This is a genomic window from Loktanella sp. SALINAS62 (genome assembly GCF_018263905.1).
Lineage (GTDB): Bacteria > Pseudomonadota > Alphaproteobacteria > Rhodobacterales > Rhodobacteraceae > Loktanella.
In genome coordinates, this window is sequence record NZ_JAAFZU010000001.1 from 169,259 (window position 1) to 282,518 (window position 113,260).

Genomic DNA, 113,260 nt, shown 5'->3' on the forward strand with positions numbered 1-113,260 from the left:
TATTGGCGCGGTTGATGTTGCGGGATGCGTTCGGCCCCTTGGCCGGAAACAGCACTTTATCCAGAAAAGCATTCGACGCGATGAAATAGACGAAAATGCCGCCCACCCCGACTGCGATGGTGATCAGACCCTGAAAGACGGGGTTCATGCGCTACTCCTCCCTAAGCCGCAGCATGCCGGGGTTGGCCCGGCTATGGTCCGGGCCCCGCAGGGGGGCCCGGCAGTATCACAACCGCAGGCTTACTGGATTTCGTCCCAGCGGTTCTGGATCTGGTCGGCCACGGCCTGCGCATCTGCGCCGGTGGTGTAATCCACCATCCCGGTCCAGAACGCGTTGGTTCCGATTTCACCCGGCATCAGGTCGGATCCGTCAAAACGGAACGAGGTGGCGGTGGTCAGGATTTCACCCAAGGACCGCTGCACGTCGGACGTATAGATATCCAGGTTCGCATCCTGATGTGGCGACAGGAACTGGCCCTGCGTCATCATGATTTCATGGGCGATCGGCGTGCCCAGGAATTCAAGGAAACCCTTGGTCACGTCACGATCGTTGGTGACGGACGCCAGACCACCTGACCCCAGAACCGGACGGCCAAGGTCGGCTTCGGATTCGAACGGCGGGAAGTAAAAGAATTCGACGTCCGTGCCAGCCTCTACACCTTCGGGAAAGAAGATCGGGATGAACGATGCCTGCTTGTGCATATAGCAAGCAGGCGGAAAGTCGAACAGGCCGTCAGGGCTGTCGCGGAAATCGGTTGTTGCCGCAGCTTCGGGTCCGCCATCGACGAAACCTTCGGTCAGGGCGTAGTTGCCATATTGCTCGATCGCGTTGACGACGATCGGATCGTTGAACGGCAGGTCGTTGCTGACCCAGCGGTCGTAATCTTCCAGCGACGCGGTGCGCAGCATCATGTCTTCGACCCAGTCGGTCGCGGGCCAGCCTGTTGCGGCACCCGATCCCAGACCGATACACCAAGGCGTGCCGCCGTCTTCGACGATCTGCTGGGACAGCGCCATCAGCTCTTCTTGGGTTTCGGGGATGTCGTAGCCCGCTTCTTCGAACTGCTCGGGCACGTACCAGACCAGCGACTTGACGTCCGTCCCGAAAAACAGGCCATACACGTCTTCTTCACCTTCGGGCCCGACGAATGTTGCAAGCTGCTTCCAACTATCACCAGCCGCATAGTTTTCCGCCATGAACTCGACCATGTCGTCGGGCACAGGCACCAGTGCACCTTGGCTCGCCAGATCCTTGGCCAAACCGGGCTGGGGGAACAGGGCCACATCCGGCAAACCACCAGCCTGCGACGCGATCACGATGTCCTGCTCGAACGATTCCGAACCGGAATACTCGACATTCGCCCCGGTCGCGTTTTCAAAATACGCATACAGGTTGCGATAACGCTGCGCGTCGTCGCCTGTCGTAGCACCGGTCACATTCAGCGTTTCGCCGCTATAGTCATGGTTGGCTGCGAATTCTTCCAGGGCATCCCAGCTGAAATCGCCTTCGCCGATTGGTGCGATCAAGTCCTGCGCCATAGCAGAACCAGCAACGGAAAGTAGCGCGATCACGCTCACGCCAGTCAGTTTGCGGGTCATGTGTATCCTCCCAGATAAAGTTTTCGTCGTTTCCGAAACGTTTCGGATTAAGGGCAAATTCTTGTTTTGACGTCAATCAGAATTTGACTTCGCTGAACCACCTATCTGAAATCCTAGCGGCAAAATGCGGTGCTTCAAGCCTTCTTTTTCGGGTTCAATCATCGTTTGCAGCGTGTCAGCAACGCTGACCCATGCCTGCGAAAGCGGGGCAAATGTGCCGCCGATGGGCGGATCGAACGTGTCTGTGGCGAACAGTTCCAGATCATCATCGTGAGCCAATACAGACAGGTCACACGGGATCTGCAGGCCGTGCATCGCCGCCGCCCGATAGACGCCACGCGCCAACAGCGTATTGCCTGCGATGATTGCTGTCGGGCGTTGCTTTGACGATAACAACGTACTTGCCGCGCGTTGTCCTTCGGGGGCGATCATCGGCAGGCCAACCACCCGCGCCATCCCAGCGTCAAGCCCGTGGTCGGCGTAGGCGCGCTTTAGTCCGCGGACCCGTTCACGCGAAAAAAAAGTATTGTCACCTGCCGTCAGGAAAGCGATTCGACGGTGTCCTAACCGCAGCAGATGGTCGGTCATACGCCGTCCCACCTCGAAATTGTCGATATCTACGTGCACATGGGCCTGATCAGGGTCGCGCCCATGCACCACGAACGCAGCGCCCATCCGCGTCAGGGCCGCAATCCGGGGGTCGGATTTCTGCGGGCTGATGACAATGAAACCGTCGATCCCACCGGCCAGAAACAAATCTTCGTGCAGGCGCACCGTGTCTTCGTCGGGTTGCGCCACATGCAGCACGAACCGCAGACCGATACGCGAAAATTCCGCCGACAGACCCATGACGATTTCCAGCAGATGAGCGCTGGCTTCTGGCGTGCGAGTGCCGGACACGACCATCGCCACGATGCCGGACCGTCCCGTTTTCAGCCCGCGTGCCACGGCATTGGGGCGATAGCCCAATCGGTCCGCCGCCGCGCGCACCCGTTTGCGGGTCTGCGCGTTCACGTCCGCATGCCCCCCCAGCGCCCGGCTGACCTGTGTCACCGAAAGCCCCAGATCGCGCGATATGTCCTTGAGCGTCACCATGCCGCATCATTCCTGCCGTGCGTCCGCGTTGCAAGACGATTGCGGCACCATTGCACGCTGTCGGCAAAGGCCGCCCCAATCGAATGACACTTGCCGGACCAGATACAAGAACATAAGAAGAACATATGACCATGTCTCTTGATCGCAAACTCGCTATCCTGTCCGACGCGGCGCGCTATGATGCGTCATGCGCGTCGTCCGGCACGACACGCCGTGACAGCCGCGACGGCAAGGGGCTGGGCAGCACCGAAGGGTCCGGCATCTGCCATGCCTACGCCCCCGATGGCCGCTGTATCAGCCTGCTGAAAATCCTGATGACGAATTTCTGCATCTACGATTGCGCCTATTGCGTGAACCGCGTGTCATCCAACGTGCCGCGCGCACGGTTCAGCGTCGACGAAGTGGTGCAGCTGACGCTGGAATTCTACCGCCGGAATTATATTGAAGGGTTGTTTTTATCCTCTGGCGTGGTCCGTAATTCGGATGAGACGATGGGCGACATGGTCCGGATCGCGCAGCGTTTGCGGGAAGAAGAACATTTTCGCGGGTACATTCACCTGAAAACGATTCCCGACGCGTCGCCTGACCTGATTGCACAGGCCGGGCTGCACGCCGACCGTCTGTCGATCAACGTCGAACTGCCCACCGACCGCGCCGTTCAGGCCTTTGCGCCCGAAAAGAACCCGGTGACGATCCGCGCGGCGATGGGCAACGTGAAAACCCACCGCGCCGCATCCAAGGACCGCAGCCGCACCGGAAAACGCCCGCCGAAATTCGCCCCGGCTGGACAGTCAACACAGATGATCGTGGGGGCGGACGGGGCCACCGACGCCACGATCCTGACGCGGTCCACCGGGCTGTACGCTGATTACAATCTGCGCCGGGTCTATTATTCAGCCTTTTCCCCGATCCCCGATTCCACCGCCAAACTGCCGCTGATCAAACCGCCCTTGATGCGCGAACACCGGCTGTATCAGGCCGATTGGCTGATGCGGTTTTACGGCTTCAACGTCGATGAAATCACATCGACCGCACAAGACGGTAATCTGGACCTCGCCATTGATCCCAAATTGGCTTGGGCGCTGGCCAACCGCGACCATTTTCCGCTGGACGTGAATCGCGCCAGCCGGGAACTGCTGCTGCGCGTGCCCGGTTTCGGGACCAAGTCGGTAGGCCGCATTCTGACCACACGGCGACACCGCACGCTGCGCTACGACGATCTGCTGCGACTGGGTGCGTCCATGAAAAAGGCGCAGGCCTTTATCACTTGCGCCGACTGGACCCCCGGCGCACTGACCGACAGCGAAGGTCTGCGCGCCCGTTTCGCGCCGCCACCGGAACAGCTAAGTCTGTTCTGATGCTGACCGTACCGCTGCCCCGCATCGGCACATGGGACGCGTGGCGCGACGCGGCGCGCGCCTGCATCGCCGCGCGCATCCCGCCAGAAGACATCTTGTGGAACTATGACGATGGCGCGGGTGAATTGTTCGCCACCGCCCTGCCCCCGCCCATTGTGCGCGGCACGGTCAAGGTGCCTGCCGATTTCGTGGACATGGCCCGTTGGGTTGTCTGGCACAGCGATCCGCAACGGTTTGCGCGGCTTTACGCGATGCTGTGGCGGTTGCGGCTGGACAAGGGCGTCATGGCCGACCGCGCCGATCCCGATCTGGCAAAGCTGCGCCAATTGGAAAAGGCCGTTCACCGGTGCAAGCACAAGATGCGCGCTTTTGTGCGGTTCCGCGACCTGCGCACTGGCGGTCCGCGCCGCAGTTTCGCGGCGTGGTTTGAACCGACGCACCACACGCTTGAACCCAATGCACCGTTCTTTGCCCGCCGTTTCGCGGACATGGACTGGATGATCGTCACCCCCGACGTGACCGCTGATTTCAAGGACGGCACGCTGACATTTCATCCCGGTCAGACCAAACCGGACCTGCCCGACGACGCAACAGAAGAATTGTGGGGCACCTATTTCAAAAACATCTTCAATCCCGCCCGGTTGAAGGTCAAAGCAATGACATCGGAAATGCCACGCAAATACTGGAAAAACATGCCAGAAGCGCAGCACATCCCCGACATGATCGCCAATGCCGAAGCGCGCGTGCGCGACATGGCGATGGCCGCCCCCACACTGGCCCCCGCACGTGTGGCCCGTATTCGTGAACAGCTGCAGGACACGCCGCAGCCCGCATCATGGAACCTGCTGACCGCAGGATTACACGATTGCACCCGCTGCCCCCTGCACGGCCCCGCCACGCAGGTCGTGCCCGGCACCGGACCGCAAAACGCCCCCCTGATGATCGTAGGCGAACAGCCCGGCGACGCCGAAGATCTGGCAGGCATGCCGTTTGTCGGTCCCGCCGGGCAATTATTCGACCAACTGGCGCAACAGGCCGGATTGGACCGGCGTCAGGCCTACGTGACCAACGCGGTCAAGCATTTCAAATACGAACAACGCGGCAAACGGCGCATCCACCAGAACCCCGATACCCCGGAAATTGAACATTGCCGGTTCTGGGTCGAAACCGAAATTAGGCTGGTGAAACCGCGCCTGATCCTTGCAATGGGCGGCACCGCCGCCGAAAGCCTGACAGGCAGTCGCAAGGATCTGTTGAAACGGCGCGGCAAGGTCGAAGACACGCCACACGGCCCCGTCTTCCTAACCGTGCATCCGTCCTATCTGCTGCGCCTACCCAGCCATCTTAAACCCGATGCGCAGGATGCATTCGTCAATGACCTGCGCGCCGTGGTGGCCAAATTGGCGGCCTGACTCGCAGCTGTGGTCAGGTGTTGAACAAAAAGTGCAACACGTCGCCGTCCTTGACGATATAGGATTTGCCTTCAGCGCGCATTTTGCCCGCTTCCTTGGCAGGCTGTTCACCGCCCAGAGCCACGAAATCATCGTACCCGATAGTTTCCGCGCGAATGAAACCACGTTCGAAATCACCATGGATCACACCCGCGGCCTTGGGCGCGCTGGTGCCTTCGGAAATTGTCCAGGCGCGGGCTTCTTTCGGACCAACGGTGAAATAGGTCTGCAGGTGCAACAGGGCGTATCCCGCGCGGATCAGGCGATCCAGACCCGGTTCGTCCAGACCCATTTCGCCCAGAAACATCTCTGCCTCCTCAGCGTCCAGTTGGCTGATCTCTTCTTCGATCCGGGCGGAAATCACGACATGCGCATTGCCCTCTGCCGCCGCCATTTCGGCCACGCGGGCCGACTGGCTGTTACCTGCACCGGCGCTGTCTTCTTCGACGTTGCAGACATACAGAACCGGCTTCGTCGTCAGCAATTGCAGCATCCGCCAGGCCTTGGCATCGTCGGCGTCCACATCGACAGTGCGGGCGGGTTTGCCGTCTTCGATTGCGGCCTGCGCGACCTTCAGCAGGCGTTCCTGCTGCACCGCTTCCTTGTCACCACCGCGCACCTTGCGTGTCAGACCGGCCAGACGCTTTTCGATGCTTTCCAGATCGGCCAACATCAGTTCGGTTTCGATGACTTGCGCGTCCTCGACCGGATCGACCCGGCCTTCGACATGGGTGATGTCGTCGTCTTCGAAGCAGCGCAGCACGTGGGCGATGGCGTCGCATTCGCGGATGTTGGCCAGAAACTGGTTGCCCAGCCCCTCGCCCTTGCTGGCACCTTTGACCAGACCCGCAATATCGACAAAGGTCATGCGCGTGGGGATAATCTGTTTGGACCCCGCAATCGCGGCCAACCTGTCCAGGCGTGCATCGGGCACCGCGACATCACCGACATTCGGTTCTATGGTGCAAAACGGAAAATTCGCGGCCTGCGCCGCCGCCGTGCGCGTCAGCGCATTGAACAGGGTCGATTTGCCGACGTTCGGCAACCCGACAATCCCCATCTTGAAACCCATGACGCCGCTCCTTTGAAATCCCGTTCGCGCGTTTAGTCCTGCGCGCCAGCAGACTCAAGGGGCCAGACCCAAGCGGTCAGGACTGGCGGTTGCGGCCTTCGTAGATCAGCAACCATGCCAGAATGATGAACATGGGATGCGTCAAGCCGCCGGAAAGCAGCAGGGCGGGCACCCAGACGAAAAAAATGATGATCCCGATGATCGGACGACCGGCCAGCAGGATGGACAGGGGCGGGAGCAGAAGCGCGAGTAAATAATTCATACCGCATAACTTAGGATCGTGCGACGCGATGTCACCACCCCTTTTTTCACAATGCGGCCGCTTTCCCGCCGGGCTACGGGCGGATCATCCATGCGGTTTAGCCAATCTTTACCCTTCAACGGCCAATCCAGGCATAATTCAATCGTGACACCGCCCAATCCCGTGGCTCGACCGTCCTATTCTAATCGCTATTGTCAGACCGGGCGGGATGCGCCATTCCTGCCCCGCCAGAACCATCGCAAGACCCACGCAGAAAGTCCGCCCATGTCCCGTATCGACGCCAAATTCGCCCAGTTGAACGCCGAAGGCCGCAAGGCTTTCGTCGCCTACGTCATGGCCGGCGATCCGAATTACGATACCTCGGTCGATATCGTGCGCGGCCTGCCGGGCGCGGGTGTCGATATTATCGAACTGGGCCTGCCATTTACCGACCCTATGGCCGACGGCACCACGATCCAGCTGGCCGGACAACGCGCGCTGGCCGGACATATGACTTTGGACAAGACGCTGGATATCGCGCGCACCTTGCGCGAAACCGACGACACCACCCCGATCGTATTGATGGGCTACTACAACCCGATTTATTCGCGGGGCGTCGATCTGTTCCTGCAACAGGCACAGGATGCCGGAATCGACGGATTGATCATCGTCGATCTGCCACCTGAAGAAGACGACGAATTGTGCCTGCCCGCCCAGAAACAGGGCCTGAACTTCATCCGCCTTGCCACGCCGACCACCGATGACAAACGCCTGCCAAAGGTGCTGACCAATACCTCCGGTTTCGTCTACTACGTCTCTGTGACCGGCATCACCGGCACCGCAGAAGCACAGGCCACCGATGTCGGACCAGAGGTCGCGCGCATCAAATCGCACACCAATCTGCCCGTGATCGTGGGTTTCGGCATCAAGACACCAGAAGCGGCGCAATCCATCGCCAGCATCGCTGACGGGGCTGTCGTCGGCTCTGCCATCGTGGAAAAAATCGGCGCGGGTCAAAGCGTCGACGACGTGCTGGCCTTTGTCAAATCACTTGCGGACGGCTGCCACCGCGGCTGAACCACGCGCCACACTCGCTGTTTTCAAAATATCCCGGGGGAGGTGCGCAGCACCGGGGGCAGCGCCCCCAGCCCGTCAACGGGCAAGCTTTGCCGCCCGTTTCAGCAGCATGTCGCGCTTCACCCGCCCCAGATGATCGAAATACATGCGCCCCGCCAGATGATCGATCTGGTGCTGCACACTGGTTGCCCACAGGCTGACGAAATCCTTTTGATCCCAGACCCCGTCCGCGTTCAGATAGCGCACCGTCACCGCGCGCGGCCGTTTGATGATGGCACTGACGCCCGGCAGGCAGGGTGAAGCTTCGTCGTGGTCGCGTAATTCCACACTCGCATGCAGGATTTCGGGGTTTGCCATCCGCACGACCTGCCCGCGCTTTGTGCTGGCGTCCACGACCGCCAAACGCAACGGTATACCCAGCTGTACCGCAGCCAGCCCAACACCGGGCATCGCTTCCATCACGGCAATCATGTCGTCCCAGATCGCACGGACATCATCGGTAATTTCAGACACATCAGCCGCAGGGGTGCGCAGCGCCTTGTGCGGCCAACGAACAACGGTACGGGTCATGGCCGGCCTGTGTCATCGGTGATCAGCACACCGTCCAGATGGTCGCTTTCGTGCTGCACAATCGCCGCGGCGACGCCGTCGAACCCCCGCTCGTGCACCGCACCATTCAGATCCTGCCAGCGCAAGCGTACCTCTGCCGGGCGCGACACCGCGATCGTGACCCCTGCGATCGATAGACAGGTTTCGTCCATCGCAACCCGTTGCACTGACCGGTCCAGCACGCGCGGATTGACACAGACCACCGGACTGGGATCTGCGTCTTTCCATATCACATCCATGACGAACAGGCGCGACAGCACCCCGACCTGTGGCGCGGCCAAACCGCGACCGGGGGCTGCGTACATGGTGTCGAACATATCGTCCGCAAGCGATTGCAAAGCAGCATCAAACGACGTCACCGGCGCGCAGACTGTCCGCAGGCCATCATGGGGCGCCTGCAGGATCGGTCTCATGCGCGGGCCCGTTCACGTTTCAGTTTCTGCATTTTTCGCGTGATCATCTGGCGTTTCATCGTGCCAAGGTAGTCAATGAAAAGCTTGCCGTTCAGATGGTCGATCTCGTGCTGAACGCAGGTCGCCCACAACCCATCAAAGCGTTCGGTCTGCATCGCGCCGTCCAGATCCATCCAAGCAACATCGACCACGGCGGGGCGTTCGACATCGGCGTATTGTTCAGGGATCGACAAACAGCCTTCTTCATAGGTGTAGCGTTCATCGCTGGACCACGTTACCTGCGGATTGATCAGGACCATGGGGCGCGGCGCGGCGCCCTCTTCCTTGACACAATCCATGACGATAATCCGCTTCATCACGCCGACCTGCGGTGCGGCCAGACCGATACCGGGCGCGTCATACATGGTGTCCAGCATGTCCGCGGCGAGCCCGCGCAGATCATCATCGACCGTTGCAACAGGGTCTGCGACCTTTTTCAGGCGGGGGTCCGGATGGATCAGAATGGGGCGTATCGTCATGGCCATCACCTAGGCCGATCACGCCGGTTTTGCAATATCACAAGCCACGTCACACGCGCCCCGGTATACCCGATTTTTGGCTTGCAAGCGGCGGCCAAGGTGCCAAACGTGGTCATGACCGAACGAAAGGCCAACCCATGAACTTTGACACCCCAATCAACCGCCGTGACACGCATTGCGCCAAATGGGACGCGATGGAACAGATCTATGGTGTGTCACCTGACGACGGCATTGCGATGTGGGTTGCCGACATGGAATTCGCGGCGCCCGACTGTATCCGGCGTGCGCTGGCCGCCATGACGGACCACGGCGTTTACGGTTACTTCGGCGACGAAAGCGATTATCGCGCCGCGATCTGCTGGTGGATGGCCGAACGGCACGGCTGGGTCGTCGACCCCGCCCATATCTTTACCACGCATGGTCTGGTCCACGGCACCGCCATGTGCGTCGATGCGTTCACACAACCGGGCGATGGCATCGTTCTGATGACCCCTGTCTATCACGCCTTTGCCCGCGTGATTACCGCAGCAGACCGACGTGTCGTGGAATGCGAATTAGCCAATGTCGACGGCCGCTACGAGATGGATTTCGACGCGTGGGATGCCCAGATGGACGGCAGCGAACGCATGCTGATCCTGTGTTCACCGCACAACCCCGGCGGTCGCGTCTGGTCGCGGCCCGAATTGCAGGCCGTCGCCGCCTTTGCCAAACGGCACGAACTGATCCTTGTGTCCGACGAGATTCACCACGACCTGACCTTTCCGGGTCAAGTGCACACCCCCATGCCGCTGATCGACGGGATTGCGGACCGGCTGGTGATGATGACCGCTGCGACCAAAACCTTTAACATCGCGGGATCGCATACCGGCAACGTCATTATCGCCGATCCCGATCTACGCGCCCGTTTTGCGAAACGCATGATGGCCTTGGGTATATCGCCCGACAGCTTTGGCCTGTTCATGACCACCGCCGCCTATTCGCCCGATGGTGCCGCATGGGTCGATGCCCTGCGGCTGTATCTTGATGAAAACCGCCGGATTTTCGATGCCGGCGTCAACGCCATTCCGGGCGTCCACGCGATGCATCTGGAATCGACCTATCTGTCTTGGGTCGATTTCACGGGCACCGGCATGTCGCCGCAGGACGTGATTGATCGCGTTCAGAATGACGCCAGGATCGCGGCAAACCACGGCGCGACCTTTGGCAAAGGTGGCGAATCCTTTCTGCGTTTCAACATTGGTGCACCCCGTGCCCAGATCGAAGATGCGGTCAAACGCCTGCAAACGGCCTTCAGCGACTTGCAATAATCAGGGACGCGCCAGCAACCCGGCGGGCGCCGCCACGTCGGGCGCAAAATCCAGCGGCGCACTGTCGCGGACCGGGTGCAGCCATTTGAAGCTGACCAACGTTTCGCCACCGGTCACTTGGGACCCGATGATCAGCGCCTGATACAGATGCCGCGCACCGTCGTAGATATCGACCCGGCCACGCAGCTTGTCACAGATTGTTTCATCCAGTGCCATGCCGTCCTGCCAAAAACGATGGATGCGATAGACGTTATCGCCGTCATGCACGCATAGCCGCTTGCCCCGTGCAAGCGAATGCTTGCGCGCATCCTGAAGCCCCTTGGTGACGGCATCCGGCAGATAATCATTCATGGTGGCCTCCTGCGACATTATGCCAGAGTTAAGCCGCAAACGTAAAAATCAAGTAACGATTTTTGCCGCACTGCGGCAGCGCAGGTGCGGCAAAATGACTAGCTTTTGCGCACCTTCGGCCGCAGGACATGGGGTTTGGCCGCATCGTAAAGCGCGGAATCGGGAAACCCGTGTTGCGATCCCAGCACAGGTCCGACCATGATCAGCGCCGTCCGCGTGATTTTGGCCGCACGCACCTGCGCATGAATGTCCGCCAAGGTGCCGCGCAGAATCACCTGATCAGGCCAGGATGCGCGATAAATGACCACCACCGGGCAGTCCGCGCCGTAATACGGCGTCAGCGTGCGTTCGATGTCGCGCAGCGCCCTGATCCCCAGATGGATCGCCAACGTGGCCCCGGTCCGGGCGAAATTTTCCAGCGTTTCACCCGCAGGCATACCGGTCGATTTCATGCTCATCCGCGTCAGCACAATAGATTGGCCAACCTCTGGCACCGTCAATTCGGTGCCCATCGCCGCCGCCGCCGCCGCATAGGCCGGCACACCCGGAATGATCTGATAGTCGATCCCGTCCGCCTTCAGCCGCCGGATCTGTTCCGCGATCGCGCCGTATAGCGACGGATCGCCCGAATGCACGCGCGCCACGTCCTGCCCCTTGGCATGGGCCGCGACGATTTCGGCATGCGTATCATCCAGCGTCATCGGTGCGGTATCCAGCACCCGCGCATCCACGGGCGCGATGGCCACAACCTCCTCTGGCACCAGCGATCCGGCATACAGACATACCGGGCAGGCCGCGATCAACCGCGCGGCTTTCAGCGTCAACAGCTCCGGGTCGCCCGGTCCTGCACCAATAAAATATACCGTCATGCTGCACGCCCTTGCATCATCTTGCCCAAAATACTCCCGCCGGAGGCCCGGGTTTTTATAAAAAATCCGGTCACGCCAGATCACCGTCAATCTTGCGGGCATAACCGCGCGGGGTGAACATTCGCGGCCCCTCGCCCAGTTGCGCCAGACGCGAGTTGCTGGACCCCACAAGCACGACCGTCAACATGTCGACTTCGTCCACCTGCAGCGCATCCAGCCGGCGATACCGCAGATGCTCCTCCGGTCGGCCCAGCGATGTGGCCAGCATCACCGGCGTGTCCGCCGGGCGATGTTGCAGCAGGATGTCGCGCGCTTCGGCCAGCAGCGTCCTGCGGGTCTTGGACACCGGGTTGTAGAACGCGATTACGAAATCACCTTCTGCGGCGGCTTTCAACCGACGCAGGATATCGTCCCGCGGCGTCAGCAGGTCCGACAGAGAGATCGCACAAAAGTCGTGTCCCAGCGGCGCCCCCGCCCGTGCCGCAGCCCCCTGCAACGCGCTGACACCGGGCGAACACACCACCTCGACCCGCCGCGCGGCATCCGATACGCCCATCTGGTCCGGACGCCTGTCCAGCAGTTCGAACACCAGCGCCCCCATCGCATAGATACCCGCGTCGCCCGAACAGACCAGCGCCACGTCGATCCCGCGGCCCGCCTGTTCTAGCGCATAGCGGCAGCGGTCCTCTTCTCCGCCCAGCGGAAAATCCGACCGCGCCTTGCCAACGGCCAACGGGCCAAGCAAGTCGATATACAGCCCGTAACCGACCAGCTCTTGGGCTTCGGACACCAACCGCGACACCTCCGGCGTGCGCCAGGCCGCCTGGCCCGGACCGATCCCCACGACCGACAACCGCCCGCGCGACCGCCCTGCCATCTGCGTGATCGGCGCATCCGCGACGGCCAGTGCCGCCGTGGCATCGGCGGTCTTGCGCTTGGCCACCGCCAAACGCCCCCCGGCACCAGCCAAGGCCAGCGCCGCCCCCTCACTGACCCCGTGGCAGCCGACTTCGGCAAAAACCACATCCGACGGTGTTTCCAGCCGGGGCGTCAGCGCATCCAGCGTTGCGGCATCGAACACCCGGAAGGGCACGCCCATGGCGCGCGCCAGCGCGTTCATGGCGACCTCGTCCGCCTTCAGGTCCAGCGATCCGACGCAGGCTACGGCCGCGCGCGCAACCCCGGCTTCGGCCAGCACGTCATCGACCAGCGCCGACAGCGCGCCCGCGTCGCAGCCCCGCGCACAGCCGACACCCAGCGCAAACCGTTGCGGTGCGAAATGCAAATGCGCGCCCGACAGATCCGTCACCGGTGCCGTCCCGCAGGTGATCGTTACGCCGTCGCCAGTTGGCAAACCGTGCAGCCAGTCAGCCGCATCCGCATCCGGCCCCACCACGCGCGCACCACCGCCCGCCAGCAGCGCCGCCATTGCATCCTTGGCATCGTGGGGATTGACCAACCGCCAGCCCGACGGCGGGGCATCCAGCGCCACACCCAACGCCACGTCACCCGCCGTCGTCACGGCCGATACCGCACCCAATACCTGCGCGATGTCAGCGGCCAACCGGTTGGCACCACGATGCCCCCCCAGCAAGGGAACGACCACCGCGCCGTCATCACTGACTGACACGACCGGCGGTTCGATCGTCTTGTCCGACAAAAGCGGCGCCACCGCCCGGATCAGGATACCGGACGCGCAGACCCCGACCACCGGCACGCCTGCCGCGAACAGATCGCGCGCATGATCCAGCGCATTGGGAAACCACGCGTCGGCACGGTCAACCCGGCCTTCGCGCCCATGAACCTGCGCCCCCAGCGCCTGTGCCACGCGATGCGCGACCCCTTCACCGGCGCGCGACAGCGCCATCACAACCGGAGTCACAGCCAAGGATCGGCCCCCTTTGTCAAAAGTATCATCGAAAAATATGGCGCCATGTCGGGCGCCTCGGCGAGTGGACAGACCACTTCTTCCGGCAGCGATGCGCGTTCCACATAGACCGCAGCGTCCAGCAGGCCCAGATCCGCGATCACGCCACGGATCTTGGCCAGATGCCGCCCGACCTTCATGATGGCGACGCTTTCGGCACCTGCAATCCGGTCGCGCAATTCCGCCTCTGGCAACGGCCCCGGCAACACGGTCAGCCGTTCATTACGTGCGACCAGCGGACGCCCTGCCCGCGCGGCACAGGCCGCGATGGATGTGACACCCGGCACGACCTCGCAGCGGAAACGGTCCGACAGGCGTGCGAACAGATACATGAACGAGCCGTAGAAAAACGGATCTCCCTCACACAGGCACACCACGTCATCGCCCGCCTCCAGCGCCGCGGCAATGCGCGCAGCTCCCGCGTCATAGGCCGCCTGCGCAGGCCCGCGTTCAACCGTCATCGGCACATCCATGACGATTTCCTGCACGTCCGTCCCGATGAACTCCGCAGCGATGGACCGCGCGAAACTGGCGCCCCCCGCCAGACTGGGATAGGCCACGACGCGCGAGCCTGAAATCAGACGTGCGGCGCGCAGGGTCAGCAGATCCGGCGCACCCGGCCCCAGACCGACACCATACAGAATCCCGTTCATGCGACATCCCCCGCATCATCTTGCCCAAAATACTCCCGCCGGAGGCATCCACCCCATCCACCCCAAACGGTCATCGCTTGATCAGGCTCCACTGTGTGACGGGCATCGCCGCACGCCAGCCGGTTAGGCCGCCCACCGGTTCCGCACGGCAGATCGACAGACGCACCAGATCGCCGCCGTGCCTGGCGTGCAGCGCCATCAGCACAGCCTCTGATTCCAGCGTCACCGCGTTCGCGACCAGCCGACCCAGCGGGCGCAAAGCGTCCCAGGCGGCGGCAAACACGGCCTCGGACAAACCACCGCCGATGAAAATTGCATCGGGCGGCGTCAGCCCTTCCAGCGCCGCAGGTGCCTCGCCTTCGACCAGTTCCAGCTTGGGCGCGCCCAGCGCCAGCGCATTGGCGCCGGCCATCGCACGCCTGTCGTCGCGCGGTTCGATCCCGATGGCGCGGGCGTAGCGTGCGGCGCGCATCCATTCGATGGCGACCGAACCCGACCCGCAGCCGATATCCCACAACAGCGCGCCGCGCATCGGCATCAGCTTGGCCAGCGTGGCGGCGCGTACCTCGCGCTTGGTCATTGTGCCGTCGGACTGGAACAGCGCATCGTCCAGCCCGGGCACGCGCGGCAACAGGGCCGCATCGGGGGCCGCGATACATTCCACCGCCAGCGTGTTGAATGCGGGAACCACATGATCCCAGCTATCAGCGACCCCGTCAAACCGCGCCTCGTCCTTGCCGCCCATGGCAGCCAGTACGGTCATGCGGGACTGACCAAACCCGCGGGCCGCCAGAAACGCCGCGATCTGGCCGGGCGTGTCCGCCCCAGTGGTCAGGATCAGCAATCGCACGTCGGGCTGGATGAACGCGACCATCTGACTGACGGGACGACCATGCACCGTCAGCGTTTCGACATCTGCAAGGCTCCATCCCATACGGGCCGCTGCAAGTTGAAACGCTGACAGTTGCGGATGATAGACGATTTCAGCGGGATCAATCGCGCGCCCGATCCGCGCACCGACCGAGAACCACAGCGGATCGCCCGTCACCAGCACCACGGCCCGCTTGCCGCGGAGCCCGCGGATCGTTTCGATCATCGCGTCAAAGGGCGAAGGCCATGCCAGACGTTCTGCATTGACGTTGGCTGCCAGCGCATGATGGCGCTCGCCGCCCAGAATGACCTCTGCCGCCTCGACGACCGCGCGGGTGGCGGGGGTCAACCCGTCCAGTCCGTCTTCGCCGATGCCCACGATATGCAGCCACGGTCCGGTCATGGCGCACCCCAAATTTTCGCCGCCAATCCAGCCCCCTTCAAGATACGTCCTCCGGCAGGCCCGCCGCCAGCGCGTTCACCGCGGCAGAGGCCATTGCCGACCCGCCCCGCCGTCCGCGCAGCGCAATAAATTCACAACCGCGCGGGTCGGCGGCCAGTTCGGCCTTTGATTCCGCAGCCCCGACGAAACCGACCGGAAAGCCCAAGATAACCGCAGGTTTCGGCGCGCCCGCGTCGATCCGTTCCAGCAGATGAAACAGCGCCGTCGGCGCGTTGCCGATCGCCACGACCGCGCCGTCAAGATCGGCGTCCCACAGATCAACCGCAGCCGCAGACCGCGTATTGCCGATGTCACGCGCCAGCCCCGGCACGCGTTCATCGTTCAGTGTCACGATTACGCGGTTTCCCGCGGGCAGATACCGCCGGATGATCCCCGCACCGACCATTTCGCAATCACACAGGATCGGCGCACCGGCTGCCAGCGCCGCATGGCCTGCCTCTGCCACACCCGCAGAAAACGCCAACCGGTCAGCGATTTCCACCATGCCGCAGGCGTGGATCAACCGCGTCATCACCGGATGCATGGCCACCGGAAACCGGTCCAGCCGCGCCTCTGCCCGCACCGTGGCAAAGCTTTGGGCATAAATGGCCTGCGGATCTTTCTCATAGGGTCTCAAAGGGTCAGGCACCTGTTCTTGGGGTCGCATGCGGACCCTCCGGTAAACGTGTTTGCAGGGGGATGGCGGTCAGCGCACTTTTGTCCGGCGCACGCTTTCAGGCCCATGCGGGTGCTTGGCGTGCGGATAGACCGGGTGCGCGTGGTCGTGGTGATGCCCGTGCGCGTGATCGTGCCCGTGGGCATGATCGTGGCCATGTTGGTGGTGATCGTGGTCCATCGCCTTCAGACGGCACATGCCCGTGCAGAAACTGTCGCACAACGCACAATCTGCCACGTTGGACCCGGGCGCAGATGCGCCCTGACCTTCGACGTGGTGGTGGTGGCTTTCCTGAATTGCGCCGACCTCGCCCTCGAATCCCAGCACCTGCACACGATATTTGCACAACACGCAGGTGGCGGGCGGTGTGGCTGCAAACGCCGGATGGGCGCGCTGTTCGGGTGTGATATGCACGTGTTTTCCACCCGCGAGTGCCAGCACCTGTTCGCGGTAACCGCAGATCCCGCAATTGGGCGGCGGCGTGGCGCTGTCCTGTTCACGGATGCGCTCGGCAAAGGTTTCCAGCACCTTGGGATGATCGCCCAGATAACCTGCCTTTACGAATGTGATGTCCGGATTTTCGGCAGCGACACGGTCGGTGAACCCATAGATCCGGTCGATCAGGATGCCCGAAAACAGGAAATACGGGAACACGATGACCCGTTTGTAGGGCAGCAGCGCGACGTGTTGCAGACAGGGTTCCACCAGCGGGAATGTCACGCCGGAATACCCGACCTCTGACCAGCCGAACCCCATGCCTTCGGCCAGCATGCGGGCGATTTTCGCCACGTTGCCATTGGCGTCGGGGTCAGAGGCACCACGCCCGATGACCACCAGACAGGTTTCCGTCAGCGGCAACGCCCCGTGTTCTGCATTTGCGCTATCCACCGCATCGCGGATGCGCGCGGCGGCGGCCGCGATCATCTTGGGGTCGACGCCCAATTCGCGCCCGTAATGCACCGCGATGTCGTTCTGGGCGGCATAGGTGTTCAGCACCGTCGGGATATCGTTCTTGGCGTGCATCGCCGCGAACAGCATTCCCGGCACCGCAAGGATACGGTCGCAGCCGGCATCCCGCAGGCGGTCCAGACCGTCGCGGATCACCGGGTTGGCGAATTCCAGATAGCCATAGTCGCACAGCCAGTCATCCGGCAGATAGGCCGGCAGCTTTTCCGCCAGCGTCGCGAATTCGTCCACTGCCGACTGGCTGCGTGACCCGTGGCCACAGATCATGACACCGGTTTTCATGCCGCCTGCTTTTCTGGCTCTGCTTCGGTTTTGGGTTTGTCCTTGCGGCCTTTCCACAGCCCGACGGCTGCGGCGATCCCCGCCGCCCCCAACAGGATACCCCCAACCCAATGGTTATGTCCGGCGGCATCAACGATATGGCCCGGATGTGCGGCAGCACCGGTTCCGGTCAGGATCAGGATGGCAGTCATTGCACGCATGGCGTCTCTCCTTGTCATCAGGCAGGAAGACAGAGCCGCGAAACCGCGTCGGACGATGCAACGGCGTGGTCCCCGTCGTGGGTCGACCCGTGCCGCAACCAACCTCTCTGGCCCCCTGCGGGGCTTCGTCGGTCCCTGCTATACGCCCGGCCACCCGGCTTGCAAACAACAAATGCGACGCAGGGCAGATGCGCGCTGACGCAGGGTGAATTCCCGGCACATCAGGCTAAATTCACGACAACACATGAAAAAGGGAGAGCGCAGATGGGCCTGCTGGTTGACGGACAATGGCAAGACAAATGGTACGATACCGACGCCACAGGCGGTAAGTTCGAACGGACAGAAGCGTCTTTTCGCAACTGGATCACCGCCGATGGCAGCGCGGGGCCGTCCGGGGAAGGCGGATTTCAGGCCGAATCCGGACGCTACCATATGTATGTCTCGCTCGCCTGTCCCTGGGCGCATCGCGCGCTGGTGTTCCGCAAGCTCAAGGGTCTGGAAAAACACATCGGCGTCAGCGCCGTGCACCCGCACATGCTGTCGAACGGCTGGGAACTGTCTGACGACTGGCCTGGTGCCACGGGCGACCAACTGTTCGGTCTGGACTACCTGCGAGAGGTTTATCTGAAAGACACGCCCGACATGACAGGCCGCGTGACGGTGCCGCTGCTGTGGGACACCCAGCGCAACAGGATCGTCAGCAACGAATCGTCGGAAATCATCCGCATGTTCAACAGCGCCTTTGACGGGCTGACAGGCAATACCGACGACTATTGGCCCGCAGATTTGCGCGACGCCATCGCACCTGTGAACGACCGGATCTACAACACCGTGAACAACGGGGTCTACAAGGCCGGGTTCGCCACCACACAGGACGCCTATGACGAAGCGGTCGGCCCGCTGTTCGACAGTCTGGACTGGCTTGAAGATCGGCTATCGCAGCACCGCTACCTGATGGGCGACCGCGTGACAGAAGCCGACTGGCGGCTGTGGACCACGCTGGTGCGGTTCGACAACGTCTATGCGACGCATTTCAAATGCAACCGCCGCCGGATCGTGGATTACCCCAACCTTTGGGCCTACACGAGAGAGCTGTATCAATGGCAAACACCCGACGGCCCGGTATCCGACACGGTCAACATGGACCACATCGTACAACACTACCACTATAGCCACGAAACCATTAACCCGCACCGCATCATCCCCATCAACCCGTGGCCGGACTTTGATAAGGCCCACGACCGGGGGTGAATGACGGAAACGTCGGGCCATAACCGCCAATGGTGAAAATACCGCAGGTCAAATCGTTGCGTGCAACGACGTGGCCTGCGGCGCATCCGGTTCGATGATTTTTCATTTGAATCAGACATCGCGCAGATCAGTTCGGGAACCGGCCGGCTTTGCCGACCTTCAGGGGACAAGTACGTCGCGCAGATTGCCAGCGGGTTCAGACGTTTCGCGCAGATCCAGTGCTGTCAGGATGTCCAAAAGATGGCTTTTCATCAGCGCCTCTGCTTCGGTGCCGTCCTTGCGCCGAAACGCATCGACAAGCGCGTGGTGGGCGTGTTTTTCGCACAATGCGCTTTGCCTTCTCCAATAAATGGCAATGATCAACGACGACCGTGCGACCAGTCTTTCAATAAAGCCCGCAATCGTCGATTGATCCGCAATGCGCGAAATCTCGATATGGAATTGACCGGACAGCCGCAACGCTTTGCCATGTTCGCCCGCGGCAAGGGCATCGTGTTCGGCGGCAATATGCGCCTCTAGCTGGGCAAGCGCGTCAGGTGTCATGCGTTCCGCCGCCGAATGGGCCGTGCGCGGTTCCAGCAACGCCCGGGCTTCGAACACCTCGCGGGCTTCCTTTATGGTCGGCTGCGCCACAAACGCCCCGCGGTTCCGTTTCAAATCGATCAGCTGTGAATGCGACAGCGATTGCAGCGCGGTGCGTACGACCGTCCGTGAGACATTGAAGATATCACTCAGTTCATCTTCGCCCAGCTTCGTGCCCGGAAGCAAACGATGCTCGTGAATGGCCAAGCTTAAAGACGCCTCCAGCGTCGCGCTTGGACCGCTGAGCGTTGGCTGTATGAAACCCTGATTATCGCTTGGCTTTGTCATTTTTGACCCTTCGATACCGTCATGGGGGTTTTGCGAATCCAATTCAACATGCAGCGTGATTGCATCCATAATGATCACCTATTGTATACAATGTTGCGCACAAAAATTGTGCAACGCCTGCTATCGGCGCTCTTTCTTATGGCAATCGGGTGCAGGCGAACGCCTCAAAAGGCTTAATACTGGGTCGCGCCTCTTTTTGGTTGTTTGAATGACGTCACCACCAATCGGGGCTCGTATGACCAAAAAGACTGATCTTGAACTGGTAGCATTGACCAAACGCTACGGAGAGACCGTCGCGGTCGATTCGATCTCGCATCACTTCAAATCGGGTGTCTACGCGTGCCTGCTGGGGCCTTCGGGCTGCGGAAAATCGTCGACCTTGCGGATGATCGCGGGGCACGAGGATGCTTCTGACGGGTCCATCGTTCTGTCAGGGCGAGACATCTCTTATCTGCCGCCTGCCAAACGCGGCACGGCCATGATGTTCCAAAACTATGCCCTGTTTCCGCATCTGAGCGTGCGCGACAACGTGGCGTTCAGCCTGCGCATGGCCGGCGTTGACAAAACCGAACGCCAAAAGCGCGCAAATGAGATGCTTGAACTGGTCGAAATGACGGCGCTTGCCGATCGCACGCCCGGCCAACTTTCAGGTGGACAGCAGCAACGCGTCGCACTTGCCCGAGCCCTGATTACCCGACCTCAGGTTCTGCTATTGGACGAGCCGCTTTCAGCACTCGACCCGTTTTTGCGCATTCGGATGCGGGCCGAATTGAAACGGCTGCAACGCGAACTGGGCATCAGCTTTATCCATGTCACCCATGGTCAGGACGAAGCACTGGCGCTGGCCGATGAAATCATCGTCATGAACAACGCGGTCATCGAACAGGCTGGCCCCGCCCGCGCAGTGTTCAACACGCCGAAAACCGCATTTGTCGCGCGTTTTATGGGCGGTCACAACGTGCTGCAAATGCCCCAGGGCCACATCGCCCTGCGTCTGGACGACATGCAAATCACCGCACGGGGCGCTGGCAAACTGGACGGCCGTGTCATGGGGATCGAATACCAGGGCACCCACGTGGCCCTGACCGCCGAAGTCGCCGGTGGCCAAGAGGTCACCGCACTGATGCCTGACCACACGTTTCTAGAAACACCCAAAGACCTTGGCGATGTCGTTGGGTTCAGTTGGCAGGACCGGGCCGCGCATCCGGTCATCGCCTGACAATCGCTGCATAACAGAGAGGACAATTCAATGACCACAATTTCCAAGATTCGTTACAGCCGCCGGTCCATGCTTAAAACCGGAGGCGCGGCGCTTGCGGCGTCCGCACTACCCGCCCCGATGGTTTGGGGGCAGGAAAGCAAGAACATCGTCCTGCGCCAGTTCGGAACCGGCGTATCCAACCTGAACGAGGTGGCGACAAAGGTTAAAGAAGACCTTGGGATCACGCTAGAAATGACAGCGCTCGACACCGACAGCGTCACCCAGCGCGCAGCGACCCAACCCAACAGCTTTGACATCGCGGACATCGAATACTTTGTCGCCAAAAAGGTATGGCCATCAGGCAACCTGCAGGCAATGGATGCCAGCAAGATCGACAATTACGACAAGATCGTCGGCACGTTCCGCGATGGTAAACTGACACCCGAAAGCACCATCGCACAAGGCACCGCACCGCATACGGTCGGGTTTGTCGACGGCCCCAACGGCACGGAATTCGCCGACAACGAATCCGGTTGGATGACCCTGATCCCCACAATCTACAACGCCGATACGCTTGGCATTCGTCCCGACCTGATCGGGCGCCCCATCGAAAGCTGGACCGAGCTGCTGAACCCCGAATTCGCAGGCAAGGCGTCGATCCTCGACATTTCTTCTATCGGGATCATGGACATGGCCATGGTCTGCGAAGCGATGGGCGAGATCCAGTATGGCGACAAGGGCAACATGACCCGCGAAGAGATCGACAAGACCATCGCGATCTTTATCGAAGCCAAAAAGAACGGCCAGTTCCGCGCGTTCTGGAAGACATTCGATGAAAGCGTGAACCTGATGGCCTCGGGCGAGGTTGTGATCCAGTCGATGTGGTCCCCGGCCATCACCGCCGTGCGCTCTCGGGGAATTCCCTGCGTCTATCAGCCCCTGAAAGAGGGCTATCGCAGCTGGGGTGGCGGTATCGGCATGTCCGCAGCGCTTTCGGGCATGGAACTGGACGCGGCATATGAATACATCAACTGGTATCTGTCCGGTTGGGTCGGCGGCTTCCTGATGCGGCAAGGCTATTATTCCGCTGTGCCGGAAACATCCAAGGCGTTCATGTCCGAAAACGAATGGGGCTACTGGTTCGAGGGCAAAGAGGCGACAGACGTCATCACGTCGCCATTTGGTGATCCGCTGGCACAGGTGGGCGAAGTCCGCGACGGCGGTGACTTCTATTCCCGCATGGGCGCCGTGGCCTGCTGGAATTCAGTCATGGATGAAAACCAGTACATGGTCCGCAAATGGAATGAATTTGTCGCGGCCTGATCGCACCCGCGCACAGGGGCTTTTGCCCCTGTGCCACCCTACTTCTGACCGGACACCCCGATGACAAAACAAGTCACAGCATGGCTACAGGCCGCACCCATGGCGGTGGTATTGCTCGCATTTCTTGTGGCGCCGATCATCATGATCGTGATCGTCAGCTTTTGGGGCGCAACCGAATATTCGATCTATCCTGACTTTCAGTTCGACAATTACGCGTTCCTTTTCGGCTCTCCCGTGACCTACACGGTGTTTTTCAACACATTCTATTATGCTGGCATCACATGGGCGCTGACGCTGGTGATCGGCTTTACCGTGGCCTATTTTTTGGCGTTCGAGGTCCGATCCTTGAAATGGCAAATCGGGCTGTTCCTGCTTTGCACGATCCCGTTCTGGACATCTAACATCATACGCATGATCTCTTGGATTCCATTTCTGGGCCGTAACGGCCTGACCAATTCCACACTCATTTCCTGGGGGATCATCGATGAGCCACTGGAATGGCTGCTGTTCAGCGACTTCAGTGTGATACTTGCCTTTGTCCACCTTTATACATTGTTCATGGTGGTCCCGATCTTCAATTCGATGATGCGGATCGACCGATCGCTGATCGAGGCGGCGCGCGATGGCGGCGCCAGCGGTTGGCAAACCCTGCGTCATGTCATCATCCCGCTGTGCAAACCCGGCATCATGATCGGCACGATTTTTGTGACGACCCTCGTGATGGGCGATTTCATTACCGTCCGTTTCATGTCCGGCAGCCAGCGCGCCAATGTCGGGCGTCTGATTTCGAACGATATCAGCCTGCTGCAATACCCGTCGGCCTCTGCCACGGCGGTGGTCCTGCTGGTGGCGGTCCTGATCGTCATTGGACTGCTGTTGCGTCTGGTCGATATCCGAAAGGAGCTTTGAGATGGAAAAGCGCAGCCGCAGTTTCCGTGTTCTGTCCGTATTTTTTGCCCTGTTTGTCCTGTTCCTTTATGGCCCAATCCTGACCATTGGAATCCTTAGCTTTCAAGGACCGCAGGGTGGGCTGACATTCCCGATGAACGGGGTGTCTCTGCACTGGTTTCGCGATCTGTTTCAGGAACAGTCCGTGGGCGACATCTGGGGCAGCTTTCGCCGGTCCTTCGCCTTAGGCTTTATGGTCATGATCACGACAGTGGTTGTGTCGGTTCTTGGCGGGCTCGCCTTTCGCAAACGGTTTGGCGGCGCAACAGTCCTGTTCTACCTTGCCATCGCATCGCTCGTCATTCCGTCAATTCTTGTCTCGCTGGGCGTCGGCCTGATCTTTAACCAGCTTGGCTTGCCCATCCATTGGGCCAGTTCCGGTTTCGGCAGCCAGTTGACCTGGACACTGCCATTCGGGCTGTTGATCATGTTTGCGGTCTTTAACCGCTTCGACAAAAGCTATGAAGAAGCCGCCCGCGACCAAGGGGCGAGCGCGTGGCAGACGTTTGCCCATGTCGTCTTGCCAATCATCGCCCCGTCGCTATTGGGGGTAGCCCTGTTCGGGTTCACGCTCAGCTACGACGAATTTGCCCGAACGCTTTTGACTGCGGGCAGTTACAACACCCTGCCGCTCGAAATCTTCGGGATGACGACCAACGTGACAACCCCGGTCATCTTTGCCTTGGGAACACTTACAACGATTTTCTCTTTTTGCATCATCGCGGTGTTTTTCGTGGCTGTCTGGTTCATGTCGCGGCGCAAGGGTAAGGTTTCCGACGCGGGCAAGGGCATGGTCTGACCCGATGACTGTGATCCTGATCAACCCCAACAGCACCGAATCCATGACGCAAAGCGCGCTTGAATCCGCGCGGATGACCTCGCCCGACATTCAATTCGACGGCTGGACCTCTACCCGTGGCCCGGCCACGATCGAAGGTGCGGGTGACGGGGCGCTGGCCATCCCACCGCTACTTGAACTGGTGCAGCGCGCGTCTGAATCCGACGCCAACGCCATCATCATCGCCTGTTTCGACGACACCGGGCTGGCAGAAGCCCAGCGCATTGCCCGCTGTCCAGTCATCGGGATCGGACAGGCTAGCTACATCCTTGCATCGCTTTTGTCGGGACGCACCGCCGTGGTGACGACCGTCGAAGCGGCCATTCCGGTCATCAAGGCAAACATCAAGTCGCAGGGTTTCGGTGCCACCATTCAGGAGGTTGTTGCGGCACAGGTTCCGGTTCTGACCCTGGCCCAAGATCCAGCCAGTGCCATCAAAAGATTTCATGACCGCGCAACTGCACTGCCGTCCGATACGCGCAATCTGATCTTGGGATGCTCGGCTGCGGTTTTGATCCGTCAGGATTTGCAGGATCTGGTGGATTTCCATGTGATTGACGGCGTTTGTGCCGCCGCGCGCCTGTGCAGGGTTTTCGCGCCGCGTCATCGTATCGCCCAGTAAGGATTTAATGCGGTCCTGACTGGACGATGTGTCGTTCGTCGCTGCGGGTCTATGACCGGGCTGACGGTTTCGCACTACCAGTCTTCGTTGTTCAGGCCCAGTTTCTGTAATCGTGAATACAGCGTTGTCGGTCTGATTCCCAAAAGTGCGGCAGCACCGTTGGTGCCGGCCACCTTGCCGCCAGCTTCTTTCATGCAGGCGATTGTGTTTGCGGTCCGGATTTGCTCGACCTCGGCCTCGGTCAATAATTTAGAACTCGATTGGATCGCGCTGCTGATGTCGGTCTGGATTTCCACCAGCAGCTTGTCAGATTGCGACACGATTGCGCCCCGCTCGACGACGTTGGCCAGTTCACGCACGTTGCCGGGCCAGTGATACTGCTGCAATTTGCGCATCGCCCCTTCGGTGACAATCGGCACCTTGCGCCCCAACCGTTTGCACGCGATGCGCAGCAAATGGACCGTCAGGACCGGGATATCCTCGATCCGGTCGCGCAACGGTGGGCAGTGGATCGGAAAGACCCCCAGCACCAAGGCCAGATCCTGACGTAACCGCCCGGCCTGAATTTCCCGGTCAACATCAAAACTGGTTGACGCAATCAGCCGCAGGTCAAGGCTGCGCGCCAGATCATCCCCAAGCCGGACGACCTCTTTTTTCTGAAGCGTGTCCAGCAGGTGCCCCTGCACATCGGTGGGAATGTCGCAGATTTCATCGATGAACAACGTGCCCCCGTGCGCAAGCTCCAGCTTGCCGGGTCGGTCCTTCAACGCCCCGGTAAAGGCACCGCGCACTTGACCAAAGAGCTCACTTTCGACCTTTTCCGGGGACACGGCACCCGCCTTGAAATGAATCATCGGGCGACGTTTGCGACTGCTGTCGTCGTGGATCGCGGACGCCACCAATGACTTTCCGACACCGCTTTCCCCGTGGATCAACACGCTTGTATTTGTGGGACCGACCAGTGCAATCTGGGTGATGATCCGCCTGACGGCATCGGACTTGCCGATGATATCATGATGCGCGCGCTCGATGTTGATCGCCTCTTGCAGATAGGCGTTTTCTTCTTCCAGCTGATCGCGCAGGGCCGCAACTTCTGTCATTGCGTCGCGCAGCTTGCGCTCACTTTCCCAGCGTTCGGTGATGTCGCGAAAGATCACCACCGCGCCCACAAGCTGCACACCGTCGTAGATCGGCGTCGACACATATTCGACCCGGATCGGCTTGCCGTCCTTGCGCCAGAACACCTCGTCCTCGATCCGGTTCACCTGTTCGTAGCGAAACGACTGGTAGATGGGACATTCATGCGACGGGTAATGTTCACCGTTCAGATGATGATGATGGATCATCGTGTGAATGTCGCGTCCCAGCAGATCTTGCGTGGTCCAGCCCAGCATTTCTTGCGCCGCCCGGTTCACAAAGGTGGTTTTGCCATCGGCATTCACCCCGTAAATCCCTTCGCCTGCGGCGTTCAGGATCAATTGGTTTTCTCGTTCCAGATCGGCAAAAAAGCTTTGCGCCCGCTGCCATTCGACTAATCCGCCGGTGTAAAGCTTTGATGCCGAAAATTCATTCGCGTGCCGTTCTAGCGCCGCAAGGTCAAGGATATGAAGCAACAGAAGGGTGTGATCCGTCCCGTCCACCATCCGCCCGGTGATTTCTGTCTGCAGCGCATCGCTGTCCGCCGTCCGCAATGTGACCCGCCGCGTCCACGCCTGCCCGCGGTGCTGCACTTCTGCGATAAAGACGATGAAATTGCCCAGCCCCTTTGCGACACGATGGGCAAAAGCGGCGCCCACCAGATCAGTGTCGTCCAATAGGGCAACAGCCTCTGGCGTGGCCGCCAAAATGCGATCATGGGCCAGATCAAGCAAGATGGTCGGGCCGAAGGCGCCGCGCAGATATGAATCATAGGTTGGTTCGGTATCAGACATGGCCCATTCGCGCTGATATGAGGGCGTCTAGCAATACGAAATATCGTAATTTACGAACTTTCGTAATAAAATCATATTGGCAAAAGCCTTAACACTCTGACAATAAACATAAAGTCTATATCGTCGGATTTGCGCGACATTCTTCTCTTGGGCGCTTGCCCCTGTCAGCCTGTCATGGACCAAGCACAGGAGCACGCAATGTCTGTTAAATCACTGGGCAACCCTTTTTCATCCAAGACCGACCTGAGGCATGCATCTGATTGCGGATGCCACACCTGCAAAGCCCCCACGCCGGACGTTCATGACAACATAGACCTGTCCACGTCAGAGGGCATGCTGGAACGCGCTGTCGAAAGCGCGATCGTGCGGTCGGTGTTTGGACAAAGCGATATCGGACGGCGTTCTTTCATGGGCATGATGGGCGGCGGCACGATGGCGGCGGCACTGGCATCCGTTTTTCCGCTGAACGAAGCCAAAGCGGCAATCCTTGACCAGTTGGGACCACCCGAAAAAACCGATCTGAACATCGGTTTCGTGCCGATCACCTGCGCGACGCCAATCATCATGGCGCAGCCCTTGGGCTTTTATGAACGCTACGGCCTGAACGCGCAGGTCATCAAAACCGCTGGCTGGGCTGTGGCCCGCGACAAGTCGCTGAACGGCGAATACGACGCGTCCCACATGCTGACACCGATGCCTTTGGCGATGACACTGGGCGCGGGGTCCATCGCGGAACCCTACATCATGCCCGCGATTGAAAACATCAACGGACAGGCCATCGTGTTGTCCAACGAACATCTCGACAAACGCGATCCGGCGCAGTGGAAAGGGTTCACCTTTGGCGTGCCGTTCGAGTATTCGATGCACAATTTCCTGCTGCGCTACTATGTGGCCGAATTTGGTCTGGACCCCGACGTCGACATCCAGATCCGTGTGGTGCCGCCGCCCGAAATGGTCGCCAACCTGCGCGCCGGAAACCTTGATGGCTATCTGTCGCCCGACCCGTTCAACCAGCGCGCGGTCTATGAAGGCATCGGATTCCTGCACCTGCTCACCAAAGAGATATGGGAAGGCCACCCTTGCTGCGCCTTTGCGGCACCGCTGTCCTTCGCGACAGAGCTGCCCAACACCTATGGTGCATTGCTCAAGTCGATTATCGACGCGACGCAGTACGCATCGGCCGCCGAGAACCGCAAGGAAATCTCAGAGGCCATCGCGCCGACCAATTACCTGAACCAGCCTGTAACGGTGATCGAACAGGTGCTGACCGGCACCTACGCCGATGGACTGGGTGAGGTTAAAAACGTTCCCGACCGTATCGATTTCGACCCCTTCCCGTGGCATTCCATGGGCGTCTGGATCCTGACGCAGATGAAGCGGTGGGGCTATATCGAAGGCGACGTGGATTACCGCGGCGTCGCAGAACAGGTCTATCTGGCCGCCGACTGCCGAAAGGTCATGAAAGACCTCGGCTACGACGCGCCCGACATCACGTACAAGTCGCATACGATCATGGGGAAAACCTTTGATCCGGCCACACCAGAGGCCTATGTCGACAGCTTTGCGATCCGGAAGGGCTAAGGGATGAAACTCCTTTCCCTTAATCAGCGGGCCGCACTTCTATCGGTTGTCATGCTTGTCGTCGGCCTCCTGATCTGGGAGGCCGCAATCCCGGCCCAAAATGCCGTCGGCGAATTGACCGAATACGAACGACTGACCGGTGCGGGCGCCGCAAAGGCAGGCGTGCCGCCCCCCAGCGCGGTCATTACCAAGGCATGGGAGCAATTGAGCAACCCGTTCTACGACGCTGGGCCCAACGACAAAGGCATCGGCATCCAGATCGGATATTCGATCTACCGGGTGCTGACAGGTTACTTTCTGGCAGCGCTTGTAGCGATTCCGTTCGGGTTCCTGATTGGCATGTCCCAACTGGCCTACAAGGCATTCAATCCGTTCATTCAGGTGCTGCGTCCGATTTCACCGCTGGCATGGATGCCGCTTGCGCTGTTCATCATTGGTGACAGCGAGGCGTCAGCGATTTTCGTGATCTTCATCTGTTCGATCTGGCCAATGTTGATAAACACCGCCTTTGGCGTGGCCGGTGTGCGCGAAGACTGGGTGAACGTGGCCCGGACACATGAGCTTGGCCCATTCAAAACTGCCTTCACCGTCATCCTGCCCGCCGCCGCCCCCACGATTGTGACCGGCATGCGGATTTCGATCGGCATTGCGTGGCTGGTGATCGTGGCGGCTGAAATGCTCGTCGGTGGAACAGGCATTGGCTATTACGTGTGGAACGAATGGAACAACCTTGATCTGACCTCTGTCGTTTTTTCCATCCTCATGATCGGCGTTGTGGGCATGTCGCTGGACGCCATGTTCGGCCTGTTGCAACGCCGCGTCGCCTACGTCGAATAAAGGACCACAGATGAAACCGTATCTTAGTATCGAAAAGCTGACCCAGCGATTCCCTGACGGCGCTGGCGGAGATCTGACCGTATTCGAAGACGCTACGTTCGGTGTCGAAAAAGGAGAATTCGTCGTCATCCTTGGCCATTCCGGCTGCGGTAAATCCACCATCATGAACATTCTCGCCGGGCTGGCAGAACCCACCAGTGGTGCCGTGATCATGGATGGCCAAGAAGTCAAAGGCCCCAGCCTTGAACGGGGCGTCGTGTTCCAGAACTATTCGCTGCTGCCGTGGCTGAGCACGCTCAAGAACGTGACCTTTGGCGTCGCAGCCCGCCACCCCAATTGGAACAGACAAAAGATCGAGGATCACGCTGTCAAGTTTCTTGCCATGGTGGGCCTCGAAGGCGACGTCATTCACCGCAAGCCAAGCCAGTTGTCGGGTGGGATGCGTCAGCGCGTGTCGATTGCGCGCGCCTTTGCCAACCACCCAAAGCTTATGCTTCTGGACGAACCGTTCGGGGCACTGGATGCACTGACACGTGGCACCATTCAGGACGAGCTTTTGAACATCTGGGGCCAGATGGAACAGACCGTGTTCATGATCACCCACGATATCGACGAAGCGATCCTTTTGGCTGACCGCATTTTGCTGATGACCAACGGGCCACAGGCACGCGTTGCCGAAAGCGTCGAAATCACCATCCCGCGCCCGCGCAACCGTACCGAGATCGTCGAACATCCCAACTATTACGCGATCCGCAATCATCTGGTGCAGTTCTTGGGGAAACGATCAAAGGAACTGGCCGGGCAGCCAACACCGGCCGGGCAGACCAATTCACCCGTATCTGTGCGGATCGACAAGACCGAAACGCCGGACGACCCCGAAGACAAACGACCAGCCCTGCGCGCAGTGAACAGCTAAAAAATTGGAGGAGCGACCAAAAATGAAAGACCTGACGATGACCGCGATGATGACAAAAGAAGATGCAACCGCCATGATCCTGTCCGCCAAAAAGCAGGCGGGACTGACCTGGGAAGACATCGCTGAAAAAATCGGCATGTCCCCCGTCTGGACGCATTCAGCGGCGATGGGCATGAACGCTTTTCCGCCCGAAAAAGCCAAGCTGATGGTCAGCGTGATGGGTCTGCCGCAAGAGACCGAAAGCGTCTTGACCGAAAGCCCAACAAAGATCTGGGAACAGGCCGTGCCCACGGACCCATGCATCTACCGCTTTTACGAGATCGTCGGTGTCTATGGCCCGACGCTCAAGGCGTTGATTCAGGAAAAATTTGGCGATGGCATCATGTCCGCCATTGATTTCGATATGACCGTCACACGTGTCGAAAATCCAAAAGGCGACCGCGTCAAAGTCGAGATGTCGGGCAAGTATCTGGGTTATAACAGCTGGTAGGCTGTTTCGTCGGTTTGGCCCGCCTTTTCAGAAATCGTAATCTGCGATGCTGTCAGGCGGGCCACGCACCAGCCTGACCGCAGCACCGGGCCAAAGATCGGTGCGGTGATGATACGGTCGCAAGGCCGGATCGTGTTAAGGTCGGGTTGAAACGCGCAGTAAAAATAAAATATGCGCTCGGCCCCGGCAACCAACAGCATTTTTCGATGCAACAAAGCCATACACCGCCCCCTTGCCCCGCCTCCTTAAATTCTGTTCATAGGGACCGACGTCACGGGGGCCACTGACATGACCACATGGATCACGATCTGCGATACCTGCAAACGCGATGATTGGGTCGCCGATGGCCGCCCCACGGATGGCGAAGCGCTGGCCGCCCTGATCGAACAACGCCTCACAGGGCCGGTGCGGACGCGGCGCACCTCTTGTCTGATGGGGTGCAGCCACGGATGCAACGTCGCCATTCAGGCGACGGGCAAGCTGAACTATACACTTGGCCGGTTCGATCCGACCGAAGAAGCCGCCGACGGTCTGATCGCCTATGCCACTCTGCATGCATACAGCGACAGCGGGCAGGTGCCCTATCGCCATTGGCCCGCCGCGATCAAAGGTCATTTTGTCACCCGCCACCCGCCCCTGCCGGACGACCTGTGACAGCGCCGCGTGATCACGGCGGCGGGCTGGACGCCGCAATCACCCGCTGGGGCGGCACACGTGCGGAATGGCTGGATTTGTCGACCGGCATCAACCCGGTGCCCTATCCGCTGCCCGCCTTGCCCAACGACGCCTGGACCGCCCTGCCCGACACCGCCGCCGCGACCCTGCTGGAACAGCGTGCCCGCGTGTTCTGGCGCGTGCCCGCCGGTGCCGCAGTGCTGGCGACACCCGGCGCATCGGCCCCCATTGCGATGCTGCCGCGTCTGCGCCCCGCCGGGCAGGTCGCCATCCCCGGCCCGACCTATAACGAACACGGTGCGGCGTTTCGCGCGGCAGGCTGGACCCTGACCGACGCAGGCACCGACGCCATCGTCGCCGTCCACCCCAACAACCCCGACGGCCTGATCTGGACCCGGGCAGAACTGGACGCCCCGCTTGTCATCATCGACGAAAGCTTTTGCGACACGACGCCTGAGGCCTCGCTGATCGACCTTGCGGCCCGTCCGGGCACCGTTGTCCTGAAAAGCTTTGGTAAATTCTGGGGCCTCGCCGGTCTGCGGCTGGGATTTGCAATCGGTGATCCCGTGCTGATCGACGCGCTGCGCGACGCACTTGGCCCGTGGCCCGTATCAGGCCCCGCGTTGCGAATCGGTGCCGAAGCGCTGGCCGATCCGCAGTGGACCGACGACACGAATGCACGACTGACCAATGACGCGGCCCGTCTTGATACCCTGTTGACCTCCCAAGGGGCAGAGGTGCTGGGCGGCACCACATTGTTTCGGCTGTACCGGGTCGCGGATGCGCAGGCTGCAGAGGAACATCTGGCACAGCACCGCGTCTGGTCACGCGTGTTTCCCTATGCCACCGACTGGCTGCGTCTTGGTCTGCCCGCCCCCGACCGCTGGTCGCAGATAGAGTCCGCCTTTTGACACTGCTGATCGGACTGCTGCTGGACGCGGTACTGGGTGAACCACGCTGGTTGTGGTCGCGTGCGCCCCATCCCGCCGTGCTGATGGGCCGCGCCGTGGGCTGGATCGACGCGCGGTTCAACATCGGCAAGCATCGCAAACGCGCGGGCACGCTGGCCTTTGCTGGCATGTGTCTCTGCGCCCTGCTGATTGGTCTGGTTTTGACCGCGATCCCCGGCAACTGGATCGATGTGATTGTGCTGGCGGTCCTGCTTGCCCAGCGCAGTCTGGTCGATCACGTCCGCGCCGTGGCCACCGCATTGCGCGCGGGTCTGCCGCAGGGACGTGCAGCTGTCGCCATGATCGTCGGGCGCGACACCGCCGCCCTGTCCGCACCCGCCACCGCCCGCGCCGCCATCGAAAGCGCCGCCGAAAACCTGTCTGACGGCGTGATCGCCCCGGCGTTTTGGTTTGCGGTTGCGGGCCTGCCGGGGCTGTTGGTCTACAAGATCACCAATACCGCCGATTCCATGATCGGATACCGCACCCCGCGGCATCAGGATTTCGGCTGGACCGCCGCGCGGTTCGACGATCTGCTGAACTGGATACCCGCACGCCTGACCGCCCTGTTGATCTGGGTGCTGCGTCCATCCCGCGCCCGCCTGTCCGCCATCATGGCAGAAGCGCCCCTGCACCGGTCCCCCAACGCAGGCTGGCCCGAATCCGCGATGGCCCACGTGCTTGGCGTCGCGCTGTCCGGGCCACGCGTCTATCACGGGACCACGCGCGATTACCCTTTCGTCAACCCGCAGGGTCGCCACCGCATCGGCCCTACTGACATCGACGCAGCCTGTCGCGTGCTGTGGCTCGCTTGGGGCGTGGGGGTTTTCGCCGTCGTGATCGCCACCCTGTTTTAAGCGGGCAGCGGTCCTGATACCTGTCGGTCAACCAGACCGGAGACACCGACCATGCGCACCACCCTTTTCGCCCTTCTGACCCTTGCCGCAACCCCCGCCATCGGCCAGACCTGCGGCGGCCCCGTCGACAGCTTTCGTCAGGGCGCATTGGAAGAGGCGATCGGCATGGGTCTTGACCCGACCGCCACCCGTGATTTTCTGATGACCGCCAATATCGATCCGGCCGTTCTGAATGCAGACCGCAGCCAAGGCGTGTTCCAGCTTGATTTCGTCAGCTTTTCGCAACGATTGATTTCAGCCAACCGCCTGCAAAATGCGCGGTCATTCTCTGACCGTTACGACGCCGTATTTGACCGGATCGAAACAACCTATGGCGTGCCGCGCGGTATCCTGCTGGCCTTTTGGGCGTTCGAAACCGACTTTGGTCAGGTGCAGGGCACCTTCAACACCCGTGACGCGCTGTTCACACTGGCACACGATTGCCGCCGCCCGGACCTGTTCCGGCCAGAGCTGTTTGCCGCAATCGAACTTTATGCGCGGGGCGATTTCCCACTGGACACCACCGGTGCGTGGGCAGGCGAAATCGGTCAGGTCCAGATGTTGCCCCGCGACATCATCGACAACGGGGTGGATGGTGACGGCGACGGACAGGTCACGCTGAAAACCAGCGCAGAGGACGCGCTGCTATCGGGGGCAAATCTGCTGGTAGATCTGGGCTGGACGCCGGATCAGCCGGTCTTGCAGGAAATCAGCGTGCCAGCTTCGCTGGACTGGACACAAACCGGATTGGACAAACAAAAGACCGTGGCGGAATGGCAGGCCCTTGGGGTCAACATCCGCAACGGTGCCGCCCCTGATCCCGGCCTCGCGGCCTCTGTCTTGCTGCCGATGGGCCGTGGCGGTCCTGCGTTTTTTGCCTATCCGAACTTTCCGGTATTGTTCGAATGGAACCAGTCGCTGACCTACGTGCTGACCACCGCCTATTTCGCAACCCGGATCGAAGGCGCGCCGGTCTACGATACGGGCAACCCGGAAACGGGTCTGTCGGGCGAACAGATGGTGCAGCTACAGGAACGGCTTCAGGCGCTTGGCTATGACGTCGGTGGCGCGGACGGCATCCTTGGCGAAAAGACCCGAGAGGCCGTTCAACAGGAACAAGCCCGCCGCGGTCTGCCCGCCGACGCCTGGCCGACGGCGGTGTTGTTGGAGGCATTGTAACACAAGGCCGAGGGCCGACATGGTCAATCACGGCTTTGCATCTTGTCAAAGCCGGACCGTCTTAGCCATCAGATGATGCGCTTCCGGATACTTGTGGACAACTGTTCGAATCCGACAACCACCACAAGAATGACGATGATGATTGCGGCGGCCTGATCATAGCGGAACAGGCGCATGGCCGTCGAAAGCTCCACGCCGATGCCGCCCGCACCGACAAGTCCAAGCGTGACAGCAGAGCGGATCGCCTTTTCGACACTGAAAAGCGACGTGGCCGTCGTCGATGCAAAGCTTTCGGGCAGGATCGCCCCGAAAATGACCGACAGCCTGCCTGCGCCGGTGGCGGTCAGGGCTTCGGACGGGCCTTTCTGCACCTCTTCAAACCTTTCGGAATAGAACCGGGCTGCAAATCCGATTGTGTCCATGACAATCGCCAGAATGCCCGCCAGCGGTCCCAACCCGACGGTCACCACAAAGATAAGGGCCCAGATCAGGTCGGGTATCGTCCGCGCCACCGAAATCACAAAACGCGCGAACGCCCGGACTGCCCCGTTGGGTGCAGTGTTGCGCGCTGCCAGCAGGGCCAGCGGCACCGAAAACAGACACCCGAATGTGACGCCGACGACGGCAATGTTCATCGTTTCAAGCATGGCATCGGCAAGGTTGGGCATGCGCGAGAAATCGGGGGGAATGGCCTGCCCGACGAAACGCACCAGATTGCTCGCGCCCTTGACCAGCCGTTCGACCGAGATGTCAGAGGCGATGATCCCTTGGATAAAGAACGCCGCGAACCCGACAAGCACGACCCACGACAGTGCCGATGGTGCGCGGAAACGGGGCGGAAGGTTGGTCGTGTCGCTCATGCCGCGACCTCCCCTAGTCTGGCATCCACACGGGTCATCCCGGTGTACAGGGCGTTCAGTTGCGGGGTGTTGGTGTCGGTGACGGCGGCGTCGATTTCGATGCGCCCGGCTTTCATGCCCAGAATGCGGTCGGCGTATTCCTGCGCCAATTCCAGATGATGCAGCGTGCAAAGCATGGTCAGCCCCTCTTCGCGGACAATGCGCCACAACAGGTCCAGCACCTCTCGTCCGGCCTTGGGATCAAGGCTGGCGATCGGTTCGTCGGCCACGACGACACGGGGGGCCTGCATCAGCATGCGCGCGATGGCGACGCGCTGCTGCTGGCCACCAGACAGTTCAGCCGGACGGTGCAGCGCGCGGTCAGCCATGCCGACCCGTTCAAGGCAATGCAGTGCGCGTTCACGTTCCTGCGCCGAAGCCGTCAGGCTAAGACAGGACAGCAACCCCATGCGGTGCCGACCCATCGCACCCAACAGCACGTTCTGAAAGGCATTCAACTGCGGAACAAGGTTGAACTGCTGAAAGACGTAGCCCATGCCGCGCCGGACCTGACGCAACTGGCGCCCGCGGGCGGTGGACAGCTGTTCGCCGTGGATATGGATTGTGCCGGACCGCAGCTTTTCCAGCCCGTTCAAGCTGCGCATCAGCGTGGATTTCCCGCAGCCGTTGGCCCCAAGCAACACGACGCCCTGCCCTTTGGTCATGTCGAACGACACGCCACGCAGGACGTCAAGCCGACCGTAGCTGACATGCAGGTCCGATGCGCTGATGGCCAGTGTCATGGCGGGCTCCTTGTATCGGGGTAAGGTCCGGTAACAGTGAAAGGCGGCCAATCCACCCGGATGGCCGCCCAACAAACGAGAGACAGCGATCAGTCGTCCAGCGGGATACCGGCGACGGTATAGGCTTCACGTACGATATCGTAGATCGCCGGGTCGGTCTCGAACGACATATAGGCGTCCCGCTCGATGAACTTGTCGGCGTTCCGTTCGGTCGAGGTCAGGCTGTCCCACAGCACGTCAGCGTGTTCGGCCAAGGTCGATCGCAGCGCGTCGCGGCACTCTTGCGGCAGCGATGCGCGCATGACGACGGGGTCGCCCGGCAGCGTGTCGGTTTGCGCCAGCAAACGGTATTCGGTGTCGGGGTCCTGTTCGCGGACCGCGTCCCAGTCCTTGTTGCCGCCGCCCATTGCGTCGACGTCATCATTGATCAGCACCTGAATGCGCGCGTCGCCCGCCATGATGATTTCGGCGTCGGTTTCAGGGTCAAGTCCGGCCTGCGCCATCAGCATCATCGGAAAGATGTGACCCGACGTTGAACCCACGTCCTTGAGTGCGACGCGCTTGCCCGCCAGATCGGCAAGTGTCTTGATCTCGCTGTCGGCTTTGACGACAAAGCTCGATCCATAGTTCGGACGCACGACCGAAAACAGGATATCCATTTCTGCGAGCTGCTGAAACAGGACGAATTCGGACGGTCCAGCAAACACAAATTCGACTTCATCGAATTGCAAGGCCGTGCCCGCTGCCGTCCGGTTGGACAGCGAATAAAGCGCCAGTTCGACGCCGGTCAGTTCTTCGAACGTCTTTGCAAACGGGCCAAAGGCTTCCGTCAGATCGCCCATGCCTTCGATGCCGGTATCGGCCATACGCAGTGGTGAAGGACAAACCTCGCCGACCGATTGTGCCGATGCCTGGCCTGCAAAAAGTGCGGCCGTCGCGGCGACTCCAAACGCCACCCGATAAGTGCTGTTCATCTTGCTTGTCTCCTGAACCGAATTTCCATTCCGTCCCGGCTAGCAAGTTGACGCTACAGTTTTGTGACGCTGACCGCGCGGTTGGGGCGGGACACAAAAGCGACAGGTCGAACTTTACCGTCACTTTTGCGTACCGCACCAATGCGTCGGCCTGCTGCCCTATTTCACTTTTTTGCCCGCGATCGAAATCGCAGGTTTTCCGGCATTGGAATTCGCCGTGGCAGATACCTTGGGCTTCTCTTGCTTAGGTTTCTTTGTTTCCTTGTTGGTATTTTTACCTTTGGCCATGGTCTGTCCTTCCAAGATGCAGCGTTCCGGTGCCGTTATGGCAAGGCAAGGCTGCGGTACGCATCATGCGCCGTTTGATGCGGCGCGATGAATGATGTGCTGGGTTCAGCTGGACTTCTGCAAGTTCGATCGTGCCTCGTCCAACGCCCGTTGCTGACCACGCGATTCAGTCACGACCGGCGATCCGAACATCGCGTTCGCGGCAGCAAGATCGTCCGGTGTATCGATTTCGGTCCAGTTCATGCCCGTGATGTCCAGCGCATGAAAATCAGTGCCCTTTTCGACCAGACGCGCATATGCGGCCTCGTAATAATCCTGCGCATTGGCCGGACTGTCCATCATCGTCTTGAGCTCGGCAAATAGCAGTCCGGCGGTCACCGCGCCGATCTTTTCGATACCGATGGATTCACCCAGTGCCGACGCGGGATCGACGGATTTACCGATCTCGGTGACCCGCATCTCGTCATCGGTGACAACTTTTACTTCCTCATTCGCCAGTACGATATCGCGGTCGATACACAGGACATCGGGTCGTTTGATGTCGATCAGTGCGCGCAAAATCCTTGTATCGAACACGACATCCGCATCGAACTTGATGAAATCGGCTGTTCCCACGACTTTGGATGCCAGCATCAGGGAATAGCCTGTGTTGGTGTCACGATACCGGTCGTTGATCACATAGGTGACACGGATACCGCGAAACGTCTTGTCAACGAACTGCTTGATCTCTTCGGCACGATGCCCCAGCACCAGAACGAACTGGGACATCCCGCAACTTAGACAGTTGCGGATCATGCGTTCCAGAATGACGGAACCGCCGACAGACAGCAGGCTTTTCGGGCAATTATCGGTATGAGGGGCCAGACGTGACCCAACGCCAGCGGCCAGAATGACCGCCATGGGTGGACGATTTACGTTATATGCCATTACTTTATCCTGACGTCATGAGCGGTGGAATCGATTATTTGTGAAACAATTGTTTGTGGTGGGCGTCGATATTCGTGCCGCGCTGCCAAGCCCTGTACGTGCCCCAAAACACCTGGCTTGCTGCGAATATCCACAGCATCGGGGTCAGTTGGTCAAAGATCAGTGCCGCCGACAGCATGAAGATGAAAACACCTTCGTCAAAAGCAAGTATCTTGCGTTGTTCCCTGAATAACCAGCGGATATTGGCAGCGAAGCCAAAGCCCAGCCCGGCTGCAGCTTCATCCCGTTTCATGGCAGCCATCCGTGCGGGATACCCCGGATCAATCGCGGTTTCGATTTCCAGCGCGATATATTTTACATAGCCGCGCAGCGCATAGAAAGCGATGCCGATCAGGGCCAGAAAGACGGGCACGACGCTGAGCGATTGCGCATAGGCTGCATAGCTTGCGGCCCCGAACCAAAGCGTCACCTGCACCTGATCCGTCAATCTGTCATAGTAGCTGCCAATGGGTGACGACACTTTGCGAAAGCGGGCCATCTGACCATCCATGCAATCAAGGATGTGGCTGACGTGAATCAGAATGGCTGCGGCGAAAAACCAGCCAAAGCCACCGACCAGAATGCAAAGTGACGCAATAATAGCGACCACGAATGACGCAGCCGTAATGCGGTTCGGTGTGATGGCTGAAATATCAACGGCCCACAGGTTTCCCGCGATCCCAAGGGGCGCCGTCACGAAAGAGGACCACCATTCGTCATCCTTGGTTTTCGTGGCCCAAAGCCGGGTCATCTTATCCGTCATGATCTGACCTTTGCCAAAGTCAGCTTTGCCACGGCTGGCAATGTCGCGGGTGCGGTCTTTGATCTGATCGGCGCAATCCCATCAGCCGCCGTGGCCTGCAGTTCCAGCAAAACGTTTCTTAGCGTGCCAAGAAAGAATTCGACGTCCTGTTCGGACAACGCACCGATATTGCCGACCTGAAAGACTTTTCCAGCAAAGCAGCCCTTGCCTTCGTAGATGATGATGGATTTTTCGCGCAGCTTGTCGCGCAAATCCCCGACCTTGATCGCGGGCGGCACCTTGACGGTCGTCAGGACCGCGCACATGTCCGCCTTGTCCAAGACGAATTCCAGATTCAGTTTCCGCATACCTAACCGAAGCTGGTCCGCCCGCGCTTGAATCCGTCCGAAATGGCTTGTGACACCTTCTGAAAGAAGGTTGATCAGCGCCTGTTCAAAAGCAAAGAACAGCGGCACGGCGGGGGTGTTGGGCGTCTGGCAATGCGTTTTGAGAAAACGATAGAATGTCGCAAGGTTTAGATACGTCGTCTTGGCCGCATGCCGTTTCAGTTTCTTGAATTGACTCTTGCGCCCGATGACGAATGAAAGGCCGGGATAAGACCCAATCGCCTTGGAACTTGAACTGGAACAGAACGCAATATTGCTGCCTTCCATATCGACGACTTCCGCGCCGACGGAACTGACACCGTCGACGACAAAGATTGCACCGTGGGATTTTGCCAGCGCACCAATGGCGGCAAGCGGGTTTAACATCCCCGAACAGGTTTCGTGATGAACCATAGCGACGACATCAATGTCGTTGACTGCAAGATAGGCCGCTATCTGATCCGGATCGAACGGGGTCCCCCACGGCTGTTGCAACAGATGCGTGCGCGCGTTGTGGATCAGCGATGTCTTATGCAGACGCTCTCCAAATTCGCCATTTGACAGGATCAGGATGGCACCGTTCCCAACGACTGACGACAACATCGACTCGTTCGCGGCAGTGCCTGAACCGGTGATGACGACAGCCCGGTAACGCTTTCGTTTTTTGATATCGAACAGTGTCAGCAGCTTTTGCTCGATGCTCGTTAACAGAACATCGAAATCAGGTTCGCGGTGGCATATGTCCTGCTTGCAAACCGCATCGCGAAGCGAAGCAGCCACATTGACAGGACCGGGCGTGAATAGCAGGTATTTGTCCAAAACAAGTTCAATCTTCTTCGGCTTCACGCCCTTGGACACAAAGCCGCGGCGCCCATGATATCTCCACGTGCGAGGAACGCGCATGAACATCGAGAGGGCACAAATCGATTTCGAAATCACGACCAGAACAGGTGCCGTGGAACAGGTCGTCCGGAAATGAAACGCAGGCAGATCTAAACCGGACGTCGCTACAGTCGCCGTGTGGAATAAACCAGCATCGCGCGATGATCACCAGCTTGCCGTCGGCCGCAGAAAATGAATTAAAATGTTTTGGTAGATCGGCAAGGCACGACGCGCGCCGGTTGCGGTCAATTCTGACCCCAGCTGACAGTGCCTATAGTGCAAGACTGGCGATAGCAAGCATCTTGTGCTGCGGCAGTCGGCCAGCGAAAGATTCAAAACCGCCGTGGTGTCTTGTTGCGCGGCAACCAATCTTGGCTAAGCTAGGCTGTCGACGATCCAATTGCGGTTCGACCCAGCCCGGAACCGCATGGCGCCAAAAGGAGAGACAATCATCACCGATTTGACCCAACTGATTTATGCGTCCCAGCCCTTTGGGTATGACGCAATATTGCTCAGCGACATTTTGAACGATGCGCGGGCGTGCAACCTGCGCGATGACATTACCGGCGCACTTGTCTGCCGACACGACATATACCTGCAATTGCTCGAAGGCCCGACTGAACAGGTGACCGCCGCCTACACACGCATCTGCCGCGATGACCGCCACGTCGCGGTCCACAAGTTGGTGAGCAGACAGGTCACAAGCCGCATGTTCGGAAACTGGGCAATGCTGCACGATCCGGCAAAGTCATTGATATGGACAAAGGATCAAATTGACGACGGCATTCTTGACCGCATTCCGCCGTCAGAGATTATCGGTATGTTCGAAAGCGTTTCGAGAAACGCAGGACCGGAACACGCCACCTGAACGATGCGGGTAACGGCGCACCGTCAGACCGGGGTTGCTGTATCCCCGGTCGACGGGTGTAGTCAGCAGTCCTGTCACGCCCGCAGCTTATCGCCATCATGTGACGTCATTTTGCGCCAAAACGCCCGTCAGCCGGGGCGTCGGCGGACATATGCAAGCGCCATTGCGCACCCCAGCACCGCAACGCCTGCAATCAACGAAACGGGCGAATCTGCGTGGATCGGTGTGTCCCCATGGGCCAACGCCGGGCTGGCGGCGGCAGCAGCGATAACTGTCAGTGTCAAAACGTATTTCATGCGTGATCCTTTCGGGATGCGGAATGATTTTGCAGAAAACTGCGCAGGTCGGTGACGTGTTTGGCGTCAAGCGAGACATAGACAAGGCCCATGTTTGTGCGTTCCATCACCATCGGACCGGGATAGGGCAGATAAGACAATTCGCGTGACCCAAAGGACGGCGACGCGGTGCCAACTTGCCATTCGGTCGTCAGCTTTACGTCAACCAGCTTCATCGTCGGCCCCCCTGAAGGGGCCGGAACTTCCAGCGGCACGCCGGCGATGCGCAGATAAGACATCTTGTCCTTGGCCGCGATGAAACCGTCGATGAACTGCGTCGTCAGAACGTGAAGCTCGGCTGCCTCGTCGGCCTCTTGCAGATGGGAATGTAAATGGTCCGCCGGGTTGTGGCTGTGATTATCGCCAGGATGGTGGTGATGATGATCGGGGGCATTATCGTGAGGCATTGGACCACCGCTTTCCTTCGAATTCGCCGTGCGGAATGACGACCGGCTTGTCCATATGCCGCTTGTGCGCGCCCATCTTGCCGGATGCGACCAGCGATCCCAGCACATCCACGATCACACGGGTTCCCATCAGGGCGGTGATTTCCGATTGGTCATAGGGTGGTGCGACCTCGACCAGTTCCATACCGCAGATGCCTTCGGCTGCGACCTTGGACACCAGACCCAAGGCTTCGCGCGGCAGAAATCCACCGGGTTCCGGCCAGCCAGTGCCGGGAACAAAACCGCAGTCGATACTGTCGATGTCAAACGACAGATAGACCATGTCGACACCGTCCCACGCCATTTCCAGCGCCATTTCAGCCGTGCGGTCGATGCCCATCTTTTCCATGTCGCCCATCGTGATGATGTTGGTTTCACGTTCGCGCGCGACCTTCACCGCGTCACGCGGCACCTGCCAGCCGCCAATGCCGATCTGCACGAGGTTCTTGGCCGACACGTTTGGCATGTTCGTGGCGTGGAACCACGGGGTCGTGTGCATCCGTTCATCCAGATCTTTTTCCTGAATGTCGGCGTGGCGGTCAAAATGAATGATGCCGATCTTTTTTGACGTGCATTCCGCGATGCCGCGCAGGCAGGGATAGCCGATGGAATGGTCGCCCCCGATCATGATCGGCAGCGAGCCGGAAGACGCGACATGACTGACCGCACGGCTGATCTGATCAAAGGATTTTTCGATATTGGCCGGGATCGTGAACACGTCACCCGCGTCGCACAGCGTCATCTGTTCGCGCAGATCGACCGCCATTTCATAATTGTAGGGCGTGTAAAGCGCGCTGATCTTGCGCACACCTTGCGGGCCGAACCGGGTGCCCGCGCGGTATGTCGTGCCACCGTCGAACGGAATCCCCAGCACGGTGGCGTCATAGTCGCCAACCTCTGTCACGTCTTCGGCATAGGGTGCTTTGAGAAAGGTGTTGATGCCCGCGTAATGCGGTAGCTCCCCCCGCGCAAAGGTCGGGATCGATTTGTCCTCGATGCTGTCGGCGCCGGTCAGGCCCATGCGCAGTGCCCATTTCTTTTCCTGCGCCCAGCCTGAACCGGGGATGTCTGCCTCTTCCTGCATGGCTTTCCAGCCGCGCAACTGGCTTAGGTCCGGATGGTGGTGGCGGCGGGCGTCATGGCCCATGTCGCCCGGATGGTGCGACCGGGTCCGGTCACGCGGTATGGTAAACATGGATATCCTCCTTGAGGGTCTGGAAAGGGATGCCGCCGGTGCAGGCGTCAAAATCATAGGTTATGGTGGCCCCGTGCAGGTTCGGGTCCTGCGGGTCCCAACGGACCTTGTCGAAAACCAGCACGCGATCACCCAGCTTGAACGCTTCGCCCAGATCGTGCGTGACCATGAAAACGGTCATCTGCGTTTGTGTGCGAAGTTCGGTCAGAAAATCATGCATCTGGACGCGCGTGCCGGGATCAAGCGCGCCAAAGGGTTCGTCCAGCAGCAACACCTTGGGTCGCGCCACCAGTGCCTGCCCGATGGCAAGCCGCTGCTGCATACCGCCTGACAGCGTCGCAGGGTATTGATCCGCCACGTGGTCAAGCCCAATCCGGGCGAGTGTTTCGTCAGCACGGGCCAGCGCGTCGCGCCGTTCTGCACCCCAGAACCGCCCCCAACCGCGCCGGAAACTTTCACCCGCCAATATGTTTTCGCGCACGGTCAAATGCGGAAAGACGGAATAGCGTTGAAAAACGATCCCCCGGTCCAGCCCCGGTTCGCGCGCGGGGGCGGCACCGTTGATGCGGATTTCGCCCCGCGTGGGTGTTTCCTGCGCCAACAGGAGCCGCAAGAAGGTCGACTTGCCGCAGCCGGACGCCCCGACGATGGAAATGAACTCACCTTCTGCCACGGTGACATTGACCCGTTCAATGATCGGTCGGCGGCCATAGCTTTGAAACAGGTTCTCGACGGTCACAAAGCTCATAGGCCCGCCTCTGCCCATGGGAACGCCTTGCGCGACAGGGTGCGCAGGCCCCAGTCCATGACAAAGGCAAGCAGCGTGATCCAGATGACGTAGGTCAGGATCACGTCCATCGCGAGGTAGCGCCGCACCAGAAAGATGCGGTAGCCAAGGCCCGCATCCGCCGCAATCGCTTCTGCCGCGATCAGAAACAGCCACGCGGGCCCCAGCGACAGGCGAACCGCCTGGATCAAGCGCGGCATCATCTGCGGCAGCACGACACGGATCGCGATTACCCAGGTCGACGCCCCAAGTGTCTGGGCTTTGACAACCAGTTCCTGCGGCACTTCCAGCACGCGCTGTGACAGATCCCGGATCAGAAACGGCAGTGTGCCGATCACAATCAGCACGACCTTTGACAACTCGCCCAGCCCGAACACGATGAACAGGATCGGCAACAGCGCCAGCGGCGGGATCATCGACACGACAGCCACGAATTGCGCCAGTAGCGCACGCGCGACCGGAATCAGGCCAATCAACAGCCCAAAGATCAGGCCAATGGTCGCGGAAATTCCAACACCCAGAAGCAGCCGTTGCAAGCTGGCCCATGTATCCTGCCAGAACAGGATATCGCCGCTGCGGCGATCCGGTTCCGACAGCAGCTGCCCCGCCGTCGTCAGCACCGTGCCAGGTGCCGGCAACAACCTGTCTGCCGGGTTCGCCGTCAGCCGGATGTCGGACGCCACGGCATAGACGATCAGCGCAGCAATAAACGGCAGCAACGCCAGTGTGACAACAGCCGGTCGACCGAGTCTGATATTGATGATCCGCATTTGCGCGGCTCCGGAACCGGCTAGATCATAGTGCCCCGTCGGCGGCCATTTGCATGTAGGTCACATCGTAACGAAACATGATGTTGTCCGCGTCGCCGCTTGTGCTGCCGTCCGGATAGGCCACGCCGACGAAATCAGCCGACGGTGCGCCCGTGCCCAAAATTCCCTTATCAAACAGGAATTTAGCCACGCTGGTCATTGTGCCGGGCAAGGCCGCGTCGGATGTAAATGCGACCGCGTCGGCGGGATCATAAAACATCTGTGTCGCGTCCAGTTGCGATTGATAGCCTGCAAGATCGGTTCCGGATGCCTCTGCCATCGCGGTCAGGGCGTCTTCGTCGCCCGCGGCCATCAGCGCCATGACTTCATACCAGGCCCCCGCAACGGCCTTGCCGAAATCGGGGTTGTCAGCCAGCGTTTGCGTGTTCACGACCATCAGATCGATAATTTCCCCCGGAATGTCGGCGCTGTCGAACAATTTGTTCGCAGCAGGGTCTTCCATGATGGTCGATACCAGCGGGTTCCATGTCACGACTGCCTGCACATCGTCGGTGGCAAACGCCGCGACCATGTCGGCATCGGACGTATTCACGACCCCGCCCAGATCGGATTCCGACAGGTCGACCGTATCCAGCGCACGCGCCAGAAGGTAGTGCGACACCGAAAGTTCCACCAGGTTGACGGGCATCCCTGCAAGCGTGGTCAGATCGCCTTCGCCCTTCAGGATGACAGCGTCATTCCCGTTGGAATAATCACCGACAATCAATGCCGTCGTATCAACGCCACTGCCCGCCGGGATCGACAAAGTATCCATGTTGGTCGCTGAAACACCATCGAACTGCCCTGCGGTGTATTGGTTGATGGATTCAACATAATCGTTGATCTGCGTGATCTCGACGGTGATGCCGTATTTTTCGGCCCATTTATCCATGATCCCGCTGTCAGACAGATACCCCCACGGCATCCAGCCCGCATAAATCGACCATGCGAGTTTGAAATCAGTCTTGGACTCCGCGTTGACACCGGTGGCAAGGCATAGGGCCAGGGCAGTTGTGGTGATCAGCTTTTTCATGTCGGTCTCCATCAAATTTGCATTCATGGTTTGACCGCATGGACGTGGGATGCGGCGCGCGGATCAAACCGGCGCAGTAGCCTCCCGGGATTTTCCCCCGCCGTGTATCACCCCGGTATGTGCCGGGGTGACGATATCTCTCGGACCAGACCCGTGTCGGCGGAACCCTAGATATCCTGCAGGGCCATCCTCGAAAGCGCCTTGTCGGTTCGTCAAGCCTGCCATCGGATCGCGCGGACCGCCGCGCGTCCTGGCCGCAAAACTGGCGACTATTTCAGCAATTTCGCGCATCATGGCGCAATATTAGTCGCCTGCTGTACGCCTGTGCGCAATATTCATAGGCTAGGGTTTGCGATTCTTGGGGGAATTGCAATTTCCGCAGAAGCCGTCTTAGGCAACACGCCAGAACTGGAACAAAAGTCCCGCCAAAAACGCCCCGCTGAGGGAAAGACCGATGTACAGCGCAAAAACCTGCGGACGCGCAAGCGCCCAGACCGCCATCGCCGCAGGGATTGACGTCACACCGCCCGCCACAAGGAAAGCCATGCCTGCACCCGGCGCCATCCCTTGTTCCATCAATCCGCCCACCAGCGGCAAAGCGGCGTAGCCGTTAAGATAGGCTGGCACGCCGACCATTGTCGCCATGATGATCGGGACAATCCCTTCTCCGCCCAGAACCGATGTCACGGTTTCAGCCGGAATCCACGCCAACATCAGGCTTTCCAGAACAAAGGCGAGTGTCAGCCACTTGGCCAGAAAAAGACCGGTTTTCGTGGCCTCGCGTCCGAATTTTGCGCGCCTGTCGGGTTCGATCCAGAATCGCCAGACAACAGGCTTGGGTGTGCGGATCTTGGCGCCGCCACAGCCGCCGTTGCCGATCCCGTCGCGCAGCGGATCGGCCAGCGCACCGCGCCGCGCAAGCAGGTGGACGACGACACCGCCAAAGATGCCAAGACCGATGGCGGCAAGGGTTTTGGCCAGCGCAAATTCAAGATCCAGCATCCCAGCCGTCAGGACGAACATCGAGGGGTCCATGATGGGCGAAGCCAGCCAGAACGCCATCACCGCCGAAAGCGGAACGCCCATCGCCAGCAGCGCGGCAATCAGCGGAATGACCCCGCAAGAGCAGAATGGCGACAGCGCGCCCGCAAACGCACCGAGTGCGATCATCAAAGCTGGCGCGCCGGTAAACGCCTTTGCAATCAGATTGTCGGCACCTGTCGCAGTAGCCCATGACGCAATGCCGATAGACAAAAGCAGGTAAGGCGCCGTCCGCAGCAGCGCACTGACCGCGAATAATGTGCTGTCGCTCGCCTGCGCCGGATCGAACACTGCAAGACCTGCCAGGATCAAGACAGAGACGATCCAGACCCGCTGGTCTTTCCACAGATGCGACACGGCCGAACGTGACGCGGGGGGCAAAAGTGTTGTGTTTGTCATAACTAAATCTCCGGTTTTTCAGTTGTTTTGGAAAAATAAAAAACAGGTTCCCGATATCACGCTGCATCCTCTGACGATTGCAGGGCGACACCAGAACAGCATTCCGATGTCAGAAAATTCAACACGTGATGCATTGCAGGATAGTCTACCCGGTTGAACACCTCACGGCCCTGCTTTTCCTGTTTCACAAGGCCTGCATCAACCAATGTCGACAGATGATGCGCAAGCGTGGATGGCGCAAGGCCAAGATGGTCGGTGATGTCGCTGACGCGCAGCCCGTCATCACCCGCCTTGACCAGCAGGCGAAAGATCGAAAGTCGCGCGTCATGGCCAAGGGCAGCAAGCGCGCGGGCGGTGGGACTGGTGATACTCATAACCCAAACATAACTACATTTCTAGTTTTGTCGAGTCGTTTTGTTCAGCTATCGACAAAACCTGCGCGGGTCCTGTTGGCGAACGCGACAAGCGACAACATCACAGGCACCTCGACCAGCACGCCCACCACCGTGGCAAGTGCCGCGCCGGAATTCAGGCCGAACAGGCTGATCGCAACGGCAACGGCCAATTCGAAAAAGTTCGACGTTCCGATCAACGCGCAGGGTGCCGCAATTTTGTGGGGAACCCGCATGACGTAGGCAGCGCCATAGGCCAAAGCAAAGATGCCATATGACTGGATCAAGATCGGCAAAGCGATCAGCACGATGACCTGCGGCCTGTCGATGATGACTTTGCCCTGCAGGCCGAAAAGGATCACAACGGTGGCGATCAGACCCACCATGCCCCAAGATTTTATCCTGTTGCGAAACGCATCGATCCGTTCCGCAGTGCCAAGGCGACGCCGTGTCAACAGCCCGGCAGCAAGCGGCAGCGCGACATACAGCATGACCGACAAAAGAAGTGTTTCCCATGGGACGGCAATGTCAGTGACACCCAGCAGAAATGCCACAATGGGCGCAAAGGCGAATACCATCACCACATCGTTCACCGAGACCTGCAAAAGAGTGTAACTTTCATCGCCACGCGCCAGTTGTGACCACACAAAGACCATCGCGGTGCACGGGGCGGCCCCCAGCAGGATCAGGCCCGCGATATACTGCTGTGCGTCCTGCGGAGAAATGAGATCGGCAAAGATCACCTCGAAAAACAGCACCCCAAGTGCGGCCATGGTAAAGGGTTTGATCAGCCAATTGACGATCAGCGTGATCGCAAGCCCCTTGGGCTGTTTGACCGCGTCGCGCAAACTGCCCGGATCGACGCCCACCATCATCGGATAGACCATTGCCCAGATCAGGATAGCGACAACTAGGTTGACGTTCGCCACCTCTGCTGCCGCGACCGCGTCGATCAGCGACGGTGCTGCATTGCCAACCAAGATCCCCGTCACCATCGCCAGCGCGACCCAGACAGTCAGATATCGTTCAAAAATGCTCATGCGGGCACCCTCATCGGATGTTCTGGGCTGACACGTGGAAAACCATCGCGGCCGTCTGGTCGGTTGGAAAAGCCAAGGCTGCCCCCCTTACGCCGCTGGCCTGCGTCCGCCATGTCATAAAAACCTATGTTTTCAGTCACTTTTGCAATCCCTTTCAGGACAATGATCAAAATGAATGCAACGCTACGTCAACGGCAAAAACACTGCCACAAATCAAAGCGCAATGGTCAGCATGACCCGTGTTTGCTGCCGTAATGCGGGCAATGGAACGGCATCAAAACGTGGTGGGTCCACAAGAACCCCAAACAAAACAGGACAGGCGTATTTTCCAACACAATGGTGACGCGCGACCGCGCTCATAGTAAGGTTGCGGTTGGGTTCGCGTGGATAAGGCAACATTTTGAAGAATATTGATCGCTCTGCGCCGCGCGGACACATCCAAACCATCGACATTCGCCCAGTGGCAAGAATAGTGGGCCTGGCCCTTTTGCCGATGGGCGCGCTGATGTTGCCTTCGGCAATCCTTGACGCGGTTTACGGTGGTCAAGACTGGCAGGTGTTTTTCACGGCAAGCTTTCTGACGATTACCCTTGGCATGCTTGTATTTCTTGCAACGCGCAGCGAGGACGTTCGCGGTCTAAGTATACGACAGGCCTTTCTTTTGACGACTGCGCTGTGGGTCTTTCTGCCCTTGGCGGGGGCTGTTCCGTTTATGTTGGGCGTTCCGCAGGCATCATTTATCGACGCCTATTTCGAAGCCGTATCCGGCATGACGACCACAGGGTCCACGGTGTTCGTCGGCTTGGACGATATGCCAGAAGGCGTTTTGCTCTGGCGTGGCATTCTGCAGTGGCTGGGCGGGCTGGGAATTGTCATTGTCGCATTGATCTTCCTGCCGGTCATGAAAGTCGGCGGCATGCAGTTTTTTCGCGCTGAAGGGTTCGACACGCTTGGGAAGGTGTTGCCGAGGGCGCTGGATATCTCGAAACGGCTTTTGCAAATATACGCGGTTCTGACGATTGCATGCGTGATCGCATACCGTGTGTTCGGGATGACATGGCTAGAGGCCATCGTGCATGCACTTACGACTGTCTCGACGGGCGGCTTTTCGACGTCAGATTCGTCGTTCGTATTATTTTCCGGTCCGCTGGAATACGTTTCCGTCGTTTTCATGATCCTCGCCAGCCTGCCGTTCATTCGCTACGTGCAAATCGTGGCAGGCGATGCGCGGCCCTTGTTTTCAGACGTTCAGGCACAGGCCTACATCCGATGGATATTTTATGCGGTCGGCTTGATCGTCGCCTTTCGGATCTACGATGGCAGAGATGACTTCTGGACCATTTTACGCGAAACCACGTTCAACGTCGTCACGCTGTTCTCGGGCACCGGTTATGGCAGTGCTGACGTGTTCGGCTGGGGCGCGTTTCCGTTTGCAATCATCCTGATCGTCGGCCTGATCGGTGGCTGCACGGCGTCAACCGGCTGCTCGATAAAGATATTCAGATGGCTCATCGTGATCGAGGCCATCAAAAGTCAGGTCAGGTCGATCAACCATCCCCACGGCGTCTTTCGGCCCAAAATTCAGGGGCAGGATGTGACCGGGGACGTGCTGAATTCGGTGATCGCTTTCCTTGTGCTCTTTTTTCTTAGCTTTGGCGCGCTTTGTATTCTTTTGTCATGGTGCGGCCTGCCATTTCTGACGTCCCTGACGGCCGCATGGACAGCCATCGCGAATGTCGGCCCCGCGTGGGGTCAGCCAGTTGGGCCGACCGGTGCCATGGATGCATTCCCAACGTCGGCAAAGTGGTTGATGATCGTCGGAATGATCATCGGCAGGCTGGAACTACTATCCGTCTTTGTGCTGCTCGCACCGCGGTTCTGGCGCGACTGACACGAACCAAGGCCGTCAGGCGACCATCTGTTCGGCCTTTTTCAGATCGACCGACACCAGCTGGCTGACCCCCTGTTCACCCATCGTCACACCGAACAGGCGGTCCATGCGGGACATGGTGACGGCGTGGTGGGTAATGATCAGGAACCTTGTGTCGGTGCGGCGGGTCATTTCGTCCAGCAGGTCGCAGAACCGCGTCACGTTGGCATCGTCCAGCGGTGCATCGACCTCGTCCAGCACGCAGATCGGCGCGGGGTTGGCCAGAAACACCGCAAAGATCAGCGCCATCGCCGTCAGCGTCTGTTCGCCCCCCGACAACAGGCTAAGGGTCGACAGCTTCTTGCCGGGCGGCTGGCACATGATTTCCAGCCCGGCGTCCAGCGGATCGTCGCTTTCCACCAGCACCAGACGCGCCTCACCCCCGCCGAACAGATGGACAAACAAGGTGCCAAAGCTTTCGTTGACCTGTTCAAAAGCGGTCAGCAGGCGTTCACGGCCTTCACGGTTCAGGCTGGCGATCCCACTGCGCAACGCGGCGATTGCGTCTTCCAGATCGCGCTTTTCCGCGACCAGCGTGTCGTGTTCCGATTGCACCGCGCGGCTGTCCTCTTCGGCCCGCAGGTTGACCGCGCCCAGCGCGTCACGCTGGCGTTTGTGGGCGGCGACATCGGTTTCGATCCGGGCCGCATCGGGGATTGTGTCGGGGTCCACGACCAGCGCATCCAGCAGGGCAGCGGGCGTGACATCGCGGGCGTCACGGATCTGGATGACGATGGCATCCACGGTTTCCTGTGCGGCATCCTTGCGCGCCTCTGCCGTCGCCCGCGCTTCGCGCGCATCGGACGCAGTGCGTTCGGCGTCACGTTCGGCGCGGGTCGCGTCCCGCGCGGCGGCATCGCCCAACGACAAGGCCGCGCGCGCCGCCGTCTGCCGCTTTTCCGCATCCACGATCTGTTCCGACAACGCCGCACGCTGTGCCCCAATGGTTTTGGGTGCATCCTGTGCGGTGGCCAAATCCGTCTCTGCCCCGGCCTTGCGCGATTGCAATTCGTCCAGCCGCCCGGCCGCGTTGCCCAGACGCGTGCGCCAGCCTGTCAGGTCTTTGGCGATGGCGCGTTGCCGCGCCGCGCGGGCGTCACCCGCGCTGCGCACCTCGTCGGCGGCGGCACGGCGGGTCATCAGCGTCATGCGCGCGGCTTCGACGGTGACGCGCAGATCGTCGACCACGGCGCGCGCGGCGGACGGATCGTCCAGCCCGGCCACAGCCGCCTGCGCCTGCCGCAGCTCTGCCCGTGCGGCGGTCGCATCATCGGCGTGGCGCTTTTGTGCAAGCGCCGATGCGTCGCGCTTGCTTTGCGCCAGATCGCGGTCCGCTTCGGCCCGCGATGCAGCCCGGCGCGCATCGGTGACCTGCGCATCGGCAGCGCGGCGTGCGTCGCGGGCGTGGCGGTCGGCGTCGGTCAGATCCTTGAGCCGGGTGGCCAGCTTTTCATGCGCCGCACGCGCATCGGCGGCGGTCGTTTCGGCGCGGTCCAGATCGCCGCGCAGCGCTGCCAGACGGTTAACCTGTTCCAGCCGCAGCGCCGCAGTCGATGGCGCATCCGCAGCCCCCACGCGCAAACCGTCCCAGCGCCACAGATCGCCCTGAACCGACACCAGCCGCTGACCGGGCCGCAAATCGGCCTGCAATCGGGCACCCTCGGCGGCATCGACAAGACCGACCTGCGCCAGACGGCGGTTCAACTCTGGCGCGCCCTGCACCACCTGCGCCAAGGGGCGCGCATTGGCAGGCAACGCCTGCACATCATCGTAGGGGTCCAGCCTGACCCAGCCGGTCGCCGCATCGCCGGTGACCAAAGGCGCTTTCAGATCGTCGGATAATGCTGCACCCAGCGCGCGTTCAAACCCTGCAACGACCGTCAGCGCATCCAACAGGGCCGTCGTATCGCCGCGGTCACGGTCAACAAGCCGCGCCAAGGCCGCGACTTCGGCACGCAGGGCGGCGGCTTCGCCTTCGGCGGCGGAACGGGCCGCGCGGGCATCGGATTCGCTGACTTGCGTTTTCGCGCGGGCGGCTTCGGCCATCACCAGCGTTTCTTCGGCCCGGCGGGCAGTGTCGCTGGCGGTTTCTTCGGCCTTGCGTGCTGCATCGGATGTGCGGGCAAGGTCGGCCAGCGTTGCCGTCGCAGTGGCGACTGTATCCTTTGCCTGCTGTTCAAGGCTTTCGGCCTGTGCCAACCGTTTCATGCAGTCTTCGGCCAGCCGTTGCGCAGATTGGTGACGGGCGGCCAGACGGGCGGCGTCTTCGGTCGCTTGGCCCAGTTCGGCCTCTCGCGTGCCCAGCACCGCTGCGGCCTGTGCGGCATCGGACTGCGCCTGCGCCAGCGCATCGTCATGCCCGGCCCCTGCCGCGTCCAGTTCGGCCTGTTCGGCTTCTAGTGCGGCGACGCTGTCGCCTGCATCGGCGTTCAGCTGCACCTCGCGTGCGATATCGCGGGACAGTTGCGCGATGCGGGCGGTCAGCGCCTCGATCGCCTTGACCGCCTGTCGGTCCGCGTCATCCAACCGGTCCTGTTCGATCAGCAGGCGCTGGGTCAATGCACCGGCAATCGCGTCCTCTTCGCGCAGTGCGGGCAGCGCATCGTCGGCGGCGGCGCGCGCCTTTGCCGCCAGCGTTGCAGCGGTTTCGGCGCGAACCGCCTGCGTGGTCCGGTCGCGCAACGCATCGCGGGCGGTGGCCAATGCGGCGTCCGCGTCTTTCCAACGACGATACAGCAACAGACCTTCGGACTGGCGCAATGCCGTGCCGATTTCGCGGTACCGCGCCGCCTGCCGCGCCTGCCGTGCCAGGGTGCCAAGCTGGGATGCCAGTTGCGCAATCACGTCATCGACACGGGCCAGATTGGATTCAGCGCCCTTCAGTTTCAACTCTGCCTCGTGTCGGCGCTGATACAGGCCAGAGATTCCGGCCGCTTCTTCCAGAATACGGCGGCGCGATTTCGGTTTGGCATTGATCAGTTCACTGATCTGCCCCTGCCGGACCAAGGCGGGCGAATGTGCCCCGGTGGACGCGTCCGCAAACAGCATCTGAACGTCGCGGGCGCGCACGTCTTTTGTCCCGACCTTATAGGCTGATCCGGCGTCGCGGGTGATCCGCCGGGTGATATCAAGCGAATCGCTGTCATTGAACGCAGCCGGGGCCAGTCGTTCACCGTTATCGATCTGCAGAACGACTTCGGCAAAGTTGCGGGCGGGGCGTGTCGCAGTGCCGGCAAAGATCACGTCTTCCATGCCACCGCCGCGCATGGCGCTGGCGCGGTTTTCGCCCATGACCCAGCGCAACGCTTCAAGAAGATTGGATTTTCCGCAGCCATTCGGCCCGACAACGCCGGTCAGCCCGTCCGCGATCACCAGATCGGTCGGGTCCACAAAGCTTTTGAAGCCGTTCAGACGCAGTCTGGTAAAACGCATCGCGCGATTGATTCCCGGTGTTTGATGCACAGAATGACGGTTTCGCGCGGGACGAGTCAACGCAAACCACCTTATCTGGCGGGCTATCAGCAGTTATCCACAAGATATGGCGCAACATCTGCCGACAGCCACAGGTCGCATTTGCATGGCATTGCGCCGTGTGGCGCCCTTGACGCGGGACGCGTGGCAGGCGCACAACGGACGGGCAAGGTTCCCCATACAGGTGCAAAGCACCGGGGAGTAAACTGGGAATGCGGAACGGGCCGATCCGGACAGGAGGCCCCAAACCGCAGCCGCCCCCGCGACTGTATGCGGAGAGCGCGCCGTCACGATGCCACTGGGGTCAGCTCCGGGAAGGCGACGGCACGCATCGACCCGCAAGCCAGGAGACCGGCCCTGCACAAAATGGAATCCACCCGCCGGGGATGGCGGGCAATGGGAGAAGACATATGCATATCGAACCGGGCGTCGTCACGGGCGCCAAACTGGCGCTTGGCACATTTACCGCGGCAGGCGCCGCCACTGTCAGCGCCAAACTGGTCTGGGAAAGCCTTGTGCAGCGCGGGGCCGCGTCCCTGATCGCTCGCAGCGCCATCGCCACCGCCGCCACTGTCATCTTTTTCGAAGTGTTGCCGCACGTCGCCGTCGGCCCGTCAGAGGTGCACCTGATTCTGGGGTCCACGCTGTTGCTGATGCTGGGCACCGCACCCGCCGCCGTCGGTCTGGCACTGGGCCTGCTGTTGCAGGGCCTGTTGATGTCGCCGTTCGATCTGCCGCAATATGGCATGAACGTCACCACGCTGCTGGTGCCGCTGCTGCTGTTGCACGCCGTCACCTCGCGCGTTGTTGCCAAAGGCACGGCCTACATCGATCTGACCTATACGCAGGCACTGAAGCTTTCGACGACCTATCAGGCCGGGATCGTGGCTTGGGTCGCGTTCTGGGTCATGTGGGGCGAAGGCACCAGCATGACGACGCTGGCATCGCTGGGCACCTTTGGCGTCGCATACATGACCGTGGTCCTGCTGGAACCGCTGGTCGATCTGGCCGTGCTGGCCGGTGCAAAGCGTCTGGCCGCCAAGGACACACCGCTGCTGGATCGCCGCGTTTACGCAGCCTGATCCACATCCCACCCTTTGAATACCCTCGGGCCGGAGTCAGAAGACTCCGGCCCGCATCCCTATGGACAAGAGGTTTCCCATGGCCACCAAAATACCCGCAACCGTCGTCACAGGCTTTCTGGGCGCGGGCAAGACCACGCTGATCCGCCACATGCTGCAAAACGCCAACGGCAAACGGATCGCGCTGATCATCAATGAATTCGGTGATCTGGGCGTCGATGGCGACATCCTGAAAGGCTGCGATCAGGACGCCTGCGCGCAGGACGACGTGGTGGAACTGTCGAACGGCTGCATCTGCTGCACCGTGGCCGACGATTTCATTCCCTCGATGGAAAAGCTGCTGGCGCGCGATCCTGCCCCCGATCATATCGTGATCGAAACATCGGGGCTGGCACTGCCGCAACCGCTGGTGCGGGCGTTCAACTGGCCCGGACTGGCGAACCGCGTCACCGTGGACAGCGTCGTGACGGTGGTGGACGGCGTCGCCGTGGACGAAGGCCGCTTTGCCCACAACGTCGAAGCCGTCGATGCCCAGCGCCGCGCCGATGAAGGTCTGGACCACGAAACGCCACTGTCCGAACTGTTTGAAGACCAGATCGCCTGCGCCGACATGATCGTCATCAACAAAACGGATCTGATGCAGCCGGAGGCCGCCGCAAAGCTGGCCGAACGCCTGAAAGCCGACGCGCGCAAAGGCGTGCAGGTGGTGCGTGCGACGATGGGCGCGCTGCCTGTCGATGTGCTGCTGGGTCAGGGCATCGGTGCCGAAAGCGATCTGGACGCCCGCCACGAAGTGCATCATCACCATCATGACCACGACGATGACGACGATCACCATGACCACGCACACGATCATGGTCACGACGAGTTCGAATCCTTCATCATCGACCGACCCGAAATTGCGGATGCCGATGCCTTTGCCGCACAATTGACCGATGTGATCCGCAAGCATGATATCCTGCGTCTCAAGGGGTTCACTTCTGTCGCGGGTAAGCCGATGCGCCTGACGGTGCAGGCCGTTGGACCCCGCGTCGATCATTACTTCGATCAACCGCTGGGTCAGACCCCGCGCGGTGCCCGTCTGGTCGTGATCGGAGAGGCGGGTCTGGATCGTCAGGCCATCACGCAGGCGCTGTCGGCATGACCCTAAAGGTGGCCCCCGCCGATCCGCGCAGCCCCGACGCGCGCCGTCTGCTGGGGGCAAGCCATGCCTATCTGCTGTCCAAATACCCGCCAGAGGCCAGTTTTGCCTTGTCCGTGGATGAACTGGCCGCGCCGCATATCCGTTTCCTGCTGGTCCATGACGACAGCGGTGCCATCGGATGCGGCGCCCTTGCAAACAAGGGCACCTACGGAGAGCTTAAGTCGATGTTCGTGGACCCCGCCGCGCGTGGGTCAGGTGCCGGTGGCGCCATCGTTGCCGCATTGATTTCCGCCGCGCGCGAGCAGGGTTTGCCCATGCTGAAACTGGAAACCGGTGACGACCTGTATCCCGCCCACAGGCTTTACGCCCGCAACGGTTTCACCCCCTGCGGTCCCTTCGGTGATTACGCCAAAGGGCCGCATTCCATTTTCATGGAACGCGCCCTGTGACGTCATTTTTTTTTCGGATCATCGATCTGTTCCGGGCCCCGGATATTCTTGGTGCCCTGTTCGTCAATCGCGATCTTGTCCGACCCCTCGCTGGGCCGGTCCAAGGGCTGGCCTTCGATTTCGGCGGGCTTTTTGCCATCATCGGATGGCTTGCCCCCCGACGCGGCCTTCATCCGGGCCAAAAGCTCGGATTTGTCGGGCCGCTTGGCCCCCGGCCCCTGACCGCGTTCGTCATGGCGTGGGGTGTTTTTGCCCCGTTTCGGTGCGCCGGATTTAGCATAGTCCATCACGCGCTCCTTTGGTCTGCGGATCGTTCGGACATGTGGGCCAAACACACGAAAGGTCAACCCTGATGCATCTGCTTGCCGCCTCTGCCGGTGCGATTTCCGACGGCACCGAACCGGTTGATCTGGGACAGACCCCAGCGGATGTGGTGGTCATATCTGCCGCCGATACCGAACTGGCCGCCCTGTCAGAAGCCCGCGCGGCGATGGATGCCCCGCCGACCCTGCGGCTGGCCAGCCTGATGCACCTGCAACACCCGATGTCAGTTGATCTGCATCTGGACGCCTGCGCCACAAAATCGCGTCTGGTGATTGCCCGCGTGCTGGGGGGTGCGGGTTACTGGCGTTACGGCCTGACGCAATACGCAGCCCAGCTCAGGACTGCGGGCGTGCCGGTCGCGTTTCTGCCCGGCGACGACAAGGAAGACCCCGACCTGCGCGCATTGTCCACCGTGGCGGATGCAGATTACGACGCACTTTGGGCCTACCTTGTCGAAGGCGGGCCGCAGAACGCGGTGCGGTTCCTGTCATGCGCGCGTGCCATCGTCGACGACACGGACCGACCCGCCCCCGCCAGCCCACTGCTGCGGGCGGGCATCTACTGGCCGGGTGCGGGGGTCGCGGATCTGGCTGCCGCACAGGCGACATGGACCGATGACGCGCCCGTCGTGCCCATCGTGTTCTACCGCGCGCTGGTGCAGGGCGGTGGGCTGGCCCCGATCAACAGGCTGGTGCGGGCGCTGGCGCGGGCTGGAATGAACCCGCTCCCCGTCTTCGTGGCCTCGCTCAAGGACCCGCTGTCGGCGGCAACCCTCGCCGGGCTGTTCGACCGCGTGCCGCCGTCCGTGATCTTGAACGCCACGGCATTTGCCGTGGGATCGCCACATGATGGCGACGACAGCCCTGAAAATCCGCTGGCGGGCGACGCGCCGGTGTTTCAGGTCGTGCTGTCCGGTGGCACCGAATCCGCATGGCGCGACAGCCCGCAGGGCCTGTCCGCCCGTGACATCGCCATGAACGTTGCCCTGCCAGAGGTCGATGGCCGCATCCTGACCCGTGCCATCAGCTTCAAGGGAGAGGCGTTTTTCGACGCCGCCACCGAATGCCCCATCGCCACCTATCAGGCGCAGGGTGACAGGATCACTTGGGTCGCCGATCTGGTGGCGCATTGGGCGCGTCTGCAACGCACGGCCCCGGCGGATCGCAAGGTCGGCCTGATCCTAGCCAATTACCCCAACAAGGACGGCAGGCTGGCCAATGGCGTGGGTCTTGATACACCCGCCGCAACAGTCCACGCGCTGCAGCTGCTACGTGACGCCGGCTACACCACCACGCCGCCCGTCAGCGCGCAGGCGCTGATGGACCAGATGATGGCCGGCCCGACGAACTGGCTGACCGACCGCGCCGATACCGCAGGCGGTGCGTTCCTGCCACTTGATGTCTACCAACAGCATTTCGACGCGCTTGCGTGGGACGCGCGCGAACAGATCACGACGCGATGGGGCGCACCAAAGGACGACCCCTTCATCATCTTGCCCGAAACACTCCCGCCGGAGGCGCCGGACACGCCAGTGTCCGGCTTCAAGCTATCGATCCACAGCTTCGGCAACGTGGTCGTCGCCCTACAACCGGCGCGCGGCTACAATATCGACCCCACCGACACCTACCATTCCCCCGACCTTGTGCCGCCGCACAACTACCTCGCGTTCTATTTCTGGCTGCGGCATCACTGGGGCGCACATGCGCTGGTGCACATGGGCAAACATGGCAATCTCGAATGGCTGCCGGGCAAGGCGCTGGCCCTGTCCGACACCTGCTGGCCTGAAATCGCGCTGGGTCCGGTGCCGCACATCTATCCCTTCATCGTCAACGACCCCGGCGAAGGCACGCAGGCGAAACGCCGTGCGGCGGCGGTCATTGTCGATCACCTGACCCCGCCCCTGACCCGCGCTGAAAGCTACGGCCCGATGCGCGATCTTGAGGCACTCGTCGACGAATACTACGAAGCCGCAGGCCTTGATCCGCGCCGTCTGGATCACCTGCGCCGCGAAATTCTGTCCCTGTCCGACGTGACGGGCCTGTCGCAGGACGCAGGATTCAAGGGTGATGCCTACGGCGATCTGGGACGCCTCGACGCCTACCTGTGCGAACTGAAAGAGGCGCAGATCCGCGACGGCCTGCACATCTTCGGCCAAAGCCCCACAGGCCAGCAGGAAATCGATCTGTCCATCGCGCTCGCACGCGTGCCGCGCGGCGATGGCAAGGGCGAAAATGCGTCGCTCCTGCGCGCACTGGCGCTGGATTTCGGTCTGACCATCGACCCGCTGGATTGCGATCTGGCCGCCCCGGCCCCAGAAAAACCCACCACTCTGGGGGATCCGCAAGGCTGGCGCACCAATGGCGATACCGTAGAACGGCTTGAATTGCTGTCACAACAACTGTTGCGCGACCGGGCGGGCGACCTAGGCGTCAGCCTGACCGCCACTGCCCCCGTCCTTCACCAGATCGCCACCCGTATCCGCCCCGCCGTCGCCGCCTGCGGCCCGGATGAAGGCGCGGCCCTGCTGCGCGCGCTGGATGGCCGCGCGATCCCGCCGGGGCCGTCCGGTGCGCCCACGCGCGGGCGGCTGGATACCCTGCCAACAGGGCGCAATTTCTACAGCGTCGACAGCCGAGCCGTGCCGACCCCGACCGCCTGGGCGCTGGGCTGGAAATCCGCAAACCTGCTGATCGACACGCATTTGCAGACCCACGGGGACTGGCCCCGCACGATGCTGCTGACCGCCTGGGGCACCGCCAACATGCGCACCGGCGGCGACGATATCGCACAGGCGCTGGCGCTGATGGGCTGCAAACCGACGTGGGACGCCGCCAACCGCCGCGTTACCGGATTCACCGTCATCCCGTCGTCGGCCCTTGGGCGTCCGCGCGTCGATGTGACGTTGCGGATCTCGGGCTTCTTCCGTGACGCGTTTCCGCAGCTGATCGCGCTGGTGGACAGTGCCGCGCGCGCCGTTCAGGCGCTGGACGAACCCAAAGACATCAACCCCGCCGCCGCCCGCGCCCGCGCAGGTCAGGATGCCACCCGCGTCTTTGGTTCGAAACCCGGGGCATACGGTGCAGGATTGCAGGCGCTGATCGACGAACGCATCTGGTCCGACCGCAGCGATTTTGCCGAAGCCTATCTAACCTGGGGGTCTTATGCTTACGGCGCCGACGGTCAGGGCAACGCCGCCCGCCCCGCATTCGAACAGCGGCTGCGCCAGACCGAAGCCATCGTGCAAAATCAGGACAACCGGGAACACGACGTTCTGGACAGCGACGACTACTATCAATTCGAAGGCGGTGCCGCCGCCGCCGTCGCCACGCTTCAGGGTCAGGATCGCCCGATCTACCACAACGACCATTCGCGCCCCGAACGACCCGTCATCCGGACGTTGGAAGACGAAATCGGCCGCGTTGTCCGGTCCCGCGTGGTGAACCCCAAATGGATCGCCGGGGTAAAACGCCACGGGTATAAGGGCGCGTTTGAAATTGCGGCAACTGTCGATTACCTGTTTGCATTTGCCGCGACGACGGGCGCCGTGCGCAATCACCATTTCGATCTGGTCGAAGACGCAGTGTTGGCCGACGACGACACCCGCGAATTTATTGCAAATGTGAATGCCCCCGCGCTAAAGGAGATCGCCCAACGCCTGCAGGAAGCCATCGACCGGGGGCTGTGGTCACCCAAGTCGAATTCCGCCCGCGCACGGATTGCAGGACTGTTGTAGCAGCCCCGCGAGTTTTTAGCGGAATGGATGCCAGCGCACCGCGCACCGCTGCCTCGCATTGTTAAAAGACTGCAAACTGTTATCTTCTGCCACTCACAATAAGCGGCAACACGCAAACAATTTTGCAAAAGCCTCATGCCAGATCATCGTTGCGGGACTGACCCCACGGCGACAGGGGGTCAGGCGTTCCAGACGACGCGGGCAAGATCCGTTGTGTCGTAACCACGATATGCTGTCGCGCGATCCGCGAATGCGGGTGTGGCGCAAAACGTCAGAAGTGTCTGGAATGCGCTGTCGAACCACGCCTTGCGGTCGACCAGCAGGGCAAATTCCTCTTCGATGATCGGGGCAAATTCCAGACCATAGCTGACGGCCACCGCTTCCAATCCGAACGCTGCATCCGCATTGCCGCGCCGCACCTCTTCGACGGCGGCGTCTTCTGTCCGGGCGACGTCTGTGAACGTCAGGTCGGACAGGTCCAGCCCGTCCGCCGCGGCCAGTTCCCGGAACAGCGTATCGGCCCCGGATTCCGCCTGCCGCGGCACGACGCGCCGCCCTGCCAGATCGGACAGGCGCGCCAATGCAAGGTCACCGGACCGGTACACCAGACCGCGCCGGCGCTTTGCGAATGTGATCATGACTGCATTTTGGTCCGCAGCAACACGCGCGACTGCTGGCGTGTTCCATCGCTTTGATCGTGCGTCGTGGATGTGCAGACCCGCCAGCATGCCTTCGCCACGGACGAACCGATCCAACCCGTCCATGGACCCGTCATAAAACGTCGCCAGCCCACAGCGCGATTCACGGATGGCCCAGTCAAGCAATGGGTCGTGACTGCCAAGAACGATCGGTGGCCGGGCGACGGGAACAACAGCGTCCGGCACAGTGCCACCCGATTTCGACTGTGCGATCCATTTGCGAATTTCCGCAGCGGGAAACAACAGCTTTCCCGTCGCCTTGGAACAGGGCACCGCACCCGATGCGGCCAGATCATAGACCTTGCGTTCTTTCAGGCGCAGCAGGTCAGCCAGTTCCTTGACCGTCAGAAATTCATGGTCGGAAAGCTGTTGATCCATCATCGTGTTCCGTTCGATCTGTCAAGGCAGCGTTGCCGCGTCGATGGGCATATCAATTTTTGGCCGCATTTGGAAAGAACAACTGCTGATCGGCAACCGTGAATGCCGCGATGGCGTCCTGCCCTGCGTCCGACACCAGCCAATCCGCAAAGGTTCGGGCCGCATCGGCATTGACCGACGGGCATCGCGCCGGGCTGACCGGAATCACGCCGTACTGGTTCATCAGGGCTGTGTCGCCTTCGACCTGAATGTCGTGGGCTTGCTTGTTTTCAAAGCTGACCCATGTTGCGCGGTCCGTCATCACATAGGCGCCCATGCCGACCCCGGTATTCAGGGTCGCGCCCATGCCGGACCCGGTTTCACGATACCAGTCACCGCTGGCCGCTGTCGGATCGACACCTGTATTGCCCCACAATTGCATTTCCTTCTTGTGGGTACCGCTGTCGTCACCCCGCGATGCGAACAACGCACCTGTGGCCGCGATCCGGGCCAGCGCGCCCTGCACATCGGTCATGCCAACAACGCCTGCGGGGTCGTCAGCGGGGCCCACGATGACAAAATCGTTGTACATCAAATCTCGGCGTTCCGTGCCGTAACCTGCGGCGACAAACGCCTCTTCTGCGGGCTGTGCATGAACCAACAGCACGTCGCCGTCGCAATTTTCGGTGTTCGTGATCGCTTGGCCGGTGCCGACGGCCACGACATTGACCTGTATGCCGGTTTCGTCCTGAAAGATCGGCAACAGGTAATCATACAAGCCAGAATTTGCAGTCGATGTCGTGGACTGGACAATGATGGACTGGTCCTGCGCGATGGCGGCACCACCCATCATGATGGCGCAGGCGGTCATCGTGATCGTTTGGTTCAGCATGCATCTCTCCATGGGCTGGGTCAGACGACAATTCTGCCGTTCAGGTAATCCCGCGCCGCATCACTTTGCGGGGTCAGGAAGAACATGGCCGCCGGGGTGTGTTCAACGACACGACCCCGGTGCAGGAAAATGACATCATCGGCCATGCGCCGGGCCTGACCGATATCGTGGGTGACAAAGACGATCCGGACACCGCGGGCCTGTGCCTGTGCGACGATCCCTTCGATGGCCAGAACCGACGCGGGGTCCAGACTGGCGGTCGGTTCGTCCAGAAACAGCACCTCTGGTTCGGTCGCCAATGCGCGGGCCAGTGCAAGGCGCTGCGCCTCTCCGCCCGACAGCAGGCGTGCAGGTTGACTGGCCTTGTGCGACAGGCCGACGTGATCCAGCAGGCGGGCGCGTTCCGCCATGTCTTTGCCACGCGCTTTCAACACGAAATCCAGATTGGCGGCGACCGACCGGCGCAGCAGCACGGGTTTTTGAAACACCAAAGCTTGCCGCACTGTGGCTTGCGTCGCCGTATGGCCAGCCCAGTCGATATACCCAGACGTCGGTGGCATCAGGCCATGCAGCAATTTCAGCAACAGGCTTTTGCCCGCCCCGTTCGGACCCATGATCATGGTGCAGCCCGTCCGGCCCAGATCGAACGTCAGACCGTCCAGCATGGTCGCATCGTCGGTCCGCAACGTCAGATCGCGCACCGCTAGCGGCAGGATCGCGTGACTGGACGACCGGTCCGTCACCCGCAGGTCACCAAAGGGTAGGACATCAGACATAGGCATGCCGTGCCGCAGTCATCCGAACCGATTGCACGCAGGCGTTCACACCCAGGGCAATCACCAGCAAGATGATCCCCAGTGCAAGCGCCAATGGCAGATCACCCTTTGACGTTTCCAGCGCGATGGCTGTGGTCATCACGCGGGTCAAATGGTCGATGTTGCCGCCCACGATAATGACGGCACCCACCTCTGCGACGGCACGTCCGAAACCGGCCAACCCAACGGTCAGCAACGCATAACGCCCATCCCACAACAGGGCTTGCACCGTCTGCATCCGGGTCAGGCAAAGCGACCTGAATTGTTCGGCATATTCGGAATGAAGGTCTTCCAGCACTTGCCGCGACAGGGCCGCGATGATCGGTGTAATCAGAATGGTCTGCGCGATGATCATGGCAGTGGGCGTATACAGCAGGCCCAGAAAACCCAGCGGACCGGACCGCGACAACTGAAGATAGACCAAAAGCCCGACAACGACGGGCGGCAGTCCCATCAGGGCATTCATCACGATCAGCACGGCGCTGCGACCGCGGAAACGCGCAATCGCGACCAGCGCGCCGATGGGCAAACCAATCAGGCAGGCAATCGCCGTCGCCGTCAGACTGACGTGCAAGGACAGCCAAACGATTTCCAGCAGGTCCGCATCGCCGGACAGCACCAACGCAATCGCGAGTCCAATTGCCTCTGCCATGCTTTGCATTTCCCCCCGATACTGCAAAATCTCCGAACACCTGACTGGTATGCGGCTTGATATGCGCAGCACAAGATCGCTTTTACACCAAACAAACATAGTTGATGAAAATTTCTCTAATACGTGACGCGGCAAAATGACTGCAAAATTTCCCGGCCTTTGGCATTGGCGGGAAACCGCGACTGAAATTTCAACTGGTCACGACGCCACGGCGCCATAGATTGACCGTTGGTCGTGGCCGCTGACACGCGTAAAAGATACATTCAAACATGCCCGTCCCGTAGAAGCTGCGACTGGCTTCAAGACGACGGACGTGACATGACTGATACCGATTTGACCGATATTCCCGCGCGCCTGCCCACGGGCACCTTTGGACTGGACGAAGTGCTGCGCGGCGGCCTGACCGCCGAACGCCTGTATCTTGTCGAAGGCACGCCTGGCACCGGCAAGACGACCCTTGCGATGAAATTCCTGATGGATGGCCGCGATGCGGGCGAACGCTGCCTGTATATCACCCTGTCCGAAACAGAGGTGGAGTTGCGCGCCGTCGCGCGGTCGCACGACTGGACGCTGGACGCCATAGACCTGTTCGAACTGGTGGCCGAAGCCGAATTTGGCAGCGAAAACGAACAGTCGCTTTTGCACCCAAGCGACGTTGAACTGGGCGAAACCGTGCGCAGCATCATCGACCTGGTCGAACGCACGGACCCTGCCCGCGTCGTGTTGGACAGCCTGTCGGAACTGCGTCTGCTGGCCCAGGATCCGCTACGCTACCGGCGCCAGATTTTGGCGTTGAAGCAATACTTTTCCCGCAGGCGCTGCACTGTTTTGATGCTGGATGACCGGACCGCCGAACCGGGCGATCTGCAACTGCATTCCATCGCCCACGGTGTCATATCGCTGGAACAGACCGCCAGCGATTTCGGGGCCGAACGGCGCCGCCTCAGGGTCGTGAAAATGCGCGGGCTGAAATATTATGGTGGCTATCATGATTTCACGATCGAACAGGGCGGATTGCAAGTCTATCCACGACTGGTCGCCGCCGATCACAAACGGACATTTCCCAACGCACCCGTCACGACCGGCTTGACCGAACTGGACGCCCTGCTGGGCGATGGGCTGTATCCGGGCACCAACACATTGCTGGCCGGTCCGGCTGGTGTGGGCAAGACAACGACAGCCATCCGCTGCATGATCGCGGCGCTGCGACGCGGGCAAAAGGCCGCGTTCTTTTTGTTCGATGAACGTCTGTCCACCCTGATGACCAGGTCCCGTGCGCTGGACATGGACCTGCAACCATTCATCGACGATGGTCTACTGGAAATCCGCCAGATCGACCCCGCTGAATTGTCACCCGGTCAATTCGCCAGTGCCGTACGCACGGCGGTCGAGCGTGACAACGTCGGCGTTGTGGTCATCGACAGTCTGAACGCCTATCTTCAGGCCATGCCAAGCGACAATTTCCTCGTTCTGCAAATGCACGAACTGCTCAGCTATCTTGCCCAGCAGGGCGTCCTGTCCCTGATGATTCTTGGTCAGCATGGCATCACAGGTCAGCTTAAATCGGATATAGATGTCAGTTATCTGGCCGATACGGTGATGCTGCTGCGCTTTTTCGAAGCCCGCGGCGAAATGCGCAAATCCATCGCCGTCGTCAAGACGCGGACATCCGACCATGAACGCAGCATTCGGGAATTCAGAATAGACGCGTCGGGGCTGATCGTGGGACAGCCGATCCGAAACTTCAGCGGGATACTGTCGGGTCATCCGAAATTTCATGCGACGGACGACGACCTTTTGCATACCGACGGCACCGGCGGATCGGGCGTCTTAACATGACCTTCGGGTCCGATATCTTAACCCGCGTCGACCCCCAAAGCGCTGTGGCGGTGCTTGCCCCCCGTGGCCGGGACGGCGCTGTGGCAGAACGACTACTGACCGACGCCGGCATCGCCGTGATCGTCACCACGACCATTGATGCGCTGGTTGATCTGATCCATGCGCAGATCGCTGCCGTGCTTGTCACCGAAGAAGCGCTGGATGCAGACAAAACCGACACGCTGAAAGACGCGCTGTCGCTGCAACCGACATGGTCCGATATTCCGTTTGTCGTGCTGTCAAATGGCGGCACCCACCACAGAACCGATAATGCGATGCAGCGTATGGATGCGCTGCAAAACGCTGTCCTGCTGTCGCGCCCGTTGCATGCGGATGAACTGATCCGTTCTGTCCGGTCCGCCCTGACCGCGCGTGAACGTCAGCACCATGCACGCCGTCTGCTGGAAGAATTGCAGTTGCGCCAGCGCCAGCTCGAAGAAAGCGAGGCCAAATTCCACGCCATCGCTGATTCCGTGGACCAGATGATCTGGACGACGCTTCCGGACGGTTTTCACGATTATTATAATCAGCGCTGGTACCAGTTCACCGGCGTTCCCGAAGGATCGACCGATGGGGAAGCCTGGAACGATATGTTTCACCCTGATGATCAGGATCGTGCGTGGGGAACATGGCGGCACAGCCTGCAAACCGGCGAATCCTATGAAATAGAATACAGGTTGAAACATCATAGCGGTGGATATCGCTGGGTGCTGGGCCGGGCCCAACCGCTGCGCGATGCCACAGGCCAGATTCAACGCTGGTACGGAAGCTGCACCGATATCCACGACATCAAGCTTGCTCAGGAACAACGCCAACTGCTGCTGGCTGAAATGAACCATAGGGTCAAAAATACGCTAGCAATGGTGCATGCGATGGTATCGCAAACGCTGCGGCAATCCGACAATCTGATCGATGCGCGCGCGTCGATCCAGTCACGGATCAGCATGATGGCGCAGGCGCACGACCGATTGGTCCACACGACTTGGACCGAAACCCGGATCATGGACGTGACCAATGCCGCGCTGATTCCGCACCGAATGAACGATGACCGTTTTACCATCGATGGCCCCGACCTGCCGATCGGATCAAAGCAGGCGCTTGCGCTGACCATGGCGCTGCACGAATTGGCAACGAATGCGACGAAATACGGTTCACTTTCACAGGTTGATGGTCAGGTAAGGATCACATGGTATACCGACAACACACCGCTTGAACCGAACTTCAACTTTGTCTGGCAGGAAACCGGCGGACCAGCAGTCGAAAAACCAATGCGTCGGGGGTTCGGTAGCCGGATGATCGAACAGGCGCTGGCCGGATATTTTTCCGGAAACGTGGAACTGGACTATGATCGAAGTGGTTTGTGTTTCAAGCTAATCGCACCCTTAATGGGGCTTCAGGCGTGAAGTACGACTTTCACGCAAACAGGACACCGGGATTAAAGCGGGCATGACACTTGCATCCAAAGCGCTTCCAGCCATCCTTGTCGTTGAGGACGAGCCGCTGATCCGAATGGAAGCCGTCGACATGATCGAAGACGCAGGGTTCAAGGTATATGACGCGGCTTCTGCCGATGCTGCCATTTTGATGATGGAACAATACGACGATATCGGGATTCTGTTTACCGACATCGACATGCCCGGTTCGATGGACGGCATTAAACTGGCCACCTATGTCCGGGACCGCTGGCCGCCCGTGGCTATTGTCATCGCATCCGGCAAGATCGACTATGACCGTATGTTGGCCCCGCTAGATTCTACATTTTTCCCAAAACCGTATCCCACCGGCCAAATCGTCAAGACCCTAAAGGATATCGCCAGTCGCCTGACCTGACGCATGACGTCGTCCGGTGACCGCCGTGCGCCAGGGGATGCTGCGCGCACGATGACAGCCATGACAAGATTGATACGATTGCGTCACTCGACGGCGAAATTTTCGGTTTCGTAGACGATGATGGTCGGCGGTGAGTAGCGTTCCGCCATTGTCAGCGTTCCGGCCTGCATCGCCAGATAGGTCAGGCCGGACAGGATGACAGCGCCCAGCGTGCCGATGACAAAGCCCTTCATGTGCCGTCCCTTTCGTGCGTTTCGATACGTTCCAGCCAGATCGAATGGTGCTGTTCGGCCCAGTTCCGATCCACACGACCCGACCACATCGCCCAGAACGCGCCTTCCATCCCGACCGTGCCGATGTAGACGTGACCAATAAACACCGAAATCAGCAGCAGCCCCACGATGGCGTGGATCAGCATTGCCCAGCTTAGGGTGCCCAGATCGGCCCAGACGTAGGGGAACATCAGCGTGACGCCCGTCACGACCATCAACCCGCCACCCAGCACGGCTGACCAGAAAATCGCTTTTTGCCCCGCGTTGAATTTCTTGGCGGGCGGATGTGGGCCTTCATCCGACAACATGCCGCCGCCTTTGCGTATCCAGTTCAGGTCAATTTTCGACGGAAGGTTTCCGGGCGCCCACATCACGGCCATCGCCACAACGCCCAAGGCGAACGGCGGAAAGAACATCATGTGACCCCATGTCGAAATCCAGCCGACAGCGCCCAGCACGTCCTCTCCGAACGGGAGGAACAAGGTTTTGCCGACAGCCAGAACAATCCCGGTCAGGGCCAGCCCGATAAAGCTGACAGAGGTCATCCAATGCGTGATCCGTTCAAACAGGGTGAACCGTTTGACGGTGCGCGGGCTGCGCCCCTTGGCGATGGGCACCCGGCCCCTGACCGCCAGAAACAAGGCAAGGATAAACCCCATCCCAAGGATCGCCAGCGTGCCCAGATGGGTGGCAATATCTGCGATACCCAGCCGCCAGTCGCGTGCGAAGGGACGTTCGAACAATTCCGCGTTCGGATAAGGCAAAGACGAAATACCGATGATGCGCTGCCCTTCGCGCAGCATCGCGCCGGTATCATCATCAAAGATCGCCCAAGATTCCGTGAATTTTTCACCGTCGTCCATCGGGCTGTTGGTCATCATCGTATCTGGCACGACACCGTAATCGGGACGGTTCTGTTCCGGTGACGGCCCCGTCTGATAGCGTTCGGCCTGAAACGTCGTGCGGTCGGTCAGGATTGTGCCCGTCAACAGGCTGCTGGCCGTGTCCTGAATTCCAATGTCTTCGCCATTGTAAGTCGTCACACCCCACCGCACTTCGGGAACCGTGCGGGCATCACCATCAAAGATTTCAAACACCTGCCAAGCCAGGGCCAGCGCCAAAATCAATGCAACGATTGCAGCACCGATCCGATAGGCTTTGAAATCGCGCCCATGATGAGAGACGGCATCATGCTTTTGCGGGCCTGCGTGATCGGTCATCAGCTTTGCTCCGGGTAGTATGCGGTTTTCCAGCCCCATGCACCGGACCCGAACCCGCGCGCGACAACGCGCTCTCGGTAGATTTCCGCGACGACGTCGCCGTCACCGGCCAGCAGGGCACGAGTTGAACAGACTTCTGCGCAGATTGGCAATTTGCCTTCTGCGATCCGGTTGGCGCCGTATTTGCTATATTCCGCCTCTGACCCGTTTTCTTCGGGGCCGCCGGCGCAATAGGTGCATTTGTCCATGATGCCACGGGTGCCGAACTGGGTCGCACGCGGGAACTGCGGCGCGCCAAACGGACAGGCATAAAAACAATAGCCGCAGCCGATACAGGTGTCTTTGTCATGCAGCACCACCCCGATGTCGGTCTGATACAGCGTGCTGACGGGACAGACCGCCACGCAGGGGGCATCAGTGCAATGCATGCAGGAAATCGCGATGGATTTTTCGCCCGGTTCACCGTCATTGATGGTCACGACACGCCGTCGCACCATACCCCAAGGCACATCGTGTTCATTCTTGCACGACGTCGCGCAGGCGTTGCATTCGATACAGCGGTCCGTATCGCAGAGAAATTTCAGTCGCGTCATACAGCCTCGATCCGGCAAAGTGTTGCCTTGGTTTCTTGCATCTGCGTTTCAATGTCATAGCCATAGGTCTGGATCGTGTTTGCAGCCTCGCCGATGACATAAGGTGCGGTGCCTTCGGGATAGACCCCTGTCAGATCTTCGCCCATCCAGCGCCCGGCAAAGTGGAACGGCAGGAACACCGTGCCTGGCCCGACGCGGCGCGTGACCAGCGCCTTGACCTTGATCCGCCCGTCCGGCGACACGACCCAGCAGTCGTTGCCGTCGCTCACACCCGCCGTGGCGGCATCGGCGGGATTCATTTCGACGAACATTTCCTGCTGGAATTCGGCCAGCCATTTATTCGACCGGGTTTCGTCGCCACCGCCTTCGTATTCGACCAACCGGCCAGAGGTCAGGACGATGGGAAATTCGGCGGCGTAGTCCACCGCCTGAATGGATTCGTACAACACCGGCAACCGCCATTTTCGACGGTCTTCAAACGTCTTGTACTGCGGCAGCAGATCGCGCCGCGATGTCAGCAGCGGCTCTCGGTGTTGCGGGATCGGGTCCACAAAGGTCCAGACCACGGTCCGTGCCTTGCCGTTGCCATAGGGGGCAAGACCGTGCTTGATCATGACCCGCTGGATACCGCCCGACAGGTCGGTTTTCCAGTTCACGCGCTGCACCATGTCGCGCAGCGTGGCATTGTCGGGTGGATTGTTTTGGGGATTGTCGGCCAGATAGCCTTCGATCGCGGTGATCGCATTTGCACTGTAGTCGGCAAACAGATCCAGGATTGATTTCTGCTCGTCTCCCAGCGTCGCGTCGTTCGCACCGCCCCAGCTTTCGTCGATTTCCCCGTTGGTATCGTTCCCGGCTTGTTGGCGCAGCGATGACAGCGACAGCTGGTCCATGGCTGTTTGCGCTTCATCTTCGGACATGCTCAGCATGTCGTGGCGGAACCGGTCTACCCCCACAGCGATGATGATCAGGCGTTCCTTGGCCGTCAGGTCTTGCGTCCAGCCCAGCGCGTCCAGCATCCCCAGCGTCCCTTCGGGGTAGCCGTCCTGAATTTCGCTATCGGCGGTAAAACTGTCTTCGGCCAGCAGGTTCTGGCCTTCGTGTTCCACGCCCCAGCGGGCACGGAACGGCAACCCGCCCTGTGCGACGGATTTGGACGTATCATACAGCAGCGGCGATCCGGGGTGCCCGTCCTGCGGATTGCCCCATGCCGGCCAGGGCAGGCAGTAGTATTCGCCGATGACCGGTTCCTCACGCCCTTCCAGGGTGACGGAATCGAACTTGTCCTGATGTTCCATATGGCGTTTCAGGCGTTCAGGGCTTTGCCCGGTGTAGCCGATCGTCCACGTGCCTTTGTTGATTTCGCGCAGCATGTCCTCTGCGATGGGTTCGTCGTTGACGACATTGATGTGTTTGAACAATTCGTCCGCAAACCCGAACGCGCGTGCGAAAAGATAGGTAATTTCATAGTCGGATTTGGATTCGAACAGGGGGTCGAACACCTTGTCGCGCCACTGCACGGACCGGCTGGAATTGGTCACTGACCCGTGAATCTCTGCCGTCGTGGCAGCGGGCAACAGATACACGTTGTCCCGCTTTTCCGACATGATCGCGACCTGCGTGGGGTGCGGGTCGATTACGCACAGCACATCGACCGCGTCCATCGCCGCGCGCTGTTCCGGACCGCGTGTGATGGAATTCGCTGCATGCCCCCAGAACATCATCGCCTTGACCGGGTTGGGCTGGTCAAGGTTTTCTTCGGGTTCCAGAATGGCATCCATGTAGCGCGACAGCGGCATGCCGGGACGTTCCATCAGCTCTTTGGATTCGAACCTGTCCATCATCCATTGATAATCGACGTCCCAGACCCGGCACCAATGTTTCCAGGCACCTTCGTCCAGCCCATAATAGGCAGGCAGTGAATCGCACGACACACCCATATCGGTGGCACCCTGCACATTGTCGTGCCCACGAAAGATGTTGGCCCCACCGCCGGATTTGCCGATATTTCCCAGCACAAGCTGCAGGATCGATGCGGCCCGCGTTTTGGAACTGCCGACGGTGGACTGCGTCAGACCCATGCACCAGATCAGCGTGCCGGGCCGGTGTTCGGCCAACGTCCGCGCGACGCGGGCGGTCTGTTCCTGCGGGATGCCAGAGACGCGCTCGACCTCTGCCAGCGTCCATTTATCCGCTTCTTCCCGGATCTGGTCGATGCCCCAGACCCGCTGGCGCAGGTATTCGGTATCTTCCCAACCGTGGGCAAAAATCTCTCGGACAAGGCCCCACATGAAACCGATATCGGCACCGGGACGGATGCGGACATATTCGTCGGCATGGGCCGCCGTGCGCGTGAAACGGGGATCGACGACAATCATCTTGGCCCCGTTTTCGTGGCCTTTCAGCACATGCAGCATCGACACCGGATGCGCCTCTGCGGGATTGCCGCCGATGATCAGGATGGATTTGGAATTGCGGATATCATTGAACGTATTGGTCATCGCGCCGTAACCAAAGGTATTGGCTACCCCTGCAACGGTCGTCGAATGGCAAATCCGCGCTTGGTGATCGACGTTGTTGGTGCCCCAGAACGCCGCGAATTTGCGAAACAGATAGGATTGCTCGTTCGAATATTTAGCCGACCCAAGCCAATACACGCTGTCGGGCCCGAATTCATCGCGGATCGTCACCAGCTTTTCGCCCAGCTCGGACATCGCCTGATCCCAGCTGATACGCTGCCATTCGCCATCGACCTTTTTCATCGGGTATTTCAGGCGGCGTTCCCCGATGGAAATTTCGCGCATGGCCGCACCTTTGGCGCAGTGCGTGCCTTGGTTGATGGGGGATTCAAATGCCGGTTCCTGCCCGGTCCAGACCCCGTTTTGCACCTCTGCCCACATAGAACAGCCGACTGAACAGAACTGACAGATCGTTTTGTGATAGCTGATGTCTGGCGGTACGATATCGGTCTGCGCCGCTGCGCGCTGCACTTGACCCGCACTGCCCCCGACCGCCCCAAATGCCAGACCCATCATCCCTGAATTGCGTAAGAAATCGCGACGGGTCTGCCCCTTGCGTTGGGCGGCGGGTGCGGCGGTAATCGTGGCAGAGCGGCGTCGTAGCATCAGAATATCCTAGCGGGGATCAGCGGCGGGCAAGGCGATAGTATTCGGCAACCCGGTCGGTCGTGGTGAATCGGGGTTGGCGCGGGTCGGCGGGCTGGTCGGACGTCTGTGCATCGCCACCAGCGGCCTGTGCCTGCGTCCCAAAACTTAACGCAGCGGATGCAAGCGGGACACCGGCCAGCAAGCGGCGACGGGTCAGATCGGGACGGTCAGTCATGCAAGTCACCTGACGTTTTTGGAACAATCGTCTTTGGCGCCCTAACCGTCTTCTGACGAATTGGGTTCCGGGTTCATGGCAGGTTGTGCCGAAAACCAGGCGGAAAGTGCCTTTATCTTGTCTTCGGTTAACTGATGCGCTGCCTTCTGCATCAATTCTGCGCGTGGTCCGCCGCCGCGTTCGCCGTCGCGCCACAGCGTCAATTGTTGTTCAAGGTAGATCCGGCTTTGCCCCGCCAAACGCGGAAAATCCGCAGACTGCGGACCGGCTTTCGGGCCGTGGCACGACGTGCAGGCTGGCACATCACGCGTACCGGCGGACGCCAGCCGCGCGCCATATGCCATCAATTCTGCATCCGCAGGCGACGACATGGCAGAGGGGACGACCGGTTGACGGCTGTACCACTCCGCCAGTTCCATCAGGGCTGCCGGGCTGACCCGGCTGGCCGCGACATGCATGATGCCGCTGTCGCGGGTCTGGTTGACATAGGATTGCAGCGCCTGTTCCAGATACCGCCGTGGCTGGATGTCAAGACGCGGGATTTGCGGGTTGGTGCTGAACCCCGTCACACCGTGACACATGGCGCAATACGCCAGATCATCGGGCGCATCGTCGGATATACGCGGACGGGCGGTCAATGCGTCATACTCTGCCTGTGTCATGTCGGGCACCTGCGCCAGAAATGCCACCACGGGCCAGACGTCGTCGGTCCGGTCTGCGGGCCAATGCGGCATCCCGGACATTTTGACGCCTTCGTCCACGATCCAGTACAGCTCGTTCACGTTCCAGCCCGCTACCGCCGTCTGGATATGTGGCGGCTTTGGCACCATCGCCGTTGGCACGGCCCAGCGATCCTGCCCCGGTGCCGCATGGCAGACGCGGCAGCCCCCATCGAAATGCCTGGCACCCAATGCGACCATGCCGTCCGCGTCCAAATCGGGGACATCGGCCATCGCAGGCGCACGGAACTGAACCGAATTGACGTACGCCGTATGCAGCAGCCACGTCACGCCCGGAAAATGCCCGGCGCGCGCGGACACATTATACAGACCGCCGAACACAATCGCTGCCCCGGTGATGATCCCCACGGCGGCCATCGCGGCCAAGGTCTGGATCACGCGTTTCATGGGATTTGTTCCTTATCCAATGCCAGCGTTCCACTGACCAGCCACAGCCCCGCAACCAGATAGATCGGCGTGCCAATCGCCAGCATCAGCATGCCGCCCAACTGTTGTTCGGCCAGCGCGCCGTCAGCCATCTCGCCCATGCGATACAGCGGGCGCGGTGCAAGGGTTAGCAGCGCGCCCAGCAGGGTCATATGCATCGATGTCAGCAAAAGCCCCCCGGCCCCGGCCAGACCGCCGGTCCGCAGACACCCCGCCCAAACGCACAGGCCAACGATCAGAAATACCCCCTGTTCCACCACAAAGGCTGTCGAACTATGCATCGCGGCTTGATGCATGGCAGGCAGGTGAAACCCCCAGACCACGACGAATTCCAGCACCGCCGCCAGCAACGGCGACACAGCAAAGATGCTGGTCCACGTCGGAAATCCCAATACCAGCAACGGGGCGGCCACGGCGACCAGCCCCATGTGACGCACCATATGGGCCGGGAACATGCCGACCCACGCGCCCCAGGGCGGCGCCCAGATCAGCAGCAATACGGCCAAACCCAGAACACCTGCGATTTTCATTGGCATGTTCCGAACATCAGGATCGGCAGGATCATGAGGACAACACCGATGGCGGACACGACCGACAGCAGAACGGAGACCTGCCCCAGAAACCGGTTGCGGCTTTCGTCGGTGTCGATGCCCGGCTCTGTCCCGGCCCGTTTGCCACCACCTGCGGACCAGTTGCGCCAACCGATGATTCCCGTTGCCGCGATCCCGGCAAGTGCGGCAATAGTCAGCGCAATCAGCGCCAGCTGCAGGGTGCCGATATCACCGTTGGTCGTCAGCTTTTCGCACCAGATGGCCGCCGCACCGTAGCTGATCACAAAGTGAAACGCCCAAATCCAAGGGCCGATCGTGATTTTCATCAGCAGGCCAACGCCGGTCCCGAATTCATTGTGCGTGCTCATGTCATCCACCCCGGCAACAGACCGATCACGGTGCAGGTCACAAGTGCCTGCAACCCGATGAAATGCCACAGCAGCGAAACATTGTTCACGTCCGCATCGTAAAGCGGCGTCATCCGTCCGGCCAGACTACGCGCCAGACAATAGCCCTGCCCGATCGCCCCCAGCAGCAGATGGGCGCACAACCAGACCGCCAGAACGCAGATCATCGCAGGATAGACATGCGTCGTTGGTTGCAGGTCGGCCACGGCAAGATAGACCGCGCTGCCACCCAGTGCCGTCAGGCAAATGCCTGTCGCCAACAGCGCCTGCGCCGACCGGACGTATCCTTTGCGGTTGATATCGCGGGCAAACCGCGTTGCGGCCCATGACAGCACCAGCAACACCGCCGCCGCGCCCGTTGCAAGGCCGTCCGCGTGGCTGGCGCCTTGGGGCGGAAAGGCAGAACTGGCCGTCCAGTAAAAGAAGAAACCGAAAATCAGGCTGGCGAACGCGGTCGCATCGCCCAGCATCGTGATCCAGACCGCCCACCACCCCGGCGCATCCGGGCCAGAGGCATAGCGCGGCAAAGTCAGACCCAGCCCCACGTCGCTTGTCGGTTCTTCCGGAATCTGCGCGGTCACCGTCCACAGCCAGTACAACACACAAACGATGGCAAAGGCCGCACAGATGATCGCGGGTGGATACCAATGGAACGTGGGGAAAATGAACGCGCCGCCCGTGAACCCTGCCGCCATCAGGGTGATCCACGCAGGCCCGGTCACCCGCTGGATATGTAGTGGCCGGGCGTCCAGCACCGAGGTCACAAGCGTTTCGCGGTGGCCGAATTTTGTATCGCTTAGATAATAGCGGCCGCTGTGCATCCGTTCGACCAGTTTCGGCTGATCCCACAGGGGATACCGCGTCGTGATATAGGGGATGCTGCGCACGCCCCATTGTTCTTCTGGCACATTATGGGACCATTCCAGCGTGCCCGCATTCCACGGATTGCGCTGATCGCCTGTGAAATCGCGTTTTGGCCGCAGCAGATCCCAGACGAACACCGCAAAGCCCGCCGCGATGACGAAACTGGCGGCGGTCGACAGCATGTTCAGCCAACCCCAGTCCACACCTTCACCGTAGGTATAGACCCGGCGCGGCATCCCGATCAGTCCGGTGTAATGCATCGGCAGGAACGCCGCGTTGAAGCCCACAAAGATCAGCCAGAACGCCCAGCGACCCAGCGTTTCGGACATCATCTTGCCCTTGCGGAAGAAAGGATAGAAATAATAAACCCCCGCCATCAGCGGAAATACCATCCCGCCAAACAGGGTGTAGTGCAGGTGTGCGACGATGAAATAGGTGTCGTGCACCGCCCAGTTGAACGGCGCAATCGCCAGCATGACGCCCGTCAGCCCGCCAAGGACAAAAATCGCAAGCGCGCCCGCGATCCACAGCATCGGTAGCGATTTTTTGACCTTGCCCACCATCAGCGTGGCGGCAAAGACGAAAATCTGGATTCCCGTGGGGATCACCACCGCCTCTGACGCGGCGGAAAAGAACCCGATGCTGATATTGGGCAACCCGGTCGTGAACATGTGGTGAACCCACAACCCGAACGACAGGAATCCGACACCCACAGCCGACAAAACGATCCAGGAATAGCCCACGATGGGGCGCTGTGCGACGGTCGGGATCACCATCGCGGCGATTGCGATGGACGGCAGAAACACGATGTAGACCTCTGGGTGACCGAAAATCCAGAACAGGTGCTGCCACAGCATCGGGTCGCCGCCGCGTGTCGGATCAAAGAACGGCCAGTCAAAAGACCGTTCCATTTCGAACAGGAAATCGCCTGCGATCAGCGGGGGAAAGGCGAACAGGATCATCCCGCCCACGACCAGCACATACCACGCATAAAGCGGCATAAGGTTGACCCGCATCCCCGGCGGGCGGCATTTCAACACGCCGACGATCAGTTCGACAGCCGCCGCGATGGATGCCACCTCGATAAATGACAGGCCCAGCAGCCAGATGTCTGCACCGATACCCATGTCCTGCGTCGTCAGCGGCGGATACATGAACCAGCCGCCGCGCGGGGCCACATCGAACAACACCGATCCCAGCACGAAAATGCCGCCGATCACGAAACACCAGAACCCATACGCCGACAGACGCGGAAACGGCATGTCCCGCGCGCCAAGGAAGGCTGGCAACAAAAAGATACTGATCGCCTCGAACATCGGGACGGCGAACAGGAACATCATCGCGGACCCGTGCATCGTAAAGAACTGGTTGTAGCGGTCCGCGTCCAGAAACGTGTTGTCCGGCACCGCCAGTTGCACCCGCATCAGCAGCGCCAGCACCCCCGCGCACAGCATGAAAAACATGGCCGTCAGCGCATACCACTTGCCCACCAGGTCATTGTTGACCGCGGTGAAATGGGTAAAGCCCTTTGGCTCCTGCCACGCCTTGCGCATCCGCGCCGTGCTGGCTGCCTGTGCATCGGGATCAACAGGTTCTGCCAGCATCGCCTCTGTCGGGGGGTACGTCCCGTTCGGTTCCGGGCGGTTGGTGCCGGAAAAGCGTGCAAAAGGATCATCAGTCATTTCAGGCCCTGCAGGTAAGTGGCAAGCGCCATCAGATCGTCATCGGGCAACGTGTCGTAGGCGGGCATGTCGACCTCTGGCTTGATGTCGTCCGTGTGGTAGATCCATGCGCTAAAATTCTCGATGGTCGGTGCAAGTATCCCCGCCCCGATACTGGCGCGGGCGCCGACATGCGTCAGGTCCGGCCCAACCTGCCCCACCGCCGCCGTGCCGCGCACCGTATGGCATGCACCGCAGCCCTGTTCCTGAAACACCACGGCACCGCGTTGTGCTGTGTCACCTGTGGGCGCGACGGCAGGGGCGGCTTCGCGCGCCAGCCATGCGTCGAAATCATCGGGGGCCAACGCAACCACTTCGAACGCCATCAATGCATGCGATGCACCGCAGAATTCCGCGCATTGGCCCCGGTAGCTGCCGGGTTCGGTGGCGTGCAGGGACATCATCGTTTCACGCCCGGGAAACATATCCATCTTGCCACCCAATGCAGGAATCCAGAACGAATGAATAACCTCGGCGCTACTCAGCGTGAATTCGGTGCGTTGGCCGGTGGGCAGTCGAATTTCATTGGCGGACACGATGGGCGCGTCCGCGCCTTTGGGCCAATAGTTGACGCGCCACCACCATTGTTCGCCCACAACCTCGATCCGCAGGCCATCGCCGGGCGCGCGCTGGTCCGGCATGATCGAAAGCCCCCACGCCAGCAACGCCGCGATCACCACCGTCGGAAACACGATCCCGCCGCCGATGATCAGCTTCTGGGCATGTGATTCATCGTATTTGCGCGGGCTGAGTTTATGAAAGAACAGCATCATGCCGTTCACCAGCAGCCAGACGACGACCAGACCTCCCAGCATCACCCAGAACATGGTCAGCAAAACAGCCGCGTCACTGCCGGCCGTATCCAGAATGGATTGCCGCCCGCTGCATCCCTGCAAGGTGAGGGCTCCGGCCAAAAGCAAAAGCGACGACCTGACTGACATAGATAAAGCTCTTTGTCCGGGACCCACCCGCACGCGGGCCGGCGATGGATCAAGGGTAGGTCACAGTTTCGTCAGGTCTAGGTCAGCGCGGCAGTTTCGCGGGACATGAACCACAAGACGTCAGGGCAAGTCGTGCCAGCCGTCTGCGTTGCAGCCGTAGCGATGCTGGCTTTGCGCGACAAAGCGCTTGGTGTTGTGGTCAGCGACCATGCGGCAGGCGGAAAAGGTTTTTTGGTCCAGATCAAGGATCGCATATTCGTTGGAACTGCCACGCAACCGGGTCGAAAGACCGGTGCCACAGTGAACCTGCAAGGTCATCGACCGGTTCTTTTCGGCGATGAACGGTTCCACCGTCCAAGTGTGCAAATGGCCCGACAAGATGATGTGCGGGCCGCAATCCGACCATGTGCGCAAAGCCTCTGCCGCGTTCTTCATCACCTTCTTTTCAACATCCGGGGATTGGTGAAACGGATGATGCGCCATGACGACGACCGTCCTGTCCTGCCAGTTGGCGCGGATCGCGTCGGCCACCTGCGCAATCTGGGCGGGACGGATCAGGCCGCGCTGATGGCTCCATCTGTGGGTGGTATCCAGCCCCACGATCACGGCGTCGTCAGTCGTGACGGTCGGTGCAGTATCTGGGGCAATCCAGCGGCGGTAAGCGGCCCGTGGCGACAGGACGCGCGCCACAATGTTGTAAAGCGGGATGTCGTGATTGCCGGGCACCGCAATCCAGTCGTGTTGCAGGCGGTCAACAAAATCGCGGGCGGCGCTGAACTGCTTGCCCCGCGCGCGCTGCACAAAATCGCCCGCAATCACAATCAGGTCCGGGGACGCATTTGCGATACTGTCCAACAAGGGTTGAACCAGATCGGGGCTGGCGCGGCCAAAATGCAGGTCAGTCAGCAGGACAAGTCGCATCAGCCCTCTCTTTCGGCTTGATCCGGGGTCGGCACCTTCACGCGCAGCGCATCACGGCGAATGACAAACCGATACGGTCCGTTCATCGTCGCGCGTTCACCATCACGGGCCACAAGCCGCGACCCGCGCCGCGTCTCGATCAGGATATCCTCGCCGATGTGAAGATAATAATCGCTGTCCCGGTGAATGCTGCCGAACAGGATCTTGACCGCGCGCCACAATAGCTGGACGCGATTGTTGTCAGGCGCAAGGATCAGGGCCAGCTTGCCCTCTCTTACGGCATCCGCGCCTTCGAATTCGTATTGTTCCAGTTGGTAGGCACTGCTGGCGACAAAGGCCATCGGGGATTTCACCATATGGACCTTGCCGTCGACGGTCACCTTCATCCGCAGCGGGCGATAGATCGTCAACATCGCCACGATCACAGACCAATAGGCCGCAATCCTGCTGCGGCCCCAGCGTTTGTAGACACCCTCGCGCACGTCCAGCACCGCCGCATAGGCGCCAAGGCTTGCATTGTTCAAGAACACCTTGCCGTTGACCTCACCGACGGTCATAGGGACTGTTTCGCCGTCCAGCGCGACCCGCAGCGCCGCATCGGGATCGTCGGGGATGCCCAGGCTTCGGGCCATGAAATTGAACGTGCCCAGCGGCAGAATGGCCAGCGTCACATCGGTGCCGATCAATTCGCCCGTAACACCCCCGATCGTGCCGTCGCCACCAGCGGCGACGATGGTATCGAAACCTTCGGCCAGGGCGTCCCTGACCGCACGCGGCAGGTCCGATGGCCGGTCCAGCGTGCGCAAGGACAGCCGGGGTTCCGCATTAATCTTGGCGATCAGGGTCTGCGTGTCGGGGTTGTCCTTTTTCTTGCCAGAGGCGGGGTTGAGGATGACGCATGTTGTTGGCTTCGCCATATCCGGCCCTGTCATTGATGTGCGGAACCAAATGCGCCGATGTGCCACAATGTTCCCCGCAATCAATGCGCACAGCGGTCGATCTGTTCAATCGGCTGCGGGGATCGCCACACCGTTCGACGGTCTGAAATCGCGAGCGGCGTCATGCTTGCCGCGTTTCAGTCGTCCATCCGCTGATCGGCACGGACGCGCAACCGCCCGTCTGGACCGATATCGACCGGGGCCGGGTCCGCGATTTGCCCCACGAAATCGCCGTCCGGGCGATCCACAAAGCCCAGCAACAGCAACCCGGCGTCCGTATCGCACACCCGCGCGCAGTAGCGTTTGCCAGGCAAGGCACCGTCCAGAAACGGACCGTCGGCAATGCGCCACGGACCGCGCGGGCTGTCGCCCATCAGGTAATGCGACCCGGTGACGGGCCCGGTGGGGATCTGTTTGGCCTGCGCGGCAGAAAAATGCTCTGCGCAGGCGCAGAACATCAGATACCAGCGCCCATTTTTTTCAAACACCTGCGGCACTTCTATCTGACCGAAGCCACCCACAAAAACCGGGGGTTGCAGAGTCCATGTTGTCAAATCGTCCGACGTGGCAAACCCGATGCATCCGCCTGCGTTCGGTTCGGGTTCATCATTGATCCGGGCGGTGAAGAACATCAGCCAGCCGTCGCCATGCGGGTCTTTCATCACCCAAGGGTCACGCATGGCGCGGTCGTGCCAGACGCTTTCGTCCATGCTGGCCTCGTAAAGATGGGCATGTTCGCCGGTCAGATCCAGACAGCAGCCGTCAGCGACCCGTTGCCAGTCGTGCCCGTTGTCGCTGACCGCATGGCCGATGCGCTGATACAGACCGTCCTCTGCCTTTGATGAGCCGGTGTAGAACAGGTGCCAGCCGCCATCATGGTCGCGCAGGACGGACCCTGTCCAAGTCGTGTAATCATCCCATGCAGGGCTGTCAGCGGGTGCAAAGCATGTGCCGTGGTGCGTCCAGTTGACCAGATCGGTGCTGGTGGCATGCCCCTGTGTGACGTTCCAATGCCGCAGGTCGGGGTCTTCGATGCTTTTGGGCGCCTTCAGGAAATAGCCATGCCACAGATCGCCATCGCGGTAATACCAGCTGTCCCAGATCCAGTCGTCTTTCAATGCGATGACCATCGGCGTTTGCCTCTCTTATATGCGATGGATGCGATAGGTGCCGTTGCGCCACCGGGTCAATGCAGGCACGGCAATGACAGTCAGATGAACCACGACAAATCGCGACACCCGACGGGGATTTCGTGTTTTTGTCCTGGTCCACGTAAAAGCCCGTGGGCCGACCGGGATTACCGATCGGCCCACAGGCATCATCCGTTGCACTGTCGCGTATGGCTACGCTGCGGCATCTTTGGGATTTTTACCCAGAATGATCATGGACAGGATGTCGTCCTCTGTCACATCCTCGACCCGTTCCGCGCCGACCATCTGGCCGTTTTTCATGACGGCAACACGGTCGCACAGTTCCATCATCTCGCGGGTGTCGTGGCTGATCAGGAAAATCCCAAGCCCCTGCCGTTTCAATTCCTGAATCAGGTCGGCAACCATTTTGGTTTCATGCACACCCAAGGCGGCCGTCGGTTCGTCCATGATCAGGATCTTGGCCTTGAAATAGACCGCCCGCGCGATGGCAACCGATTGCCGCTGGCCACCCGACAAGGCCGATACCGGTTCTTTCAGTTTTTTGAAATTCGGGTTCAGACGCGCCATGATCTTGCGGGTTTCGGCCTCTTGCCGGCCATCGTCCACAAATCCCAGCGTCGTGGTCAGTTCGCGCCCCAGAAACAGGTTGCTGGCCGCGTCAAGGTTATCGGCAAGCGCCAAGGTCTGATAGATCGTTTCGATGTTGTAATCGCGGCTGTCGCGCGGGCTGTTGATATCCGCTTTCTTGCCGTCGATCCAGATTTCGCCGCTGTCCATGCGATAAGCACCTGACAGCATCTTGATCAGCGTCGATTTCCCGGCCCCGTTGTGACCCAGCAGGCCCACCACTTCACCCGGATACAGGTCGATGCTGACGTGATCGACCGCCTTGACCCCACCGAAAGAGATCGAGACGTCCTTCATTTCCACCAAGGGAGTCGTCATCATTTCGCTCCTGTGTATTTACGATACTGGATGTCGATCCAAACAGCGAGCACCAGCACAAGGCCCACCACGATGTTCTGATAGGGTGCATCCACGCCGACCATCGCCATACCCGATTGCAGCGATTGCATGATCAGCGCGCCGATGATCGCGCCATAGATCGTGCCGATCCCGCCCGACAGCGCGGTACCGCCGATGACCGCAGCCGCGATGACGCGCAATTCGTCCAGAATGCCGATATCATTGGTATGATAGCCCAGTCGCGCGCTGGCCACGATACCGCCCAGCGCACACAGCACGCCAAGGATGGCAAAAATCTTGACCGTCAGCAATTTGGTATTGATGCCCGACAATTCAGCCGCATCAGGGTTGCCCCCGGTGGCAAAGATATAGCGGCCCAACCGTGTGCGCTGCGCGACCACGGTCATGACGATAGCCACAGCAATCAGCAACAAGACCGAATAGGGGATGCCATAGGCGGCGACGCAACCTTCGGCTTCTACGCAGCCATAGATCGCGGGATCGCGTGCGATGACACGTTCCGGCACCTCATATGCATTCAGCACGGCGACGAACCCAAGGATCGCACCGACGACGATGACGGCGACCACGGCTTCTGCCCACATCGGTTTGACCGCGAAACCATGTCCGATCTTGGTCCGGCGACCCTGAAACAGGGCAAACAGTGCCGCAACCGCCGCAGCGATCCCGACAGCCCAGGACCAGAACACGCCCAGCGTGCCGTTGATACCGCCGAACAACAGATAGGTTTCGTTCAGCGGTCCGATGGTCTGACCGTCGGTCAGGTGCCACGCGACGTTACGCCAGATCAGCAATCCGCCCAGCGTGACAATGAACGCGGGGATCGCCTGATAGCCGACCAGATAGCCTTGGAATGCGCCGATCAGCGCGCCGACCAGCAGGCCCGCGATGATGGAAATCCACGGGATCAGCGGACTGCCCAGTTCGACGCCCATCATTTGCGGCAGCCACTGCGTCTGCGTCATGGCCATCACGGCGGTCGTAGTCGCCAACAGCGCGCCGACGCTCAGGTCGATGTGGCGGGTGACGATCACGAACACCATGCCCGTGGCCATGATCGCCACGCTGACCGTCTGGATCGTCAGGTTGAAAATGTTGCGGGGCGTCAAAAAGCGCCCATCGGTCATCAGGTTGAACACGACGCAGACCAGAACGAATGCGCCGACCATTCCCAGCAGTCGGGTGTCGATCTCCAGCGATTTGAACGTGCTGCGTTTGGGCGCCTGAACAGCGCCGTCGGTTTCGTCTGACATGGCTTACCTTGCTGATTTTATGACCTGTGTCGGCCCGTGTCGCGCCATCGCGCGAAAAATGGTGTGGGGTCCGGCCACATGGGCCGGACCCCTGCCGGACGGCGGGACACCCCCGCCGTGCCGGGATCAGTTACAGGGTGCAGGACCGTCGGTCACGCCCTGGCACAGTGCTTCGACCGTGATCCATCCCGCATCCGTCACCGTGGTCAGGTTGTCGGCGGTGATCGGAACGGGCGCGAGGAATTCGGCCCACATCGTCGTACCCGACGGTGACGTCCACTCTTCCGCGCCTTCGACATCGCTCAACGCGGTGCCACCGGCCAGCGAAACCGCGATTTCAGCCGCATTGCGGCCCAGTTCGCGGGCGTCTTTCCAGACCGACACGGTCTGTGTGCCCGAAGCGACGCGGTTCAGTGCGGCGTGGTCGCCGTCCTGACCGGATACCGGGATGCCTTCCATGCCCTGCGCTGTCAGCGCGGCCACAGCACCGCCTGCGGTGCCGTCATTGGACGCCACGACCGCATCGACGTTGTTGTCGTTGGCGGTCAGGATCTGTTCCATGTTGCGCTGTGCGTTGGCGGGCAGCCAGCCATCGGTATAGGCTTCGTCAACGATGGTGATAGCACCACTGTCGATCGCTTCCTGCAGCACTTCTTGCTGACCGCCGCGCAGGAAATCCGCGTTGGGATCAGTGGGCGAGCCCTTGATCATGACATAGTTGCCTTCGGGCTGTGCTTCGAGCACGGCACGGGCCTGCATCCGGCCGACTTCGACGTTGTCGAAGGTCAGGTAGAATGCGCGGGGATCTTCGATCAGGCGGTCATAGGCGACGACCGGGATGCCTTCGGCATCGGCGGCATCGACTGCCGGACCGATTGCTGCGGCATCCTGTGCCAGAATGATCAGCGCGTCGACGCCCTGTGCAATCAGGCTTTCGACGTCGGACAACTGCTTGGACGACGACGATTGCGCATCGGCAGACACATAGGTCGCGCCGGCAGCTTCGAGTGCTTCGCGGATCGCGGCTTCGTCGGTCTTCCAGCGCTCTTCTTGAAAGTTGGACCAGCTGACGCCGACGGTCATGCCGTCCTGCGCGATTGCGGTTGTGGCGAATCCGGTGCCAGCGATGGCAGCGGCGATTACGATCTTTTTCATGTTTTCCTCCCAGAAAAAATTCCACACGGGATTGCAGTGCGGACGAGTCATCTCACTCTGGCGCAGAAAGTGCCAGATTTAGTTCAGTTGTCAAAATAAATTATTTCTTTGCCCCATTTTCGGGCGCATTTTCCTTTTCAGACCCTGCCGATGACGGGTAGGTTCGCTAACGGAGGGCAAAAAGCGCCTTACGACGCGGGAGGGGCGTGCGCATCGTGCAAATACAGATCAAAAACGAAGCACCACCCGGATGTGGCCCGCGCCTGCCGGGCACTGGCGACGCACCACGGCCATTGCGTCAGCAAGTGTTCGAATATGTCCGGGCCCACGGGCGCGCTGCCCGGTCCGACATCGCACGTGATCTGTCGATCAGCGCGGGGTCCGCGACCACGCTGACCGCAGATTTGATCGCCGCGAACTTTCTACGTGAAGTCGACGGCGTGCCGCGTGACACGGGCCGAGGCCGCCCACCCGTCGCGCTAGAGGTCGTGCCACGCGCCGCCTGCGTCATCGGGATCAAGATGTCCTACACCCGGCACACTGCCGTGCTTGCCGATTTCGCGGGCAACATGCTGGCCGATACAGATCTGCCGACCAGCCTGCACCGTCGCACCTTGCCCGACCTGATGGACGAAATCACCGCCCTGATTAACCAATTGCTGACCATCAGCGGCAAGACTGCAAACCAGATCGACGCCGTGGGACTGGGACTGCCGGGCATCGTCGATCACGACGCAGGCGTGGTGTCGTGGTCTGCGCTGTTGCGTGCGGGGGAACAGAATCTGGCCGCTGCCTTTGCCGCGCAGTTCCCGATGCCCCTGTATCTGGACAACGACGCAAACATGCTGACGCTTGCTGAACTATGGTTCGGGGCCGGACGCGCGCGCCGTGATTTTGCCGTCGTCACGATCGAGGACGGCGTCGGCATGGGGCTGGTGCTGAACAATCGGCTGTATCGCGGGGCGCGCGGCATGGGGCTGGAACTGGGCCACACCAAGGTCCAGTTGGACGGCGCGCTGTGCCGGTGCGGCCAACGCGGCTGTCTAGAGGCGTATCTGGCCGACTACGCGCTGGCGCGCGAAGCGGCGACTGCCCTCGATCATGCGCCTGACGTGCGGCAAAGCCCGCAGCAGACACTGGATATCCTGTTCCGGCAGGCCAAGGCGGGGCACCAGTCGGCGCAGACGATCTTTCGCCGTGCGGGGCGCTATCTGTCGCTGGGCCTGTCGAACGTGGTGCAGCTGTTCGACCCCAAGCTGATCATCCTGTCGGGCGAGCGAATGCGTTATGATTATCTGTACGCAAAAGAAGTGCTGGCCGAAATGCAGGCGCTGACCCTGTCGCAGGGCCGTGCCCCCTGTGAAATCGCGATCCATGTCTGGGGCGATCTGATCTGGGCGCGCGGGGCCACCGCACTGGCCCTGTCCGCCCTGACCGACACCCGCATCGGAGAGGCGCGCACCCCATGAAATGGGCCGTTGGTCTGATCATGCTGGCCAGCCCCGCCGCTGCGGGGCCGCTGTTCGAAGACCGATCCGCCGCGCTGCCTGCCCACAGCTACGAAGGTGGCTGGGAACATTTCGTCGGCGGCGGTGTGGCCGTGATGGACTGCAACGCGGACGGCGCGCCCGACATTTTCGCCGCCGGTGGCGCAGCCCCGGCCCGTCTGATCCGCAACGACGGCGCGTTCAGCTTTACCGACATGCCGCTGATTCCGCTGACCGGTGTGACAGGGGCCTATCCGCTGGACATGGACGCGGACGGCCTGACCGACCTGTTCGTGTTGCGGGTGGGGGCCAATGTCGCCTTGCGCGGCGGTCCTGACTGCACATTTACCGATGCCACGGCGGACTGGGGCATCCCGCCGGATGATGCGTGGTCCACCGCATTTACCGCTTGGTGGGAACCGGGCGACGACCGGCCGACGCTGGCGGTCGGAAACTACGTCGACCGCAGCGACCCTGATGGCCCGTTCGAAGCCTGCGACGACAACGTCATCCTGCGCCCCGATGGTGATGGCTACACGGCAACGCCGCTGACACCCGGATACTGCCCCCTGTCGATGCTGGCGGCGCGGGACGCACGCGGGCAAACGGCGCTGCGGCTGTCCAACGACCGACATTATTACATCAGCGACGGCCACGAACAGATGTGGGACGTCGCCACACGCCGCTTTCTGGGCCCAGCGGACGGGTGGGACAATGTCTCGCTTTGGGGCATGGGCATCGCCAGCCGCGACCTGACCGGCGATGGCCGGGACGAGGTGATGCTGACATCCATGGGCGATCAGGTGCTGCATCTTGCGCAACCGGATGGCAGCTACGCCGCAGCGCCCTTTGCTGTCGGCAGCACGGCACACCGCCCGCATACCGGCGGCGACGGGCGGCCATCGACCGGTTGGCATGCGGAATTCGCGGATGTGGACAACGACGGACGCAGCGATCTGTTCATCGCAAAGGGTAACGTCGATCAGATGCCCGGCATGGCGATGCAAGACCCCAACAACCTGCTGATGCAGCAATCCGATGGCACATTTGTCGAAGCCGCCGCCGCGGCGGGGATCGCCACGATGGAACGCTCACGCGGTGCGGCGCTGGCGGATTTCGACGGCGACGGGCGGCTGGACCTGCTGGTCGCAAACCGCCGCGCCCCGCTGGAACTGTATCGCAATGTGACGCCGGATACGGGCCACTGGCTGCAAGTGGCGTTGCAGCAATCCGGCGGCAACCGGGATGCGATCGGCGCCGTCGTGTCGGTAACAGCCGACGGCGCACACCAGTCCGTGCAGCATGTGATCGGCGGCGGTCACGGGGGCGGTCAACTGCTTGCCCGCCATTTCGGGCTGGGCAACGCCACGCAGGCACAGGTCACGGTCACATGGCCGGACGGGACGACAACCACCACGCAAAGCGCTGCCGACCACATCCTGTCGTTCACAAAGCCCTAGTCCACGGCTGGCACGGTCAGACCGCTGGGCACCGTGTCAGGAACCCCCAATCGCCCGTCCACGGATGCAGGATCGGTCAGCGTTTCCAAAAATGCGACCAAACTGTCGATCTGGGCATCCGTCAATATCGGCATCGGCACCGAAACCGCCGCCGCGATGTCTGCCACCTGCGCGGGGTCATCCATCACCGCGAAATCCGCATCAACCGGTGCGTCCAGCCGCACCAATGCGCGGTCGAACCGGGCCTGCGTCGGCTGGCCGTGGTCCGCTAGAAACTGCTGCAACGACGCATGCGCGCCCGCATGACCATAAGGCGCGGTCAGCGCCACATTGCGCAGCGACGGTGTGCGAAACGCGAACCGGTCCGCCGGATTTCCGGTCACGCGAAACCGTCCCTCGTCACGCTGATGCGTCTCGAACGTCGCGGCCTTGCCCGGTCCGATCTGCGGGGCGCCCATCGCATGAAACCCGTGGTCGGTCTGGAACGGCCCGGCGTGACAGGCCACGCAGCCTGCGTCACCATAAAACAGGTCCATCCCGTCTGCCGCATCACCCGAAAGCCGGGCCTGCCCCCGCATCACCGCGTCAAACTGTGATGTATCGGACCGCCATTCAAGCGCCATGAACGCCGCAATCGCGTTCGAGATGTCGGTAAACGCCAGATCGTCCGCCGTTCGGACATGCGGATAGACACGCTGAAAATCGGCCAGATAGGCTGGCACATCTGCCACACGGCGCGCGATCCGCGACCATGCACCATCCGGCCCGGTGATCAGCCCCTGCCGCACCGCACGCCCGATGTCGTTGCTGCTATGGCTTCCCGCCATCTCGTCCCGGCTGAGGACCGGAAACATCGTCTGCGCCGACAAGGCGCTGTCGAAACCGGCGACCATGTCAGCGCCCATCGGTGTGCGTATGCCACCGGGCAGATCGGGATCGTTTTCCAACCGGCCATCGTGAAACAGGACGTTGAATTCGCGTGCGCCCAGATTGAACAGCGCAGGTGCGTTGCGCGGAACACGGTCCTGCGGCGGATTTTCGGTGTCGGCGCGCCTGTCCGGCCCCAACCCGATCCCTCCGTCCCCGAACGACAGTGACATGGCGTCGGCCGTCCCGAATGCCGGATGATGGCATGTCGCGCAGGCGACGTTGCGATTGCCCGACAGGATCGGATCGTAAAACAGCAGTTGCCCCAGTTTCGCGGCTTCGGGATCAACGGGCAGATAATCGGATTCTGTGATTGGCGGCGGCAACGCCTGCGCCATCACCGGCCCGCCCCCCGATATCAGCCCAAGCACAAGTGCAAACCCAAGCAAAGAGCCCACCCCGGTCCGCTGGTTACACATCCGCATTGTCATTCACCCTCGCCATGATCGCCGACCCCAACGACAAGATAGATTACCGTAAATCACGCGGCGACGGTTACGCAACTGTCACATCCGCGCGGCATTTTGGGATGCAACTCAACGTTGGAGCTGACATGGCAACCGATAACGGCACGGCTGATCATGCCCTGCGCCGGGCAAGACACTTGAACGTCGCGATTGCCGTGCGGCATGGTCCGCATGAAACCAAAGGGCGGGATAGATGTGAAACAGAATGAACAGCTGGCTGACGATCACCCCGCCCAAGGCCGCAGCGCCGAGGTGTTTGTCACCTTTTTGAAGCTGGGCCTGACATCTTTTGGCGGGCCGATTGCGCATCTGGGTTACTTCCGCGATGAATGCGTGACGCGGCGCAAATGGCTGTCCGATGATGCCTACGCCGATCTGGTGGCACTGTGCCAGTTCCTGCCCGGTCCCGCGTCCAGTCAGGTGGGCTTTGCACTGGGTTTGATGCGGGGCGGATGGCTGGGCGCGCTGGCGGCGTTTACCGCCTTTACGCTGCCATCAGCATTGATCCTGCTGATCTTTGCCCTGACCGCATCACGCATCGCGGGTCCGGTCGGCACCGGGGCGATTGACGGGCTCAAGATCGTGGCCGTCGCCATCGTCGCACAGGCCGTCTGGGGCATGAGCCGGACATTGTGCCCGGACCCCACACGGGCGACGATTGCCGTAGGCGCAGTGATGATACTGGCATTTTTGCCCGGTGCCTGGGGCATGGTCGGCGCAATTGCCATGGGTGCCATCGCAGGGCTGTTGGTGTGTCGCGCAACACCTGCGCGCGTCGGCGGCCACATTGCACTGCCCATACGGCGCGGCCACGCCGTCCTGAGCCTTACCGTTCTGGTGCTGCTTTTGGTGACGCTACCGATGATCGCGGGCGGGTCACAAACGCTTGCGGTGTTCGACGCTTTCTTTCGGTCGGGTGCGCTGGTCTTTGGCGGCGGCCATGTCGTCCTGCCCTTGCTAGAAGCGGAAACAGTCGCCCGCGGATGGGTCAGCGCCGATGCGTTTCTGGCGGGCTATGGGGCGACACAGGCTGTGCCGGGTCCATTGTTTACATTTGCTGCGTATCTCGGCGCGGTACTGGGCCCGGCGCCCAATGGGATCGTCGGTGCAACCGTGGCGCTGATCGCCATTTTCCTGCCGGGTTTCCTGATCCTGATCGGTGTCTTGCCATTCTGGGACAGGTTCCGCACCACGCCCTCTGCGCAATCGCTCATGCAGGGGGCCAATGCCGCCGTCGTGGGGATTCTGGGGGCCGCGCTTTATGACCCTGTCTTTACCAGCGCCATTGGAAACGTGCGGGATTTCACCTTGGCACTTGTGTGTGCCGTGCTGCTGATGGCGTGGAAACAACCGCCATGGCTGGTTGTCATCGTCGCAGCACTTGGCGGGGTGCTGCTGGCGCTGACCGCCTGACAGACAGTAATCATGACCGGCCCGGTATGCGATGGCCGCACGTCTTGAACCGCGCGGCCATCATTTGGCTATTCGCCGTTTTCGGCCAGCCACAAGATCATCTCGTCGATCTCTTCCACCTGCGCGGCAATGATTTCGCCGGCAAGCGCGATCATTTCAGGATTATCGCCATGTTCGAGCAGAACCTGCGCCATGTCGATTGCGCCCTGATGATGCGCGATCATACCGCAGGCAAAAGCCACATCAGCGTCTTCGTTCATCATGCCCTGTTCCATCGCAGGCATCGTGATCATCATGCGCCGCATGTTTTCCTGCACATGCGCTGGCATCGCATCCATGCCCATGTCGGCGTTATCGGACCCACCGTGGCCCATGGCAGAATGGTCCATGTCGTCCATTCCCATGCTGCTTTCGTCGCCGCCGCCGTGGCCCATGGCCGCGTGATCCATACCGTCCATTGCAGTAGCGACGGTGCATTCCGCAGGTAACTGAAATGCGGCATCCTGCGCAAAGGCAGGGCCAGCAAGGCCAGTCGCTGCAAGCACAACGGCCAACGCGGGTTTCATTTTGATCATTTAAGACACTCCAATTAAGACGTTCATTCTGTTTCGTACGGGCACGCGCGTGACTGTCCGCGTTCTATGTAAAGTTCATTCTACCAATTTCAGCACGACGCGATGCAACAGCGACTCATCATATCTGTCATCCATCGTGATACACTGGGGCGGATTGCCTTGGCCCTCTGTCGATGACGGCATTGATATACCCATACGGGGTATTGTAAAAGTCACATCGCCGTTGATTCAAGCCTGTGCCGCCTTGGCCAGGACATGCTGTCGTCGCGGGCGGTTCCCTGACGTGTGGGCAAGGCTGTTTGACACGTCATGTCCAAAGCGGGTTGATCTTTTAGCGGTATTCCGCTTAAGACACGGCGAACGTTAGGACCTGGTGAAATCCCGGGTGGCTCTTCCGGCCGCTGATCCGCCGGATAATTTTTGATGAACCCTGAAGAAAAAATTGCCGAACCGTCCGGGAAAGGACGTCTCGATGCAGGGTCTTGGAATATTGATGACACTCATAGAATACCGCCAGCAATGGTTCGGCAACGTCCGCGGTGATGTGCTTGCCGGCATCGTTGTCGCATTGGCGCTGATCCCGGAAGCAATCGCCTTTTCGATCATCGCAGGCGTCGACCCCAAGGTCGGGCTTTACGCCTCTTTTTCAATTGCCGTGCTGATTGCCTTTGTCGGCGGGCGACCGGGCATGATATCTGCAGCTACCGCCGCCACTGCCGTGCTGATGATCACCCTCGTCCAAGAGCATGGACTGGAATATCTGCTGGCCGCCACTGTTCTGGCGGGTCTGATCCAGATTGCAGCAGGCTTTCTGAAGCTGGGCCGCTTCATGCGCTACGTGTCAAAATCCGTGATGACCGGGTTTCTGAACGCGCTGGCGATCCTGATTTTCATGGCGCAACTGCCGGAACTGAACCTTGCCAATCCCGGCGTGACCTATCTGACCTATGCGCTGGTGGCGCTGGGTCTGGCGATCATCTACCTGTTGCCGCGCCTGACGACGGCGGTGCCGTCGCCGCTGGTCACGATCATCGTGCTAACGATCATCGTGACCGTCATGGGCTGGGACGGCGTGCGCACCGTCGGCGACATGGGCGAAATGCCCGATACGCTGCCGGTCTTCCTGATCCCGCAAATCCCGCTCAACCTTGAAACGCTGCTGATCATCCTGCCTTACGCGCTGGCGGTCGCTGTCGTGGGGCTGCTGGAAAGCTTGATGACGCAGAACATCGTCGATGATCTGACGGATACCAAATCGAGCCGCGATCAGGAATGCATCGGTCAGGGCATCGCCAATACCGCAACCGGTTTCATCGGTGGCATGGCGGGTTGTGCGATGATCGGGCAGTCGATCATCAACGTCAAATCCGGCGGTCGCGGTCGCCTGTCCTGCTTTACCGCCGGCGCCTTGCTGCTGATTCTTGTGGTGGGTCTGGGCGATCTAGTCGGGCGCATCCCGATGCCTGCCCTTGTCGCGATCATGATCATGGTGTCGATCGGCACCTTCTCTTGGTCGTCGATACAGGCGCTGCGGGTGCACCCACGTTCTTCCAGCGTCGTGATGCTGGCGACCGTGGTGACGGTCATCTACACCCACAACCTTGCCATCGGCGTGCTGGTGGGCGTGCTGCTGTCGGGTATCTTCTTTGCCGCCAAAATCGCGCAACTGTTCCGGATTTCGTCCACGCTGTCGGATGATGGCCGCACACGCACCTATGTTTTGGAAGGCCAATTGTTCTACGGCTCGACAGAGGATTTCACCAACGCCTTTGATTTCCGCGAAGCGCCCGACCGTGTCATCATCGACGTCAGCCGCGCGCATATCTGGGACATCAGCTCTGTTCAGGCGCTGGACATGGCGATCCTGAAATTCCGCCGCGAAGGCGCAGAGGTCGAAGTTATCGGCATGAACGAAGCGTCTGAGACCATCGTCGACAAGCTTGCCATCCACGACAAGCCCGGCGCGATGGATGCGCTGACAGGTCACTAGGGGAGGATACGACATGGACAAGATACTCGCACTGCTGGACGGTTCGGACTATTCGCAAAGCGTCTGTCACCATACAGCCTGGATCGCGCAAAAACTGGGGGCCGGCGTCGATGCGATGCATGTGCTTGGCCGACGCGAAGGGGCCGCGTCAACCGATCTGTCCGGCACCTTGCATCTGGGTGCACGGTCGGCCCTGCTGGCTGAACTTTCGGCAATGGATGAACAGCGCGCAAAGCTGGCGCAGGCCAAGGGCCACGCCATTCTGGAAGACGCAAAGGCAATCCTTGAACAGGACGGTGTCGCAGGGGTGAAGCTGCATTTGCGCAAGGGTGACCTGCTGGATGCCGTTCAGGCGGTAGAACCGGACATCCGCGCCATCACCATCGGCAAGCGTGGCGAAGGGTCCGCCTATGCATCAGGTCATCTGGGATCGAACCTTGAACGGATTATCCGCGCGTCCAAGGTGCCGGTCTTTGTGGCATCGCGCGCCTATAAACCAATCCAGAAGGTGCTTGTCGCATATGACGGTAGCGCCAGCGCCAAGGTGGCCATCACCCGCATGGCCGACAGTGCCGTGTTTGCGGACCTTGACCTGACGGTCCTGTGTATCGGGCAGGACACGGCAAAGGCGCAGGCAACCGCTGACGACGCTGTGGCCAAGCTGCGTGATGCAGGCATCACCGCGACGTCGCGCACTGCGGCAGGTGATCCCAGCGACGTGCTGAACGATGTCGTCACGACCGACGGTTTCGACCTGCTGGTGATGGGCGCCTATGGTCACAGCCGTATCCGCACCCTGATCATCGGGTCCACGACGACCGCAATGGTTCAAACCGTCAGAATCCCGGTCCTGCTGTATCGCTAGCAAACAAACGCAGTATTGGCGCAACGCCTGACCGGGGCGGCGGCAATACATCTACGGTGATTGGTCTTTGCGTCGACAATGTGGGGCGCTTCGGCTGCCCGACGTGCCCCACAGTCAGTCGTCGCACCCCACACAGGCCGTCAGGACAGGCCGACAGCCAATGCCGCAGTGCCAAGATAAAGCGCAAAAACGCTAAGGACGAAAAGGCGCATCGTTCTGCTTTCTGTGTGTCGATCTGGTGGATCAAATACAGGGTGCGACATTTCGTTCCATAAATTTTCGTCACGCAGGCCTTCGTGGCGCGAAATCGTTTCTTTCCTGCCACAAGTTATGCCCTTAGACCGGGGGTATGATACAACATCTGACCATACTGCTGGCGTTTCAACTCTTGGGTGAAGCGATCAGTCGGGCGGCGGGCCTGCCCCTGCCCGGCCCCGTCCTTGGCATGGCTCTTTTGTTTTTGGCCCTGCTGGGGGTGCCACGTCTGGCGGCCATCGCCAGCACGGCGCAGGGGCTGCTTGCCCATCTGTCACTGTTGTTCGTGCCTGCGGGTGTCGGCGTGGTGGGCCAGCTTGATCGGCTGGGCAACGATGGTGTCGGACTGGCGCTGGCGATCCTTGGATCGACGGCCATCGCCATCATTGCCGGGGTCTATACCTTTCTGGCCGTGGCGCGGGTGCTGGACCGATGACCGATGTGGCCGATATCTGGATCTACCTGTCGCAGGGACCGCTGCTGTGGCTGACCGTGACACTGATCGCCTATGGCATTGGCGACTGGGCGTTCCGCGCATCGGGTCGCAAACCCATTGTGAACCCGGTGCTGCTGGCCGTGGCGCTGCTGGCGGTCGTCCTTACCGTGACCGGCACCAGCTATCAGACCTATTTCGAAGGCGCGCAGTTCGTCCATTTCATGCTCGGCCCGGCGACAGTCGCGCTGGCCGTTCCGCTTTACACCAACCTGTCCCTGATCCGGCGAAGCCTGCTGCCGATGCTGGCCGCGTTGGTGGTGGGCGCGGGCGCGGCCATGGTATCGGCGGTTGTGATCGCACGGGCCGCAGGCGTGGCACCCGATACGCTCCTCAGTCTCGTGCCAAAATCGGTGACAGCACCCGTTGCCATCGGCATTACAGAGGCGCTTGGCGGCCAGCCGTCCCTGACCGCCGTGCTGGTGATCGTCACAGGTGTGACGGGTGCAATCATCGGAACCCCTATTTTCAACGCGCTCCGCATCACGGATTACCGCGCGCGGGGCTTCGCCATGGGGGTCGCCAGCCACGGGATCGGCACGGCGCGGGCGTTTCAGGTGAATGAAACCGCGGGCGCCTTTGCCGGGATCGGCATGGGGCTCAACGCGCTGCTGACCGCGCTGATCGCACCCTTGCTTGCACCTTGGCTGGTCGGTGCCTACTGATAACCCAAGGGGGACGACATATGACCGACGACACAGAACGCCACAACGCCAAGATGGCCAAGAAAAAGGCCGCCCGTGACAAGATCATGGCGACCAAGACCGACCAAAAGGGTCTGATCATCGTCCACACCGGCAAGGGCAAGGGTAAATCCAGCGCCGCCTTCGGGATGATCTTTCGTTGCATCGCCCACGATATGCAATGCGCCGTGGTGCAGTTCATAAAGGGCGGCATGTCCACCGGCGAACGCGACCTGATCCTGTCGAAATTCACCGACATCTGCGCGTTCCACACCATGGGCGAAGGTTTCACATGGGAAACGCAGGACAAATCCCGCGATACCGAAATGGCCCAGGCCGCATGGGCCAAGGCCAAGGACCTGATCCGCGACCCAGCGAACACGATGGTCCTGCTGGACGAAATCAACATCGCAATCCGCTACGACTACGTCGATGTGGCAGAGGTGGTGGCCTTTTTGCGCGATGAAAAGCCGCCCATGACCCATGTGGTGCTGACCGGGCGCAACGCGCATGACGACCTGATCGCTGCCGCCGATCTGGTGACGGAAATGGAATTGGTCAAACACCCCTTCCGGTCGGGCATCAAGGCGCAGATCGGCGTCGAATACTGACGCTGACACAGCCGCGATGCACCTGACCGACGCCCATGCCCGCGCGCTGAACGACATCCTGACGTGGCGGCGCGACGTGCGCCATTTCCGGACCGATCCGATCGCGCCGGACCGTCTGGACAGGTTGCGCGCGGCCATGGACCTAGCACCATCAGTCGGCAACGCGCGACCCTGGCGGGTGCTGCATGTGGCCTCGCCCGGTCTGCGCGCCCCGCCGTCACCGCCAATTTTGAAACGGCCAACGCCAGCGCCGCCCGGCGCTATACCGGCAAACGCCGCAGTGATTATGCCGCGCTGAAACTGGCAGGGCTGCGCGACGCGCCGGTTCACCTTGCGATCTTCACCGCGACCGACCCGGACGAAGGCCACGGTCTGGGCCGCCAGACCATGCCAGAGATGCTGACCTTTTCGACCGTCTGCGCGATCCACAGCCTGTGGCTGGCAGCGCGCGCTGACAACATCGGGGTGGGCTGGGTGTCGATCCTCGATCCCGCCGCCCTGCACGCAACGCTGGACGCCCCCGCGAACTGGCACTTCACCGCCTACCTCTGCCTTGGGATCGCAGCGCAGCCCGACGACACACCGCTGCTGCACCGCACGGGGTGGCAGGACAATACAGTAACCGATTGGCACCGGGTCTGATCTTCTTCTTGCCAAAAATATCCCGGGGGTCTGGGGGCAGCGCCCCCATCCGCATTTTCGCGAAAATGCGGCTACCCTGCCAGTGACATACCGGGCGTCAGAACAGCCGGGTCCAAAACACATTCGATGATCGCCACCGTGCCGGACGCCTGCGCAGCCGCAAAGGCCGTCGCAAAATCCTGCTGCCGGGTCACGGTCGCACCGAACCCGCCATAGGCGCGCGCCAGCGCGGCATAGTCGGGATTGGCCAGCACCGTGCCGGATACACGGCCCGGATAACTGCGTTCCTGATGCATCCGGATCGTGCCATACCGCCCGTTGTTCATGACGATCACGATGGGCGTGGCACCATGCTGCACGGCAGTCGACAACTCGTTGCAGGTCATCTGGAAACAGCCGTCACCCGCCAGACAGACCACCGTGCGGTCCGGATGGCGCAGGGATGCGGCAATCGCCGCCGGAAAACCGTAGCCCATCGACCCCGAGGTCGGCGCCAATTGCGTCCCGTATTGTTTGTAGACAAAATACCGATGCAGCCAGGCGGCATAGTTCCCCGCCCCATTGGTCAGGATTGCGTCATCGGGCAGGCTGTCCGACAGCCAGCGGATCACCTGTTCTTGCTTGACCTGACCCGGTGTCTCGCGCGGCGTGATCCAATCCTCGTAATCCGCCCGCGCACTGGCGGTCCAGTCATGGAATCCGTGCCAGGGGTCGTCGTCGCGAACATGGTGCCACAGTGCCGCAATCGCGGCCGGGGCGGTGGCGACGAACCCTTCTGTCACGCCATAGACACGGCCGATCTCTGACGGGTCGGCGTGGCAGTGGATGATCGTCTTGCCCGGTGCAGCGGGATCCACCAGCGTATAGCCTTGCGTTTCGATATCGCCAAAGCGGGTGCCGATCAGCAGCAGGCAGTCCGCATCGCGGACGCGCTGCGCCAGTGCTGGGTTCACGCCGACGTTCAAATCGCCTGCATAATGCCGATCGCGGTTATCGATATAATCCTGCCGCCGGAACCCTGCCGCCACCGGCACGCCTGTGCGGTCCGCAAACTGTGCCAGCCTGCGCGCGTCCCCGTCGGACCAATGCGGACCACCAATCACGATAAGCGGACGCTTGGCCTGCCGCAGGTGATCGACGGCGATGGTCCATGCGGCGTCGTGGTTGTCGGACACGGCACCGATACGCCCACCGAAATCTGGCACGTCCGAGGTCGCACTCAGCATGTTTTCGGGCAAGGCCAGCACCACGGGACCGGGCCTGCCCGATTGCGCGACGCGGAATGCACGCGCGATATATTCCGGCAGCCGGTCCGTGTCGTCGATCTGTGCGACCCATTTGGCCAACCCGCCGAACATTTGTTTGTAATCGACCTCTTGGAATGTTTCGCGGTCGGTGTGGCGGTTGTCGATCTGACCCACGAACAGCACCATCGGCGTGCTGTCCTGCATCGCCACATGCACGCCCGCACTTGCGTTGCTGGCACCGGGTCCACGGGTGACGAAACAGACACCCGGCCTGCCGGTCAGTTTGCCGTGCGCCTCTGCCATCATGGCGGCTCCGCCTTCGTGACGGCAGACCACGTTCTGGATGCCGCTGTCATACAGACCATCCAGTGCGGCCAGAAAGCTTTCGCCCGGCACAGAAAAGACGCGGTCCACGCCCAGTTTCACCAGTTGGTCGGACAGGATCTTGCCACCGTGTCGCATCGCATACCTCTTTCGCGTGGGCGCAGGCGGTCGCGGACCGGCCTGCGTGCGGCCAGTGTCACGCAAAACAGCCCCGGCTGCCATGCCGAAATGACGCATGTGGCGCGGGATCAGACGCCTGCGTCAGGCACCGCCAGTTCGATCAGGTTCCCGTCGGGATCGCGCAGGTAGATTGATGTGATCGGCCCCCCTGCACCAGTGCGCGGGACCGGACCAATCTCGACCGGGATGCCCTGCTGTGCCAGATGCGTCTGCCAGTCGGATAGCGGCGTATCGGTCAAGAAACACAAATCTGCGCTGCCCGGCGTGGCGTGCGTGGCATTGGGGCGCACCGGGGCATCTGCTGCGTGCAGGTTGATTTTTTGTGCGCCAAAGGTCAACGCGATGCGGTCATCGGGACCGAATGCAACAACCCCCATCCCCAGCACGTCGCGGTAGAATGCCACCGTCCGGTCGAGATCGGTCACTGTCAGGACCAGATGATCAAGCGTGGTCAGTCGTGGCATTTGCCCTTCGCTCCGTGTTGCGGCAGATTACGACAGATGAACACAGCCCCAACCGACACACAAACCCTGACGGACCCGATGGACCCCGCCCGCGCGACCGCGTTGGCCGCGACGTTGGGCTGCGGGCACAGCTATGCGGTCGGTGATCCGTTGCCGCCCTTTGCGCACCAGATCTATTTCTGGACACCCCAACCACCTGATGCACTGGGGCGCGACGGTCATCCCGCGCTGGGTGGTTTTCTGCCCGATCTGGGTCTGCCGCGCCGGATGTGGGCGGCAGGACGGCTGGTCTTTCACACCGATCTGCTGGCTGGCGTGCGCGCCGAAAAGACATCGCGCGTTGAAAGCATCACGCGCAAGGACGGGCGATCCGGCAAGCTGGCCTTTGTCCGGGTGCGGCACGACATCCGCCAGCGCCAGACGCTGGCTGTCACCGAATGGCAGGATCTGGTCTACCGCGCGGACGGCGGTGCGGCGGCGGCACCGCTGCAGGCCCCCACCGACGAAGACGCGTCGCACCCGGTGGATTTCGACAGCACGCTGTTGTTTCGCTATTCAGCGCTGACCTTTAACGGGCATCGTATCCATTACGACGAAACCTATGCCCGCGAGGTCGAAGGCTATGACGGGTTGGTGGTTCACGGTCCGCTGCTGGCGCATCTGCTGATGGGATATGCGGCGGCAGAACTGGGCAGGATCGCCAGTTTCGATTACCGCGCGACATCGCCCCTGATGCACCACCAGCGGGGGACCCTGTGCCGGCGCGGACATGATTTCTGGGTGCGCGGCCCCGACGGGCGGCTGTGCATGACGGCCAGCGCGACCTGACAGGCGGGCAACTACAGGTTCAGCTCCGCGCGAAACGCATCGGGGATCGTATCGCGGTCGTCAAGGATCAGGTCCGCCATGACCTGTGCAACCTTGGGGGCCATGCCGAACCCGATCTTGAACCCACCATTGGCGACGAACTGGCCGGACCTGAATGGATGATGCCCCAGCATCGGCGCGCGGCTGCGGCTGCGCGGGCGCACCCCGGCCCAGCGCGCGATCACCGGTGCCTGCGCCAGTGCGGGCACAGCGGCGCGCGCGGCGGCGATCACCTCGTCCAGTTGCGCGTCGGTTGCGGCGGGATCGTCAAAGTCGCGTTCCGTCGTCGATCCGACAGCCGTGGTGCCGTCGTGGTGCGGCACGATATGCACACCGCCCGCGAACACCTGCGCCTGCCCGCGCGCGTCATGGGCCAGCAGCGCTGCCTGCCCTTTGACCCCGGTGCCGACCATGCGGCTGTGGATCACCGTCATGTCTGCCAAGCCCTGCCAACCGGTTGCCCAGACGACGCTGCCCTGATCCGGGCCTTCGGTGCAGATCACGCCGCCGCGTGCCACCAACGCCTGCGCCAGTGCGCGTGTCGCATCGCGTGGCTGGATCAGCGCAGACAAGGTATCGTGCACCCATAATCCCGTCGGGCTGTCGGGCACCAGATCGCCCTGCGGGGCGTCCACCACCTGCCACGTCGCTTGACCGCCCCACAATTCGCGCGCGCTGTCCGACCGCGACCGCGCCAGTGCGACGGCGGCGGCATCCGCCAGCGGTTGCACCCGGCCACTGCGCGCATATCCGGTGGGCATGCCAGCGCCATCGGCCACGCCGTCCCAGAACGCCTGCGCCATCAACAGGCTATCCAGCTGAAACGCCTTTTTGTCATTCCATTGTTCGGGGACATGCGGTGCCAATGCACCAACGATCCCGCCACTGGCCCCGGATGCGACGCCGGCAGGATCGATCACCTGCACCCGCGCACCGCGCAGCGCACAGGCCCACGCGATGGACAGGCCGAACACACCCGCCCCGCGCACTGTCACGTCTCTTGCCAATGGCCGCTCCTTTGGTCAGACCTGACGCGACGCTTAAGGCAAACCCGCATGACCGACCAGCCCGCACGATTGACGTGGAAAGACACGCCGCACGGCTTTGTGCCGGTGTCGGACCTGTTCGACGATCCCTATTATTCGTTGGGGGGCGGCGCAGCGGAAACAGCCCATGTGTTCCTGCGGGGTAACGGCCTGCCCGCGCGGTTCCGCGACGGGTTTCACATCGCGGAACTGGGGTTCGGGACCGGCCTGAACTTTTTGTGCGCGCTGCACGCGTTTCGTAGCACGGGTATATCCGGGCAACTGCATTTCACCAGTTTCGAGCTGCATCCGATGACCCGCGCGGACCGGATGCGCGCGCTGGCACCTTTCGACCATCTGCCACTTGCGGTGCTGGATATCGACGATCCCACCGATCTGTCCGGGCCTGATTTTTCGCTGCGGGTCATTGCGGGCGACGCCAATGACACGCTGCCCGCATGGCCCGGCCTTGCGGATGCATGGTTTCTGGACGGATTTTCCCCCGCCAAAAACCCGGCGCTGTGGCAACCTGCGCTGTTGCAAGAGGTCGCGGCGCATTGCGTGACCGGCGGCACATGCGCCACCTATTCGGCAGCGGGGCATGTGCGCATGGCGCTGGCGGATGCGGGATTCACCGTCACCCGCGTGCCGGGGTATGGCCACAAGCGACACATGACCACCGGCATAAAGGATTAGCCGATGCAATCCGCGAACACACGGGCAGGCATCGGCCTGATGACGCTGACGACCTTTATCTTTGCGGTCCAGGATGGGCTGTCACGACATCTGGCGACGGATTACAACGTGATGATGGTCGTCATGGTCCGCTACTGGTTTTTTGCGGCCTTTGTCATTGCCATCGCACGGCTGCGCACCGGCTCGATCCGGGCTGCAGCCCGCACGCGGCAACCGCTGATCCAGATTTTGCGCGGGCTGCTGCTGGCGACAGAGATCATGGTGATGGTCTTGGGCTTTGTGCTGTTGGGGCTGGTCGAAAGCCACGCTGTCTTTGCCTGCTATCCGCTGCTGATCGCGGCGCTGTCCGGACCAGTGCTGGGCGAAGGCGTAGGCCCACGGCGCTGGATCGCCATCGGCATCGGGTTCGTCGGCGTGCTGATCATCCTTGAACCGGGGATAAATGTCTTTGCACCCGCCGCCATTGTCCCATTGATCGCCGCCGTGATGTTCGCACTATATGGTCTGCTGACGCGGCACGTTGCAAAACTGGATACCGCGGCCACCAGCTTTTTCTGGACCGGGGTGGCGGGTGCAGTGGCATCGACGCTGGCAGGCATCTGGTTCTGGGAACCGATGACTGGCCCGGACTGGGCAATCATGGCGGTGCTGTGTGTGACGGGCGTGACGGGGCACTGGCTGCTGATCAAAACCTACGAGATCGCAGAGGCAGGTGCCGTGCAGCCCTTTGCCTATCTGCAACTGGTCTTCGCAAGCGCCATTGGCCTGCTGATCTTTAATGAAACGCTGGAATGGAACGTCGCACTTGGGGCCATCATTGTCGTGGCGGCGGGCGTCTTTACCCTGATCCGCAGCCGCAAGGGTAAAACCGCGCTTCGCTAAAATCGCTTTATCGTGACATGATGTAGCTAGGCTTGTCACACTCCGGCCCTCGTCTTAAGTGTCGGCGCATCCAGACTTTAAGCATTTGATATATTTATGTCTCAATCGTCCGCGTTGATCGGCGCATCTTCACCCGAAATGACAGCCGCGCTTCTGGGGCTTGGGATCAAGGTCGCGGGTCTGGGCCTTGGATCAATCGATTACGTCAACGACACGATCACGCTGGATGATCGCGCAGCCGCATTGTTTGACCTGCCCGCCCATACGCCCGTGCCCCGCCCCACGCTTCACGCGCGGTTTCATCCCGATGACATCGGGCAAACCCAACACCAGATCGACACGCTGCTGACCCACGGCCTACCCGACATCGTCGATCTGGTGCACCGTGTGCGAACCCCGGATGGATCGTGGCGCTGGCTGCGGGCGCGCAAACAGGTGCAGTTCGATACCGACAGCGCCAGCGAACCGCACCCCGTCAGCGGGCTGGTTGCGGTCATGGACATCACCGACATCAAAAGCCACGAGGATCACATCATCGCCATGATGGGCGAAATGAACCATCGGCTGAAAAACGTGCTGACCATCGTGCAAAGTCTGGCACGGTTGACCGCCCGCACAACAGAACCCGACGAATTCCTGCCGCGCTTCAATGCGCGGATGCGCGCGCTTGGCCAGAACCAGAACCTGTTGATGAAACAGATGGAAGGCGGCGCGCAATTGCGCGATCTGGTGCGCGAACAACTGAGCCCCTTCATCGACATCATCGGCGCACAAGTCACCATCGACGGGCCTGATCTGGGTCTGCAGAACAGCGCGCTTCAGTCGATGGGCCTGATGCTGCATGAACTGGCGACCAATGCGACCAAATACGGCGCGCTATCGGTGCCAGAGGGGCGACTGTCGATCACTTGGACCATTGCAGCCGACATGCTGACGTTCGAATGGCGGGAAATCGACGGCCCGGCGGTCGTCGCACCGTCGTATGTGGGATTCGGCAGTTCTGTTTTGCAAAAGATGACGGCCGCCACGCTTGACGGCACCGTCACCCGCGATTTCGACCCCACAGGACTGCACTGGACGATGACCTGCCCGGTCGCCGCCCTGCGCGGCGCGGCCAACAACGATAGCACGGCCTATTAAGGACGCGGGATCGGTCGTAGCGTTGTTTCCGGCGCGCTGCCTTCGGGAATGATGATGCGGTTTGCCACGTCTTCGGGCGCTGTCGATGTGGCGACGCGGGCCTGCACCAGTTCGGCGTTGGGACGCACCTCTGGACGCGGTGCTGCGACCACCATTTGGGGGACCGGTTGTTCCAGCGATCCATCGGGCCGCAACGTCGGGCGCACCGCCGCCGTGCTGCCGGTGATCATCGCCAGAAAATCGATCTCTGCGGTGACACCGGTCAGGCGGGCGCGGTAGACTGGCAGCGATTCACTGACACGTTGCACATAGTTGCGGGTTTCGCGGAACGGAATGTGTTCGATCCAGTCGACGATATCCACTTCTCCGGTGCGGGGATCGCCGCGTTCGTTCATCCAGTTCGCCGGACGGCTTGGCCCCGCGTTGTAACCTGCCGCCACCTGAATAGGTGAATCACCAAACCGTTCGCGCAGGCCTGCCAGATAAGCCGCCCCCAGTTCGGCGTTATAGCGCCAATCCGCCGTCAGTTTCGATTTGGCATAAGTCAGGCCCAACTGGCCACTGACCTCTTGTGCGGTGGCGGGCATCAACTGCATCAGACCTTGCGCGCCTACCGGGCTGCCCGCGCGGATATAGAATTCCGATTCCCGCCGGGCGATGGCAAGCGTCAGATCGGCAGGCACCGGCAGATCCATGTCGGCCACCGGATGCAGCGGAAAATAGGCCGAAGGCACCACGACACCACGCGCTGCCGCAGCTTTGCCCAGCAGAACCGTCAGATAGGTTTCGTCACGCGCAGCAAATGCCCGTCCCAGCCGCGCGATATCGTCGGCAGCAAGCGTTTCACCCAGATCGTTGACGAACGCGATGGCCTTGCTGCGTTGGCGAGCCTCTAGCAGGGCGATGGCGACGCGCACGCGGTCTTCTTCGATGATGTCGGATGTCTGCCAGTCCAGCCCTTCGTCCGCCCCGATCAGGGCAGGATCAAGCTGCATGTCCATACGGTCGGCCGCCAGCAATCCGTAAAAGCTGGTCTGGTTCACCCCGGCGCGGGTAAAGGCGGCGTTCGCTTCTTCCGTGCGCCCCAGCGATTCCAGTGCGCGGCCCTGCCAGTACCCCGCACGGCCATCGCTGATCGGGGAACTGACCGCATCGGCGAAGGTATTGAAATGTTGCAGCGCCAGTTCGGCATCGTCCAGATAGGTCAGCGCCAGATAGCCAGACAGCCATTCCAGATCGGAATAATTGTAACCGTCATCAGCAGTCATGAAATGCCGCGACGCGATGCGATATGCGCGTTCCGCATCGCCGGTCCGCATTTCCGACCGTGCCAGCGTCCTGCGCCACCCCGACCAGCGGAACGGATTTCCCAAGGCTTCAGCACTGGTGGATTGCGCCAGCAACAATTCGACCGCCTGATCGCGGCGGCCCTTGTCAGCGGCCCAGTTGTAACGGTCATACATCAGCCCCGGCGTGTCGCACAGCGGCTCTGGCACGGCGTCCAGCGCCGCATCGACGCCGCCAGCATCCGTAATCAGCCGCACGCGGGCGGTCAGCAACAGTTGCTGGCTTTCGTCCAGCAGCGGGCGCATCCGCTCTGCCTCTGACGTGCGCCAGGCCCACAGCAGGTTGTCGACGCGTGTCCTGTGCAGATCAGCAATATCTTCGCCAAAGGTCGCCAGCATCAGCGATTGATCCTGTTCCGACAGGCTTAGCTCTGTCCAGCCTGTGCGGACGATGTCACGCGCGCGGGCCGCTTCACCCGTTGCGATCAACGCCTGCGCCAGCCGCACCGCCCCCTTGCCGGTGCGCGGCGCGCGATCACCGAACCAGTCGATCACTTGCGCGGGATCAGCTCCCTGCGGGATGTTCTGTTCGCCCGCCGCGCGCAGCACGTCGTCACCGGGCCAATCCGGACGTTTGGCAGCAAAGGCCACGTATTCCGAAAATTCAGCATCACCGAACCGCAGCTTTTGCCATGTCACCAGATCGGTGATGGCCGCATCGTTACGCCCCGCCGCGACATAGGCCGGGGCATAGGTGCGGTCGTTGGCCAGCCTCACCGCTTCGATGTCGCTGTCGGTTACCGTCTGGGCAGACAGCATCGCAGGCAGGATGAGGACACAGGCGGCGAAAACATGTCGCGGGGTCTTCGTGAGCATCAGGGCACCTTGGGCACGGAACAGAATGGAACGCGACTACATTGGGGGCCATGGCCACGACAGGCAACGCACATTCTTGGCATTGGCGGCGATCCCGGCTAGTGTCCGCGCGATTTCGCCGACGCACACGCCCGGCCTCCAGCAGCAGGACTCCGCCCCATGTTCAAAGGTTCCTTTGTCGCGCTCGTCACCCCGTTCCGTGATGGCAAGGTGGACGTGGATACCCTGCGCAAACTGGTCGATTGGCACGTCGAACAGGGCACACACGGGTTGGTCCCGGTCGGCACAACGGGTGAAAGCCCTACGCTGACCCACGACGAACATGATTCCGTCGTGCGCATCGTCGTGGATCAAACGGCGGGCCGCATTCCCGTCATCGCCGGGGCCGGGTCGAACAACACAGCCGAAACCGTACGGCTGGTCCGTGCGGCCAAGGAATCGGGTGCGGATGCCGCATTGGTCGTCACACCCTATTACAACAAGCCCACACAGGCGGGGCTGATTGCGCATTTCACTGCCGCCGCCGATTGCGGCTTGCCGATCATCATCTACAATATCCCCGGTCGGTCCGCCGTCGACATGTCTGTCGCCACAATGGCGGCCCTGTCGCAACATCCCATGATCGCGGGTGTCAAGGACGCCACCGGCGATCTGTCGCGGGTGCCGAAAACCCGCATGACCGCCGGCCCCGATTTCTGCCAATTGTCCGGCGAAGACGCGACTGCCCTTGGGTTCAACGCGCACGGCGGCGTGGGCTGTATTTCCGTCACCGCCAACGTGGCCCCGGCCCTGTGCGCCCAGATGCAAGAAGCGACGCTCGCAGGTGATTTCGCCACCGCGTTGCAGATCACCGACCGCCTGATGCCCCTGCACGAGGCGATTTTTACCGAGCCGGGACTGGTCGGCGCGAAATTCGGCATGTCCGAACTGGGCCTGTGTGCGGATGAGGTGCGGTCCCCGCTCGTCGGGCTGACCGACGACACCAAAGACAAGATGCGCGCAGCCATGCGCCATGCGGGCCTGCTGAACTAGGCTGTCTGTGGTTTGCGGGTGGGTGGGGCGCCTTCGCGGGCGTGCCCGCGGACAGCGTCACCCGGCCGCGCGCAGCCAGTCCGGCGCGAAACCCACCTGCGCGCAGTCCCCGAACCGCGCCGCCCGATTCAGCGCCGCATCCAGCCGGGCCAGCCGCCTCTTGCCCATCGCCACGCCCGGTTCCGGCCAATAGGCGCGGACCTGCAGCACATCGCCCTGCCGCGCCATGTCGATCCGCCCGATGGCGCGATCCCCTTCCCAGACCGGAAATACATAGTAGCCATAGCGGCGCTGCGCTTCGGGCACGAAAATCTCGATCCGGTAGCGAAAACCGAACAGCCATTCCGCCCGCTTGCGGTCGCGCAGCGCGGGGTCGAACGGCGACAGCAGGCGCACCTGACCCGTCACCTCTGGCGCGCTGTCAGGCACGTCGGGCCGCGCAAGACAGCGCCGCTGCTTTCCGTCGTATCCGGTCACATCGACAGCAACAGCATGCCCGTCAGCCAAGGCCTCCGCACACCAGTCCCGCGCCTCTGCCGGGGTGACGATGGCCCAGAACGCCGCGATCTCGCCGCTGGTGGCGAACCCCAGCCGGTCCAGCGCCATATGACACAGGCGGTCAATGATCTGATCGTCGGGCAGATGCACATCACGCACCGCGCCGGGGATTACCCGTTCGGTCAGATCATAGATCTTGCGAAACCCGCGACGGCGCGCCACCGCCACCCGACCGCTGCGCCACAGGTATTCCAGCGCCGTCTTGCTGGGATGCCAGTTCCACCAGCCACCGCCGCCCCGCACCTCTCCGGCGCCCACATCGCCGGACGTGCAGGCACCGTGATCCGCGATCTGGCGCAACACGGTATCGACCTCTTGCCCGAAACCGGCCGGGCGCTGGCGTTCCCATCGGCTTTCCAGCCGGGCCGCATCGCGCGCGCAGCGCAGGCGCCACAACGGCCACAGCTCCATCGGGATGACAGACGCATCATGGGTCCAGTGTTCGAACACCGCGCGATCCCGCGCCATCAACCTGTCCATGACGGGCGGACGCCAGCCCGCGTGGCGCGACCACAGGATCATGTCGTGCGCCCGGGCAAAGGTATTGACGCTGTCGACTTGCACGAAACCCAGATCGTCGATCACGCCTTTGGCCGTCGCCGCCTGTGTCCGGCCCAGCCCGTGCCGGTCCAGAAACACGCGGCGCGCATGGGCATTGTCCAGAACCGTCACCGCCATGGCATCTCCCTTTGGTCGTCAGTCTGGCGCATCGCGGATCGGCCCGCCAGCCTTGCCCTGCCTGCCGCGACGGCCTATCTGGTCGGCATGGCCAAGAAACCCGAAAACAAGAACTACAAGGTGATCGCGGAAAACCGGCGCGCGCGCTATGATTTCGCGATCGAGGACGATCTGGAAGTCGGGATCATCCTGCACGGGTCCGAGGTCAAATCGCTGCGGACCGGACAATCCAATATCGCGGACAGCTACGCCTCTGTCGATGATGGAGAGTTGTGGCTGACCAACGCCTATATCGCGCCCTATGAACAGGCGATGTTCGGCCATGAAGCACGGCGCAAACGTAAACTGCTGGTCAACCGCCGCGAACTGGCCCGCCTGTGGAATGCGACGAAGCGCGAAGGCATGACGCTGGTGCCGCTGGTGATGTATTTCAACGACCGCGGGCTGGTAAAGCTGAAGATCGCGACAGCCAAGGGCAAGAAGAACCACGACAAGCGCGCAACCGATGCAAAGCGGGACTGGGCGCGCCAAAAGCAGCGTCTGTTGCGGCACGACACCTAAGCCGCTTGCCTGACAGCCCATCCTGCGGTAGCTGCACTTGCGATTTCAGGCGCAAAGGATTGGCCGATGTCCCAAGCCGACGACCCCCGCACACTTGTCAGCGCCGACTGGCTGCGCGCGCATCTGCGCGACCCCGATATGCGCGTGCTGGATGCAAGCTGGCACATGCCGGACGCTGGGCGCGACGCACGCGCGGAATTTGCAGCCGGGCACATTCCCGGCGCGCGGTTTTTCGACATCGACGACATCTCTGACGCGCGGTCCGAATTGCCCCACATGGTGCCAGAGGTGGAAAAATTCATGTCCCGCCTGCGCGCGATGGGTGTGGGCGACGGGCATCAGGTTGTTGTCTATGACAGCACCGGAATATTTTCCGCCGCCCGTGTCTGGTGGCTGTTTCGCCTGATGGGCAAGCGCGACGTGGCGGTGCTGGACGGTGGCCTGCCTGCGTGGATCGCCGCTGGTGGCCCCGTCGAAGACATGCCCCCCGTGATCCGTGACCGGCACATGACAGTCAGCCGCCAGAACCAGATGGTCAAGGACGTCACACAGGTCGCCCGTGCGGCCAAACTGGGCGACCACACGATCCTTGATGCGCGCAGCGCGCCCCGCTTTGCCGGCGAGGTCGCAGAACCCCGCGCCGGACTGCGCGCAGGTCACATCCCCGGATCGCGCAACGTGCCCTATGGCGCGCTGCTGCGCGAGGATGGCACGATGAAAGACGCCCCCGCCCTGCAACAGGTCTTTGCCGATGCGGGCGCGGACCTGACCAAGCCGGTCATTACGACCTGCGGATCGGGCGTCACCGCCGCCATCATTAACCTTGCACTGGAACGGATCGGAAAGACCGACCACGCGCTATACGACGGGTCATGGTCCGAATGGGGCATGTATCCGGACATGCCCATCGCCACCGGCTCTGCCACCTGAAGGACCCCCCAGATGTTCGAAACACTGAACGCGCAACCCGCCGACAAGATCCTGTCGCTTATGGCCGCCTACCGCGAAGACCCGCGCGACACCAAGGTCGATCTGGGTGTCGGGGTCTACAAGGACGCCAGCGGCAACACCCCCGTGATGCGCGCCGTCAAAGAGGCGGAACGCCGTCTCGTCGCGGAACAGACGACCAAAGCCTATACCGGCCTTGCAGGCGATCCGGCCTTTGCGGACGCGATGATCGATCTGGTGCTGTCCGACACCATTCAGCGTGACCGCATCGCCGCCATTGCTACCCCGGGCGGCACAGGTGCCATCCGGCAAGCACTGGAATTGATCCGTATCGCAAGCCCCGACGCCACGGTCTGGCTGTCGAACCCGACGTGGCCGAACCATCCGTCGATCATCAAATTCCTTGGCATGAAAATGCAGGAATACCGCTATTTCGACGATGCGACGCGCGGCGTCGATTTCGATGGACTGATCGCAGACCTGCAAGGCGTGGCGCAGGGTGACGTGGTTTTGCTGCACGGCTGCTGCCACAACCCGACAGGTGCCAACCCGACAGCGGACCAATGGGACCAAATCATCGCAACGGTGCAGGCGCGCGGTGCCGTGCCACTGGTCGATATCGCGTATCAGGGATTTGGCGACGGTCTGGAACAGGACGCCCAAGCCACGCGCAAGGTCGCGGCTGCCTTTGACAACGTGCTGATCGCCGCCAGTTGTTCAAAGAACTTCGGCGTTTACCGCGAACGCACCGGCATCCTGATGGGGATCGCCCGCGACGCGGACGAAGCGAAACTGACACAGGCGAACCTGAACTTTCTGAACCGCCAGAATTATTCGTTCCCTCCCGATCACGGCGCACGGGTCGTTACGACGATTCTGACCGATCCCGCCTTGCGCGCGGATTGGGAATCGGAACTGGAAGACACCCGCAACACCATGCTGGACCTGCGCCAGCAGCTGGCGGACGAATTACGCCAGCGCGCCAGTGACGACCGGTTCGATTTCGTGGCACGGCATCGCGGCATGTTCAGCCGGATCGGTGCATCGCCCGACGCCGTCGAAACCATGCGCCGCGAAAATGGCATCTACATGGTGGGTGACAGCCGGATGAACATCGCCGGCCTGAACGCGGACACCGTGCCGCTGCTGGCCCAGGCGATAGTCGACGCTGGCGTCTGACGCCGGTAATTGCTGCGGGTGCGAAAGAAACTTGCGCACCCGCGCGTAACATTCTATGCGGGCCACATGTTCAAACGAAACAAAGTGTCCCGCATATGTCATTCCGCCTGCAACCGACGCCCCCTGCCCGCCCCAACCGCTGCCAGCTGTTCGGCCCCGGATCGAACACGAAACTGTTCGCAAAAATGGCCGCGTCGGATGCGGATGTTATCAACCTTGACCTTGAAGACAGCGTATCGCCCACCGACAAGGACACCGCCCGCGCCAATGTGATCGACGCCATCGGCGCGCATGACTGGGGCAACAAGACTTTGTCGGTGCGGATCAATTCGCTGGATACGCCGTTTTGGTATCGTGACGTGGTGGACCTGCTGGAACAGGCGTCCGACCGGCTGGACATCATCATGATACCCAAGGTCGGCAACGCCGCAGATGTCTATGCCGTCGATGCGCTGGTGACCGCGATCGAGGCCGCCAAGGGCCGCACCAAGAAAATCGGGTTCGAGGTCATCATCGAATCCGCCGCCGGTCTGGTGAACGTCAACGCCATCGCCGCCAGCAGCCCCCGGATGCAGGCCATGTCGCTGGGGGCCGCCGATTATGCAGCCAGCATGGGGATGCAGACGACAGGCATCGGCGGGACACAGGACAATTACTATATGCTGCACGACGGCGCGCGGCACTATTCCGACCCGTGGCATTGGGCACAGACCGCCATCGTCGCCGCCTGCCGGACCCACGGGATCCTGCCGGTCGACGGTCCCTTTGGCGATTTCAGCGACGACGACGGTTATCGCGCGCAGGCCCGCCGCAGCGCTACGCTCGGCATGGTCGGTAAATGGGCGATCCATCCCCGCCAGATCGCATTGGCAAACGAAGTGTTCACCCCGTCAGACGCGGCCGTGGCCGAAGCACGCGAGATTCTTGCCGCGATGGAAGACGCCAAAGCCAAGGGCGAAGGCGCCACCGTCTACAAGGGACGGCTGGTCGATATTGCCTCGATCAAGCAGGCAGAGGTGATTGTGAAGCAGTCAGAGATGATCGCAGGACGCTGACGCGTCCGCAGCATTGCAATTGGGGTCAACGCGCGCCTATATCGGGTTCAATTCCAGTAAAGGTGTGCGATGACCCAATATCTTGAATTCGAAAAACCGCTGGCCGAAATCGAAGGCAAAGCGGAAGAATTGCGCGCCATGGCGCGCGACAACGAAGAAATGGATATCGAAAAAGAAGCCGCCGCACTGGATCACAAGGCAAGCGACCTGTTGCGCCAGCTTTATGCGGACCTGACGCCCTGGCGCAAATGTCTGGTCGCACGTCACCCCGAACGGCCCCATTGCCGCGACTATATCGACGCGCTGTTCGACGAATTCACACCGCTGGCGGGTGACCGCAATTTTGCCGACGATCATGCCGTCATGGGCGGTTTGGCCCGTCTTGACGGACGCCCGGTCATGGTGATCGGCCATGAAAAAGGCCATGACACCAAAACGCGCATCGCCCACAATTTCGGCATGGCCCGCCCCGAAGGCTATCGCAAGGCAATCCGCCTGATGAAAATGGCCGACCGGTTCGGCCTGCCCGTCATCACGCTGGTCGACACCCCCGGCGCATATCCCGGCAAAGGGGCCGAAGAACGCGGCCAGTCCGAAGCCATCGCGCGGTCAACAGAAGCCTGCCTTGACCTGAAGGTGCCGCTGATTTCAGTGGTCATCGGTGAAGGCGGATCAGGCGGGGCCGTCGCCTTTGCCACCGCCGACAAGGTCGCGATGCTGCAACATTCGATCTATTCCGTCATCAGCCCCGAAGGCTGTGCATCGATCCTGTGGAAAGACGCGGGCAAAACGCAAGAAGCCGCCGCAGCCCTGCGCCTGACCGCACAGAACCTGCACGAACTGGGTGTCTGTGACCGGATCATCCCCGAACCGCAGGGCGGCGCGCACCGCGATCCGACGACGACGCTACGCGCCGTGGGCGATGCGATCATCGATCTGCTGAAAACA

At 61.1% G+C, this 113,260-nt stretch carries 110 protein-coding genes, 2 riboswitches and 1 other annotated feature (2 of these 113 cut by a window edge); of the genes, 46 read left to right on the forward strand and 64 right to left on the reverse strand.

Annotated features, from left to right (window positions below):
• The 3 genes from GZH79_RS00810 to GZH79_RS00820 form a co-directional block, all read right to left on the reverse strand.
• Positions 1–148: the 5' portion of a sugar ABC transporter permease gene (locus tag GZH79_RS00810; protein WP_211641242.1), read on the reverse strand. Its footprint begins 833 nt before the window's first position; only the first 148 of its 981 coding nucleotides appear in the window; it begins with the start codon at positions 146–148; its stop codon lies beyond the left edge, outside the window.
• 92 nt (positions 149–240) lie between these two features.
• Positions 241–1,599 (reverse strand): ABC transporter substrate-binding protein, encoded by a 1,359-nt coding sequence (locus GZH79_RS00815; protein WP_211641243.1) that lies wholly within the window; start codon positions 1,597–1,599, stop codon positions 241–243.
• Between the two features lie 72 nt (positions 1,600–1,671).
• A complete protein-coding gene (locus tag GZH79_RS00820) occupies positions 1,672–2,694 on the reverse strand; it encodes a LacI family DNA-binding transcriptional regulator (RefSeq protein ID WP_211641244.1) in 1,023 nt (340 codons plus the stop codon).
• A gap of 125 nt (positions 2,695–2,819) precedes the next feature.
• Between GZH79_RS00820 and GZH79_RS00825 the strand changes: the two genes are divergently transcribed.
• Entirely contained in the window at positions 2,820–4,052 is a 1,233-nt protein-coding gene (locus GZH79_RS00825) for a putative DNA modification/repair radical SAM protein (protein ID WP_211641245.1), read from the forward strand.
• Complete coding sequence (locus GZH79_RS00830; protein WP_211641246.1) at positions 4,052–5,464, forward strand: UdgX family uracil-DNA binding protein; 1,413 nt, start codon at positions 4,052–4,054, stop codon at positions 5,462–5,464. The genes GZH79_RS00825 and GZH79_RS00830 overlap by 1 nt, the downstream gene beginning before the upstream one ends.
• A 13-nt stretch (positions 5,465–5,477) precedes the next feature.
• Here GZH79_RS00830 and ychF read toward each other — a convergent pair whose 3' ends face one another.
• Positions 5,478–6,575 carry a redox-regulated ATPase YchF gene (gene ychF / locus GZH79_RS00835; protein ID WP_211641247.1) on the reverse strand — a complete coding sequence of 366 codons (1,098 nt, stop codon included), beginning with the start codon at positions 6,573–6,575 and terminating at the stop codon, positions 5,478–5,480.
• Positions 6,576–6,651: 76 nt separating this feature from the next.
• Positions 6,652–6,837, reverse strand: coding sequence for a hypothetical protein (locus tag GZH79_RS00840; protein WP_211641248.1), 186 nt, complete (start codon positions 6,835–6,837; stop codon positions 6,652–6,654).
• Between the two features lie 264 nt (positions 6,838–7,101).
• Here GZH79_RS00840 and trpA point away from each other — a divergent pair, with 264 nt between their 5' ends.
• On the forward strand, positions 7,102–7,893 hold the full coding sequence (trpA, locus tag GZH79_RS00845) for a tryptophan synthase subunit alpha (protein WP_211641249.1): 792 nt from the start codon (positions 7,102–7,104) through the stop codon (positions 7,891–7,893).
• 75 nt (positions 7,894–7,968) lie between these two features.
• Here the strand turns inward: trpA and def (GZH79_RS00850) are convergent, their stop codons facing one another.
• From def (GZH79_RS00850) to def (GZH79_RS00860), 3 genes are read right to left on the reverse strand one after another with little or no spacing between them, the layout of a single operon-like run.
• Positions 7,969–8,463 carry a peptide deformylase gene (gene def / locus GZH79_RS00850; protein WP_211641250.1) on the reverse strand — a complete coding sequence of 165 codons (495 nt, stop codon included), beginning with the start codon at positions 8,461–8,463 and terminating at the stop codon, positions 7,969–7,971.
• Positions 8,460–8,915, reverse strand: a complete 456-nt coding sequence (gene def, locus GZH79_RS00855; RefSeq protein WP_211641251.1) for a peptide deformylase — start codon at positions 8,913–8,915, stop codon at positions 8,460–8,462. The genes def (GZH79_RS00850) and def (GZH79_RS00855) overlap by 4 nt, the downstream gene beginning before the upstream one ends.
• Positions 8,912–9,433: a peptide deformylase gene (def, locus tag GZH79_RS00860; protein ID WP_211641252.1), complete on the reverse strand. Its 522-nt coding sequence runs from the start codon at positions 9,431–9,433 to the stop codon at positions 8,912–8,914. The genes def (GZH79_RS00855) and def (GZH79_RS00860) overlap by 4 nt, the downstream gene beginning before the upstream one ends.
• A 137-nt stretch (positions 9,434–9,570) precedes the next feature.
• On the opposite strand from def (GZH79_RS00860), the gene GZH79_RS00865 reads away from it, so the two are divergent.
• Positions 9,571–10,740: a MalY/PatB family protein gene (locus GZH79_RS00865; protein WP_211641253.1), complete on the forward strand. Its 1,170-nt coding sequence runs from the start codon at positions 9,571–9,573 to the stop codon at positions 10,738–10,740.
• Here the strand turns inward: GZH79_RS00865 and GZH79_RS00870 are convergent, their stop codons facing one another.
• The 8 genes from GZH79_RS00870 to GZH79_RS00905 form a co-directional block, all read right to left on the reverse strand.
• On the reverse strand, positions 10,741–11,091 hold the full coding sequence (locus GZH79_RS00870) for a hypothetical protein (protein WP_211641254.1): 351 nt from the start codon (positions 11,089–11,091) through the stop codon (positions 10,741–10,743).
• A gap of 98 nt (positions 11,092–11,189) precedes the next feature.
• The gene (cobM, locus tag GZH79_RS00875) at positions 11,190–11,960 is read right to left on the reverse strand and encodes a precorrin-4 C(11)-methyltransferase (protein ID WP_211641255.1); all 771 of its coding nucleotides are present in this window, start codon (positions 11,958–11,960) and stop codon (positions 11,190–11,192) included.
• Positions 11,961–12,030: 70 nt separating this feature from the next.
• A complete protein-coding gene (cobJ, locus tag GZH79_RS00880; RefSeq protein WP_211641256.1) occupies positions 12,031–13,848 on the reverse strand; it encodes a precorrin-3B C(17)-methyltransferase in 1,818 nt (605 codons plus the stop codon).
• Positions 13,839–14,540: a precorrin-2 C(20)-methyltransferase gene (gene cobI, locus GZH79_RS00885; RefSeq protein WP_211641257.1), complete on the reverse strand. Its 702-nt coding sequence runs from the start codon at positions 14,538–14,540 to the stop codon at positions 13,839–13,841. Before cobI ends, cobJ begins: the two co-directional genes overlap by 10 nt.
• 70 nt (positions 14,541–14,610) lie before the next feature.
• Positions 14,611–15,813 carry a precorrin-6y C5,15-methyltransferase (decarboxylating) subunit CbiE gene (cbiE, locus tag GZH79_RS00890; protein ID WP_211641258.1) on the reverse strand — a complete coding sequence of 401 codons (1,203 nt, stop codon included), beginning with the start codon at positions 15,811–15,813 and terminating at the stop codon, positions 14,611–14,613.
• Positions 15,814–15,850: 37 nt separating this feature from the next.
• Positions 15,851–16,519 carry a precorrin-8X methylmutase gene (locus tag GZH79_RS00895; protein ID WP_211641259.1) on the reverse strand — a complete coding sequence of 223 codons (669 nt, stop codon included), beginning with the start codon at positions 16,517–16,519 and terminating at the stop codon, positions 15,851–15,853.
• Positions 16,520–16,558: 39 nt separating this feature from the next.
• A complete protein-coding gene (locus GZH79_RS00900) occupies positions 16,559–17,776 on the reverse strand; it encodes a sirohydrochlorin chelatase (RefSeq protein WP_211641260.1) in 1,218 nt (405 codons plus the stop codon).
• Positions 17,773–17,976, reverse strand: a complete 204-nt coding sequence (locus tag GZH79_RS00905) for a DUF6732 family protein (protein WP_211641261.1) — start codon at positions 17,974–17,976, stop codon at positions 17,773–17,775. Before GZH79_RS00905 ends, GZH79_RS00900 begins: the two co-directional genes overlap by 4 nt.
• A 264-nt stretch (positions 17,977–18,240) precedes the next feature.
• Between GZH79_RS00905 and GZH79_RS00910 the strand changes: the two genes are divergently transcribed.
• Positions 18,241–19,227, forward strand: a complete 987-nt coding sequence (locus GZH79_RS00910; protein ID WP_211641262.1) for a glutathione S-transferase family protein — start codon at positions 18,241–18,243, stop codon at positions 19,225–19,227.
• 159 nt (positions 19,228–19,386) lie between these two features.
• On the opposite strand, the gene GZH79_RS00915 is transcribed toward GZH79_RS00910, so the two are convergent.
• Positions 19,387–20,097: a GntR family transcriptional regulator gene (locus GZH79_RS00915; RefSeq protein WP_211641263.1), complete on the reverse strand. Its 711-nt coding sequence runs from the start codon at positions 20,095–20,097 to the stop codon at positions 19,387–19,389.
• A 235-nt stretch (positions 20,098–20,332) separates the two neighbouring features.
• Here GZH79_RS00915 and GZH79_RS00920 point away from each other — a divergent pair, with 235 nt between their 5' ends.
• The 5 genes from GZH79_RS00920 to GZH79_RS00940 are packed head-to-tail and all read left to right on the forward strand — an operon-like array spanning position 20,333 to position 25,029.
• Entirely contained in the window at positions 20,333–21,316 is a 984-nt protein-coding gene (locus tag GZH79_RS00920; protein ID WP_211641264.1) for an ABC transporter ATP-binding protein, read from the forward strand.
• 39 nt (positions 21,317–21,355) lie between these two features.
• On the forward strand, positions 21,356–22,621 hold the full coding sequence (locus GZH79_RS00925) for an extracellular solute-binding protein (protein ID WP_211641560.1): 1,266 nt from the start codon (positions 21,356–21,358) through the stop codon (positions 22,619–22,621).
• A 60-nt stretch (positions 22,622–22,681) separates the two neighbouring features.
• Entirely contained in the window at positions 22,682–23,530 is an 849-nt protein-coding gene (locus GZH79_RS00930; protein WP_211641265.1) for an ABC transporter permease, read from the forward strand.
• Between the two features lies 1 nt (position 23,531).
• Positions 23,532–24,368, forward strand: a complete 837-nt coding sequence (locus tag GZH79_RS00935) for an ABC transporter permease (RefSeq protein ID WP_211641266.1) — start codon at positions 23,532–23,534, stop codon at positions 24,366–24,368.
• A 4-nt stretch (positions 24,369–24,372) separates the two neighbouring features.
• On the forward strand, positions 24,373–25,029 hold the full coding sequence (locus tag GZH79_RS00940; RefSeq protein WP_211641267.1) for an aspartate/glutamate racemase family protein: 657 nt from the start codon (positions 24,373–24,375) through the stop codon (positions 25,027–25,029).
• A gap of 74 nt (positions 25,030–25,103) precedes the next feature.
• Here GZH79_RS00940 and GZH79_RS00945 read toward each other — a convergent pair whose 3' ends face one another.
• Positions 25,104–26,960, reverse strand: a complete 1,857-nt coding sequence (locus GZH79_RS00945; protein ID WP_211641268.1) for a sigma 54-interacting transcriptional regulator — start codon at positions 26,958–26,960, stop codon at positions 25,104–25,106.
• Between the two features lie 198 nt (positions 26,961–27,158).
• On the opposite strand from GZH79_RS00945, the gene GZH79_RS00950 reads away from it, so the two are divergent.
• From GZH79_RS00950 to cynS, 4 genes are read left to right on the forward strand one after another with little or no spacing between them, the layout of a single operon-like run.
• Positions 27,159–28,541, forward strand: a complete 1,383-nt coding sequence (locus GZH79_RS00950) for a CmpA/NrtA family ABC transporter substrate-binding protein (protein ID WP_211641269.1) — start codon at positions 27,159–27,161, stop codon at positions 28,539–28,541.
• 3 nt (positions 28,542–28,544) lie between these two features.
• Positions 28,545–29,378, forward strand: a complete 834-nt coding sequence (gene ntrB, locus GZH79_RS00955; protein ID WP_211641270.1) for a nitrate ABC transporter permease — start codon at positions 28,545–28,547, stop codon at positions 29,376–29,378.
• A gap of 10 nt (positions 29,379–29,388) precedes the next feature.
• Positions 29,389–30,294 (forward strand): ABC transporter ATP-binding protein, encoded by a 906-nt coding sequence (locus GZH79_RS00960; RefSeq protein ID WP_211641271.1) that lies wholly within the window; start codon positions 29,389–29,391, stop codon positions 30,292–30,294.
• Positions 30,295–30,316: 22 nt separating this feature from the next.
• Positions 30,317–30,784 (forward strand): cyanase, encoded by a 468-nt coding sequence (gene cynS, locus GZH79_RS00965; RefSeq protein WP_249218906.1) that lies wholly within the window; start codon positions 30,317–30,319, stop codon positions 30,782–30,784.
• On the opposite strand, the gene GZH79_RS00970 is transcribed toward cynS, so the two are convergent.
• Positions 30,769–31,005, reverse strand: coding sequence for a hypothetical protein (locus GZH79_RS00970; RefSeq protein ID WP_211641272.1), 237 nt, complete (start codon positions 31,003–31,005; stop codon positions 30,769–30,771). The two genes, cynS and GZH79_RS00970, sit on opposite strands and share 16 nt — an antisense overlap.
• 67 nt (positions 31,006–31,072) lie before the next feature.
• On the opposite strand from GZH79_RS00970, the gene GZH79_RS00975 reads away from it, so the two are divergent.
• From GZH79_RS00975 to GZH79_RS00990, 4 genes are read left to right on the forward strand one after another with little or no spacing between them, the layout of a single operon-like run.
• Positions 31,073–31,438 carry a DUF1636 domain-containing protein gene (locus tag GZH79_RS00975; protein WP_211641273.1) on the forward strand — a complete coding sequence of 122 codons (366 nt, stop codon included), beginning with the start codon at positions 31,073–31,075 and terminating at the stop codon, positions 31,436–31,438.
• Positions 31,435–32,370, forward strand: coding sequence for a threonine-phosphate decarboxylase (locus GZH79_RS00980; protein WP_211641274.1), 936 nt, complete (start codon positions 31,435–31,437; stop codon positions 32,368–32,370). The genes GZH79_RS00975 and GZH79_RS00980 overlap by 4 nt, the downstream gene beginning before the upstream one ends.
• Positions 32,367–33,266, forward strand: a complete 900-nt coding sequence (cbiB, locus tag GZH79_RS00985) for an adenosylcobinamide-phosphate synthase CbiB (protein WP_211641275.1) — start codon at positions 32,367–32,369, stop codon at positions 33,264–33,266. The genes GZH79_RS00980 and cbiB overlap by 4 nt, the downstream gene beginning before the upstream one ends.
• 51 nt (positions 33,267–33,317) lie before the next feature.
• On the forward strand, positions 33,318–34,484 hold the full coding sequence (locus GZH79_RS00990) for a peptidoglycan-binding protein (protein WP_211641276.1): 1,167 nt from the start codon (positions 33,318–33,320) through the stop codon (positions 34,482–34,484).
• Between the two features lie 68 nt (positions 34,485–34,552).
• Here GZH79_RS00990 and phnE read toward each other — a convergent pair whose 3' ends face one another.
• From phnE to GZH79_RS01020, 7 genes are all read right to left on the reverse strand, one after another.
• Positions 34,553–35,344 (reverse strand): phosphonate ABC transporter, permease protein PhnE, encoded by a 792-nt coding sequence (gene phnE, locus GZH79_RS00995; protein ID WP_211641277.1) that lies wholly within the window; start codon positions 35,342–35,344, stop codon positions 34,553–34,555.
• Complete coding sequence (locus GZH79_RS01000; RefSeq protein WP_211641278.1) at positions 35,341–36,126, reverse strand: ATP-binding cassette domain-containing protein; 786 nt, start codon at positions 36,124–36,126, stop codon at positions 35,341–35,343. The genes phnE and GZH79_RS01000 overlap by 4 nt, the downstream gene beginning before the upstream one ends.
• Positions 36,127–36,215: 89 nt before the next feature.
• Positions 36,216–37,100, reverse strand: coding sequence for a phosphate/phosphite/phosphonate ABC transporter substrate-binding protein (gene phnD, locus GZH79_RS01005; RefSeq protein WP_211641279.1), 885 nt, complete (start codon positions 37,098–37,100; stop codon positions 36,216–36,218).
• Positions 37,101–37,259: 159 nt separating this feature from the next.
• A complete protein-coding gene (locus GZH79_RS19175; RefSeq protein WP_283094772.1) occupies positions 37,260–37,388 on the reverse strand; it encodes a hypothetical protein in 129 nt (42 codons plus the stop codon).
• 105 nt (positions 37,389–37,493) lie between these two features.
• Positions 37,494–38,315, reverse strand: a complete 822-nt coding sequence (locus tag GZH79_RS01010; RefSeq protein ID WP_211641280.1) for a phosphocholine cytidylyltransferase family protein — start codon at positions 38,313–38,315, stop codon at positions 37,494–37,496.
• Between the two features lie 34 nt (positions 38,316–38,349).
• Positions 38,350–39,117 (reverse strand): CDP-alcohol phosphatidyltransferase family protein, encoded by a 768-nt coding sequence (locus GZH79_RS01015; RefSeq protein WP_211641281.1) that lies wholly within the window; start codon positions 39,115–39,117, stop codon positions 38,350–38,352.
• Positions 39,114–40,262, reverse strand: a complete 1,149-nt coding sequence (locus tag GZH79_RS01020; protein ID WP_349291144.1) for an aminotransferase class V-fold PLP-dependent enzyme — start codon at positions 40,260–40,262, stop codon at positions 39,114–39,116. The genes GZH79_RS01015 and GZH79_RS01020 overlap by 4 nt, the downstream gene beginning before the upstream one ends.
• A gap of 529 nt (positions 40,263–40,791) precedes the next feature.
• Between GZH79_RS01020 and GZH79_RS01025 the strand changes: the two genes are divergently transcribed.
• The gene (locus GZH79_RS01025; protein WP_211641283.1) at positions 40,792–41,232 is read left to right on the forward strand and encodes a BLUF domain-containing protein; all 441 of its coding nucleotides are present in this window, start codon (positions 40,792–40,794) and stop codon (positions 41,230–41,232) included.
• Between the two features lie 128 nt (positions 41,233–41,360).
• Here the strand turns inward: GZH79_RS01025 and GZH79_RS01030 are convergent, their stop codons facing one another.
• From GZH79_RS01030 to arsB, 9 genes are all read right to left on the reverse strand, one after another.
• Entirely contained in the window at positions 41,361–41,528 is a 168-nt protein-coding gene (locus tag GZH79_RS01030) for a hypothetical protein (RefSeq protein WP_211641284.1), read from the reverse strand.
• Positions 41,525–41,974: a hypothetical protein gene (locus tag GZH79_RS01035; protein WP_211641285.1), complete on the reverse strand. Its 450-nt coding sequence runs from the start codon at positions 41,972–41,974 to the stop codon at positions 41,525–41,527. The genes GZH79_RS01030 and GZH79_RS01035 overlap by 4 nt, the downstream gene beginning before the upstream one ends.
• The gene (locus GZH79_RS01040) at positions 41,961–43,208 is read right to left on the reverse strand and encodes an agmatinase family protein (protein WP_211641286.1); all 1,248 of its coding nucleotides are present in this window, start codon (positions 43,206–43,208) and stop codon (positions 41,961–41,963) included. The genes GZH79_RS01035 and GZH79_RS01040 overlap by 14 nt, the downstream gene beginning before the upstream one ends.
• Entirely contained in the window at positions 43,189–43,956 is a 768-nt protein-coding gene (locus GZH79_RS01045; RefSeq protein WP_211641287.1) for an ABC transporter ATP-binding protein, read from the reverse strand. The genes GZH79_RS01040 and GZH79_RS01045 overlap by 20 nt, the downstream gene beginning before the upstream one ends.
• On the reverse strand, positions 43,953–44,765 hold the full coding sequence (locus GZH79_RS01050) for an ABC transporter permease subunit (protein ID WP_211641288.1): 813 nt from the start codon (positions 44,763–44,765) through the stop codon (positions 43,953–43,955). The genes GZH79_RS01045 and GZH79_RS01050 overlap by 4 nt, the downstream gene beginning before the upstream one ends.
• A 25-nt stretch (positions 44,766–44,790) precedes the next feature.
• Complete coding sequence (locus GZH79_RS01055; RefSeq protein ID WP_249218907.1) at positions 44,791–45,837, reverse strand: putative urea ABC transporter substrate-binding protein; 1,047 nt, start codon at positions 45,835–45,837, stop codon at positions 44,791–44,793.
• A 79-nt stretch (positions 45,838–45,916) separates the two neighbouring features.
• A riboswitch (guanidine-I (ykkC/yxkD leader) is annotated at positions 45,917–46,019 on the reverse strand.
• Between the two features lie 208 nt (positions 46,020–46,227).
• Positions 46,228–47,277: a permease gene (locus GZH79_RS01060; protein WP_211641289.1), complete on the reverse strand. Its 1,050-nt coding sequence runs from the start codon at positions 47,275–47,277 to the stop codon at positions 46,228–46,230.
• 56 nt (positions 47,278–47,333) lie between these two features.
• The gene (locus GZH79_RS01065) at positions 47,334–47,651 is read right to left on the reverse strand and encodes a metalloregulator ArsR/SmtB family transcription factor (RefSeq protein WP_211641290.1); all 318 of its coding nucleotides are present in this window, start codon (positions 47,649–47,651) and stop codon (positions 47,334–47,336) included.
• 44 nt (positions 47,652–47,695) lie between these two features.
• The gene (arsB, locus tag GZH79_RS01070; protein WP_211641291.1) at positions 47,696–48,709 is read right to left on the reverse strand and encodes an ACR3 family arsenite efflux transporter; all 1,014 of its coding nucleotides are present in this window, start codon (positions 48,707–48,709) and stop codon (positions 47,696–47,698) included.
• 505 nt (positions 48,710–49,214) lie between these two features.
• On the opposite strand from arsB, the gene GZH79_RS01075 reads away from it, so the two are divergent.
• Positions 49,215–50,600: a TrkH family potassium uptake protein gene (locus GZH79_RS01075; protein WP_249218908.1), complete on the forward strand. Its 1,386-nt coding sequence runs from the start codon at positions 49,215–49,217 to the stop codon at positions 50,598–50,600.
• Positions 50,601–50,615: 15 nt separating this feature from the next.
• Here GZH79_RS01075 and smc read toward each other — a convergent pair whose 3' ends face one another.
• On the reverse strand, positions 50,616–54,071 hold the full coding sequence (gene smc, locus GZH79_RS01080; protein ID WP_211641292.1) for a chromosome segregation protein SMC: 3,456 nt from the start codon (positions 54,069–54,071) through the stop codon (positions 50,616–50,618).
• Positions 54,072–54,262: 191 nt separating this feature from the next.
• Positions 54,263–54,485, forward strand: a riboswitch (cobalamin riboswitch).
• 35 nt (positions 54,486–54,520) lie between these two features.
• Between smc and GZH79_RS01085 the strand changes: the two genes are divergently transcribed.
• The 3 genes from GZH79_RS01085 to GZH79_RS01095 all read left to right on the forward strand — a co-directional run bounded on the left by GZH79_RS01085 (position 54,521) and on the right by GZH79_RS01095 (position 56,785).
• Positions 54,521–55,192, forward strand: a complete 672-nt coding sequence (locus tag GZH79_RS01085) for an energy-coupling factor ABC transporter permease (protein WP_211641293.1) — start codon at positions 54,521–54,523, stop codon at positions 55,190–55,192.
• A gap of 79 nt (positions 55,193–55,271) precedes the next feature.
• Positions 55,272–56,336: a cobalamin biosynthesis protein CobW gene (cobW, locus tag GZH79_RS01090; RefSeq protein ID WP_211641294.1), complete on the forward strand. Its 1,065-nt coding sequence runs from the start codon at positions 55,272–55,274 to the stop codon at positions 56,334–56,336.
• Positions 56,333–56,785 (forward strand): GNAT family N-acetyltransferase, encoded by a 453-nt coding sequence (locus GZH79_RS01095; protein ID WP_211641295.1) that lies wholly within the window; start codon positions 56,333–56,335, stop codon positions 56,783–56,785. The genes cobW and GZH79_RS01095 overlap by 4 nt, the downstream gene beginning before the upstream one ends.
• 2 nt (positions 56,786–56,787) lie before the next feature.
• Here the strand turns inward: GZH79_RS01095 and GZH79_RS01100 are convergent, their stop codons facing one another.
• Positions 56,788–57,072 carry a hypothetical protein gene (locus tag GZH79_RS01100; protein WP_211641586.1) on the reverse strand — a complete coding sequence of 95 codons (285 nt, stop codon included), beginning with the start codon at positions 57,070–57,072 and terminating at the stop codon, positions 56,788–56,790.
• Positions 57,073–57,137: 65 nt separating this feature from the next.
• On the opposite strand from GZH79_RS01100, the gene cobN reads away from it, so the two are divergent.
• The gene (cobN, locus tag GZH79_RS01105) at positions 57,138–60,842 is read left to right on the forward strand and encodes a cobaltochelatase subunit CobN (protein ID WP_211641296.1); all 3,705 of its coding nucleotides are present in this window, start codon (positions 57,138–57,140) and stop codon (positions 60,840–60,842) included.
• Between the two features lie 179 nt (positions 60,843–61,021).
• On the opposite strand, the gene GZH79_RS01110 is transcribed toward cobN, so the two are convergent.
• From GZH79_RS01110 to GZH79_RS01125, 4 genes are read right to left on the reverse strand one after another with little or no spacing between them, the layout of a single operon-like run.
• Positions 61,022–61,918 carry a helix-turn-helix transcriptional regulator gene (locus tag GZH79_RS01110; protein WP_249218909.1) on the reverse strand — a complete coding sequence of 299 codons (897 nt, stop codon included), beginning with the start codon at positions 61,916–61,918 and terminating at the stop codon, positions 61,022–61,024.
• A 52-nt stretch (positions 61,919–61,970) separates the two neighbouring features.
• Positions 61,971–62,789, reverse strand: coding sequence for a substrate-binding domain-containing protein (locus GZH79_RS01115; RefSeq protein ID WP_211641298.1), 819 nt, complete (start codon positions 62,787–62,789; stop codon positions 61,971–61,973).
• A gap of 20 nt (positions 62,790–62,809) precedes the next feature.
• A complete protein-coding gene (locus tag GZH79_RS01120) occupies positions 62,810–63,565 on the reverse strand; it encodes an ATP-binding cassette domain-containing protein (protein WP_211641299.1) in 756 nt (251 codons plus the stop codon).
• Positions 63,558–64,265: an ABC transporter permease gene (locus tag GZH79_RS01125; RefSeq protein ID WP_211641300.1), complete on the reverse strand. Its 708-nt coding sequence runs from the start codon at positions 64,263–64,265 to the stop codon at positions 63,558–63,560. The genes GZH79_RS01120 and GZH79_RS01125 overlap by 8 nt, the downstream gene beginning before the upstream one ends.
• Before the next feature lie 309 nt (positions 64,266–64,574).
• On the opposite strand from GZH79_RS01125, the gene GZH79_RS01130 reads away from it, so the two are divergent.
• The 3 genes from GZH79_RS01130 to GZH79_RS01140 are packed head-to-tail and all read left to right on the forward strand — an operon-like array spanning position 64,575 to position 67,964.
• A complete protein-coding gene (locus GZH79_RS01130; protein WP_211641301.1) occupies positions 64,575–66,095 on the forward strand; it encodes an ATPase domain-containing protein in 1,521 nt (506 codons plus the stop codon).
• On the forward strand, positions 66,092–67,537 hold the full coding sequence (locus GZH79_RS01135) for an HWE histidine kinase domain-containing protein (RefSeq protein ID WP_211641302.1): 1,446 nt from the start codon (positions 66,092–66,094) through the stop codon (positions 67,535–67,537). The genes GZH79_RS01130 and GZH79_RS01135 overlap by 4 nt, the downstream gene beginning before the upstream one ends.
• 43 nt (positions 67,538–67,580) lie before the next feature.
• Complete coding sequence (locus GZH79_RS01140) at positions 67,581–67,964, forward strand: response regulator (RefSeq protein WP_211641303.1); 384 nt, start codon at positions 67,581–67,583, stop codon at positions 67,962–67,964.
• A gap of 83 nt (positions 67,965–68,047) precedes the next feature.
• Here GZH79_RS01140 and GZH79_RS01145 read toward each other — a convergent pair whose 3' ends face one another.
• From GZH79_RS01145 to xylF, 16 genes are all read right to left on the reverse strand, one after another.
• Complete coding sequence (locus GZH79_RS01145) at positions 68,048–68,197, reverse strand: hypothetical protein (RefSeq protein ID WP_211641304.1); 150 nt, start codon at positions 68,195–68,197, stop codon at positions 68,048–68,050.
• Positions 68,194–69,456, reverse strand: a complete 1,263-nt coding sequence (locus GZH79_RS01150) for a formate dehydrogenase subunit gamma (RefSeq protein WP_211641305.1) — start codon at positions 69,454–69,456, stop codon at positions 68,194–68,196. The genes GZH79_RS01145 and GZH79_RS01150 overlap by 4 nt, the downstream gene beginning before the upstream one ends.
• A complete protein-coding gene (gene fdh3B / locus GZH79_RS01155; protein ID WP_211641306.1) occupies positions 69,456–70,049 on the reverse strand; it encodes a formate dehydrogenase FDH3 subunit beta in 594 nt (197 codons plus the stop codon). Before fdh3B ends, GZH79_RS01150 begins: the two co-directional genes overlap by 1 nt.
• Complete coding sequence (locus GZH79_RS01160; protein WP_249218931.1) at positions 70,046–73,084, reverse strand: formate dehydrogenase subunit alpha; 3,039 nt, start codon at positions 73,082–73,084, stop codon at positions 70,046–70,048. The genes fdh3B and GZH79_RS01160 overlap by 4 nt, the downstream gene beginning before the upstream one ends.
• 109 nt (positions 73,085–73,193) lie before the next feature.
• Positions 73,194–73,391, reverse strand: a complete 198-nt coding sequence (locus GZH79_RS01165; protein WP_211641307.1) for a hypothetical protein — start codon at positions 73,389–73,391, stop codon at positions 73,194–73,196.
• Between the two features lie 41 nt (positions 73,392–73,432).
• On the reverse strand, positions 73,433–74,518 hold the full coding sequence (locus GZH79_RS01170; RefSeq protein WP_211641308.1) for a c-type cytochrome: 1,086 nt from the start codon (positions 74,516–74,518) through the stop codon (positions 73,433–73,435).
• Positions 74,515–75,087 (reverse strand): cytochrome c oxidase assembly protein, encoded by a 573-nt coding sequence (locus tag GZH79_RS01175; RefSeq protein WP_211641309.1) that lies wholly within the window; start codon positions 75,085–75,087, stop codon positions 74,515–74,517. Before GZH79_RS01175 ends, GZH79_RS01170 begins: the two co-directional genes overlap by 4 nt.
• A complete protein-coding gene (locus GZH79_RS01180; RefSeq protein WP_211641310.1) occupies positions 75,084–75,476 on the reverse strand; it encodes a hypothetical protein in 393 nt (130 codons plus the stop codon). Before GZH79_RS01180 ends, GZH79_RS01175 begins: the two co-directional genes overlap by 4 nt.
• Complete coding sequence (locus tag GZH79_RS01185; RefSeq protein ID WP_211641311.1) at positions 75,473–78,061, reverse strand: cbb3-type cytochrome c oxidase subunit I; 2,589 nt, start codon at positions 78,059–78,061, stop codon at positions 75,473–75,475. The genes GZH79_RS01180 and GZH79_RS01185 overlap by 4 nt, the downstream gene beginning before the upstream one ends.
• Entirely contained in the window at positions 78,058–79,041 is a 984-nt protein-coding gene (gene coxB / locus GZH79_RS01190) for a cytochrome c oxidase subunit II (protein WP_211641312.1), read from the reverse strand. Before coxB ends, GZH79_RS01185 begins: the two co-directional genes overlap by 4 nt.
• A 120-nt stretch (positions 79,042–79,161) precedes the next feature.
• Entirely contained in the window at positions 79,162–79,962 is an 801-nt protein-coding gene (locus GZH79_RS01195) for a metallophosphoesterase (RefSeq protein WP_211641313.1), read from the reverse strand.
• Entirely contained in the window at positions 79,962–80,879 is a 918-nt protein-coding gene (locus tag GZH79_RS01200; protein WP_211641314.1) for a diacylglycerol kinase family protein, read from the reverse strand. Before GZH79_RS01200 ends, GZH79_RS01195 begins: the two co-directional genes overlap by 1 nt.
• Before the next feature lie 158 nt (positions 80,880–81,037).
• The gene (locus GZH79_RS01205; RefSeq protein WP_211641315.1) at positions 81,038–82,030 is read right to left on the reverse strand and encodes a family 43 glycosylhydrolase; all 993 of its coding nucleotides are present in this window, start codon (positions 82,028–82,030) and stop codon (positions 81,038–81,040) included.
• A 213-nt stretch (positions 82,031–82,243) separates the two neighbouring features.
• A complete protein-coding gene (locus GZH79_RS01210; protein WP_211641316.1) occupies positions 82,244–82,996 on the reverse strand; it encodes an ATP-binding cassette domain-containing protein in 753 nt (250 codons plus the stop codon).
• Entirely contained in the window at positions 82,996–84,291 is a 1,296-nt protein-coding gene (locus GZH79_RS01215; protein WP_211641317.1) for a sugar ABC transporter permease, read from the reverse strand. The genes GZH79_RS01210 and GZH79_RS01215 overlap by 1 nt, the downstream gene beginning before the upstream one ends.
• Before the next feature lie 126 nt (positions 84,292–84,417).
• On the reverse strand, positions 84,418–85,446 hold the full coding sequence (xylF, locus tag GZH79_RS01220; RefSeq protein ID WP_211641318.1) for a D-xylose ABC transporter substrate-binding protein: 1,029 nt from the start codon (positions 85,444–85,446) through the stop codon (positions 84,418–84,420).
• A 221-nt stretch (positions 85,447–85,667) separates the two neighbouring features.
• On the opposite strand from xylF, the gene GZH79_RS01225 reads away from it, so the two are divergent.
• Both GZH79_RS01225 and GZH79_RS01230 read left to right on the forward strand, forming a co-directional pair.
• Complete coding sequence (locus GZH79_RS01225) at positions 85,668–86,915, forward strand: ROK family protein (RefSeq protein WP_211641564.1); 1,248 nt, start codon at positions 85,668–85,670, stop codon at positions 86,913–86,915.
• Entirely contained in the window at positions 86,912–88,393 is a 1,482-nt protein-coding gene (locus GZH79_RS01230) for a CRTAC1 family protein (protein ID WP_211641319.1), read from the forward strand. Before GZH79_RS01225 ends, GZH79_RS01230 begins: the two co-directional genes overlap by 4 nt.
• Here the strand turns inward: GZH79_RS01230 and GZH79_RS01235 are convergent.
• Complete coding sequence (locus GZH79_RS01235; RefSeq protein WP_249218933.1) at positions 88,390–89,658, reverse strand: cytochrome c peroxidase; 1,269 nt, start codon at positions 89,656–89,658, stop codon at positions 88,390–88,392. The two genes, GZH79_RS01230 and GZH79_RS01235, sit on opposite strands and share 4 nt — an antisense overlap.
• Before the next feature lie 324 nt (positions 89,659–89,982).
• On the opposite strand from GZH79_RS01235, the gene chrA reads away from it, so the two are divergent.
• A complete protein-coding gene (chrA, locus tag GZH79_RS01240; RefSeq protein WP_349291145.1) occupies positions 89,983–91,200 on the forward strand; it encodes a chromate efflux transporter in 1,218 nt (405 codons plus the stop codon).
• A gap of 68 nt (positions 91,201–91,268) precedes the next feature.
• On the opposite strand, the gene GZH79_RS01245 is transcribed toward chrA, so the two are convergent.
• A complete protein-coding gene (locus GZH79_RS01245; protein ID WP_211641320.1) occupies positions 91,269–91,775 on the reverse strand; it encodes a DUF305 domain-containing protein in 507 nt (168 codons plus the stop codon).
• Between the two features lie 363 nt (positions 91,776–92,138).
• Positions 92,139–92,194: a sequence feature (sul1 is cis-regulatory element that is thought to sense ions involved in sulfur or methionine metabolism; They are found in Alphaproteobacteria), on the forward strand.
• 71 nt (positions 92,195–92,265) lie between these two features.
• On the opposite strand from GZH79_RS01245, the gene GZH79_RS01250 reads away from it, so the two are divergent.
• The 6 genes from GZH79_RS01250 (at position 92,266) to bluB (ending at position 97,314) form a co-directional block, all read left to right on the forward strand.
• Positions 92,266–93,765, forward strand: a complete 1,500-nt coding sequence (locus GZH79_RS01250; RefSeq protein WP_211641567.1) for a SulP family inorganic anion transporter — start codon at positions 92,266–92,268, stop codon at positions 93,763–93,765.
• A 13-nt stretch (positions 93,766–93,778) separates the two neighbouring features.
• Positions 93,779–94,630, forward strand: a complete 852-nt coding sequence (locus GZH79_RS01255) for a universal stress protein (protein ID WP_211641321.1) — start codon at positions 93,779–93,781, stop codon at positions 94,628–94,630.
• A gap of 349 nt (positions 94,631–94,979) precedes the next feature.
• The gene (locus GZH79_RS01260; RefSeq protein ID WP_211641322.1) at positions 94,980–95,321 is read left to right on the forward strand and encodes a CidA/LrgA family protein; all 342 of its coding nucleotides are present in this window, start codon (positions 94,980–94,982) and stop codon (positions 95,319–95,321) included.
• Positions 95,318–96,043, forward strand: coding sequence for an LrgB family protein (locus tag GZH79_RS01265; RefSeq protein WP_211641323.1), 726 nt, complete (start codon positions 95,318–95,320; stop codon positions 96,041–96,043). Before GZH79_RS01260 ends, GZH79_RS01265 begins: the two co-directional genes overlap by 4 nt.
• A gap of 20 nt (positions 96,044–96,063) precedes the next feature.
• Positions 96,064–96,672, forward strand: a complete 609-nt coding sequence (cobO, locus tag GZH79_RS01270; RefSeq protein ID WP_211641324.1) for a cob(I)yrinic acid a,c-diamide adenosyltransferase — start codon at positions 96,064–96,066, stop codon at positions 96,670–96,672.
• A 63-nt stretch (positions 96,673–96,735) separates the two neighbouring features.
• Positions 96,736–97,314 (forward strand): 5,6-dimethylbenzimidazole synthase, encoded by a 579-nt coding sequence (bluB, locus tag GZH79_RS01275; RefSeq protein WP_349291146.1) that lies wholly within the window; start codon positions 96,736–96,738, stop codon positions 97,312–97,314.
• A 71-nt stretch (positions 97,315–97,385) separates the two neighbouring features.
• Here bluB and GZH79_RS01280 read toward each other — a convergent pair whose 3' ends face one another.
• Together GZH79_RS01280 and GZH79_RS01285 are read right to left on the reverse strand one after the other, a co-directional pair.
• Positions 97,386–99,023: a thiamine pyrophosphate-binding protein gene (locus tag GZH79_RS01280; protein WP_211641325.1), complete on the reverse strand. Its 1,638-nt coding sequence runs from the start codon at positions 99,021–99,023 to the stop codon at positions 97,386–97,388.
• Between the two features lie 110 nt (positions 99,024–99,133).
• Positions 99,134–99,529, reverse strand: coding sequence for a VOC family protein (locus GZH79_RS01285; protein ID WP_211641326.1), 396 nt, complete (start codon positions 99,527–99,529; stop codon positions 99,134–99,136).
• 36 nt (positions 99,530–99,565) lie between these two features.
• Between GZH79_RS01285 and GZH79_RS01290 the strand changes: the two genes are divergently transcribed.
• Positions 99,566–100,357: an acyl dehydratase gene (locus GZH79_RS01290; protein WP_211641327.1), complete on the forward strand. Its 792-nt coding sequence runs from the start codon at positions 99,566–99,568 to the stop codon at positions 100,355–100,357.
• A gap of 11 nt (positions 100,358–100,368) precedes the next feature.
• On the opposite strand, the gene GZH79_RS01295 is transcribed toward GZH79_RS01290, so the two are convergent.
• The gene (locus tag GZH79_RS01295; RefSeq protein WP_211641328.1) at positions 100,369–101,403 is read right to left on the reverse strand and encodes an FAD-binding oxidoreductase; all 1,035 of its coding nucleotides are present in this window, start codon (positions 101,401–101,403) and stop codon (positions 100,369–100,371) included.
• A 48-nt stretch (positions 101,404–101,451) separates the two neighbouring features.
• Between GZH79_RS01295 and mnmD the strand changes: the two genes are divergently transcribed.
• From mnmD to GZH79_RS01310, 3 genes are all read left to right on the forward strand, one after another.
• Entirely contained in the window at positions 101,452–102,117 is a 666-nt protein-coding gene (gene mnmD / locus GZH79_RS01300) for a tRNA (5-methylaminomethyl-2-thiouridine)(34)-methyltransferase MnmD (protein WP_211641329.1), read from the forward strand.
• 3 nt (positions 102,118–102,120) lie between these two features.
• The gene (locus GZH79_RS01305; protein WP_211641330.1) at positions 102,121–102,999 is read left to right on the forward strand and encodes a DMT family transporter; all 879 of its coding nucleotides are present in this window, start codon (positions 102,121–102,123) and stop codon (positions 102,997–102,999) included.
• A 96-nt stretch (positions 103,000–103,095) separates the two neighbouring features.
• A complete protein-coding gene (locus GZH79_RS01310; protein WP_211641331.1) occupies positions 103,096–104,139 on the forward strand; it encodes an HWE histidine kinase domain-containing protein in 1,044 nt (347 codons plus the stop codon).
• Here the strand turns inward: GZH79_RS01310 and GZH79_RS01315 are convergent.
• Positions 104,136–106,301 (reverse strand): lytic transglycosylase domain-containing protein, encoded by a 2,166-nt coding sequence (locus tag GZH79_RS01315; protein WP_211641332.1) that lies wholly within the window; start codon positions 106,299–106,301, stop codon positions 104,136–104,138. The two genes, GZH79_RS01310 and GZH79_RS01315, sit on opposite strands and share 4 nt — an antisense overlap.
• Positions 106,302–106,460: 159 nt before the next feature.
• On the opposite strand from GZH79_RS01315, the gene dapA reads away from it, so the two are divergent.
• Positions 106,461–107,333, forward strand: a complete 873-nt coding sequence (dapA, locus tag GZH79_RS01320) for a 4-hydroxy-tetrahydrodipicolinate synthase (RefSeq protein WP_211641333.1) — start codon at positions 106,461–106,463, stop codon at positions 107,331–107,333.
• A gap of 57 nt (positions 107,334–107,390) precedes the next feature.
• On the opposite strand, the gene GZH79_RS01325 is transcribed toward dapA, so the two are convergent.
• Positions 107,391–108,569, reverse strand: coding sequence for a crosslink repair DNA glycosylase YcaQ family protein (locus GZH79_RS01325; RefSeq protein WP_211641334.1), 1,179 nt, complete (start codon positions 108,567–108,569; stop codon positions 107,391–107,393).
• Positions 108,570–108,656: 87 nt separating this feature from the next.
• Between GZH79_RS01325 and smpB the strand changes: the two genes are divergently transcribed.
• The 5 genes from smpB to GZH79_RS01350 all read left to right on the forward strand — a co-directional run.
• Positions 108,657–109,130, forward strand: coding sequence for an SsrA-binding protein SmpB (gene smpB, locus GZH79_RS01330; RefSeq protein WP_211641568.1), 474 nt, complete (start codon positions 108,657–108,659; stop codon positions 109,128–109,130).
• A 66-nt stretch (positions 109,131–109,196) separates the two neighbouring features.
• The gene (gene sseA / locus GZH79_RS01335; RefSeq protein ID WP_211641335.1) at positions 109,197–110,060 is read left to right on the forward strand and encodes a 3-mercaptopyruvate sulfurtransferase; all 864 of its coding nucleotides are present in this window, start codon (positions 109,197–109,199) and stop codon (positions 110,058–110,060) included.
• A gap of 12 nt (positions 110,061–110,072) precedes the next feature.
• A complete protein-coding gene (locus GZH79_RS01340; protein ID WP_211641336.1) occupies positions 110,073–111,257 on the forward strand; it encodes an amino acid aminotransferase in 1,185 nt (394 codons plus the stop codon).
• Between the two features lie 95 nt (positions 111,258–111,352).
• Positions 111,353–112,312 carry an L-malyl-CoA/beta-methylmalyl-CoA lyase gene (locus tag GZH79_RS01345; protein WP_211641337.1) on the forward strand — a complete coding sequence of 320 codons (960 nt, stop codon included), beginning with the start codon at positions 111,353–111,355 and terminating at the stop codon, positions 112,310–112,312.
• Between the two features lie 69 nt (positions 112,313–112,381).
• Positions 112,382–113,260 carry the 5' portion of an acetyl-CoA carboxylase carboxyltransferase subunit alpha gene (locus tag GZH79_RS01350; RefSeq protein ID WP_211641338.1) on the forward strand. The gene runs 84 nt beyond the window's last position, so 879 of the gene's 963 nt are visible here — the first part of the coding sequence; it begins with the start codon at positions 112,382–112,384; the stop codon falls past the right edge of the window.

What these genes read in the sequence shown, in the direction of transcription:
- GZH79_RS00815 (WP_211641243.1), bottom strand. Translation starts at nt 1,599, where the DNA reads ATGACCCGCAAACTGACTGGCGTGAGCGTGATCGCGCTACTTTCCGTT.
- GZH79_RS00820 (WP_211641244.1), bottom strand. Translation starts at nt 2,694, where the DNA reads ATGGTGACGCTCAAGGACATATCGCGCGATCTGGGGCTTTCGGTGACA.
- GZH79_RS00825 (WP_211641245.1), top strand. Translation starts at nt 2,820, where the DNA reads ATGACCATGTCTCTTGATCGCAAACTCGCTATCCTGTCCGACGCGGCG.
- GZH79_RS00830 (WP_211641246.1), top strand. Translation starts at nt 4,052, where the DNA reads ATGCTGACCGTACCGCTGCCCCGCATCGGCACATGGGACGCGTGGCGC.
- ychF (WP_211641247.1), bottom strand. Translation starts at nt 6,575, where the DNA reads ATGGGTTTCAAGATGGGGATTGTCGGGTTGCCGAACGTCGGCAAATCG.
- GZH79_RS00840 (WP_211641248.1), bottom strand. Translation starts at nt 6,837, where the DNA reads ATGAATTATTTACTCGCGCTTCTGCTCCCGCCCCTGTCCATCCTGCTG.
- trpA (WP_211641249.1), top strand. Translation starts at nt 7,102, where the DNA reads ATGTCCCGTATCGACGCCAAATTCGCCCAGTTGAACGCCGAAGGCCGC.
- def (WP_211641250.1), bottom strand. Translation starts at nt 8,463, where the DNA reads ATGACCCGTACCGTTGTTCGTTGGCCGCACAAGGCGCTGCGCACCCCT.
- def (WP_211641251.1), bottom strand. Translation starts at nt 8,915, where the DNA reads ATGAGACCGATCCTGCAGGCGCCCCATGATGGCCTGCGGACAGTCTGC.
- def (WP_211641252.1), bottom strand. Translation starts at nt 9,433, where the DNA reads ATGACGATACGCCCCATTCTGATCCATCCGGACCCCCGCCTGAAAAAG.
- GZH79_RS00865 (WP_211641253.1), top strand. Translation starts at nt 9,571, where the DNA reads ATGAACTTTGACACCCCAATCAACCGCCGTGACACGCATTGCGCCAAA.
- GZH79_RS00870 (WP_211641254.1), bottom strand. Translation starts at nt 11,091, where the DNA reads ATGAATGATTATCTGCCGGATGCCGTCACCAAGGGGCTTCAGGATGCG.
- cobM (WP_211641255.1), bottom strand. Translation starts at nt 11,960, where the DNA reads ATGACGGTATATTTTATTGGTGCAGGACCGGGCGACCCGGAGCTGTTG.
- cobI (WP_211641257.1), bottom strand. Translation starts at nt 14,540, where the DNA reads ATGAACGGGATTCTGTATGGTGTCGGTCTGGGGCCGGGTGCGCCGGAT.
- cbiE (WP_211641258.1), bottom strand. Translation starts at nt 15,813, where the DNA reads ATGACCGGACCGTGGCTGCATATCGTGGGCATCGGCGAAGACGGACTG.
- GZH79_RS00895 (WP_211641259.1), bottom strand. Translation starts at nt 16,519, where the DNA reads ATGCGACCCCAAGAACAGGTGCCTGACCCTTTGAGACCCTATGAGAAA.
- GZH79_RS00900 (WP_211641260.1), bottom strand. Translation starts at nt 17,776, where the DNA reads ATGAAAACCGGTGTCATGATCTGTGGCCACGGGTCACGCAGCCAGTCG.
- GZH79_RS00905 (WP_211641261.1), bottom strand. Translation starts at nt 17,976, where the DNA reads ATGCGTGCAATGACTGCCATCCTGATCCTGACCGGAACCGGTGCTGCC.
- GZH79_RS00910 (WP_211641262.1), top strand. Translation starts at nt 18,241, where the DNA reads ATGGGCCTGCTGGTTGACGGACAATGGCAAGACAAATGGTACGATACC.
- GZH79_RS00915 (WP_211641263.1), bottom strand. Translation starts at nt 20,097, where the DNA reads ATGACAAAGCCAAGCGATAATCAGGGTTTCATACAGCCAACGCTCAGC.
- GZH79_RS00920 (WP_211641264.1), top strand. Translation starts at nt 20,333, where the DNA reads ATGACCAAAAAGACTGATCTTGAACTGGTAGCATTGACCAAACGCTAC.
- GZH79_RS00930 (WP_211641265.1), top strand. Translation starts at nt 22,682, where the DNA reads ATGACAAAACAAGTCACAGCATGGCTACAGGCCGCACCCATGGCGGTG.
- GZH79_RS00935 (WP_211641266.1), top strand. Translation starts at nt 23,532, where the DNA reads ATGGAAAAGCGCAGCCGCAGTTTCCGTGTTCTGTCCGTATTTTTTGCC.
- GZH79_RS00940 (WP_211641267.1), top strand. Translation starts at nt 24,373, where the DNA reads ATGACTGTGATCCTGATCAACCCCAACAGCACCGAATCCATGACGCAA.
- GZH79_RS00945 (WP_211641268.1), bottom strand. Translation starts at nt 26,960, where the DNA reads ATGTCTGATACCGAACCAACCTATGATTCATATCTGCGCGGCGCCTTC.
- GZH79_RS00950 (WP_211641269.1), top strand. Translation starts at nt 27,159, where the DNA reads ATGTCTGTTAAATCACTGGGCAACCCTTTTTCATCCAAGACCGACCTG.
- ntrB (WP_211641270.1), top strand. Translation starts at nt 28,545, where the DNA reads ATGAAACTCCTTTCCCTTAATCAGCGGGCCGCACTTCTATCGGTTGTC.
- GZH79_RS00960 (WP_211641271.1), top strand. Translation starts at nt 29,389, where the DNA reads ATGAAACCGTATCTTAGTATCGAAAAGCTGACCCAGCGATTCCCTGAC.
- cynS (WP_249218906.1), top strand. Translation starts at nt 30,317, where the DNA reads ATGAAAGACCTGACGATGACCGCGATGATGACAAAAGAAGATGCAACC.
- GZH79_RS00970 (WP_211641272.1), bottom strand. Translation starts at nt 31,005, where the DNA reads ATGGCTTTGTTGCATCGAAAAATGCTGTTGGTTGCCGGGGCCGAGCGC.
- GZH79_RS00975 (WP_211641273.1), top strand. Translation starts at nt 31,073, where the DNA reads ATGACCACATGGATCACGATCTGCGATACCTGCAAACGCGATGATTGG.
- GZH79_RS00990 (WP_211641276.1), top strand. Translation starts at nt 33,318, where the DNA reads ATGCGCACCACCCTTTTCGCCCTTCTGACCCTTGCCGCAACCCCCGCC.
- phnE (WP_211641277.1), bottom strand. Translation starts at nt 35,344, where the DNA reads ATGAGCGACACGACCAACCTTCCGCCCCGTTTCCGCGCACCATCGGCA.
- GZH79_RS01000 (WP_211641278.1), bottom strand. Translation starts at nt 36,126, where the DNA reads ATGACACTGGCCATCAGCGCATCGGACCTGCATGTCAGCTACGGTCGG.
- phnD (WP_211641279.1), bottom strand. Translation starts at nt 37,100, where the DNA reads ATGAACAGCACTTATCGGGTGGCGTTTGGAGTCGCCGCGACGGCCGCA.
- GZH79_RS19175 (WP_283094772.1), bottom strand. Translation starts at nt 37,388, where the DNA reads ATGGCCAAAGGTAAAAATACCAACAAGGAAACAAAGAAACCTAAGCAA.
- GZH79_RS01010 (WP_211641280.1), bottom strand. Translation starts at nt 38,315, where the DNA reads ATGGCATATAACGTAAATCGTCCACCCATGGCGGTCATTCTGGCCGCT.
- GZH79_RS01015 (WP_211641281.1), bottom strand. Translation starts at nt 39,117, where the DNA reads ATGACGGATAAGATGACCCGGCTTTGGGCCACGAAAACCAAGGATGAC.
- GZH79_RS01025 (WP_211641283.1), top strand. Translation starts at nt 40,792, where the DNA reads ATGGCGCCAAAAGGAGAGACAATCATCACCGATTTGACCCAACTGATT.
- GZH79_RS01030 (WP_211641284.1), bottom strand. Translation starts at nt 41,528, where the DNA reads ATGAAATACGTTTTGACACTGACAGTTATCGCTGCTGCCGCCGCCAGC.
- GZH79_RS01035 (WP_211641285.1), bottom strand. Translation starts at nt 41,974, where the DNA reads ATGCCTCACGATAATGCCCCCGATCATCATCACCACCATCCTGGCGAT.
- GZH79_RS01040 (WP_211641286.1), bottom strand. Translation starts at nt 43,208, where the DNA reads ATGTTTACCATACCGCGTGACCGGACCCGGTCGCACCATCCGGGCGAC.
- GZH79_RS01045 (WP_211641287.1), bottom strand. Translation starts at nt 43,956, where the DNA reads ATGAGCTTTGTGACCGTCGAGAACCTGTTTCAAAGCTATGGCCGCCGA.
- GZH79_RS01050 (WP_211641288.1), bottom strand. Translation starts at nt 44,765, where the DNA reads ATGCGGATCATCAATATCAGACTCGGTCGACCGGCTGTTGTCACACTG.
- GZH79_RS01055 (WP_249218907.1), bottom strand. Translation starts at nt 45,837, where the DNA reads ATGAAAAAGCTGATCACCACAACTGCCCTGGCCCTATGCCTTGCCACC.
- GZH79_RS01060 (WP_211641289.1), bottom strand. Translation starts at nt 47,277, where the DNA reads ATGACAAACACAACACTTTTGCCCCCCGCGTCACGTTCGGCCGTGTCG.
- GZH79_RS01065 (WP_211641290.1), bottom strand. Translation starts at nt 47,651, where the DNA reads ATGAGTATCACCAGTCCCACCGCCCGCGCGCTTGCTGCCCTTGGCCAT.
- arsB (WP_211641291.1), bottom strand. Translation starts at nt 48,709, where the DNA reads ATGAGCATTTTTGAACGATATCTGACTGTCTGGGTCGCGCTGGCGATG.
- GZH79_RS01075 (WP_249218908.1), top strand. Translation starts at nt 49,215, where the DNA reads ATGTTGCCTTCGGCAATCCTTGACGCGGTTTACGGTGGTCAAGACTGG.
- smc (WP_211641292.1), bottom strand. Translation starts at nt 54,071, where the DNA reads ATGCGTTTTACCAGACTGCGTCTGAACGGCTTCAAAAGCTTTGTGGAC.
- GZH79_RS01085 (WP_211641293.1), top strand. Translation starts at nt 54,521, where the DNA reads ATGCATATCGAACCGGGCGTCGTCACGGGCGCCAAACTGGCGCTTGGC.
- cobW (WP_211641294.1), top strand. Translation starts at nt 55,272, where the DNA reads ATGGCCACCAAAATACCCGCAACCGTCGTCACAGGCTTTCTGGGCGCG.
- GZH79_RS01095 (WP_211641295.1), top strand. Translation starts at nt 56,333, where the DNA reads ATGACCCTAAAGGTGGCCCCCGCCGATCCGCGCAGCCCCGACGCGCGC.
- GZH79_RS01100 (WP_211641586.1), bottom strand. Translation starts at nt 57,072, where the DNA reads ATGGACTATGCTAAATCCGGCGCACCGAAACGGGGCAAAAACACCCCA.
- cobN (WP_211641296.1), top strand. Translation starts at nt 57,138, where the DNA reads ATGCATCTGCTTGCCGCCTCTGCCGGTGCGATTTCCGACGGCACCGAA.
- GZH79_RS01110 (WP_249218909.1), bottom strand. Translation starts at nt 61,918, where the DNA reads ATGGATCAACAGCTTTCCGACCATGAATTTCTGACGGTCAAGGAACTG.
- GZH79_RS01115 (WP_211641298.1), bottom strand. Translation starts at nt 62,789, where the DNA reads ATGCTGAACCAAACGATCACGATGACCGCCTGCGCCATCATGATGGGT.
- GZH79_RS01120 (WP_211641299.1), bottom strand. Translation starts at nt 63,565, where the DNA reads ATGTCTGATGTCCTACCCTTTGGTGACCTGCGGGTGACGGACCGGTCG.
- GZH79_RS01125 (WP_211641300.1), bottom strand. Translation starts at nt 64,265, where the DNA reads ATGCAAAGCATGGCAGAGGCAATTGGACTCGCGATTGCGTTGGTGCTG.
- GZH79_RS01130 (WP_211641301.1), top strand. Translation starts at nt 64,575, where the DNA reads ATGACTGATACCGATTTGACCGATATTCCCGCGCGCCTGCCCACGGGC.
- GZH79_RS01135 (WP_211641302.1), top strand. Translation starts at nt 66,092, where the DNA reads ATGACCTTCGGGTCCGATATCTTAACCCGCGTCGACCCCCAAAGCGCT.
- GZH79_RS01140 (WP_211641303.1), top strand. Translation starts at nt 67,581, where the DNA reads ATGACACTTGCATCCAAAGCGCTTCCAGCCATCCTTGTCGTTGAGGAC.
- GZH79_RS01145 (WP_211641304.1), bottom strand. Translation starts at nt 68,197, where the DNA reads ATGAAGGGCTTTGTCATCGGCACGCTGGGCGCTGTCATCCTGTCCGGC.
- GZH79_RS01150 (WP_211641305.1), bottom strand. Translation starts at nt 69,456, where the DNA reads ATGACCGATCACGCAGGCCCGCAAAAGCATGATGCCGTCTCTCATCAT.
- fdh3B (WP_211641306.1), bottom strand. Translation starts at nt 70,049, where the DNA reads ATGACGCGACTGAAATTTCTCTGCGATACGGACCGCTGTATCGAATGC.
- GZH79_RS01160 (WP_249218931.1), bottom strand. Translation starts at nt 73,084, where the DNA reads ATGATGGGTCTGGCATTTGGGGCGGTCGGGGGCAGTGCGGGTCAAGTG.
- GZH79_RS01165 (WP_211641307.1), bottom strand. Translation starts at nt 73,391, where the DNA reads ATGACTGACCGTCCCGATCTGACCCGTCGCCGCTTGCTGGCCGGTGTC.
- GZH79_RS01170 (WP_211641308.1), bottom strand. Translation starts at nt 74,518, where the DNA reads ATGAAACGCGTGATCCAGACCTTGGCCGCGATGGCCGCCGTGGGGATC.
- GZH79_RS01175 (WP_211641309.1), bottom strand. Translation starts at nt 75,087, where the DNA reads ATGAAAATCGCAGGTGTTCTGGGTTTGGCCGTATTGCTGCTGATCTGG.
- GZH79_RS01180 (WP_211641310.1), bottom strand. Translation starts at nt 75,476, where the DNA reads ATGAGCACGCACAATGAATTCGGGACCGGCGTTGGCCTGCTGATGAAA.
- GZH79_RS01185 (WP_211641311.1), bottom strand. Translation starts at nt 78,061, where the DNA reads ATGACTGATGATCCTTTTGCACGCTTTTCCGGCACCAACCGCCCGGAA.
- coxB (WP_211641312.1), bottom strand. Translation starts at nt 79,041, where the DNA reads ATGTCAGTCAGGTCGTCGCTTTTGCTTTTGGCCGGAGCCCTCACCTTG.
- GZH79_RS01195 (WP_211641313.1), bottom strand. Translation starts at nt 79,962, where the DNA reads ATGCGACTTGTCCTGCTGACTGACCTGCATTTTGGCCGCGCCAGCCCC.
- GZH79_RS01200 (WP_211641314.1), bottom strand. Translation starts at nt 80,879, where the DNA reads ATGGCGAAGCCAACAACATGCGTCATCCTCAACCCCGCCTCTGGCAAG.
- GZH79_RS01205 (WP_211641315.1), bottom strand. Translation starts at nt 82,030, where the DNA reads ATGGTCATCGCATTGAAAGACGACTGGATCTGGGACAGCTGGTATTAC.
- GZH79_RS01210 (WP_211641316.1), bottom strand. Translation starts at nt 82,996, where the DNA reads ATGACGACTCCCTTGGTGGAAATGAAGGACGTCTCGATCTCTTTCGGT.
- GZH79_RS01215 (WP_211641317.1), bottom strand. Translation starts at nt 84,291, where the DNA reads ATGTCAGACGAAACCGACGGCGCTGTTCAGGCGCCCAAACGCAGCACG.
- xylF (WP_211641318.1), bottom strand. Translation starts at nt 85,446, where the DNA reads ATGAAAAAGATCGTAATCGCCGCTGCCATCGCTGGCACCGGATTCGCC.
- GZH79_RS01230 (WP_211641319.1), top strand. Translation starts at nt 86,912, where the DNA reads ATGAAATGGGCCGTTGGTCTGATCATGCTGGCCAGCCCCGCCGCTGCG.
- GZH79_RS01235 (WP_249218933.1), bottom strand. Translation starts at nt 89,658, where the DNA reads ATGGCGCAGGCGTTGCCGCCGCCAATCACAGAATCCGATTATCTGCCC.
- GZH79_RS01245 (WP_211641320.1), bottom strand. Translation starts at nt 91,775, where the DNA reads ATGATCAAAATGAAACCCGCGTTGGCCGTTGTGCTTGCAGCGACTGGC.
- GZH79_RS01255 (WP_211641321.1), top strand. Translation starts at nt 93,779, where the DNA reads ATGGACAAGATACTCGCACTGCTGGACGGTTCGGACTATTCGCAAAGC.
- GZH79_RS01260 (WP_211641322.1), top strand. Translation starts at nt 94,980, where the DNA reads ATGATACAACATCTGACCATACTGCTGGCGTTTCAACTCTTGGGTGAA.
- GZH79_RS01265 (WP_211641323.1), top strand. Translation starts at nt 95,318, where the DNA reads ATGACCGATGTGGCCGATATCTGGATCTACCTGTCGCAGGGACCGCTG.
- cobO (WP_211641324.1), top strand. Translation starts at nt 96,064, where the DNA reads ATGACCGACGACACAGAACGCCACAACGCCAAGATGGCCAAGAAAAAG.
- GZH79_RS01280 (WP_211641325.1), bottom strand. Translation starts at nt 99,023, where the DNA reads ATGCGACACGGTGGCAAGATCCTGTCCGACCAACTGGTGAAACTGGGC.
- GZH79_RS01285 (WP_211641326.1), bottom strand. Translation starts at nt 99,529, where the DNA reads ATGCCACGACTGACCACGCTTGATCATCTGGTCCTGACAGTGACCGAT.
- GZH79_RS01290 (WP_211641327.1), top strand. Translation starts at nt 99,566, where the DNA reads ATGAACACAGCCCCAACCGACACACAAACCCTGACGGACCCGATGGAC.
- mnmD (WP_211641329.1), top strand. Translation starts at nt 101,452, where the DNA reads ATGACCGACCAGCCCGCACGATTGACGTGGAAAGACACGCCGCACGGC.
- GZH79_RS01305 (WP_211641330.1), top strand. Translation starts at nt 102,121, where the DNA reads ATGCAATCCGCGAACACACGGGCAGGCATCGGCCTGATGACGCTGACG.
- GZH79_RS01310 (WP_211641331.1), top strand. Translation starts at nt 103,096, where the DNA reads ATGTCTCAATCGTCCGCGTTGATCGGCGCATCTTCACCCGAAATGACA.
- GZH79_RS01315 (WP_211641332.1), bottom strand. Translation starts at nt 106,301, where the DNA reads ATGCTCACGAAGACCCCGCGACATGTTTTCGCCGCCTGTGTCCTCATC.
- dapA (WP_211641333.1), top strand. Translation starts at nt 106,461, where the DNA reads ATGTTCAAAGGTTCCTTTGTCGCGCTCGTCACCCCGTTCCGTGATGGC.
- GZH79_RS01325 (WP_211641334.1), bottom strand. Translation starts at nt 108,569, where the DNA reads ATGGCGGTGACGGTTCTGGACAATGCCCATGCGCGCCGCGTGTTTCTG.
- smpB (WP_211641568.1), top strand. Translation starts at nt 108,657, where the DNA reads ATGGCCAAGAAACCCGAAAACAAGAACTACAAGGTGATCGCGGAAAAC.
- sseA (WP_211641335.1), top strand. Translation starts at nt 109,197, where the DNA reads ATGTCCCAAGCCGACGACCCCCGCACACTTGTCAGCGCCGACTGGCTG.
- GZH79_RS01340 (WP_211641336.1), top strand. Translation starts at nt 110,073, where the DNA reads ATGTTCGAAACACTGAACGCGCAACCCGCCGACAAGATCCTGTCGCTT.
- GZH79_RS01345 (WP_211641337.1), top strand. Translation starts at nt 111,353, where the DNA reads ATGTCATTCCGCCTGCAACCGACGCCCCCTGCCCGCCCCAACCGCTGC.